The 81,597-nt window shown below is 67.4% G+C and carries 90 protein-coding genes; 40 read left to right on the top strand and 50 right to left on the bottom strand.

The annotated features are described in order from the left end of the window. Positions 1-524: 524 nt before the first annotated feature. From AC07WJ_RS34550 to AC07WJ_RS34565, 4 genes are all read right to left on the bottom strand, one after another. Positions 525-971: an RT0821/Lpp0805 family surface protein gene (locus tag AC07WJ_RS34550; protein ID WP_494939273.1), complete on the bottom strand. Its 447-nt coding sequence runs from the start codon at positions 969-971 to the stop codon at positions 525-527. 114 nt (positions 972-1,085) lie between these two features. After that, positions 1,086-2,462: an ATP-binding protein gene (locus AC07WJ_RS34555; protein WP_494939357.1), complete on the bottom strand. Its 1,377-nt coding sequence runs from the start codon at positions 2,460-2,462 to the stop codon at positions 1,086-1,088. 12 nt (positions 2,463-2,474) lie between these two features. Further along, positions 2,475-3,143: a response regulator transcription factor gene (locus tag AC07WJ_RS34560; RefSeq protein ID WP_136961989.1), complete on the bottom strand. Its 669-nt coding sequence runs from the start codon at positions 3,141-3,143 to the stop codon at positions 2,475-2,477. A gap of 59 nt (positions 3,144-3,202) precedes the next feature. Then, complete coding sequence (locus AC07WJ_RS34565; RefSeq protein ID WP_494939274.1) at positions 3,203-3,505, bottom strand: PepSY domain-containing protein; 303 nt, start codon at positions 3,503-3,505, stop codon at positions 3,203-3,205. A gap of 118 nt (positions 3,506-3,623) precedes the next feature. On the opposite strand from AC07WJ_RS34565, the gene AC07WJ_RS34570 reads away from it, so the two are divergent. After that, positions 3,624-4,064, top strand: coding sequence for an HP1242/YdcH family protein (locus AC07WJ_RS34570; RefSeq protein WP_494939275.1), 441 nt, complete (start codon positions 3,624-3,626; stop codon positions 4,062-4,064). A 34-nt stretch (positions 4,065-4,098) separates the two neighbouring features. Here the strand turns inward: AC07WJ_RS34570 and AC07WJ_RS34575 are convergent, their stop codons facing one another. After that, the gene (locus tag AC07WJ_RS34575; protein ID WP_494939276.1) at positions 4,099-4,284 is read right to left on the bottom strand and encodes a hypothetical protein; all 186 of its coding nucleotides are present in this window, start codon (positions 4,282-4,284) and stop codon (positions 4,099-4,101) included. Next, entirely contained in the window at positions 4,281-4,436 is a 156-nt protein-coding gene (locus AC07WJ_RS34580; RefSeq protein WP_494939277.1) for a hypothetical protein, read from the bottom strand. The genes AC07WJ_RS34575 and AC07WJ_RS34580 overlap by 4 nt, the downstream gene beginning before the upstream one ends. Before the next feature lie 170 nt (positions 4,437-4,606). On the opposite strand from AC07WJ_RS34580, the gene AC07WJ_RS34585 reads away from it, so the two are divergent. Continuing rightward, the gene (locus AC07WJ_RS34585) at positions 4,607-5,344 is read left to right on the top strand and encodes a S1 family peptidase (RefSeq protein WP_494939278.1); all 738 of its coding nucleotides are present in this window, start codon (positions 4,607-4,609) and stop codon (positions 5,342-5,344) included. Further along, complete coding sequence (locus tag AC07WJ_RS34590) at positions 5,341-6,189, top strand: trypsin-like serine protease (protein WP_494939279.1); 849 nt, start codon at positions 5,341-5,343, stop codon at positions 6,187-6,189. The genes AC07WJ_RS34585 and AC07WJ_RS34590 overlap by 4 nt, the downstream gene beginning before the upstream one ends. Before the next feature lie 153 nt (positions 6,190-6,342). Here the strand turns inward: AC07WJ_RS34590 and AC07WJ_RS34595 are convergent, their stop codons facing one another. Further along, the gene (locus AC07WJ_RS34595; RefSeq protein WP_494939280.1) at positions 6,343-7,068 is read right to left on the bottom strand and encodes a sulfite exporter TauE/SafE family protein; all 726 of its coding nucleotides are present in this window, start codon (positions 7,066-7,068) and stop codon (positions 6,343-6,345) included. 395 nt (positions 7,069-7,463) lie between these two features. Between AC07WJ_RS34595 and AC07WJ_RS34600 the strand changes: the two genes are divergently transcribed. From AC07WJ_RS34600 to AC07WJ_RS34635, 8 genes are all read left to right on the top strand, one after another. Further along, the gene (locus AC07WJ_RS34600; protein WP_494939281.1) at positions 7,464-7,691 is read left to right on the top strand and encodes a hypothetical protein; all 228 of its coding nucleotides are present in this window, start codon (positions 7,464-7,466) and stop codon (positions 7,689-7,691) included. Between the two features lie 56 nt (positions 7,692-7,747). Beyond that, on the top strand, positions 7,748-8,050 hold the full coding sequence (locus tag AC07WJ_RS34605; RefSeq protein WP_494939282.1) for a BrnA antitoxin family protein: 303 nt from the start codon (positions 7,748-7,750) through the stop codon (positions 8,048-8,050). 257 nt (positions 8,051-8,307) lie between these two features. Next, complete coding sequence (locus AC07WJ_RS34610; protein WP_494939283.1) at positions 8,308-8,520, top strand: cold-shock protein; 213 nt, start codon at positions 8,308-8,310, stop codon at positions 8,518-8,520. 215 nt (positions 8,521-8,735) lie between these two features. Beyond that, positions 8,736-8,966 carry a hypothetical protein gene (locus AC07WJ_RS34615; protein ID WP_494939284.1) on the top strand — a complete coding sequence of 77 codons (231 nt, stop codon included), beginning with the start codon at positions 8,736-8,738 and terminating at the stop codon, positions 8,964-8,966. A gap of 35 nt (positions 8,967-9,001) precedes the next feature. After that, positions 9,002-9,310 (top strand): 30S ribosomal protein S21, encoded by a 309-nt coding sequence (rpsU, locus tag AC07WJ_RS34620; protein WP_494939285.1) that lies wholly within the window; start codon positions 9,002-9,004, stop codon positions 9,308-9,310. 393 nt (positions 9,311-9,703) lie between these two features. Next, positions 9,704-10,669, top strand: coding sequence for an NAD(P)H-dependent flavin oxidoreductase (locus AC07WJ_RS34625; RefSeq protein WP_494939286.1), 966 nt, complete (start codon positions 9,704-9,706; stop codon positions 10,667-10,669). Positions 10,670-10,842: 173 nt separating this feature from the next. Continuing rightward, entirely contained in the window at positions 10,843-11,520 is a 678-nt protein-coding gene (locus AC07WJ_RS34630; RefSeq protein ID WP_494939287.1) for a cysteine hydrolase family protein, read from the top strand. 25 nt (positions 11,521-11,545) lie between these two features. After that, positions 11,546-13,126: a regulator gene (locus AC07WJ_RS34635; RefSeq protein WP_494939288.1), complete on the top strand. Its 1,581-nt coding sequence runs from the start codon at positions 11,546-11,548 to the stop codon at positions 13,124-13,126. Between the two features lie 51 nt (positions 13,127-13,177). Here the strand turns inward: AC07WJ_RS34635 and AC07WJ_RS34640 are convergent, their stop codons facing one another. Continuing rightward, the gene (locus AC07WJ_RS34640) at positions 13,178-14,107 is read right to left on the bottom strand and encodes an SDR family NAD(P)-dependent oxidoreductase (RefSeq protein WP_494939289.1); all 930 of its coding nucleotides are present in this window, start codon (positions 14,105-14,107) and stop codon (positions 13,178-13,180) included. Between the two features lie 112 nt (positions 14,108-14,219). Between AC07WJ_RS34640 and AC07WJ_RS34645 the strand changes: the two genes are divergently transcribed. Both AC07WJ_RS34645 and AC07WJ_RS34650 read left to right on the top strand, forming a co-directional pair. Continuing rightward, positions 14,220-14,891 carry a TetR/AcrR family transcriptional regulator gene (locus tag AC07WJ_RS34645; RefSeq protein WP_494939290.1) on the top strand — a complete coding sequence of 224 codons (672 nt, stop codon included), beginning with the start codon at positions 14,220-14,222 and terminating at the stop codon, positions 14,889-14,891. 230 nt (positions 14,892-15,121) lie between these two features. Then, positions 15,122-15,601: a DUF992 domain-containing protein gene (locus AC07WJ_RS34650; protein ID WP_494939291.1), complete on the top strand. Its 480-nt coding sequence runs from the start codon at positions 15,122-15,124 to the stop codon at positions 15,599-15,601. 85 nt (positions 15,602-15,686) lie between these two features. Here the strand turns inward: AC07WJ_RS34650 and AC07WJ_RS34655 are convergent, their stop codons facing one another. The 4 genes from AC07WJ_RS34655 to AC07WJ_RS34670 all read right to left on the bottom strand — a co-directional run bounded on the left by AC07WJ_RS34655 (position 15,687) and on the right by AC07WJ_RS34670 (position 17,291). After that, positions 15,687-16,112 carry a DUF1330 domain-containing protein gene (locus AC07WJ_RS34655; RefSeq protein ID WP_494939292.1) on the bottom strand — a complete coding sequence of 142 codons (426 nt, stop codon included), beginning with the start codon at positions 16,110-16,112 and terminating at the stop codon, positions 15,687-15,689. Positions 16,113-16,154: 42 nt separating this feature from the next. Next, positions 16,155-16,490, bottom strand: coding sequence for a type II toxin-antitoxin system PemK/MazF family toxin (locus AC07WJ_RS34660; RefSeq protein WP_494939293.1), 336 nt, complete (start codon positions 16,488-16,490; stop codon positions 16,155-16,157). Further along, the gene (locus AC07WJ_RS34665; RefSeq protein WP_494939294.1) at positions 16,478-16,726 is read right to left on the bottom strand and encodes an AbrB/MazE/SpoVT family DNA-binding domain-containing protein; all 249 of its coding nucleotides are present in this window, start codon (positions 16,724-16,726) and stop codon (positions 16,478-16,480) included. The genes AC07WJ_RS34660 and AC07WJ_RS34665 overlap by 13 nt, the downstream gene beginning before the upstream one ends. Before the next feature lie 64 nt (positions 16,727-16,790). Then, positions 16,791-17,291, bottom strand: coding sequence for a YcgN family cysteine cluster protein (locus tag AC07WJ_RS34670; protein ID WP_494939295.1), 501 nt, complete (start codon positions 17,289-17,291; stop codon positions 16,791-16,793). Positions 17,292-17,454: 163 nt separating this feature from the next. On the opposite strand from AC07WJ_RS34670, the gene AC07WJ_RS34675 reads away from it, so the two are divergent. From AC07WJ_RS34675 to AC07WJ_RS34685, 3 genes are read left to right on the top strand one after another with little or no spacing between them, the layout of a single operon-like run. After that, positions 17,455-19,641 carry a transglycosylase domain-containing protein gene (locus AC07WJ_RS34675; RefSeq protein WP_494939296.1) on the top strand — a complete coding sequence of 729 codons (2,187 nt, stop codon included), beginning with the start codon at positions 17,455-17,457 and terminating at the stop codon, positions 19,639-19,641. A gap of 13 nt (positions 19,642-19,654) precedes the next feature. Continuing rightward, the gene (locus AC07WJ_RS34680) at positions 19,655-20,227 is read left to right on the top strand and encodes a DUF1214 domain-containing protein (protein WP_494939297.1); all 573 of its coding nucleotides are present in this window, start codon (positions 19,655-19,657) and stop codon (positions 20,225-20,227) included. After that, entirely contained in the window at positions 20,224-20,796 is a 573-nt protein-coding gene (locus tag AC07WJ_RS34685; protein ID WP_494939298.1) for a DUF1254 domain-containing protein, read from the top strand. Before AC07WJ_RS34680 ends, AC07WJ_RS34685 begins: the two co-directional genes overlap by 4 nt. 31 nt (positions 20,797-20,827) lie before the next feature. Here the strand turns inward: AC07WJ_RS34685 and AC07WJ_RS34690 are convergent, their stop codons facing one another. The 3 genes from AC07WJ_RS34690 to AC07WJ_RS34700 form a co-directional block, all read right to left on the bottom strand. Further along, a complete protein-coding gene (locus AC07WJ_RS34690; RefSeq protein WP_494939299.1) occupies positions 20,828-21,652 on the bottom strand; it encodes a hypothetical protein in 825 nt (274 codons plus the stop codon). Positions 21,653-21,684: 32 nt separating this feature from the next. Beyond that, positions 21,685-21,915, bottom strand: a complete 231-nt coding sequence (locus AC07WJ_RS34695; RefSeq protein WP_494939300.1) for a hypothetical protein — start codon at positions 21,913-21,915, stop codon at positions 21,685-21,687. Positions 21,916-22,104: 189 nt separating this feature from the next. Further along, positions 22,105-22,854, bottom strand: coding sequence for a F0F1 ATP synthase subunit A (locus AC07WJ_RS34700; protein ID WP_494939301.1), 750 nt, complete (start codon positions 22,852-22,854; stop codon positions 22,105-22,107). Between the two features lie 547 nt (positions 22,855-23,401). Here AC07WJ_RS34700 and AC07WJ_RS34705 point away from each other — a divergent pair. After that, positions 23,402-24,490, top strand: coding sequence for a hypothetical protein (locus tag AC07WJ_RS34705; RefSeq protein ID WP_494939302.1), 1,089 nt, complete (start codon positions 23,402-23,404; stop codon positions 24,488-24,490). 20 nt (positions 24,491-24,510) lie between these two features. Here AC07WJ_RS34705 and AC07WJ_RS34710 read toward each other — a convergent pair whose 3' ends face one another. Genes AC07WJ_RS34710 through AC07WJ_RS34720 form a run of 3 tightly spaced genes read right to left on the bottom strand, consistent with a single transcriptional unit; the run spans position 24,511 to position 27,655 of the window. Beyond that, positions 24,511-24,861 carry a DUF1491 family protein gene (locus AC07WJ_RS34710; RefSeq protein WP_494939303.1) on the bottom strand — a complete coding sequence of 117 codons (351 nt, stop codon included), beginning with the start codon at positions 24,859-24,861 and terminating at the stop codon, positions 24,511-24,513. Positions 24,862-24,867: 6 nt separating this feature from the next. Further along, positions 24,868-25,860 carry a peptidoglycan-binding domain-containing protein gene (locus AC07WJ_RS34715; RefSeq protein ID WP_494939358.1) on the bottom strand — a complete coding sequence of 331 codons (993 nt, stop codon included), beginning with the start codon at positions 25,858-25,860 and terminating at the stop codon, positions 24,868-24,870. Between the two features lies 1 nt (position 25,861). Beyond that, on the bottom strand, positions 25,862-27,655 hold the full coding sequence (locus AC07WJ_RS34720) for a PAS domain-containing sensor histidine kinase (RefSeq protein WP_494939304.1): 1,794 nt from the start codon (positions 27,653-27,655) through the stop codon (positions 25,862-25,864). 428 nt (positions 27,656-28,083) lie between these two features. On the opposite strand from AC07WJ_RS34720, the gene AC07WJ_RS34725 reads away from it, so the two are divergent. Together AC07WJ_RS34725 and AC07WJ_RS34730 are read left to right on the top strand one after the other, a co-directional pair. Next, positions 28,084-28,455 (top strand): hypothetical protein, encoded by a 372-nt coding sequence (locus tag AC07WJ_RS34725; protein ID WP_494939305.1) that lies wholly within the window; start codon positions 28,084-28,086, stop codon positions 28,453-28,455. Positions 28,456-28,512: 57 nt separating this feature from the next. After that, entirely contained in the window at positions 28,513-28,947 is a 435-nt protein-coding gene (locus AC07WJ_RS34730; protein WP_494939306.1) for a SufE family protein, read from the top strand. A 15-nt stretch (positions 28,948-28,962) separates the two neighbouring features. Here the strand turns inward: AC07WJ_RS34730 and AC07WJ_RS34735 are convergent, their stop codons facing one another. Beyond that, a complete protein-coding gene (locus AC07WJ_RS34735; RefSeq protein ID WP_494939307.1) occupies positions 28,963-29,634 on the bottom strand; it encodes a haloacid dehalogenase type II in 672 nt (223 codons plus the stop codon). A 222-nt stretch (positions 29,635-29,856) separates the two neighbouring features. Between AC07WJ_RS34735 and AC07WJ_RS34740 the strand changes: the two genes are divergently transcribed. After that, complete coding sequence (locus AC07WJ_RS34740; protein WP_494939308.1) at positions 29,857-30,723, top strand: branched-chain amino acid aminotransferase; 867 nt, start codon at positions 29,857-29,859, stop codon at positions 30,721-30,723. 85 nt (positions 30,724-30,808) lie between these two features. Here AC07WJ_RS34740 and AC07WJ_RS34745 read toward each other — a convergent pair whose 3' ends face one another. After that, positions 30,809-32,491, bottom strand: a complete 1,683-nt coding sequence (locus AC07WJ_RS34745; protein WP_494939309.1) for a hypothetical protein — start codon at positions 32,489-32,491, stop codon at positions 30,809-30,811. 223 nt (positions 32,492-32,714) lie between these two features. On the opposite strand from AC07WJ_RS34745, the gene AC07WJ_RS34750 reads away from it, so the two are divergent. Further along, positions 32,715-33,314 carry a superoxide dismutase gene (locus tag AC07WJ_RS34750; RefSeq protein ID WP_494939310.1) on the top strand — a complete coding sequence of 200 codons (600 nt, stop codon included), beginning with the start codon at positions 32,715-32,717 and terminating at the stop codon, positions 33,312-33,314. A gap of 73 nt (positions 33,315-33,387) precedes the next feature. Here the strand turns inward: AC07WJ_RS34750 and AC07WJ_RS34755 are convergent, their stop codons facing one another. After that, positions 33,388-34,059, bottom strand: coding sequence for a DUF1194 domain-containing protein (locus AC07WJ_RS34755; RefSeq protein WP_494939311.1), 672 nt, complete (start codon positions 34,057-34,059; stop codon positions 33,388-33,390). Positions 34,060-34,321: 262 nt separating this feature from the next. Between AC07WJ_RS34755 and AC07WJ_RS34760 the strand changes: the two genes are divergently transcribed. Then, complete coding sequence (locus AC07WJ_RS34760; RefSeq protein WP_494939312.1) at positions 34,322-35,497, top strand: MFS transporter; 1,176 nt, start codon at positions 34,322-34,324, stop codon at positions 35,495-35,497. A 15-nt stretch (positions 35,498-35,512) separates the two neighbouring features. Here AC07WJ_RS34760 and AC07WJ_RS34765 read toward each other — a convergent pair whose 3' ends face one another. Then, positions 35,513-37,651, bottom strand: coding sequence for a S9 family peptidase (locus AC07WJ_RS34765; protein ID WP_494939313.1), 2,139 nt, complete (start codon positions 37,649-37,651; stop codon positions 35,513-35,515). Positions 37,652-38,179: 528 nt separating this feature from the next. Between AC07WJ_RS34765 and AC07WJ_RS34770 the strand changes: the two genes are divergently transcribed. Continuing rightward, positions 38,180-38,599, top strand: a complete 420-nt coding sequence (locus AC07WJ_RS34770; RefSeq protein WP_494939314.1) for a Ros/MucR family transcriptional regulator — start codon at positions 38,180-38,182, stop codon at positions 38,597-38,599. 81 nt (positions 38,600-38,680) lie between these two features. Here AC07WJ_RS34770 and AC07WJ_RS34775 read toward each other — a convergent pair whose 3' ends face one another. The 3 genes from AC07WJ_RS34775 to AC07WJ_RS34785 form a co-directional block, all read right to left on the bottom strand. After that, the gene (locus AC07WJ_RS34775; RefSeq protein WP_494939315.1) at positions 38,681-40,072 is read right to left on the bottom strand and encodes a M20/M25/M40 family metallo-hydrolase; all 1,392 of its coding nucleotides are present in this window, start codon (positions 40,070-40,072) and stop codon (positions 38,681-38,683) included. Between the two features lie 128 nt (positions 40,073-40,200). After that, a complete protein-coding gene (locus AC07WJ_RS34780) occupies positions 40,201-40,650 on the bottom strand; it encodes a hypothetical protein (RefSeq protein WP_494939316.1) in 450 nt (149 codons plus the stop codon). A gap of 168 nt (positions 40,651-40,818) precedes the next feature. Further along, positions 40,819-42,327, bottom strand: coding sequence for a helicase HerA-like domain-containing protein (locus AC07WJ_RS34785; protein WP_494939317.1), 1,509 nt, complete (start codon positions 42,325-42,327; stop codon positions 40,819-40,821). Positions 42,328-42,628: 301 nt separating this feature from the next. Here AC07WJ_RS34785 and AC07WJ_RS34790 point away from each other — a divergent pair, with 301 nt between their 5' ends. Further along, positions 42,629-43,096 carry a GNAT family N-acetyltransferase gene (locus AC07WJ_RS34790; RefSeq protein ID WP_494939318.1) on the top strand — a complete coding sequence of 156 codons (468 nt, stop codon included), beginning with the start codon at positions 42,629-42,631 and terminating at the stop codon, positions 43,094-43,096. Positions 43,097-43,116: 20 nt separating this feature from the next. Here the strand turns inward: AC07WJ_RS34790 and AC07WJ_RS34795 are convergent, their stop codons facing one another. The 5 genes from AC07WJ_RS34795 to AC07WJ_RS34815 form a co-directional block, all read right to left on the bottom strand. Further along, positions 43,117-44,535, bottom strand: coding sequence for an amidase family protein (locus AC07WJ_RS34795; RefSeq protein WP_494939319.1), 1,419 nt, complete (start codon positions 44,533-44,535; stop codon positions 43,117-43,119). A 164-nt stretch (positions 44,536-44,699) separates the two neighbouring features. Next, a complete protein-coding gene (locus tag AC07WJ_RS34800; RefSeq protein ID WP_494939320.1) occupies positions 44,700-45,695 on the bottom strand; it encodes a Bug family tripartite tricarboxylate transporter substrate binding protein in 996 nt (331 codons plus the stop codon). Positions 45,696-45,850: 155 nt separating this feature from the next. Next, positions 45,851-46,834, bottom strand: coding sequence for a methylmalonyl Co-A mutase-associated GTPase MeaB (gene meaB, locus AC07WJ_RS34805; protein WP_494939321.1), 984 nt, complete (start codon positions 46,832-46,834; stop codon positions 45,851-45,853). A 76-nt stretch (positions 46,835-46,910) separates the two neighbouring features. Beyond that, positions 46,911-48,368: a methyl-accepting chemotaxis protein gene (locus AC07WJ_RS34810; RefSeq protein ID WP_494939322.1), complete on the bottom strand. Its 1,458-nt coding sequence runs from the start codon at positions 48,366-48,368 to the stop codon at positions 46,911-46,913. Positions 48,369-48,373: 5 nt separating this feature from the next. Continuing rightward, positions 48,374-48,664: a hypothetical protein gene (locus tag AC07WJ_RS34815; RefSeq protein WP_494939323.1), complete on the bottom strand. Its 291-nt coding sequence runs from the start codon at positions 48,662-48,664 to the stop codon at positions 48,374-48,376. A gap of 323 nt (positions 48,665-48,987) precedes the next feature. Between AC07WJ_RS34815 and AC07WJ_RS34820 the strand changes: the two genes are divergently transcribed. Beyond that, positions 48,988-50,220 (top strand): alpha/beta hydrolase, encoded by a 1,233-nt coding sequence (locus AC07WJ_RS34820; protein ID WP_494939324.1) that lies wholly within the window; start codon positions 48,988-48,990, stop codon positions 50,218-50,220. Between the two features lie 7 nt (positions 50,221-50,227). Here AC07WJ_RS34820 and AC07WJ_RS34825 read toward each other — a convergent pair whose 3' ends face one another. The 3 genes from AC07WJ_RS34825 to AC07WJ_RS34835 all read right to left on the bottom strand — a co-directional run bounded on the left by AC07WJ_RS34825 (position 50,228) and on the right by AC07WJ_RS34835 (position 53,343). Continuing rightward, positions 50,228-51,700: a tripartite tricarboxylate transporter permease gene (locus AC07WJ_RS34825; protein ID WP_494939359.1), complete on the bottom strand. Its 1,473-nt coding sequence runs from the start codon at positions 51,698-51,700 to the stop codon at positions 50,228-50,230. Positions 51,701-51,737: 37 nt separating this feature from the next. Further along, on the bottom strand, positions 51,738-52,238 hold the full coding sequence (locus AC07WJ_RS34830; protein ID WP_494939325.1) for a tripartite tricarboxylate transporter TctB family protein: 501 nt from the start codon (positions 52,236-52,238) through the stop codon (positions 51,738-51,740). Positions 52,239-52,359: 121 nt separating this feature from the next. Then, the gene (locus AC07WJ_RS34835) at positions 52,360-53,343 is read right to left on the bottom strand and encodes a tripartite tricarboxylate transporter substrate binding protein (protein ID WP_494939326.1); all 984 of its coding nucleotides are present in this window, start codon (positions 53,341-53,343) and stop codon (positions 52,360-52,362) included. Positions 53,344-53,564: 221 nt separating this feature from the next. Here AC07WJ_RS34835 and AC07WJ_RS34840 point away from each other — a divergent pair, with 221 nt between their 5' ends. Continuing rightward, the gene (locus AC07WJ_RS34840; protein WP_494939327.1) at positions 53,565-55,007 is read left to right on the top strand and encodes a hypothetical protein; all 1,443 of its coding nucleotides are present in this window, start codon (positions 53,565-53,567) and stop codon (positions 55,005-55,007) included. Positions 55,008-55,016: 9 nt separating this feature from the next. Here AC07WJ_RS34840 and scpA read toward each other — a convergent pair whose 3' ends face one another. The 8 genes from scpA to AC07WJ_RS34880 form a co-directional block, all read right to left on the bottom strand. Then, entirely contained in the window at positions 55,017-57,167 is a 2,151-nt protein-coding gene (gene scpA, locus AC07WJ_RS34845; RefSeq protein WP_494939328.1) for a methylmalonyl-CoA mutase, read from the bottom strand. After that, positions 57,164-57,508 (bottom strand): hypothetical protein, encoded by a 345-nt coding sequence (locus AC07WJ_RS34850; protein WP_494939329.1) that lies wholly within the window; start codon positions 57,506-57,508, stop codon positions 57,164-57,166. The genes scpA and AC07WJ_RS34850 overlap by 4 nt, the downstream gene beginning before the upstream one ends. A 35-nt stretch (positions 57,509-57,543) precedes the next feature. Beyond that, the gene (locus AC07WJ_RS34855) at positions 57,544-59,502 is read right to left on the bottom strand and encodes a methylmalonyl-CoA mutase family protein (RefSeq protein WP_494939330.1); all 1,959 of its coding nucleotides are present in this window, start codon (positions 59,500-59,502) and stop codon (positions 57,544-57,546) included. Positions 59,503-59,609: 107 nt separating this feature from the next. After that, positions 59,610-60,107, bottom strand: a complete 498-nt coding sequence (gene folK / locus AC07WJ_RS34860) for a 2-amino-4-hydroxy-6-hydroxymethyldihydropteridine diphosphokinase (RefSeq protein WP_494939360.1) — start codon at positions 60,105-60,107, stop codon at positions 59,610-59,612. 52 nt (positions 60,108-60,159) lie between these two features. Continuing rightward, positions 60,160-60,528, bottom strand: a complete 369-nt coding sequence (folB, locus tag AC07WJ_RS34865; RefSeq protein ID WP_494939331.1) for a dihydroneopterin aldolase — start codon at positions 60,526-60,528, stop codon at positions 60,160-60,162. Then, the gene (gene folP, locus AC07WJ_RS34870; RefSeq protein WP_494939332.1) at positions 60,525-61,373 is read right to left on the bottom strand and encodes a dihydropteroate synthase; all 849 of its coding nucleotides are present in this window, start codon (positions 61,371-61,373) and stop codon (positions 60,525-60,527) included. Before folP ends, folB begins: the two co-directional genes overlap by 4 nt. Before the next feature lie 59 nt (positions 61,374-61,432). After that, entirely contained in the window at positions 61,433-61,978 is a 546-nt protein-coding gene (locus AC07WJ_RS34875) for a hypothetical protein (RefSeq protein WP_494939333.1), read from the bottom strand. Continuing rightward, positions 61,978-62,361 carry a DUF2267 domain-containing protein gene (locus AC07WJ_RS34880; protein ID WP_494939361.1) on the bottom strand — a complete coding sequence of 128 codons (384 nt, stop codon included), beginning with the start codon at positions 62,359-62,361 and terminating at the stop codon, positions 61,978-61,980. The genes AC07WJ_RS34875 and AC07WJ_RS34880 overlap by 1 nt, the downstream gene beginning before the upstream one ends. A gap of 278 nt (positions 62,362-62,639) precedes the next feature. Between AC07WJ_RS34880 and AC07WJ_RS34885 the strand changes: the two genes are divergently transcribed. Then, positions 62,640-63,014 carry a nuclear transport factor 2 family protein gene (locus AC07WJ_RS34885; RefSeq protein ID WP_494939334.1) on the top strand — a complete coding sequence of 125 codons (375 nt, stop codon included), beginning with the start codon at positions 62,640-62,642 and terminating at the stop codon, positions 63,012-63,014. Between the two features lie 86 nt (positions 63,015-63,100). On the opposite strand, the gene AC07WJ_RS34890 is transcribed toward AC07WJ_RS34885, so the two are convergent. Further along, positions 63,101-63,922 (bottom strand): DsbA family protein, encoded by an 822-nt coding sequence (locus AC07WJ_RS34890; RefSeq protein ID WP_494939335.1) that lies wholly within the window; start codon positions 63,920-63,922, stop codon positions 63,101-63,103. An 11-nt stretch (positions 63,923-63,933) separates the two neighbouring features. Further along, positions 63,934-65,316: a M48 family metalloprotease gene (locus tag AC07WJ_RS34895; protein ID WP_494939336.1), complete on the bottom strand. Its 1,383-nt coding sequence runs from the start codon at positions 65,314-65,316 to the stop codon at positions 63,934-63,936. Positions 65,317-65,497: 181 nt separating this feature from the next. Between AC07WJ_RS34895 and AC07WJ_RS34900 the strand changes: the two genes are divergently transcribed. Further along, a complete protein-coding gene (locus AC07WJ_RS34900) occupies positions 65,498-66,691 on the top strand; it encodes a pyridoxal phosphate-dependent aminotransferase (RefSeq protein WP_494939337.1) in 1,194 nt (397 codons plus the stop codon). 19 nt (positions 66,692-66,710) lie between these two features. Here AC07WJ_RS34900 and AC07WJ_RS34905 read toward each other — a convergent pair whose 3' ends face one another. Both AC07WJ_RS34905 and AC07WJ_RS34910 read right to left on the bottom strand, forming a co-directional pair. Continuing rightward, the gene (locus AC07WJ_RS34905) at positions 66,711-67,469 is read right to left on the bottom strand and encodes a metallophosphoesterase family protein (RefSeq protein ID WP_494939338.1); all 759 of its coding nucleotides are present in this window, start codon (positions 67,467-67,469) and stop codon (positions 66,711-66,713) included. A gap of 94 nt (positions 67,470-67,563) precedes the next feature. After that, complete coding sequence (locus AC07WJ_RS34910; protein ID WP_494939339.1) at positions 67,564-67,839, bottom strand: GNAT family N-acetyltransferase; 276 nt, start codon at positions 67,837-67,839, stop codon at positions 67,564-67,566. On the opposite strand from AC07WJ_RS34910, the gene AC07WJ_RS34915 reads away from it, so the two are divergent. From AC07WJ_RS34915 to AC07WJ_RS34925, 3 genes are all read left to right on the top strand, one after another. After that, the gene (locus AC07WJ_RS34915; RefSeq protein ID WP_494939340.1) at positions 67,820-68,431 is read left to right on the top strand and encodes an ArsR/SmtB family transcription factor; all 612 of its coding nucleotides are present in this window, start codon (positions 67,820-67,822) and stop codon (positions 68,429-68,431) included. The two genes, AC07WJ_RS34910 and AC07WJ_RS34915, sit on opposite strands and share 20 nt — an antisense overlap. After that, positions 68,421-68,891, top strand: coding sequence for an SRPBCC family protein (locus tag AC07WJ_RS34920; protein WP_494939341.1), 471 nt, complete (start codon positions 68,421-68,423; stop codon positions 68,889-68,891). The genes AC07WJ_RS34915 and AC07WJ_RS34920 overlap by 11 nt, the downstream gene beginning before the upstream one ends. Positions 68,892-69,151: 260 nt before the next feature. Then, positions 69,152-69,544, top strand: coding sequence for a GFA family protein (locus AC07WJ_RS34925; protein ID WP_494939342.1), 393 nt, complete (start codon positions 69,152-69,154; stop codon positions 69,542-69,544). Here AC07WJ_RS34925 and AC07WJ_RS34930 read toward each other — a convergent pair. Next, on the bottom strand, positions 69,502-70,029 hold the full coding sequence (locus AC07WJ_RS34930; RefSeq protein ID WP_494939343.1) for a helix-turn-helix domain-containing protein: 528 nt from the start codon (positions 70,027-70,029) through the stop codon (positions 69,502-69,504). The genes AC07WJ_RS34925 and AC07WJ_RS34930 overlap by 43 nt on opposite strands. Positions 70,030-70,104: 75 nt before the next feature. Here AC07WJ_RS34930 and AC07WJ_RS34935 point away from each other — a divergent pair, with 75 nt between their 5' ends. After that, the gene (locus AC07WJ_RS34935) at positions 70,105-70,986 is read left to right on the top strand and encodes a class I SAM-dependent methyltransferase (protein ID WP_494939344.1); all 882 of its coding nucleotides are present in this window, start codon (positions 70,105-70,107) and stop codon (positions 70,984-70,986) included. A gap of 148 nt (positions 70,987-71,134) precedes the next feature. Next, the gene (locus tag AC07WJ_RS34940; RefSeq protein ID WP_494939345.1) at positions 71,135-72,469 is read left to right on the top strand and encodes a TIGR03808 family TAT-translocated repetitive protein; all 1,335 of its coding nucleotides are present in this window, start codon (positions 71,135-71,137) and stop codon (positions 72,467-72,469) included. Between the two features lie 8 nt (positions 72,470-72,477). Here AC07WJ_RS34940 and AC07WJ_RS34945 read toward each other — a convergent pair whose 3' ends face one another. Further along, complete coding sequence (locus AC07WJ_RS34945; RefSeq protein ID WP_494939346.1) at positions 72,478-72,894, bottom strand: hypothetical protein; 417 nt, start codon at positions 72,892-72,894, stop codon at positions 72,478-72,480. Between the two features lie 173 nt (positions 72,895-73,067). Between AC07WJ_RS34945 and AC07WJ_RS34950 the strand changes: the two genes are divergently transcribed. The 3 genes from AC07WJ_RS34950 to AC07WJ_RS34960 all read left to right on the top strand — a co-directional run bounded on the left by AC07WJ_RS34950 (position 73,068) and on the right by AC07WJ_RS34960 (position 74,374). After that, positions 73,068-73,529, top strand: a complete 462-nt coding sequence (locus tag AC07WJ_RS34950; protein ID WP_494939347.1) for a hypothetical protein — start codon at positions 73,068-73,070, stop codon at positions 73,527-73,529. Then, the gene (locus AC07WJ_RS34955) at positions 73,526-73,678 is read left to right on the top strand and encodes a hypothetical protein (protein WP_494939348.1); all 153 of its coding nucleotides are present in this window, start codon (positions 73,526-73,528) and stop codon (positions 73,676-73,678) included. Before AC07WJ_RS34950 ends, AC07WJ_RS34955 begins: the two co-directional genes overlap by 4 nt. 114 nt (positions 73,679-73,792) lie before the next feature. Then, positions 73,793-74,374, top strand: coding sequence for a gamma carbonic anhydrase family protein (locus AC07WJ_RS34960; protein ID WP_494939349.1), 582 nt, complete (start codon positions 73,793-73,795; stop codon positions 74,372-74,374). Positions 74,375-74,386: 12 nt separating this feature from the next. On the opposite strand, the gene AC07WJ_RS34965 is transcribed toward AC07WJ_RS34960, so the two are convergent. Next, the gene (locus AC07WJ_RS34965) at positions 74,387-75,070 is read right to left on the bottom strand and encodes a hypothetical protein (protein ID WP_494939350.1); all 684 of its coding nucleotides are present in this window, start codon (positions 75,068-75,070) and stop codon (positions 74,387-74,389) included. Here AC07WJ_RS34965 and AC07WJ_RS34970 point away from each other — a divergent pair. Continuing rightward, positions 75,069-75,365, top strand: a complete 297-nt coding sequence (locus AC07WJ_RS34970) for a hypothetical protein (protein ID WP_494939351.1) — start codon at positions 75,069-75,071, stop codon at positions 75,363-75,365. The two genes, AC07WJ_RS34965 and AC07WJ_RS34970, sit on opposite strands and share 2 nt — an antisense overlap. A 344-nt stretch (positions 75,366-75,709) precedes the next feature. Here the strand turns inward: AC07WJ_RS34970 and AC07WJ_RS34975 are convergent, their stop codons facing one another. Then, a complete protein-coding gene (locus AC07WJ_RS34975) occupies positions 75,710-76,483 on the bottom strand; it encodes a ferredoxin--NADP reductase (RefSeq protein WP_494939352.1) in 774 nt (257 codons plus the stop codon). A 208-nt stretch (positions 76,484-76,691) separates the two neighbouring features. Between AC07WJ_RS34975 and AC07WJ_RS34980 the strand changes: the two genes are divergently transcribed. Both AC07WJ_RS34980 and AC07WJ_RS34985 read left to right on the top strand, forming a co-directional pair. After that, positions 76,692-77,618 (top strand): sugar kinase, encoded by a 927-nt coding sequence (locus tag AC07WJ_RS34980; RefSeq protein WP_494939353.1) that lies wholly within the window; start codon positions 76,692-76,694, stop codon positions 77,616-77,618. A 3-nt stretch (positions 77,619-77,621) separates the two neighbouring features. Continuing rightward, positions 77,622-79,325, top strand: coding sequence for a GMC family oxidoreductase (locus AC07WJ_RS34985; protein ID WP_494939354.1), 1,704 nt, complete (start codon positions 77,622-77,624; stop codon positions 79,323-79,325). 11 nt (positions 79,326-79,336) lie between these two features. Here the strand turns inward: AC07WJ_RS34985 and AC07WJ_RS34990 are convergent, their stop codons facing one another. Then, positions 79,337-80,320, bottom strand: coding sequence for a Bug family tripartite tricarboxylate transporter substrate binding protein (locus AC07WJ_RS34990; RefSeq protein ID WP_494939355.1), 984 nt, complete (start codon positions 80,318-80,320; stop codon positions 79,337-79,339). A 155-nt stretch (positions 80,321-80,475) separates the two neighbouring features. Here AC07WJ_RS34990 and AC07WJ_RS34995 point away from each other — a divergent pair, with 155 nt between their 5' ends. Further along, entirely contained in the window at positions 80,476-81,285 is an 810-nt protein-coding gene (locus AC07WJ_RS34995; RefSeq protein ID WP_494939356.1) for an aspartate dehydrogenase, read from the top strand. Positions 81,286-81,597: the final 312 nt, after the last annotated feature.

Below are 81,597 nucleotides of genomic sequence, written 5' to 3' on the forward strand. Positions count from 1 at the left end.
GTCGTTGGCCGCGGTCGCCGCGGCCAACGCCGCCTCGAACACCTTGGTCTCCGCCGGCTTCAGGTCGCGCTCGACCCAGACCCATATGGACGCGACCGAGGCGCGCATGATCCGCGCCCTGGTCTTGGCTTCCAGCCGGTCGTCGATGAGGAAGGGTTCGAGTGGCCTGAACAGCAGCCGCGCCGCCTGATCGGAGCGCGGGGCCGGTTCGATGCGCAGCGGCGGCTCGGTGTCCGGCACGAATTCCGGCGCGTCGCGCATGCTCGTGCGCAAGGCGGCCAGCACCATTTCGCCGCCCGGCAGATCCTCGCCGCGCAACCGTGCCCGCTCGAATTCGGTCGCCAGCAGCGCCTTGGCCGAGGCCGGCAGGCCGTTCAAATAGGCGCGCAGCCGCTCCCCGGGGGACGCCGGCACCGCATCATCATCCGCTACTGTCGCAACCTCAGCCATTCTGCGGCGACGCTACGACAGCGCGGTTAAGAATCGGTTGGCCGCGGTCGCGGCCAAGCCGAATTATATCGGTATCAGGACACCGGAGACCAGCTGCCGTCGGGATTGCGGCAGGCGGTGCCGACCGCCGTCTGGGGCGAGCCGTTGATATAGATCGTGTTGGTATATTCGCGGCAAAGCCCGCCGCCGCGGCGATAGGTCGGACCCGGCTCGACATAACCGTAGGCCTTCTCGCCGCGCCATTCCGAACGGCGGCCCTCCCAGATGGCGACACGCTCGGCCTCATAGGCGCGCTGGCGGTCCTGGGCGTCCAGATCGCGGCCGATGGCATTGCCGATCAGGCCGCCGATGGCGGCGCCGGCGAGACCGGCGCCGAGGCGTCCGGCGACACCACCGCCGAATTGCGAACCGATCAAGCCGCCGGCGAGCGCGCCAACGGCGGTGCCGGATTGTTCGCGGGTTTCACAGCCGGCGACCGCGAGACCGATCAGGGCAGTGGCGACGACGAGGCGGAAGCGCATGGACTATCCCGTTTGCTTGGAGCACGCCGGATCGATCCGGCGGATGCGTGACCGGCGCCAATGTCCAGTCCAATGAGGCGAAAAGGCGGCATCCGGCGGCCGGGACGGGCTTGTTCACACCATCGGCAGCCGCAGGATCGCACGCAGGCCTCCGAGGGGAGCGGCGTCGAGCACCAGCTTGCCGCCGTAGAGGCCGGCCAGTTCAGCGACGATCGACAGGCCGAGACCGCTGCCCGGCTTGGTCTCGTCGAGCCGTCGGCCGCGGCGGCCGACAGCCTCGCGCTCGTCGGCCGACAGCCCGGGGCCGTCGTCGTCGATGGCAATGGTGAAGAAGGCCCGGTCGGCCGAAGTCTCGGCCGATTCCGGCCTGACCGTCACCAGGACGCGCCGGTCGGCCCATTTGCAGGCATTGTCGACGAGGTTGCCGACCATCTCCTCGAGGTCATGGCGCTCGCCGCGGAAGGTCACACCGGCAGGCACGTCGGCGGCGACGCCGAGCCCGCGGTCGCGGTGGATCTTCTCCATGGTCCGGGCGAGCCCGCCGACCACCTCGGCAACCGGCACCACCGTGGTGGCGACCTGGACGCGCGCCGCGACACGGGCCCGCTCGAGATGATGGCTGACCTGGTCGCGCATGATGCCGACCTGTTCGGCCACCTTGACGGCGAGTGCGTCGCGGCGGCCGGCGGCCTCGTTCTGCATCACCGAGATCGGCGTCTTCAGGGCATGGGCGAGATTGCCGACATGGGTGCGCGAGCGCTCGACGATCTCCCTGTTGGTGTCGATCAGGGCATTGACCTCGCGCGCCAGCGGCGCGATCTCGACCGGAAACGTGCCTTCGAGATGATCCTTCTCGCCGGCGCGGATGGCCGTCAGGCCGCCGACCAGCCGGTTCAGCGGCGTCAGGCCGACCCGGACCTGCAGCAAGGCGGCCACCACCATGCCGATCGCCAGGAGCACCAGGGTCGCGATCAGCGTCAGGTTGAACTGGCTGACCGCACCGCTGATCTCGTCGGCATCGCCGGCCACCATGACGACGAATTCGCCGTCCTCGCCGAGCTCGATGGTGCGCTCCACCGCGCGCAGGCGCTGATTGGCCGGTCCTTCGATATAGCCCTCGCGCGAGCGCGTCGGCCCTTCCGGCACGATGCCTGGCCCGAGGCTGGCGAGCCTGCCCTCGAACAGCGAGCGCGAGGCCCGCGTGTCGTTGCGGCCGCCGTCGACGCGGATGATCTGCCAGTACCAGCCCGATTGCGGCAATTCGAACAGCGGCTCGCCGAGATTGGCGCCGACCTGGATCTGCGGATCGTCGACGGCGCCGGCGATATCGGCGATGAGCAGCTTGACGTAGACGCCGAGACGCCGGTCGAAACCACGCTCGACCGCATCCCGATTGACCGCCGCGAGCACGATGCCGGTGATGGTGAGCAGCACCACCGCGAAGGTCAGGGCCAGGATGAACAGGCGCCGCGCGAGCGACGGGGCGCGAATCGCAGGCACGGCTTATGCCGCCTGAGGCGGCTGCAGGATATAGCCCAGGCCACGCACCGTCTGAATCACATCGACGCCGAGCTTCTTGCGCAGACGGCCGATGAACACCTCGATCGTATTGGAATCACGGTCGAAATCCTGGTCGTAGATATGTTCGACCAGTTCGGTGCGCGACACCACCTTGCCCTGCTGGTGCATGAGATAGGCGAGCAGGCGATATTCATGCGAGGTGAGCTTCACCGGGTTGCCGTCGACGGTGACGCGGCCGGCGCGGGCGTCGAGCCGGACCGGACCGCAATTGAACTCGTTGGTCGCCTGGCCGGCGACGCGCCTGAGCAGCGCCCGGAGCCGCGCCAGCACCTCCTCCATGTGAAAGGGCTTGGCGACATAGTCGTCGGCGCCGGCATCGAAACCCTGGACCTTGTCGGACCAGCGGTCGCGCGCGGTGAGAATCAGCACCGGCATGGTGCGGCCCGAGCGCCGCCATTGCTCCAGCACCGAAATGCCGTCCATCTTGGGCAGGCCGATATCGAGCACCACCGCGTCATAGGGCTCGGAATCGCCGAGGTAATAGCCCTCCTCGCCGTCGAAGGCGCGGTCGACGACGTAACCGGCATCGGTCAGCGCTGTGAAAATCTGCCGGTTGAGATCCGGATCGTCCTCGACGACGAGCAGCCGCACGCTTTGATTCCTTACCTTGCCTCGCGCGCTTTCGAAGGGCGCCGCGTCTCATGCGCCCGTCAGCGGACCTGGACGAGCTGCCCGGTCGCCGCGTCGAAGCGCGCACGCATGACCTTGCCATGCCGGTTGACGACTGTCAGCAGGTAGACGAGCTGGCCCGTCGAAACCCGGCAGAGCCGGGCATTGACCACCTCGCCGCGATGCTCGGGGCGCAGGTTGCGGGTTGCCTGGTCGAGCGGCACGGCCTGGTTGCCGGCAATGGCGGCACGCTGTTCCGCGGGTGTCAGGCAGCCTTGAGCCATGGCGGAGGCCGGTGCCAGCGCGAGCACGAACATGACGGCACAGGTCTTGAGCAGGGTCATGTCTGGACGGACCATGGCGAGGAAGGCGGCACGGTAGCCGCGCGGCCTGAACGGCCGATGAATAATATGCGGGGAAAGTCGGCGGCAGCGCCCACGCGTCATCGTCAGGACATCACGCTTGCGGCATTGCGTCTCCGGCATGGCGTTGTTTGCCGGCCGGCCCGCGTGTAGCCTGATCGGCACGTCACGCCGGCCGGTGGCCGACGACATGTCGAAGCGCCCGTGCCGCCGGATAGCCGTCATCGAAAGGCCGGGCGGTTCGCGCGCGAACGGCGCAACGTCCGCGGCACCCGATCGCATCAGGAGCGAAACCATGAGCCATGTACCCGCCGACCTCGCCGGGGAGTTCCCGGAAGCCGGTGAGGCCATCGCCAGGCTGAAGGCCTCGAACCCGCATTTCGCCAAGGTGATCGAGAGCTATCATTCGGTGAACAAGGAAATCCACCGGATCGAGGCCGAGCTCGAGCCGACATCGGACGAGACGCTGGAAGATTTCAAGAAGCAGCGGCTGGCGTTCCTGGACGAAATCGCTGCCATGATCGCCCAGGCGGGATCCTGACCGAGGCCCCGATCGCCGCCACGCCGGCGCGCCGCTAGGCCGCCGATCCGGGCTTGGCGCGCGGCGACCAGCGGCTGCCGGAGACGACCGACAGGGCCGGCCCGCCATTGGCCGCCTCGAGCGACATCGGGCCCGCGATGCGGACCAGGAAGGGCAAGGTCCAACCGGGCGGCCTCGCCCCCAGATCTCTGCCGAAAATGATGGTCACTGTCGCGGTCACGACGCGGCCTCCTGGCAAATGCCGGGCGCGGTATCGGCGATCACATTGACGAGATCGCGGCATGCGAGCGGCACGACGGCGCTGCGGCTGCGGGCGGGCCATTCGGCCGGAGCGGCGGATCCTGCCGGTGGAAGCTTGTTTTCGACGGTCATAAAGGCCTCGCGGGTTAGCTGTGGGTCACCGCCAGGGAATGTTTGGTTCATTCCCGGCATACGACTCGATGACCGTCTTCGGATCGGGCGGTCTTCGGTTCGGGCGGCATTCGGATTGACAGGCCCGGACGGTTGCGGGCCTCATCGCTGGGTTCATTCGAGGAGACGACGTGCGGATAGTGGTTCTTGCCCTGGCATTGATGCCTGCCAGCCCGGCCCTGGCTGTGATCGGGGGCACACCTCTGCCGGCCTCGGATCCGCTCAGCAGCCAGACCGTGATGATCTCGGGCGGCCAGGGATTCTGCTCGGGCGCGGTGATCGGTGAACGGCTGGTGCTGACGGCGGCGCATTGCGTCGACGGCAGCCCGAGGCTCGCGGTGCTGGTGTTCGGTCCGAATCGCCAGCCGATTCTCAACGAGATCGTCGGACGCTCGATCCATCCCGCCTACAAGCGCCTCGACTGGCAGAACCGACGCACCGCCGTGGACCTGGCGGTGGTGCGCACCGCCCAGCCGATCGGCCAGGGCCGGCGGACCGCGAGCCTGAGCGCCGCGGCGCTACCGGCACCCGGCGCATCGATCCGCCTGGTGGGCTACGGCCCGAACGCCGAGGGGGACGGCGCCAGCGCCGGCGTCCTGCGCCAGGCCGCGCTCACCGTCACCGGCAGGCCATCGAGCTATCAGGTGCGCCTGACCGGACCGACAGGTGCGAGGCTCGGCGCCTGCACCGGCGATTCCGGCGGACCGGTCTTCTCCACCGAGGCCGGACAGCCGGTGGTCGCCGGCGTGGTCAGCTGGACGACGGGCCAGGGCACGGCCCGCTGCGGCAATCTGACGGGAACGGTTCCCGTCGCACCTCACCGCCGCTGGATCGAGGAAACGATCCAGGGCCTTGGAGCGCAACGATGAGACATGTCACGGCTTCCACGCTTTTCGCCGGCGTCCTGGCCGGCATGGCGACCCTGGTCAGCATGCCCGCACATGCCATTATCGGCGGCAGCTCGGTCGCGGCCTCCGATCCGCTCGCCCGGTCGTCGGTCCTGGTGGTGACCGGCGATGCCAATGGCTGCACCGGCACACTGATCGGCCGGCGCAGCGTCCTGACCGCCTCGCATTGCGTGCAAGGCGCGCGCATCGCGGTCGTCGCATTCATTCGCTCCGGACGGATCGTGGCGCTGACGCCGGTCCTGTCGGCGTCCGGACATCCGGGCGTGCGCGGCCCGCGCGGCAACAACGCGCCGATCGACGTCGCGGTGCTGACCATTCGCGACCTGCCGCCGGCGGGTTTCGGCCCCGCCCGCGTCGGCGGCCGCGAGCCGGCGCCGGGCTCGCGCGTCACCATCGCCGGCTTCGGCCGCCAACGGCTCGAAAGCATGCGCAGCGCCGGCGAATTGCGCCGCGTCGACCTGCCGGTGATCCAGCGTTCGCCCTCGGGCTATACCGCGCTCGGCGTACCGGGCCTGTTCGAGACCGGCCGCGCGCCATCGGCCTGCCAGGGCGATTCGGGCGGCCCGGCGCTCGCCGGAGGCAGCGTCGTCGGCGTCGTCAGCCTGGTCTCGGGCCCGACCGAAACACGCGGCTGCGGCTTCCTGACCATCGCCATGCCGGTGGTTTCGATCGCGCCCTGGATTCGCGGCGCCATCGCCAATGGTGAGAGCCGGGCCCCCGCCAATCCGCGTGTCGCGACCTTGCCGCCGCCGCGCGCGCCGGAGCGCGAAGGGCTTCCGCCTTGGGCCCGCATCGACCGGCAGTGACGCTCGATTTCGTGCCGACAAGATCGGCACGAAAAAACAAGAGCGCCCGGCCGGTACCGCACGCCGGGCGCAGATCTCGAATCTGCATAAGACGTATCGCAGGGTCGCTGCCCGCGCAAGGATTATATTCCTCGCAACAAGAATATGAGACCGTCAATGCGAGAGCGCGGTCCACAGCATGGCAAGACCGGATGCCAGCATCAGCCCGTCCAGCATGGCGCGAAAGCGCTCGGCGTTCATGCTGAGGACGAAGCGCTTGGCGACAAACGAGCCGGCCATGAGCGACGAGCCGGTGATCAGTCCCTTCAGGATGATCTCGACGGGCAGCGCGCCAAACTGGCGGAACGACAGCGCCTTGGCGAGGTAGATGGCGAGCGAGCCGGCTGATTCGGTGCCGAGGAACGCGCCGCCGGCAAGCCCGTAGGCGACAAAGACCGGCACGGAAATCGGGCCGGTCGCGACCACGACGCCGGTGAGATAACCGATCAAGGCACCGGCAATGGCGAGATGCCAGAGCTTGAAGCGGAACTGACGCGTGGCAAACCAGCGGCGCACCGGGATCATCGCGATCAGGAACAGCCCGATGGCGATATCGGCGGCTCGCGGCGGTATCGCCACCAGCGTGCGCGCGCCGAGCGCCGCGGCCGGGGCGCCGGTGGCGGCATAGGCCGCGAATGCGCGCCAGTCGACCTCGCGCCACCAGGCCAGAATGCGCGAGACATTGGCGAGAATGGCGGCCACCGCCATGATCGGCACCGCCTCCTGCGGGCCGAAACAATAAGCCAGCACCGGTGCCAGCATGATGGTGGAACCGGTCCCGATCACGCCGCTGATGGTTCCGGCGACGAGACCAACGGCGAGAACGATCATGAATTCCATCGGCCGCCCCCCGCGAAGGCCATGGTTGTGCGAGCGCGCGGCAGAGTCGGTCAAGCGGCGGCGGCGACGGCACGCCGTTCCGGCGTCGCATGGCTGCAACGGCGATTCGCGCGCCTCCCCCATCGCCGTGCCGCGCATCGCCGCCCCGATCCCGGCCGCGGGGTGGCCCTTCCGCGCCAAAACGGGCTCCCCCTGGAAATATTCCCCAACGACACCATATTGATACTCGATCGGTCCGCTCGTGATTCGCAGGCGGCTGGCGATCCAGGCGCTCCTGAAGATGGGCGGAAGCCCCACCCAGCATGATCGGTGACCAATCCGCCCGGCATTGCGTCGCCGGCGTGGGCTTGTCGACACCGGCAGTCCGGCTGACACGGTGAGTTGAGGAAAACGCGGTGACAGAAGAACAGATCAAGAGCTTGGCCGCCGCGCAAACGCGCAAGGAACGGGCCGAGAAACAGGCCGAGGACGCCATGAAGGCGCGGACCGAGGCGGCAAACCAGGCCCGGCATGTCCAGGACCGGACGATCAAGCTCAGGGCGCTGCGGCTGGCGAAAGAACAGGCCGATGCCGTGGCCGCGTCCAAGGCCGCCAAGACGGCCAAGGCCAAAGCCAAGGCTTGAGGCCGCCGCTGGCCGCTGCCATCCTGGTCCGGCGCCGCGATCGAAGGAGATAGATGATGGCCAACCCTCCGTTCAGGACACGGGGTCCGAGCAGCACGCGGGATGCTGCCGAGGCGGCGTTCAAGTCGGCGACGACCAAGCCCGTTACGCCCGCGCCGGCGCCGAGGCCCGTCGCGCCGGTCATCCCCAACGCCAAGGAACTCGTGACCTTGCGCATCGATCGCGATATCCTTGAGCGGTTCCAGGCCGATGGGCCGGGCTGGCAGGACAGGATCAACGCAGCGCTCAGGACGACGCTGTCGCAGACCGGCGGCGCGGCGCTGGAGACGGATCAGCTGAGCGCCGAGAACGACGGCTGAACCGCCTGCCCGATCCGGCGCGACGCCGAAAAAACCAGCGGTATCAGGATCTGGCGAGGGCCGGCGCCGGCCGCCCAAAAAGATTGGGCTTGAATTTCGGGCCCGTAGCCCTTACATAGGGTCATCGAGTTTCGGTTGAACGACTTCGCGCCGCGCTGCCATTTCGGCGTTTTGCTAACGATATCTCCCTCCAAAACATCGACAAAATCGCGCAGGACTATCTGCGCTCGCTAAAGCCTTTGCTATGGAGACTATCGATGGCTACCGGAACGGTTAAGTGGTTCAACTCGCAGAAGGGCTTCGGCTTCATTCAGCCCGACGCTGGCGGCCCGGATGTGTTCGTTCACATCAGCGCAGTCGAGCGCGCCGGCCTCTACGGCCTCAATGAAGGCCAGAAGATCAGCTACGAAGTTGTGGCCGACCGCCGCAGCGGCAAGTCCTCGGCCGACAATCTGAAGGCCGAAGGCTGATCATAGAATGCCTCGCTTGAGCCGACCGACCATGTATGTACCGGCGGTCGGCACTTGCAAGATCATGGCCTGGGTTCCTGGTCACTTCACGACCGGTTAGGACGCTCGGGCCGCAGCAGCGGGGTCGCGCCCTCAGATTGAGGGCTGTGGCTCCGCTGTTTCGCATTCGTCGAGGCCCTTGAGCCCACCGCATGCAACCAATGTGAGGTGCGCCGATGGCACTCAAGCCTAGTCTTTTCATTTTCCAATCCGGCACGTCGGAGGCGCTCGGCGCCTTCACGCTCGACAAGACCGGCAGCCAGCTGCCGGAGAAGTTCGCGCCCTGGACGCGGACGGGTGTCGTCCTGCCGGATCGAAGCCCTCCTCATGGGCTGAAGCGCGCGGCGATCGAAGCCGGTGTCGCGGAATTTGGTTTTCAGCTTTGGCGCCGCAAGGCGACGACCTGATCGGTTGATCGGGGTCACAACAGGAGGAGATTTCATTGCAGGTTTTGGTCCGCGACAACAATGTCGACCAGGCTCTCAAGGTCCTCAAGAAGAAGATGCAGCGCGAAGGCATCTTCCGCGAAATGAAGCAGCGCTCGGCTTATGAAAAGCCGTCGGAGCGCAAGACGCGCGAGAAGGCCGAGGCTGTGCGCCGGGCCCGCAAGCTTGCCCGCAAGCAGGCGATCCGCGAAGGTTTGATCGCAGCCCCGAAGCCGAAGCCGCGCCCGACCGGCCGGCCGCGCCCGGGCCAGCTTGCCAGCCCCTCGGCCCCTGTGGCCGCCGGCGGCGAGCCGAACAAGGCCTGAGCGCCGACGCGCCAGCCCTATCGACCATGACGGCCAGCCAGGGTTCGGATCGAACCCTGGTTTTTTATTGCGCCGAAATGGGCGATCCGGCACCGGCGCCGGGGAGATCCGAGCGTCCGCCATTCAGTTTCCAGCCAATCGCGACAATGGCTGGGATCGCCGCCATCGGTTCCCGGTCCGGACCGGCCGGCGCATATTCCGCCGAAGGCGGCGAACTTGCCGCCAGCCGTCGCCGCACCTCCTCGTTCGCTTGCGGGTAAGAGCCCTGCCATGACCTTCGTGGTCATCGGCGAGATTCCGATGGAGGATTGACGTGTCGGCGGCCCGGCGGTGGGCGAAGCGCGGCGCCCCAACCCAATTGCCGCACCGCCGACGCAACGATAGGAGCCGCCCATGGCGATCATCACGCGGCTGACGGAAAAGCTCGGCCTCGACGTGCCGGTCCTGCTGGCGCCGATGGCAGGCGTGAGCGGCGGCGCGCTCGCCGCCGCGGTGACCAATGCCGGCGGCCTCGGCTTCATCGGCGGCGGCTATTGCGATCGCAAGTGGCTTCGGCGCGAGATGGAGGCGGCCGGCAACACGCCTGCCGGGGTCGGCTTCATCACCTGGGCGCTGCGGAAGGACCCGGTATTGATCGATCTGGTTCTGGCGCGCCGGCCACCGGCGATCTTCCTGTCCTTCGGGGACATCGGCGGCTTCGCCGGCAAGGTCAAGGCCGCCGGCACCTTGCTTGTCGTCCAGGTCCAGAGCGTCGGCGAGGCACGGAGCGCGGTGGCGGAGGGCGCCGACATCATCGTCGCCCAGGGCACCGAAGCCGGCGGTCATGGCGCGAGCCGGGCGACCTTGCCACTGGTGCCGGCGGTGGTCGATGCGGTCGGCCCCATTCCCGTGGTCGCGGCCGGAGGCATAGCCGACGGACGCGGCCTCGCGGCGGCGCTGATGCTGGGGGCGAGCGGCGCGCTCTGCGGCACCGCCTTCTTCGCCAGCCGCGAGTCGCTCGCCCATCCCAACGCCAAGCAGGCTGCCGTCGTGGGTTCCGGCGATGCGACGATCCGCGATTCGCTGTTCGATCTGGCGCGCGGCATCGACTGGCCCGCGCCGTGGACGATAAGAACGCTGGCCAATGACTTCAGCCGCCAATGGCACGCCGATCCCGCCGGCCTTCGCGACAATCTCGGATCGGAGCAAGTGCGCTACGCCGAAGCGCGCGAGCACGGCAATATCGACGTGGCCGCCGTGATCGTCGGCGAGGGCGTCGACATGGTGCGCGCGATCGAGCCGGCAGAATCGATCGTCCGGCGCATCGGCACCGAAGCGGAGCTTCTGCTGGATCGCGCGGCCGGCTTCCTGCACCGCTAGCCGGGCGCGCCGCCGACCGATCGGATGCATACAATGCCCTGGCGCTGCTCAATACGTAGTCAGGCGGCCATGGCCATGCCCAAGGACGCGGCGCCGCCCGGCTACGGACTACAGGAAAATCAACGAAATCTGCTGGCCCGGTCTTTGCTGCACCGCACCCCGAGGGGGATGCCATGCGCAAGGCCGAAATCCCAGCCGACCCGAACGCGGTGACGATCGACTGGGATCGCACGGCCGTCGTCGTCATCGACATGCAGCGCGATTTCCTGGAACCCGGCGGCTTCGGCGAGGCGCTCGGCAATGACGTCTCCAAGCTCGCCCGCGCCGTCGGCCCGATCCGGCGCCTGCTGACATTCGCGCGTGCCAACGAGATCCTCGTCATCCATACCCGCGAGGGCCATCGGCCCGACCTCGCCGACGCCCCTCCCTTGAAGGTGGCGCGCGGCGAGCCGCAATTCCGCATCGGCGCGCCCGGCCCGATGGGGCGCATCCTGGTGCGCGGCGAACCCGGCCACGAGATCGTGGCGGAGCTTCGACCCGCCGAGGGCGAGCCGGTAGTCGACAAGCCCGGCAAAGGCGCCTTCTACGAAACCGATCTCGAACTGATCCTGCGCAACCGCAGGGTCGAAACCCTCGTCGTCTGTGGCGTCACCACGGAGGTCTGCGTCCACACGACCGTGCGGGAAGCCAATGACCGCGGGTTCCGCTGCCTGGTGCCGGGCGACGCCTGCGCCTCCTACTTCGACGAATTCCATGCGGTCGGCCTGAAGATGATCGCCGCCCAAGGCGGCATCTTCGGCTTCGTCACCTCCACCGCCGCGATCGCCGCGAGCCTTCCCGCCACGACCTGACCAATCCCCTCCCGACCAACAGGAGATGCGCATGGCCATGACCGATACGACCGCCAAGCCGGCCATCTGGACCCCGGGTGACTGGAACGCCTTTTTCGGCTTCGGCACCAACATCCTTGTCAACATGCTGGTGCTGACCGGCCTGCTGCGCTTCGTCCTGAAAATGCCCGACAGCCTGGTGTTCGGGCGCATCCTGCCGGCGCTTGGCCTGATGATGGCGCTGTCCACGCTCTATTACGCCTGGCTTGCCTATGAGTTCGCCCGCAAGACCGGCCGGAACGACGTTTGCGCCCTGCCCTCGGGCGTCAGCGTGCCGCACATGTTCATCGTGACCTTCGTCATCATGCTGCCGATCTCGCTGGCGACGGGCGACCCCTTGAAAGGCTGGGAAGCCGGCCTCGCCTGGGTGTTCATCCAGAGCATCATCCTGATGCTCGGCGGCTTCATCGCGCCCTATATCCGCAAGGTGACGCCGCGCGCGGCCCTGCTCGGCACACTTGCCGGCGTGTCGATCGCCTTCATCTCGATGCGGCCGGCCATGGAAATGTTCATGACGCCGGTGATCGGGCTGACCTGCTTCGCGATCATCCTGGTGTCCTGGTTCGGCGGCCTGCGCTATCCGCGCGGCATTCCCGCGGGCCTGGTGGCCATCGCCGTCGGCACCATGATCGCCTGGGGGTCGACGCTGATCGGCCTGCCGCTCGGCGGCATGGGGGTCGACAAACTCGCCCAGGCCTTTTCGAGCTTCGGCTTTTCGGTGCCGATCCCGGCGGTCGGCCACGTCTTTTCCGGCTTCCAGTTCCTCGGCATCATCCTGGTGACCGCCATTCCCTTCGGCATCTATGACCTGGTCGAGGCCATGGACAATGTCGAAAGCGCCGAGGCTGCCGGCGATCATTACCCGACGACCCGCGTGCTGAGCGCCGACGGCGTCGTCAGCATGATCGGCTGCCTGATGGGCAATCCCTTCATCAACGCGGTCTATATCGGCCATCCCGGCTGGAAGGCCATGGGCGGACGCATCGGCTATTCCGCGCTGACCGGCGTGATGGTGCTGGTGCTCGCCTGGTTCGGCGTCATAGCCCTGCTGACCGCCCTGATCCCGGTCGTCGCGATCGCCCCGATCCTGCTCTATATCGGCATGCTGATCGGGGCCCAGGCGTTCCAGACGACGCCGGCCTCGCATGCGCCGGCGGTGGTCCTGGCGTTGACGCCGCATCTCGCCGCCTGGGCCAAGACGCTGCTCGACGGCGCACTCGCCGCAGCCGGCACCAGCGCCGCCCAGGTCGGGCTCGACAAGCTCGCCCAGGTCGGCGTGCTCTATCACGGCCTCGAGGTGATGGCCGGCGGCGCCATCATCACCGGCCTGGTGCTGGGTGCCATCGGTGTGTTCATCGTCGAAAGGAAGTTCTTCAACGCCGCGGCCTTCGCTGGCGGCGGCGCCTTGCTGACCTTTTTCGGCTTCATGCATGGCGAGGCGGTGGGCCTGGCCAAATCGCCTTCGGTCGCGCTCGCCTATGCCATGGTCGCGGGCCTGCTCTATGCATGCTCGCGCATGGAGGAAGCGGTCGCCGAACCGAAGGCGATCGCGCAGCCGGCCGAATGACCGGGCGGCCTTGCGATTTGGCGGGACGCGAAACGCCCGAGACCTTTCGGCTCAGGCATGGGCGGTCTTGCCGCCGTCGATCACCAGGGCCGCGCCGGTCATGAAGGCATGGTCGTCGGAGGCCAGGACCAGGGCGAAGGCGGCGATCTCGTCGGCTGTCGCCATCCGGCCGAGCCCCGGCACATTGCTCCGGGCCCATTGCGCGGCACCGGCCCGCCAGACCGCGTCCGGCGCATTCTCCATGCCGGCGGCGCGGCGCACCAGCGCCGTGTCGGTCGTGCCCGGCACCAACGCGTTGACCCGAATGCCCTGCGGCGCATAGTCGAGCGCCGCGCTCTGGACGAGACCGATCAGCGCGCGCTTGCTGGCCGAATAGGCCGAGCGGCGTGCCTGGGTGGCGATGGCATTGGACGAGGCGGTGACCACGATGCTGCCGCCACCGCCCGCGATCATGTGCGGCACCTGATATTTGATCGACAGGAACACGCCCCTGAGATTGGTATGGGCGACGTCGTCGAACTCGTCGGCCGTCAGCTCGTGCAACGGCTTTTCGAGGGTGATGCCGGCATTGTTGAAGGCGACATCCAGGCGTCCATATTTGCCGACGGCGCCATCCACGAAAGCCTTCACATCGCTTTCGACGCGCACATCGGCGCGGATATAGGTCGCCTCGCCGCCGTTCCAGCGAATCTCGGCCTCGACGTCCCGGCCGAGCTGTTCGCGCCGGCCGCAAAAGGCGACCTTGGCGCCCTCCGCGGCAAAGGCCTTGGCCGCGGCCTGACCGATGCCCGAGGTCGCCCCGGTGACCAGCACGACCTTGTTCTCGAACCGGCGCAGGCCGCTCGGCCGCTGCTGCGCGGGCCGCGCGGCCTGGCCGAGCGACAACCCGGCGGCAAGCCCGGCGACACCCACGACCGTGCCGGCGGCGGCCGATGCCAGAACCAGGCGGCGACTGCTGCCATCACTCGCTTTTTCGGTCATATCATGCTCCGCTTCCAGCTCGGGGGAGATGCGAGGATATTTCCATCACCGATCATCTTAACGGTGTTAAGATAGCAGTAGCATTCAAACTTAACAGTGTAAAGACTACGCGATGACCGACCGCATCCCCGCCCCTCCCGACCTTCCCGAGGCGGAAAGGCGCGCGCCCTATCATCACGGTACGCTGCAGGCGGCCTTGATCGCGGCGACCGACGACATCCTCCTGGAAAGCGGCATCGAAGGCTTCACCTTGCGGGCCGCGGCACGGCGCGCCGGTGTCTCGGCGGCGGCGCCGGCGCATCACTTCGGTAGCGCCGCCGGCCTGCTGACCGAGGTGGCGATCCGTGGCTATGACGACCTGGCCGAAGCCATCAGCGCCGCGGCGAGCGCCCATGCCGATCCGGCGGCGGCCCTGCGTGCGATGGGCGTCGCCTATGTCCGCTTCGCGCTGAAATATCCCGGCCGGTTCAAGCTGATGTATCGCAAGGACCTGCTGGTCGGCGGCGAAGCCTTGCACGAGGCGGCGCAGGCGAGCCTGCGCCTCGTCAAGGAGATGGCTCAGCGCTACCTGGGCAGGCCGCCCGAAGCGCCGTTCGACCGGCCGGCCGAAGCACTGGTGCTCGGCTGCTGGTCCTCGGCGCACGGTTTTGCCCAGCTCGCCGTCGAAGGCCGGCTCGCCAGTCATGCGGGCGCCATGGACGTCGGAAGCTATATCGACACCATTCTGCCCGAGGTGATGGCCATGATGCTGCCCGGCCCGGCCCGCACCGGACCGGCGGCCTGAGATCGATCCGATACCGGGGATCTTACCGAAGCCAGCTCCAGGTTTCCCCCAAGGGCGGCCGCCCGGGCGGCAGGCTATGTTTTTCGATGCAGCGGAAGCGATGCGCGGGCACAAACCGGCAGAGCTCGACCAGCGACAATTCGCGGCCGGGCACCGGCCGGCCAATGGCCACGCAACTTATCCGCGGGTCGCGCATTGTTACTGCATTGCATGCTGTTCGGGAGATTTCCATGAAACGCCACCTCGCTAGCCTCGCCGGTGCCACCCTGCTGCTGTCCGGTCTCGCACTGCCGGCCTCGGCCCAGGAGCGTGTCCGCGTCGGTGTCCTCAGTTGCGACGTCTCGGCCGGCATCGGCCTGATCGTCACATCCCAGCGCGGCATCGCCTGCCGGTTCCGCCCGGATCGCCGCGGCCGCCAGGAAATCTATGTCGGCCGCATTTCTCACTATGGCCTGGACCTCGGGGTCACCGGCCGGGGCGTGCTGGTCTGGACCGTGCTGGCGGCGCAGCGCCGCTACACGCCGTACCAGCTCGCCGGAACCTATGCCGGCGGCCAGGCCCAGGCGACGCTCGGCGTCGGCGTCGGCGCCAACCTGCTGGTCGGCGGCAACCGCAACAGCGTCGCGCTGCAGCCGCTCTCGGTGCAGGCCCAGACCGGGCTCAATGCCGCGATCGGCGTCGCATCGCTGCAGTTGAGCCGCGCACGCTGACGCGGAACGTCGGCAGATAAGAGCCTTGGGACCATAAGAGATTTGGGCCCATAAGAGATTTGGGCGACGGCGGTCCGACCGTCGCCTATCTCGCTTCGCCGAAGGCGTCGCCGGGCTGGCCCGGATGCATCCGGATCAGCCGTGAATCGGCCACCGCGGCCTGGCGATGCAGGACGGCCTGCCGGTAGACTGGATCGCGCAGCATCTCGATGAAAGCCGCGCCGGTTGGATATTCGGCGATGAAGGCGATGTCCCAGCGCTCGTCGCCAGGCCCGATCAAGGTCAGATCCGGCCGGCCGATCCAGACCTGTCGGCCGCCGAGCCGGCGAAACACCGGCCCGCTGTCGCGACCATAGGCGCGATAGGCCTCGAGGCCGGTCGCCTCGCGGCCATCGGGATAGGCCGCCTTTGCCCGCAGCCGCACAAGGTTCAGCATATGCACCGGCTGATCGCGCGGCAGATCCTTGAACAGCTGGAAGGTCTCGCGGGTCGGATCGACAAAACTGGTCATCGGGGGCTCCCGTGGCAACGGCCTGCCTCACCGACAGGTTGCCTATTTTGCGAATATCTTGCCGAGCGTCACAAGAACGGAATCCGCAGCTTTGGCGTCAACGACGCCAAGATGCCTGACGAGCCTCGTTCGGTCGACCGCGCGGATCTCGTCAAGGGCAATTTCACCTTGCTTGCCATCGAAAGTCAGCGCCACACGCGAGGGCCAACCTTTGATCGTCGAGGTCATCGGAGCAACCAGAACGGTTGCCAGGCGGCTGTTCATGACATCGGGCGAGATGACGACACAGGGGCGCGTCTTCCGGACCTCGGAACCGCGCGCCGGATCCAGCGAAACAAGGTGAACCTGGAAGCGCCGCGGAAAACTCACCAGGTCCATTCCTGCTCATCGAAGTCGCTGGTGGACATCTCGGGCCAAATCGCGGCGTCATCCACCGCGCTTGCCTTGCCGAAGGCCTCTTCCCAACCATCTCGCGGATCCGCGAAAGGCACCATGACCAGCCGTCCGCCCTCGATCGTGACCTCGACGGCATCGGTAATGCCGCACTGGTCCAGCACCGCCTTGGGGAGCCTGATACCCCGGGAATTGCCAATAGGTACGACAGCGAGCTTCATCGTGGCCTCCGCTCCGACGAGAGGCTACAAAGTAATTACGCGCCACTGGTAATGCAAACGGCTTTCAAGGCGACGGCTCGCCCGGCCAATCGGCCAGATGGTCCTCGAGCTCCTGCAGTTCCGTCAGTTCGTGCTCCCAGGCGGTGATCCTGCCACGCACCGAAATGCCCGCCTGATGCACCGTCTCGGCATCACCCGAAACGAGCGGGTGCCACCAATAGAGGTCATGCCCCTCGGCGACCAGGCGATAGGCGCAGGTCGGCGGCAGCCAGGGCAAGGTGCGCGCCTCCTCCGGCGTCAGCCGCACGCAATCGGGCACCTTGGCCTGGCGGTTGTCGTAGTCGGTGCACCGGCAGGTCTCACCGTCGAGCAGCGTGCAGGCGACCGACGTGAAGTGGATGGCGCCGGTATCCTCGTCCTCGAGCTTGTTCAGGCAGCAGCGCGCGCAGCCGTCGCACAGGCTTTCCCATTCGGCCCCGGTCATGTCTTCCATGGCCTTGGTGCGCCAGAACGGTTCCGGCTGAGACTGGTTCGCAGCGTTCTTGCCGCTCGCGCGCCGTATCATGATCAAATCTCCGGACGCGCGGCCGTCAGGCCGCGTCCTCGCGCTGGATGGTAACCTTGTTGAAAGATGACCGCGAGCCCAGCCTGACGCTGTTGGCTCGCCTCAGCCGTTTCCGCTATGGTAAGCAGATCGTCAAGAGACCCGCGCAAAGGATGTTTCCGACGTGACCGATTTTCAGCCCGGCGGCGGTCGGGGAAGTGCTGCCAAGCGCTTCTTCCTCGATCTCGACGCGAGGTTGACCGACGGGGCCTGGCGCCTCGCCGGCCTGATCGGGCGCAGTTGGGAGAAGCTCGCCGACCTGTCCGACCGTGTTCAGGTCTATGGCTGGAAGCGGGCCGGCGCCGAACTCGGCTCCGAGGGAATGACACTGGGTGCGATCGGCATGGTGGCGATGCTGACGCTCGCCATTCCGGCGTTTCGCGAGACCAGCGACGGCGACTGGCTGAAGAAGAGCGAGCTCTCCGTGGTGTTTCAGGACCGCTACGGCAACGAGGTCGGCCGCCGCGGCATCCGGCACAATGATTCGGTGCCGCTGGACGACTTCCCCGATCACATGATCAAGGCGGTGCTGGCGACCGAGGACCGCCGCTTCTTCGACCACTACGGCATCGACCTGATCGGTACGCTCCGCGCCGTCATGACCAATGCCCGCGCCGGCGGCGTCGTGCAGGGCGGCTCGACCATCACGCAGCAGCTCGCCAAGAACCTGTTCCTGACCAATGAACGGTCGATCGAACGCAAGATCAAGGAAGCCTATCTGGCGCTCTGGCTCGAAGCCCGCGCCTCCAAGGCCGAAATCCTGAAGACCTATCTCGACCGCGCTTATATGGGCGGCGGCGCCTTCGGCGCCGAGGCCGCGGCCGAATATTACTTCGGCAAGTCGGTGCGCGACGTGACGCTGGCCGAGGCCGCCATGCTCGCCGGCCTGTTCAAGGCGCCGACGCGTTTTGCCCCGCACGCCAACCTGCCCGCGGCACGTGCCCGCGCCAATACGGTCCTGGACAACCTGGTCGAGGCCGGTTTCATGACCGAAGGCCAGGTGTTCGGCGCAAGGCGCAATCCGGCGACCCCGATCGACCGCAAGGACGAGGTGGTGCCGAACTACTATCTCGACTACGCCTTCGAGGACGTGAAGCGGCTGGTGGCCCTGACCCCCGGCCTGACCGACCGGGTGCTGACGGTACGCACCGGCCTCGACCTGACGGTGCAGCGCCAGACCGAGCTCGCCGTCGAGGCCATCCTGCGCCAGTACGGCAATGAATATGGCGCGTCGCAGGCGGCCGTCGTGCTGATGGACGTCGACGGCACGATGCGCGCCATCGTCGGCGGCCGCGACTATGGCGCAAGCCAGTTCAACCGGGCGACCGAGGCCATGCGCCAGCCCGGCTCGTCGTTCAAGCCGATCGTCTACGGCACGGCGCTGCGCGAGGGGCTGATCACCTCGCGCTCGATCGTGGTCGACCGCCAGATCTGCCTCGGCAACTGGTGTCCGCAGAATTACGGCCGGAGCTTTTCCGGCCAGACCACCGTGATGTCGGCGCTGGTCCGGTCGATCAACTCGATCCCGGTCATCCTGACCCAGCAGATGGGCCGGGGCGATTCCCGGATCGGCCGGCAGAAGATCATCGCGACCGCGCGCGAGATGGGCATCACCCGGCCGCTGACCGATTCGGCGCCGCTGCCGATCGGGGCCGCCGAGGTCACCTTGCTCGAGCTGACGACGGCCTATGCGACCTTCGCGTCCGGCGGCCGGAGCGTGACGCCGCATGCTTCGGTGGAGATCAAGAATTCACATGGCGAGGTGATCTGGCGCGCCGACCGCGACATGGCGCCGGCGCGGCAGGTCTTCACGCCGGCGGTCGCGACCGACATGAACGCCATGCTGGTCGGCGTGGTCGAATCGGGCACCGGCCGGCGCGCGCAGGTCGAAGGCGTGCAGGTCGCCGGCAAGACCGGCACGACCAATTCCTACCGCGACGCGCTGTTCATCGGCTTTTCCGGGCAATATGCGGCGGGCGTCTGGTTCGGCAATGACGACTATTCCGAGACCAACCGGATGACCGGCGGATCGCTACCGGCGATGACCTTCAGCCGGGTGTTGACCGCGGCCCACCAGGGCCTGGAGCGCAGGCCGGTGTTCGGCCAGCCGGATACGGCCCGTCCGCCGTCGGGCGCGCCGGCCACGGCACCGGTGCCGGTCGCCGGCATTCCCGAGCGGCCGCAGGTTCTGTCGCGACGCTCGCTGACGGTGCTCGGCCGGATCGAAAAGCTGATGCGTGACGCATGGGATGGGCCGATGCGGCCCGGCACCGTATCCTCCGCCGAACCGCAGGTGCGCGTCCTGCGCTGACGGAGACCAATCATTGCGCACCGTCACCGGCATCTTTCTCGCCCTCGGCATCGGGGCCGCGACCGGCCTGGGCCTGACGGCGGCCTCCGTCGGCCGCAGCACCGGGGCGGGCGTGCTGCATATCGGCCCATGGCTGGCGACGCCCAAGGCCGGCACGACCGAGGCCGATCCCTATGCGAGAGCCGTGGCCGCGCGGCTCGGAACCTTGCCGCTGGCGCTGGCCGACGGCCTGGCGCTGACCGCGGAAGCCGACGAGGAAGGCCGGGCGCTCGACGGGCGTTGCACCTACCGCGTCGCCGGGGCCATGCCGCCGGCCCGGTTCTGGACGCTCGGCGTCGTCGGCCGGGACTATCAGCCGGTCGTGCCGGCTGGCACACGCCAGGCCTTCACCAGCTACGAGGTGCTGCGCCAGGGCGACCTGCCGATCGACATCCTGGTCGCCGGCACCGCGCGCCCGGGCAATTGGTTGCCGACCGGCGGCACCGAGCAGATCCGGCTGATCCTCAGGCTCTATGACACGCCGATCGCCACCACCATTTCCACCAGCACCGGGCTTCCCGCGGTGACCCGGGTGCGATGCCCATGAAACGTTTCCTGTTCGGCCCCGCCTTGTGGATCCTCGCGGGCCTCATTCTCGGCCTCGCCGTGCATATCCTGTCGGTCTTCGCCCTGCCGCGCCTGGCGCCGGACGACGCCCGTGCCAGGCTGGAAGGCGCCGCGGTGAACCAGGTGACCATGCTCGGCGCCGGCTCGACGACCAACCTGCCCCTGGTCGATCCGGCTTTCGAGACGGCGATCTGCCGCTTCGACCTCGCCGCTGGCATCCTGCATGTCCGGGCGCCGGTCACGTCGCACTACACGGCCATCGCGCTCTATACGGCGACCGGGATCGCCTTCGGCGCCATCAACGACAAGGCCGCGACGCGGCGGACCATGGACCTGTTCGTCGTCACCAGCGCGCAGCGGCGCGAACTGGCCACCGGCGAGGACGAGACCCAGGCCGACAATCTGATCATGGTGTCGCCGACATCGGAGGGCTTCGTGCTGATCCGCGCGCTGGCCGTCCAGCCGGGCAACGCGGCCCTGGTGCGCGACCAGCTGGCCCAGCAGTCGCGCTGCGAAATTCTCACCGCCGAGCAGGTGCCGAGCGGATGATCCGCCACGCCACGGCCATGGGCGGCCCACGTCACTTGACGACGAGCGGCGCCGGCGTGGTCGGATAATAGCGCGGGGCTGCCTGTTCGACATCGATCCTGCCACGCCCGACCGCGCCGACGCAGATCACGTCCATGCGGGCGATGTCGGCCTCGAGCGCCGCCAGTTCGCGCTCCGCCAGGACAGCCTCCTGCTCGGGCGTGGCGACGAGCTGGGTGTTCAGACTGATCCGATAGGCCTGGACGTGCTGGGCCAGTCCATGGCGTACCCAATGGACGACCATGCGGTTCTCGGCGATCCGGTCGCGGCCGCTGCGGATCTCGACCGCCGAGAGATTGGCGATATAGCCGATGGCGCCCTCGCGGATCCGGTCGGCATTGGCCACCTCCACCGCCTTGGCGCAGAACGGCGCGATGCGCGACCGATCGGCCCGCATGTCATCGACCATCCGGATGAAGCGCGACTTGGAGGAACGATAGTCTTCACGCGCCAGGGTGTGCCCATAACCGCGTGGATCGGGGTCGAAGCGCACGGGATCGCCGATCCGGGTGCGGCGAAGCTCGGCCCAGAACTGGTTCCAGCGGTCGAGCGGATGGGTCGGCATGATCAGGGCGTAGCCGAGCTGGCGCATTTCGCGCTCGGCGTCGGTGAAGGAATAGCCGGACACCGGCTCGCCGCGCTCACGCGCGGCGACATTGCCGATAGCGGGCATGATCTCGTCGTTCAGGACATTGGGCTGTGGCCGCCCCAGATCGCCGGGCTGCGGACCGCAGCCGGCGAGGCCGCCGAGCACGGCCAGGACGGTTCCCCAACGAGCCGGGCGATGCGCCGATCGCGGCGGTCGATGGCCAGGCATGATGGCGAACCTTTCAAGGCACTCGGTAGCGATCAGGCGCTCTTGCGGCCGCGGCGTGGTTTGTCGCCGCCACGCCGGGGCGTGTCGGTGGCTAGCGCTGCGGGCTCCGGCGCATTCAGACCTGGGACTTGCGGATCAGGTTCGTCATGCCGTTCGACCTGAACGACCGGCAGGACCAGCACTTGGACATCATCGGCAGAGAGATCGGCATTCGGACGTTGCGCCTTGCGGCGCTCAAGAGGGAATCGAAGCACTAAACCCATCTGTCTCTCCTCTGTGCCGGCCCTCCATGGCGACGATGTCCGACGGATGGATTTGCGTCGGGCGAATTCATTAAGACTTCAGTTTGGTTAACGAGGCGTTAATCCCAAGCCATTGAAATATAAAGGACACGTCCCCGTGACCGAACGGGTTGACGTCAACGCGCCATCGCTCTCGCGCTGCCGTCCACCTCAGTGATGCGGATGAAGCGCGTCGTTGAGATACATGCAGGTGAGCATCGTGAAGATGTAGGCCTGGATCACCGACATGAGCAGCTCGAGCCCGGTGAGCGCGACGGTCATCGCCAGGGGCAGGAGCGCCGCGAGAACTCCGAGCGCGCCGAGCCCGCCGAGCGCCACGACGAAGCCGGCGAAGACCTTGAGGGTGATGTGACCGGCGAGCATGACCGCGAACAGGCGGACGGAGTGGCTCACCGGCCGGGAAAGGTAGGAAATCACCTCGATCGGGACGATGATCGGCGCGAGCGCAAGCGGAATGCCGGCGGGCATGAACAGCCGGAAGAAACCGAAACCGTGGCGGACGACCCCATAGATCGTCACCGTCAGGAAAACGATCATCGCCAGCGAAAAGGTGATGATCAGGTGGCTGGTCACCGTGAAGGCATAAGGGAACATGCCGATCAGGTTGGCCACCAGGACGAACATGAAAAGCGAGAAGACCAGGGGAAAGAAGCGCATTCCCTGTTCGCCCGCATTCTCGCGCAGGGTCTTGGCGACAAATTCATGGAGCATTTCCGCCGCCGCCTGCCAGCGGCCGGGAACCAGCCGGCGCCGGCCCGTCGCCAGCAGGAGGAACAGGCAGCTGACGGCGACCGCAAGAAACATGTAGGCGGCCGAATTGGTGAAGTGAATCTCCCGGCCGGCGATCTCGGCTACGCGAAAGAGCGGCTTGATTTCGAATTGTTCGACAGGACCGGCCATCACAGGCCTCGCACGGGCTGAGAGGCCAGGGCAGCGGCGGCGTGATGGCCGGCCAGACGCCGCGCACCCGGTGTGCCGCGCGTTGCCGGTGCCGGATGAGCAAGCGCGGTCCGGCGCGCGCCGCGCGAGCCTGCACGATTTGCGTTTGGTTCAAGGGTACAGGGATGCTGCGATCCGCAGCCTTCGCCGAAATGGGTCATCGGACGGCACAACTCCATCATCTCTCGAGCGTGAGATAACGGGGCCGTCCCCAATGCAGCGTCGGCGCAGGTCGTCCTGCGCTCGCGCCTTCCTATGCCAGCCGCCATGGGCGATGCAAGCGATGCCGGTGCGTCATTTGGTCCGCCGCCGTCACGTCGCGCGGCCACGGCCAAAGGGGTGAGGAAAGCCGCCGGCCCATCGGCACCCGGACCACCGCCCCGGCCCAGCCTTTCCTGTGTTTTCAATGGCTTGCCCCGGGTCTTGGTTAACGGCCCGCTAACGAAATCGCTCGTAATGTCCAGATCGTCCCGTCCGCCAAACTCCCGTCTCACGGTTCAGCATGTCCATGCCGCGTCTGCCTCACGTCCAAAGCCTGATCGGGCTTGCCCGGTCGAACGGCATCGACGTGCGCCAGACCTTGCTGCGCGTCCTGGTCGACCAGTTCGTCGCCGAACCGCATCACACGGCTGCCGAAATTACCCGGTTCGGCGAGCTCGCCCTGCACCTGATCGTCAAGGCCGACGAAGACGACCGGGCGATCATCGCGACCAAGCTCGCCGTTCACCCGCAGACGCCGACCGCGGTGGCGCGCAGGCTGGCGGCCGACACGGCGCGTGTCGCCTTTCCGATCCTGTCGCGGTCCACCGCCCTGTCCGACGACGACATGTTCCTGGCGGTCCGGTCGGGCGATGCCGAAAAGGCGCTCGCCGTCGCCTCGCGCGCCGATCTGGGCCTGGCTGCGCTGGTGGCGCTGGAGGACATGGACGATCCGCGCGTCGCGGCCGCCCTCACCGCCCGCATCGCCGACCCGGCGCCGGCGACATCAGCGCCGCCCGCTCCGCCCCGGGCCAATGACGTCGGCCGGCGCTTTCTCGACGCCTCGCCCGACATGCGGGAAACGATCATCGCCGGCCTGGCACTGGACGCGAAAGGCGGCGCGGGATTTCCCGCCATCGACGGCGACACCGGCCAATCGATCGAGCTGGCCGCGCTGTCGCGCCGCCCCGGCGCCCTGGCCGATGCCCTCGTCCAGGGGCTTGGCATCGATGCCGCCACAGCCCGGCGCATTGCCGACGACGAGGCCGGCGAGCCGCTGGTGGTCGCCGCGCGCGCGCTCGATCTCGGCCGCGAGGCGGCAACGCGCATCCTGCTGTTCGCCCATACCGCGGTCGGCACTTCGGTGGCGCGCGTCCATGGCCTGACCGCGCTCTACGACGCCATTCCGAGAACCGTCGCGCTGGTCCTGGTGCATTCCTGGCGCGACACCGCGGCGGTGCCGGCAACCGCGCAGCGGCAGGGCCGCCACGTGCCGGTTCATGCCCTGGACGGATCGGAACGGACCGGCGCTCGCCAGGCATCGACGCCCGCGGCCCGACCGGCCCAGCGTTCGGCATCGCCACTCTGGCCGGCGACCCGGCGCCTCAAGGACAGCTGAAGGCCGGTAGGAAACGGAAATCAGGGCTTGGCCAGATCGAGAAACGACCGGCCGTCGCGATCCTCGACATCGACGATCCACAGATCCGGATCGAAATCGATCTCGCGCCTGAGCTTGTCTTCCACCCGCTGCTCCTCGACGAAGACCTCGGGATAGGCCGGCACGAACAGCCGGTCGCCCGGCTTCGCCTCGTCGAACAGCGATTGCGGCGCCTGCAGGAACAGCCCGGCGAGCCGATCGGCGCGCGACACGACGATCGCAATGGCGCCGGCCTCCGGCGAGCCGCGCCGGCGCAGGACCGCGAAGGCTCCCTCGACCCGGACCCGTCTGAGATAGGCCGTGACCCAGAAGTCGGAGGTGACGCGATCCATGGGCCGCTATTGTATCCGCGTACCCGTGACACTGGCCAGTTCGCGAACGACCCGATCATTGGCCTGGCCGGTCACCGGCAGCCGGCGGTCGCGCTCGAAGCGCTGGATCGCCTCGCGCGGGTCGCCGCCGAGCGGCCCGTAGCCGGCCTGGACGAGCGCCCGCTTGACCGCCTGCATACGCCGGTCAGCCGGGGCGGCCGCCTGGGGTGCCTGCGGTCGCGGCGCCGGGGTCGCGGCATTGGCCGAGATCAACTGGCCGATCGACTGCGGCGCCTCGGACCGGGGCTGCGTCTGGGGCCGCGTCGCGGTGGCCGCCGCGGCATTGGCGTTGATCAGCTGGGCGATCGATTGCGCCGCCTCGGGCCGGGCCTGGGGCGCCGGTCGCGCCGGCTGCGGCGCGGCATCGGAGGCGAGCAGCTGATTGATCGTCTGGGCCGGCGCCGGGGCCGCGCTGCGCTGCGCCGGGCGACGCATGTGATTGAGCAATTGTTCCGTCGCCTCACCCGAGACGCGCAGGCCCGACTGCGTCTCGTAGCGCTTGATCGCGGCGTCGGTACGCGGACCGGTCCGGCCGTCGACCGGGCCGTCATAAAGCGAGCGACGGGCAAGCTCGCGCTGAATGTCGGTCACCACATCGGCCCGTGGCCGTGCCTGGCCGGCGCCGGCGGCCTGGTCGGCCGGCCGCTGCTCCGGAGCGCGGGGGGTGATCGATGCGGTCGACTGGATCTCGGCCGGCCGGCCGGCCGGCACGGGAGCCGCGGCCGGCGCTTCGACGCGAGCGGTCGCGAACAGCGGCGCGGGATGCGGGCCGCTTTGCCGGGCGAGCGCGTTGACACCAATGCCGATGGCGACGAAGGCGGCGCAACCGATGGCGAGCATGTCGCCCTTGTTGCGGCCGAGCAGCTGGCGCCAGAACGGCACACGCGGCGCGTCGTCGTCGAAATCGGTTTCGGCCACGCGCCCACGGCGGGGACGCAGATCATCCTCGTCATAGGTCACGTCACGCAATTTTCCGGCCCTCCTGTTTGACCGAGACGGGTATCGCCGGCGCCGGCTTGGCGGCGAGCGGCAACCGCTCGACGATGTTGCGCGCGGCGGCTTCGCAATCCATGGGCATGCGCAGCGTCACCCGGGTGCCCTGGCCGACGACGGAAGCGACTTCGAGCGAGCCGCCATGCAGTTCGGCGAGCCCCTTGACCACCGACAGGCCGAGGCCCGTGCCCTCGTATTGGCGATCATAGGTCGAGCGCGCCTGAAAGAACGGGCTGCCCAGCCGCGGCAGATCGGCGGCGGCAATGCCGATGCCGGTGTCGGCGACCGACAGCGAGAGCCACGAACCGTCGCGCCGCAGGCTCGCCTGCACGCGGCCGCCGCTCTTGGTGAACTTGATGGCGTTGGACAGAAGATTCAAGACGATCTGGCGATAGGAGCGCTTGTCGCCGATCACTTCCGGCAGGTTGTCGACCAGATCGGCGACCAGCCGGATGCCACCCTCGTCAGCCTTCAGCTGCATCATCTGGATGCATTGCGACATCAGTTGGGGGAGATCGAACGGTTCGGCGGTGATCTCGAAATTGCCGCTCTCGATCTTCGACATGTCGAGGATCGAATTGACCAGATTGAGCAGGTGCTCGCCGGAGTCGCGGATCAGCGTCGCATATTCCTTGCGGCGCGCCTGGTCGAGCCGCATGGCCTCCTCATGCATCAGCATTTCGGAGAAACCGTTGATGGCGTTGAGCGGTGTGCGCAGCTCATGGCTGACATTGGCCAGGAAGCGGCCGCGGGCCTCGTTGGCACGATCGGCCTCGGTCCGGGCGCTGTCGACGGCGGCCTCATGCGACTTGCGCTCGGAGACGTCGCGCAGCACCGAGACCACCTGGTGATCCTCGGTCGAAGCTCCCCCCAGGGGATGGCAGCGCATTTCGACCCAGACGAATGTCGGCTCGTTGGTTTCGGCGCGCACGCGACGCAGGCGGAACTCGGCGGAGGTCGCCGTGCCGCGGGCGGAGGCCAGCGACAGCGCATTCAGATAGGCCGGCCGATCGGCGATATGGACACGCTCGAACAGGCCCTGGCCGTGCAGGGCAAACGGCGGCACGCCGGCGACGCGTTCGGAAGCGGGCGAGGCAAAGGTCACTGCGCCGGAGCGGCCGTGGCGCGTGATCAGGTCGCTCATATGTTCGGCCAGCAGCCGGTAGCGGCGCTCGCTGACCGACTGGACCTCTTCGCCGGTGCGGCTGACGATCGCCGCGGACAGCGCCAGGCCCAGCCCGTAAATGACAGCGGAGGTGACCGAAACGAAGGCTGCGAGCTCGGCGCCCAGCGGGCTGATACGCGGGTCCGGCAGCAGGTTCCACGTGCCGGCAAGCCCAATGACCGTGACCGCGCCGACGACCATGGCGCCGGCGGCCGCCACCACCCGGCGCGAGCCCGACAAGACGGCCTCCGCCGGCACCAGGGCAAACCAGATCACCACGAAGGAGCTGGTGCCACCGCTCAAGGCGGCAACCAGCGCGACGATGCCGGTCAGCGCCGCCGCCGAGAACAGGTGGGCGGTCTCGTAGCGGCCGGTGCGCGACAGATAGAAGGCGATGGCGATCGGCAGCAGCAGCCAGCCGAAGGTGATCGCCTCGAGCGTGCCCGGCACGCCTTGCAGGGCGAGATAGAGCGGCAGCGCGGAGAACGCCAACAGGCCCGGCATCAGGCGCGTGGCGATGAAGGCACGGTGACGGACGAACACGATAGGATCGACCGTCGCGGCCGGATGCACCAGGCCATCGAGGTAGGATCTCACCGAACCGATCAACGCGCTTTGACGCAACGCACTCACCTCGACACGCGGCTCGCGCCGCCGTTTTCAAGGTGAGGAGCATCGCATCGCGGCGTGAAGGAAACCCTAAGTCAACGGCGGAAGCAGCGGGCCAGCGACCCCGCCCGGGGCTTTCCAGGCGGATGGTGAAGGAACCCTTGTGGCCGGCCCGAGGCGCCCGCGCGCGTCCCGCGATCAGCAACCTGGACCAGCGGATGACCGATGCCACGCCGCCCGCCGCGGCCGCGCAGGCTGTCAACCTTAATGGAAGTTAGTCGGAATTGCCCAGGGATTCACCTTATCTGCCAACGGCATGTTCACTGAACCGGGCCACCATCCGGCCCTTCAGAGCGGGGCCTCGTCGCCGAAGAGCCGCCTGAACTCTCGGGGGTCAAAGGACCGGAAACGGCGTCATGTTCTTCCTCATCAAGGCGGTCTTCTGGCTCGGACTGGTCTTCCTGCTCATGCCGGACCGGGGCCTGTTCTCGTCCACGGCCAAGGAAGCGGAAACGGCGATCACCTCGGCGACCACCGAAGCCGTGGCGCGCGGGATCGCCACCCGGGCCCTCGAACTGTGCCGCGACAATGCCGAGACCTGCGCGCAAGGCGCGGCCCTCGTCGGCCAGGCCGCGATGGCCGGCCGGCGCGAGCCGGTTCCGACATCGCCGGCGCGGACGCAGGACACGCTCACGCCCGCCGACCTGCACGTGCCGTTCGGCGGCGTCGTCCTGCCCGCAGGTTCGGCGCCGCGCACGGCGCCGCTGCCGCCGCGCCGACCGGTGTAACCGGCCGGCCGCCAGCCGGCCCTTTGTTTCGGCGTTTTTGGCCGCTATATCAGGCCGATGAGCGAAGCCACCAGCATCAGCATCGACGAGATCACGGAAGCCTTCACCTTTCTGGACGATTGGGAAGAGCGCTACCGCTATGTGATCGAGCTCGGCAAGTCGCTGCCCGGACTGCAGCCGAGCGAGCGCAATGAAACCAATCGGGTCAAGGGCTGCGCCAGCAATGTCTGGCTGGTCACCCATACGAAGGGCACCGGTCCGGACGCGATATTGAGCTTCGAAGGCGAAAGCGACGCCCATATCGTCAAGGGCCTGGTGGCGGTGACGCTCGCCTTCTATTCCGGCAAACGGGCTGGCGACATCGTCGAGCAGGATGCCTTCGAACTGTTCCGCCAGCTCGGCTTCGAACAGCACCTGACCCCGCAGCGCTCGAACGGGGTGCGCTCGATGGTCGAGCGGATCCGCCGCGATGCGCGGCTGGCCATGGCGTGATCGAAACCGGCCTGATCAGGCGATGATGAAGGTTTCGAGGCCGGCGAGACCGGCCAGGACCGCGACCGGGTCAAGACCTGGATATTCGTCCGGCTGGCCGGTCCGGTTGATCCAGACGGCCGTGAAACCGACAGAAGCCGCGCCCGCGACGTCCCAGCGGTTCGACGAGACGAAAACGACATCGCCCGGCCGCGCCGCGCCCACCGCGGCTTGGGCCGCGGCATAGACGCCCGGGGCCGGCTTGTAGGCCCGCTCCGGCTCCACGGTCACGACGTGATCGATGAGGTCGGCAAGGCCGGCCGCGGCGATCGCCGCATCGACCATCTTGCGGGTGCCATTGGTGAAAATGGCCGTGGCCTTGCCCGCGGCCCTGAGGCGCGTGAGCAGCGGCGCGACGTCGGAATAGGCGTCGAGGCTCAGATAGGCATCGAGCAGCGCGCGCCGCAGGCCGGCATCGGCGACGCCGTAACGCGCCAGAGCGAAATCGAGGCCCCGTTCCGTCAATGTCCAGAAATCGTCGAAGCCGCCGATCAGCGTCGTGGTCCAGGAATATTCCAGCTGCTTGACGCGCCAGAGCTGGGAGATCGGGCCGGCGCTTTCGCCGAGCGATGCCCCCGCGCGCGCCACCGCCGCGTGAACGTCGAACAGCGTGCCATAAGCGTCGAACATGAAGGTTCCGGCAGGCATGGGTGCTTCTCCCCGAGATCGGTGAGGATGGTGCCCCGCGCGCGCAAAAGCACAATGGCAAAACAGTCCGTCAGCGGCGGAACAGCTCGCTCCGGCGACGCGCGGCCCGATGCCCTCACCCTTGGAAACCATCGCGGCGCGCAGATCACCAATCACCACATTTCATGATGTCAGCCGCGCGTGGCAGGATAAGTTCGCCTGGGAAACGTTCTGGAGAACCCCATGCCCAATTGGTCAAAGACCTGGACCTATCTCGACGGCGACTGGCTGGAAGGCAACCCGCCGCTCACCGGTCCGCGCAGCCACGCCTTCTGGCAGGCCTCGTCGGTGTTCGACGGCGCGCGGGTGTTCGACGGCATGATGCCGGACATGGACCAGCATGCCGCCAGGCTCAATCGCTCAGCCGGCGCGTTGGGCCTGAAGGCGACGATGGCGGTCGACACCATTGTCGGCCTTGCCCGCGACGGCGCCAGGAAATTCGACGGCAAGACCGCCCTCTACGTCCGACCGATGTACTGGGCCGAGGGCGACGGGCCGAGCGCCATTCTGACCGACCCCGAGACCACCCGCTTCTGCCTGTGCCTCTACGAGGCGCCGATGGGCGAGCCGGGCGGCATGTCGATCACGCTGTCGCCGTTTCGACGCCCGACCATCGAGAACGCCCCGACCGACTCCAAGGCCGGCTGTCTCTATCCGAACAATGCCCGCGCATTGCGCGAAGCGCGCGCCCGCGGCTTCGACAATTGTCTGGTGCGCGACATGCTCGGCAATGTCGCGGAGACCGCGTCATCCAATATCTTCATGGCCAAGGGTGGCATCGTCTACACGCCGATCACCAATGGCACGTTCCTCAACGGCATCACCCGCCAGCGGAGCATTGCCCTGTTGCGCCAGGCCGGCGTCACCGTGGTCGAGAAGAGCCTGACCTATGGCGAGTTCGCCGAGGCCGACGAGATATTCTCGTCCGGCAATTACTCCAAGGTCGTGCCGATCACCAAGATCGACGAGCGCGCATTGCAGCCGGGCCCAATGGCCCGCAAGGCACGCGAGCTCTATTTCGATTACGCCGCGAGCAGCGCGCGCATCTGAACGGGGAACGCCAAGCGATGGTGTCCGGGGGCGAACCTCCGGACACCCGATGGGCCGGCGTCATCCACCCTATCGGCCTTGCGGGTCAGCCGCCGACATGGGCGCGAAAATCCTTCAGCGATGCGAAGCGGGCCGTTCCGGTCGCCAGGTCGGCCTCGATCGATCCATCGCCGAACAGGCGGAACGGAATGCCGGCGATGACACCTTCGCGCAACAGCGGCGCGGTCGTGGCCGGTGCCGCGGCAGGCTCAGCCTGAACGACCGGGGCAAGCTCGACGGCGGCGGCGGGTTCGGGGCGCGGAACAACCACCGGCGGCGTCTCGGACGCCGGTGCCGGGGCTTCCGCCGGCTGGCTTTCCTCACCTCGGCGGCCTGCATCCGCGCCCGCGGCGAGCGCATGGCTGTCATGGACGTCGTCGGCGTCCCGGCCGGTCACCACCTGGTCCCCGCGCTCCTGGTCCTGGTGGCCGGAATTTTCCGAAGGCGCCAGAATGTCGCCGAGTTCGGGGAAATCGCGGGCCAGCGCCGCCATGGCATGGTCGCCGGACGGCGGCGCGACGCGTTCGGCCGGCGGTTCGGGCGGCGACACGGCCGGCGGCGGCACGAAGCGATCACGACGATCGGCCGCGGGCGGCGCCACATCGCGCCCGAGCGCCGCCTTCAAGGCCATCTCGAGCTCTTCCTCGATGGAGAATTTCGCCGCCTTTGCCGGCTCGGCCTCAGGTGCCGCGGAGGACTCGGCTGCTCGCTCGCCGAGCGCCGGCGCGGCTGGCCCGGCATCCCTGACGGCCTCAGGCTCGCGGCTGGCCGGTTCCGGCTCTGGCTCCGGGCCGAGAATGGAAGCCCTGAGGCGGGCCATCAGGTCGTCGTCCTCGACATGTCTGGGCGGCGCCGGAGGCGCGACCACCACCGGGGCCACGACCGGCGGCGTGGCGACTGTCGCCTGCAAATCCGCGACCACCCCGCCGATCGCCGCCTCCAGCGCATCGCCTGATGTGGTCACCGGATCCTTTGCGGACACCTCCTTGGTGCCGAGCTCTTCCGCGGCCTCGGTGGGCTCACGCGCCTGCCCGGCCGGGGGCTCCGACGGCAACGGCGACGGATCGCTGCCTGCCTGTTCGGGCTTCGCGGCGATCACGGCCGCGCCAGCCGCAACCCCGACCGCCGCGGCCGCCGGCTTCCAGCCGAAGCGGTCACGGAACGAGGCCGGACGTTTTGGGAACTCGACGGCCGGCGTGGCCGGTGCGGTCACCGGCGGGGCCGCCGGGCTCGTCACGACCGGCATAACCGGCGCGGGCTCGGCACGGACCGGTTCGGCCGCGCTCGGTCCCCCTGAAACCGACTCGGCCCGCGGCGGCTCTGGCTGGACCGGCTCGCCTGGTCCATCGGCCGCCGGCATGGGCTCGGCCCGATAGGGCTCGACCGAGGCGGTGAGCGGCACCGCGGTGTCGGCCGCGGCCTCGACCGCCGGCGCGATGCCGAGATCGGCGTGGCGCGTGGCCGGCTCCAGGGCCGGCGCTACCGAAGGCGTGAAGGCCGGCGGTGGCGCCAGGCCGAATTTCAGCCCATCGATGCCACGGGCCAGCCTGTCCAGCCGGGCCGCGATCACCGCAAGGCCGAACAGCAAGAGGCCGCCGACGGCGCTGATCGCGCCGACGATCATCAGCGTGTTGCCCAGGCTCAGCATGCTCGGGTCATTGCCGAGGTAAAGCGTGACGATGCCCAGGACCGTCAGAACAACGGCAAACACCTGGAGGACAAGGATCATAGGGTCTTCCTTTTCAACCCGCGCGGCCCGGGCCGCATCCGGCTTCTTCAGAGCCGTTTATTACAGCCAATCAAAGGCCTGTCATAAGATTCTCGCAACTTTGCCGTTCGTCGCGGGTTCTCCAATTGCCCCGATGAGAGGTCGGGCCTATCTAGGCGGGGTTGCTTCACATCGCCGCCATCGTGGGCCCATCGCCTTCAATGGACTTTCCAGGAGACAGCTCATGTCCTTCACGCTCGACGACCTGCCCTACGCTCACGACGCGCTCCAGCCCTATATGTCGAAGGAAACGCTTGAGTACCATCACGACAAGCATCACCTCGCCTATGTGAACAACGGCAACAACCTGATCAAAGGCACCGAGTTCGAAGGCAAGAGCCTGGAAGACGTCGTCAAAGGTTCCTTCGGCAAGAATGCCGGCCTGTTCAACAATGCCGGCCAGCACTACAACCACATCCACTTCTGGAAGTGGATGAAGCCCAATGGCGGCGGCAAGATTCCCGGCGGGCTGGAAAAGGCGATCGTCGACGGTTTCGGTTCGGTCGACGAGATGAAGGCCAAGTTCATCGAAGCCTGCGTCACCCAGTTCGGCTCCGGCTGGGGCTGGCTCGCCGTGCAGAACGGCAAGGTCGTCACCATGAAGACCCCGAACGGCGAGAGCCCGCTGGTCCATGGCGCCAAGCCGATCCTCGGCTGCGACGTCTGGGAGCATTCCTACTATATCGACTATCGCAACCGTCGCCCCGACTATGCCAAGGCGTTCATCGAGCACCTGGTCAACTGGGATCATGTCGACGAGATGTTCCAGGCCGCGACCAAGTGATCGCCGCGCCGGCCATCCGGCGCATCTGAGCTTCGAGCCCCGGCGGGACACCGTCGGGGCTTTTTTTATTCGGTCAGGCGATCTCGCTGACGATCTTGCGGCGAACGGCTTCGCGGAAGCTGCGGTTTTCATCGGCGATCTCGACGAAGGCCCCCGGACCGCCGATCACCGCCTCGCGATAGTGATCGGCGAGCGGCTGGCCGCCCCGGGCCGCGATGCCGCCGCCCGGCCGGAGGATTGCCAGCGCATTGATGACGATACCCTTGGCCACCGCCTCGTCACGTGCCGCCTCGACCGGCCGGCCGCCAATATGAGGACCGTCGCCCGAGACATCGATGACCCTCCGGAGGCTGCGATAGCTGCTGGTCTCGATCAGGCCGACCGAGAAGTCGATCGCCGCCGAGATGGAGTTGTAGCCCCTGGCGGCGCGTGGGCTGGCGATGAGCCGCTCGCCGAAGGACCGCGCGCTCGCCGCGTCGTGGATCAGCTGCCAGTTGGCAATGACGTGCTGGGACTGCGGGCCGCCCCATTCGACATAGACGACGGCAATCGCGCCGATCGTGCCCGAACGGATGGCGGCCAGAACCTCGGCCGACGCCAGCGCCTCGGCATAGCCTTGCCGCTGCAGGCGCAATTCATCATTGTCGATTGACCCGGATCCGTCGGCCGCCAGGGCCAACGCGACATCGACCGGCTCCGGTTGCTGGCCCCGAGCGCCCGGCGGCGCGACTGCGAGCGCTGCCATGCCGAGAGCCAGACGGCGCGAAACGAAATGCCTTGGATCCACGGATCGGTTCCCCCCGAAGCCACTATCGGACGATGCCGGAACCGCCATCGTCAAGGGCTGCGCCATCGGGCGGACCGCAGCGCTCCACCGGCGCCGCCGCCATGTCCGCGGCTCACGGCGGCCATGATCGCAAGCCGCATCGTCGCCGCGCGATGCTCGTATAAGATGGTCGCCACATCCTCCCAGCGCCCCTGCCGTTGCGCCGCCCTCCCGAGGCCTCATGCCCCTTCTGTTCCTGCTGTCGGCCGCGACTTTCGTCGTCGGCATCGGCGCCTTTGCCGTCATCGGCGTCATCAGTCCGCTGTCGCGCGACCTCGGCCTGACGCCAGTCGGCGCCAGCTGGATCATGAGTTCCTATGCTCTCGCCTACGCCGTCGGTTCGCCGCTCCTCACCTCGGCGACCGGACGGTTCGACCGGCGCAGCGTGCTGGTCATCGGCATGGCGCTGTTCGGCCTCGGCATCCTTGCGACCGCGCTCGCCACCGACTCGACCCTGCTCTATGCCGGGCGGGTGGTCACGGCCTTGGGCGCCGGTCTCTATTCTCCGACGGCCGCGGGCGTGGCGATCGCCGCGGTTCCGGTCGAACGGCGTGGCCAAGCCCTGTCGATCGTCTATGGCGGATTGACTCTGGCGCAGGTCGCCGGCGTGCCGGCCGGCGGCTATCTCGGCTACATGCTCGGCTGGTCGCAGGTCTTCTGGATCGTCGCGATCCTCGCCGCGGCCATGACCCTGGCCCTGGCGCTGAAGGTTCCCCGCGCCATCGACGTGGCGCCGGCACGGCTGGGCGATCTCGTGACCACACTGACCGATCCGCGGCTCGCCGGCGCGGTCCTGCTGACCGCCTCGGTCATGTGCGCCGGCTGGATCCCCTATACTTTCCTCGCCCCGATCGTCGAGGAGAAGACCGCCGGCGGGCCGGAACTCGTCGCCCTGCTGCTTGTCGTCTACGGCGTCGGCTCGGTCGCCGGCAATGCGCTCGGCGGCTTCCTGACCGATCGTATCGGGCCGAACCGGGCGCTGTTCGTGGCAACCGTCCTGCCCGTGCCGATCATGGCGGCCGTCACCCTCATTCCCTGGCAGCAGGCCTGGATCGGCGGCCTGCTGCTGTTCGGCTGGGCCTGCGTCGGCTGGGCAATTTCGGTGCCGCAGCAGGCCCGCCTCGTGGCGCTCGATCCGACACGGACCCAGGTGCTGCTGTCGCTGAACGCAGCCTGCATCTATATCGGCGCCTCCGTCGGCGCGCTCGTCGCCGGTTACGCCAAGAGTCTCGGCGGTATCCCCGCTGTCGGGATCGCCGCCGTCATCGCCGGCGTGATCGGCATCGCCCATCTGACGCTGACCGTCGGCCGCGCCCGGCAAGCGACCCCGGACGCCTGTCCCGAGGCCGGCCGATGACCACCGCGCCCTGGTTTACAAGGGCCGTTCGGCCGCTCCCACGACCTTGATCGCGAAGGCATAGGCCTTGGCGACCTCCTTCAGCCGGTCGAAACGCCCGGCAGCGCCACCATGGCCCGACTCCATATTGGTCACCAGCAGGACCGGATTGCCGTCGGTCTTGGCGGCACGCAGCCGGGCCACCCATTTCGCCGGCTCCCAATAGGTCACCCGCGGATCCGATACGCCGGCCAGCGCCAGGATCGGCGGATAGGCCTGGATCGTGACGTTGTCATAAGGCGAATAGCCGAGCATGCGGCGGAACGCCTCCGGATCGTGGATCGGGTCGCCCCATTCGCGCCATTCCGGTGGGGTCAACGGCAAGCTGTCGTCGAGCATAGTGTTGACCACGTCGACAAAGGGCACTTCCGCCACCACCCCGCCCCAGAGATCCGGCCGCATATTGGCAATGGCGCCCATCAGCATGCCGCCCGCCGAGCCGCCATGGGCGACGATCGCGCCCTTGGCGGTGAAGCGCTCGGCGGCGAGATGCTCGGCGACGGCAATGAAGTCGGTGAAGGTGTTGCGCTTGTGCTCACGTTTGCCGTTGCGATACCAGCGATAGCCCTTCTCCATGCCGCCCCTGACATGGGCGATGGCATAGACGAAACCGCGATCGACCAGCGACAGCCGCGTGGTCGAGAACGACGCCGGCATGGACGAGCCATAAGAGCCGTAGCCGTAAAGCAGCAGCGGCGCCGAACCGTCGAGCGCCAGGCCCTTGCGATAGACCAGCGAGACCGGCACCAACTCGCCATCGGCGGCCGGCGCCAGCAGGCGGCGCGTGACGTAACCCGCGGGATCATGGCCCGACGGCACCTCCTGGCGCTTGCGCAGCACGCGGGTGCGGGCCCGCATGTCGTAATCCCAGGTCTCGGCCGGCGTCGTCATCGACGAATAGACGAAGCGCAGCGTATCGGTTTCGAACTCGTAGCCATGGACGACGCCGAGGGCATAGGCCTCCTCGTCGAAGGCAATGGCATATTCGGCGTCAGTCGCCAGGTCGCGAACGACGATGCGCGGCAGCGCGTTCTCGCGCTCGAGCCGGACCAGCCAATGGGCGAGAACCGAGATCGACAGCACCAGGACGCCGGGACGGTGCGGGACCAGCTCCTGCCAGGCCTCGCGCGCCGGATTGCCGGCGGGCGCGACCACCACCTTGTAGTCCTCCGCGCCATCGGCATTGGTCAGGATGAACAGCGAAGGCTCGCCCCGATAGCTCGGATGGTAGTCCGGATAGGACTTGACCTCGTCTTCGCGCGCCAGGACGAGCCGCGGCTCGGCGGCCGGGTCCGTCAGGTCGAGGGTGCGCACCTCGGTCGAATCGCTCTGCGCCCCGGTAATGAAGGCAAGCCCCCCGGCGGTCGCCTGATCGAGCCCGACGAAAACGGTGGTGTCGGCTTCCTCATAGACCAGGAGGTCGTCGGAAGCCTTGGTGCCGACGACATGGCGAAACACCCTCAGCGGACGATGGTTGTCGTCGAGCCTGACGTAATAGAGCGCCGAGCCGTCGGCGGCCCAGACCGCATCGCCGCCGGTCTCGGGGACGATATCGGCGAGATCCGTGCCGCTCGCCAGGTCGCGAATCTTCAAGGTGAAGAATTCCGAGCCTTTGTCATCATGGCTCCAGGCGAGCCTGGCATGGTCGGGACTGTGTACGGCACCACCAAAATCGAAGAAGGCCTTGCCGTCGGCAAGCGCATCACCGTCGAGCATGACGTGTTCGGGTCCGTCGGTCCCGCGTGGACGGCGGCAGACGATCGGGTGCTGGCCGCCGCTGCGATAGCTCTCGTAATATTCCCAGGGACCATCGGGCGCCGGTACCGAGGAATCGTCCTGCTTGATACGTCCCTTCATTTCCTCGAACAGCGCGGCGATCAAATCCTCGGCCGGCGCGAGCACGGTCTCCGCATAGGCGTTCTCGGCTTCGAGATGGGCGCGGATCGGCGCCGGCAGCAGGCTCGGATCACGGAGCGCGGCCTGCCAGTTCTCGGCCCGCAGCCAGTCGTAATCGTCGCGCAGGACAGTGCCGTGAACGGTCTTTTCGACCTGATGGCGCGCGGCCACCGGTGCGATGGCGACCGTGCCGTCGAGCTGCGCAGGTTTGCTAGTCATATGTCGGTCCTTGGCGGCTGGATATTCAGGTCGATGGGCGAGAACCGGACCACCGTGCGGCACTCGAGAGTAAGCGAGAGGTATCGTGCTGGCGATGACGTGGTCATGGACATGGACTGCTGTCGTTGCCGAAGCCTTGCATTGCGGCTGCGTCGCGCCGATGACCTGCCTCAGGTAAGTCGCGACGGCGCCTGACGCAATGTACGGCTCCGTTGCGTTAGATGGCCGCAGCTTGTCAAAATTTTGGTTGTAAAATGACTCCCGTCGCCCGCATTCATTGAGCCGAGCTGACACCAAGATTACCAATTGTGACTGCGACGGTTAATCGCAATTCGATTTTACTTGAATTCTTTCATATTGGCCTTGAAACCTCATTTGAACAGCAGTATCTGCCTGCCAGTGACGATTTTCCGAATCGGCCTATCGCTAGGTGATGCGCCTCGGAACAACGACGCCACAGCAAAGCGTTTCAAGCGCTTGAATGTCACGGCGGCATTAATCGCCGCTTTTTAGAGGATTAACAAAGCCATGGCCGACTCGTTGACTACCAACAACTATATCGAGCTCGCTGCCGATATCGTCTCGGCTTATGTCAGCAATAACTCCGTGTCCACCACCGACCTTCCCAGCCTGATCAACAGCGTTCACAGCGCTTTGACCAATATTTCCGCCGGCAAGATCGAAGTGCCCGCCGAGCCGCTGAAGCCGGTCGTGCCCGTCAAGAAGTCCATCACCCCGGACTACATCGTGTGCCTGGAAGACGGCAAGAAGTTCAAGTCGCTGAAGCGTCACCTGCGCACGCAGTACAATCTCTCGCCGGAAGACTATCGTGAGAAGTGGGGCCTGCCGGCCGACTATCCGATGGTCGCACCGAACTATGCCGCAGCCCGCTCGCAACTCGCCAAGCAGATGGGCCTCGGCCAGCAGCGCCGCCGCAAGGGCCGCTGAGCCCAGGCCGCCGGGACTGAATTGAACACGCCGCGCGGATCGACCGCGCGGCGTTTTTCTGTTGCCTTGCCGCCGTTACCGTCAGTCGGCCAGCGCGTCCAGGATCCGCACCCAGCTGCGGATGCCCTTGTGGAAGCTCTTGAGGTCGTATTTCTCGTTGGGCGAATGGACCCGGTCGTCGTCCAGGCCGAAACCGACCAGCAATGAATCGACACCCAGCACATTCTTGAAATCGCCGACGATCGGGATCGAGCCGCCGGAACCGATGGTCACCGCCTTCTTGCCCCATTCGGCGGTGAGCGCCGCGCGGGCGCCGACCAGCGCCGGCATGGTCCAGGGCAACTGTATAGCGGGGCTCGCCTTGTAGCTGATGAACTCGACCTTGCAGTCGGCCGGCAACTGCGCCCGCACGAAGGCATGGAAGGCATCGCGCACCTTGAGCGGATCCTGCTGGCCGACCAGGCGGAATGAGATCTTGGCCGAAGCATGCGACGGGATCACTGTCTTGGTGCCTTCTCCGGTATAGCCACCGATGATACCGTTGGCGTCGCAGGTCGGGCGCGACTGCACCATCTCGATCAGCAGCCGTCCGGCCTCGCCGATCGGCTGGCTGAGCCCGATCGGCCCGAGGAAGTCCTGGGCGTTCAGTCCGAGCCCCTCCCAATCGGCCCTGATGTCGTCAGGCAGTTCCGGCACGCCGTCATAGAAACCGGGAATGGTGATGCGCCCCTGATCGTCATGCAGCGAACCGATGATCTTCGACAGCACGTGGATCGGATTGCGCGCGGCACCGCCGAAAAGGCCCGAATGCAGGTCCCGGTCGGCGGCGATCACCTTGACTTCCTCATAGACCAGCCCGCGCAACGAGGTTGTGATGGCCGGCGTCGCCGGGTCCCACATGCCGGTGTCGCAAACCAGCGCGATATCGGCCTTCAGGTCGGCGGCATTGGCCTTGACGAAGTCGAACAGATGTTTCGAGCCGCTCTCCTCTTCGCCTTCGATCAACAGCGTCAGACCCATGGGGAGCGACCCCGTCACCTGTTTCCAGGCCCGGCACGCCTCCACGAAGGTCATCACCTGGCCCTTGTCGTCGCAGGCCCCGCGCGCGACGATCCGCTTGGCGCCGTCGGGGCCGGTCGCGATGCGCGGCTCGAAAGGCGGACTCTCCCAAAGATTGAGCGGATCGACTGGTTGCACGTCATAGTGCCCATAAAACAGTGCATGCGGGCCGGCAGCGGCCGGGCTCTTGGCGACGACCGCCGGATGCCCGCCAGTCGGGCGCACATCCGCCGCGAAGCCGATCGTCCTGAGATCGGCCGCCAACCATTCAGCCGCGGCAACGCAATCCTTGGCGTAGGCGCTGTCGGTCGAGATGGATTTGATCCGCAGCAGCGCGAAGAGCCGATCGAGGCTCTGATCAAGCGAACTGTCGACGGTCGCGAGCACCTGCTCGACGGGGCGGGATGAGGTCATGGCGGGATTCCAGCATTGGCGGAGATGCCGACGCTAACAAGACCCGACCGGTTTGGGAACGGCCCGGGATCAACCACCTGGAACCATCAAATGACAGGGCTGGCCACCGGATGAGGGATATGGGCCGTTCAGGCCGCTGCACGCCGGGCCGCGTCGCGTTCGCGGCCGAGCCGGCGGACCCGCTGCAGAAGGGCCCCGACCCGGCGGTAGAGCACCCGTGCGGGCACGGTATCACCGAGCACCGCCGCAAAACCCGCCGCCTGGGCCACATGGTTCGAGATGGCCGCCGGCGACGCCGTCAGCAGCAGGCAAGGTATGGATGTGCTGAGCGCATCCGTCGGCGGACGTGCCAGCCCGCGCTCGCTACGCGCGAAGTGGGCTGGAAGCTCTTCGTCGTGAACAACGATGACATCGACCTTGCCACTGGCAATGCGGGCGGCGAGGTCAAGCGCCGATGTCACCACCGCGACATGGCTCATTCCAAGGTCCCGGAGGTCCTGGACGGCTTTGTCCGCCTCCGCCCCGGCCGTGCGCAGCAAAACGACCTGCGCCGCCTGGATCTGCTTCATCCCCGCCATAGCCCCAATCCCGACATTCGCGCGGTCGCCGATGCAACTTATTGGATACAATACATGTTAATCGTCTTCCATACTAGCCTACGAGAGTCAGAAGACGGTGGATGTGTCACACCCGCGACAACCGGCCGCGACACCCGGCCGGAAACGACGGGCGGTTGACGCGCCACGTCAGCGCCGGAAGCCGCCGAGCACGCCGCGGATCAGCGCACGCCCGATCTGAGTTCCCACCGAACGCGCGATCGAGCCCGCGGCATTGCGGATGACCACCTCGCTGGTGGTCATCCGCGTGCGACCGCCCTTGCCGGCGGGTGCGGCACCGCCACCCAGGATACTGCCGAGAAGGCCGCCAAGACCGCCGGCATCGGCCTCCTGCGGCGCCGGAGCCTGTTCCTCCTGGTGACGCTTCTGCAAGACTTCGAAGGCCGATTCACGATCGACGACGTCGTCATATTTTCCCTTCATCGGGCTCTGGTTGATGATTTGCCGGCGCTCCTCCACCGTCACCGGCCCGATGCGCGCGGTCGGCGGCGCGATCAGCGTGCGCTGGACCATGGACGGTACGCCATTGCCCTCCAGCGTCGAGACCAGCGCCTCACCCTTGCCGAGTTGGGTGATGACCTCTTCGGTGTTGAGCTGGGGATTCTGCCGGAAGGTGGTCGCCGCCGCCTTGACCGCCTTCTGGTCGCGCGGCGTGAAGGCGCGCAGCGCATGCTGCACGCGATTGCCGAGCTGGGCCAGGATGGTATCGGGCACGTCGAGCGGATTCTGCGTGACGAAATAGATGCCGACGCCCTTCGACCGGATCAGGCGCACCACTTGCTCGATCTTTTCGATCAGCGCCTTGGGCGCGTCGTTGAACAGGAGATGGGCTTCGTCGAAAAAGAACACCAATTTCGGCTTGTCGACGTCGCCGACCTCCGGAAGTTCCTGGAACAGTTCCGACATCAACCAGAGCAGGAAGGTCGCGTAGAGCTGCGGACTGCCCATCAGCTTGTCGGCGGCCAGCAGGTTGATCGTGCCGCGGCCATCGCGGTCGGTCCGCATCAGGTCCTTCAGGATCAAGGCCGGCTCGCCGAAGAACTGGGCGCCGCCCTGATTTTCGAGCGTCAGCAGCTGGCGTTGAATGGCCCCGACCGACTGTGCCGAGACATTGCCATAGGCCGCGCGCAGCTCGTTCTGCAATTCCTTGTTGGAGCCAAGCTCGGCCAGCATCGCGCGCAGATCTTTCAGATCCAGCAGCAGGAGCCCCTTCTCGTCGGCATAACGGAACAGGATGTTGATCACGCCCTGCTGCGTATCGTTCAGATCCATCAGGCGCGACAGCAGCAGCGGCCCCATTTCCGAAATGGTCGCGCGGATCGGATGGCCCTGCTCGCCGAACAGGTCCCAGAATACCACCGGAAACTGTGCCGGCGCCCATGGCATGTCGACCTGCTTGGCCCGGTCGAGGATGAAGGGCTTGGCCTCGCCCATGGCGGCGACGCCGGACAGGTCGCCCTTGATGTCGGCGGCGAAAACCGGCACGCCGGCATTGGAAAAGCCTTCGGCCAGCACCTGCAGCGTGACGGTCTTGCCGGTGCCGGTGGCGCCGGTGATCAGGCCGTGGCGGTTGCCGAACTTGAGGGCAAGCACTTCGGGCTTGGTGCTCTTGCCGATGAAGAGGCTGTCGTCGGCCATGAGATTATTCCTGGGCTGTTGCGCTGCATTGCGATGGTTGTAGCAATGCCCGGCGGCTGCCGCCAAGCACGATCGCGCACGCACAAGCGCGAACGGCGCCCCGGCCGGACGCCCGCTCCGCATCTGTTGTCACCACGAGCACAAACCAAGACTGCGTCGGAAGCAGGGCGAACGGCCGGCTGCAGCGACGCTTTCCCCAACCGCCCGCGCCGGCCTAGACTTGGCGTCCGGCTTCTCGCGGCGGTCACTGGGCCGCTGGACATGGCAATGTGCGCCGGCAGGTCGATGCAGAGGGTGGACAATGGAGATTCGCCGGGCCATCGAAGCCGATGCGGGCGAGGCCGCCGAAGTGCTCCGTCGGTCGATCGCGGAACTGTGCCGCCCCGATCACCACGACGACCCGGCGATCCTCACCGGCTGGCTCGCCAACAAGACGCCCGAAACCGTCGCCGCCTGGATCGCCGATCCCGACACTTTACTGATGGTCGCGGTCGATGTGACGGGAGCCATTGCCGGCGTCGGGTCGGCGGCAGATTCGGGAGAGATCACGCTCAACTATGTCTCGCCGACGTTCCGCTTTCGCGGCGTCAGCAGGGCCATGGTGGCGCGGCTGGAACAGCACCTCGCCGGTCTCGGCCGCCGCCGCGCGGTCCTCACCAGCACGGCGACGGCGCATCGCTTCTACCTGAGCGCCGGCTATCAGGACGACGGGCCGCCGAAACCGTGGCCCGGCGGCCGCATCCATCCGATGGCCAAGGAACTGGGCTGAACCCGGCCTTCCGCCAAGCTTCAGCCGCGGTCCCACAATTGCCGGACCAGCACGCCGGCCTTCTTCTCGATCGCGGCCGCCGCATCGAGGCAAAGATCCTCGCGGTAGCGCGAACCGACGATCTGCACGCCGACCGGCACACCCGCGTTGAGGCCAACGGGGACGACGGCGGCCGGCAGCCCGAGCACGTTGATCGACGAGATGAAGCGGAGGTCGTTGTAGAATAGTTCTTTCACCCGCTTGTCACCGCCGAGATCCGCATTGGTTTCCGGTGTCCGCTTGACCGTGGTCGGGGTCAGCACCAGCGGATAGTCTTCCAGGAAGGCCATCCAGTTGCGGATATGGCGCGAGCGATCGCTGATCGCCTTCATGTAGCCGGCCTGGTCGAGCTTGGTCGCCAAAGCCAGGAAACCGTCGAGCGACTTCTGGAAGTCCGGGCCGGCGGTGGCGCGCATCTGCGTTTCCTGCAGGACCGCCAGTTCGGTCATGATCAGATTGCACCAGAGCTGCCAGACGCCGCCGAGGTCGGGCACCTCGACCTCGGTGACGTTGTAGCCGGCATCGCTCAGATGATCGGCCGCCTTGCGGACCAGCGAAATCACCCCGCGATCCGTGTCCATGTCGCCGGGGATCTTGGCCAGCGCCACCTTGATCGGCCCCTTGAGCTTCGGCCCCTTCAAGGGCGCCGGCACCCACCAGGGGTCGCGCGGATCGCGCTGGGCCATGACTTCGAGGCCGAGGCGGACATCGCGGATCTCGCGGGCCATCGGCCCCTGCGACGACATGAACTGCGCCATCAGCGGCCGCTCGGCCGTGGCGCTCGGATTGAAGGCCGGGATGCGGCCCTGGGTCGGCTTGATCGTCGCGATGCCATTGCACTGCGCCGGCCAGCGCAACGAACCGCCGATATCATTGCCGTGGGCGATGGTGCCGATGCCCATGGCGACGGAGGCGCCGGCGCCGCCCGAGGAGCCGCCGCAGGTGACGGCCGGGTCCCAGGGATTGAGCGTCAGCCCGTGCAGCGGATTGTCGGTAAAGCCGCGCATCGAGAATTCGGGCGTATTGGTCAGCCCGAGAATGATCGCCCCGGCCTTCTTCAGATTGCTGGTGACCGGCGAATCGCCCGGCGCGATATTGTCCTTGAACGCCACCACGCCGTTGGAATTGGCCTGGCCCTCGACATCGATATTGATCTTGATGGTCACGGGAACGCCGTGCAGCGGGCCGACATCCTTGTTCTTGGCAAGCGCCTTGTCGGCGGCCTTGGCGGCCTTGATCGCCTCTTTGCTCAGATCGACGACGACGGCGTTGATCGCCGGATTGGCCTTGTGCAGGCGGTCGACATGGGCACGCACCACCTCTTCCGAGCTCACCTTGCCCTTTTTGATCGCCGCCGCCGTTTCCACGGCGGACCATTGCCAGATCGGTGTTTTCGCCACGTTTCTTCCCCTATGCCGAATGCGGGCGAAACCGTAACGGAGGCGGATCGCGAAAGTCGAGCCGCCTTGCCGGCAGGGGTCGCCTGCACGCGGCGGCGGTCTCGCCCCGGGCCGGACCGGCAAGCCGATGCCGGCCGGCCCTTCCCTCGCCAACGCCTGAATGCTCAGTCGAGCTTGGTTCCCGAGACCCTGACCAGTTCCTCCCAAAACGGATTCTCAGCCCTGATGACCTCCTTCAGCGCGGCGGGCGAGGGATCGGTCAGCGCCATCAGGCCAGCCGGTGTCATCCGTTCGCCATAGCGCTGCGTGGCCACCGCCGCGACGATGGCCTTGTGATAGTCGGCGACAACGGCCTCCGACGTTGCCGCCGGCACGACGATGGCAAACCAGGTCTGCATGTCGATATCGGCGAGCTTCAGGTCGGCGAATTCCTTCATGGCCGGCACATCCGGCAGGAAGGCCTGCCGCTCGGCACTCGCCACCGCCAACGCCTTGAAAGTGCCGGCCGCGACATTGGGCAGCAGCGCCGCCATGGTGTCGAACATCAGGTCGATATTGCCGGACATCAGATCGGCGATCGCCGGCGCGCCGCCGCGATAGGGCACATGGACCATGGCCGTGCCACAGCGGGCGTTGAGCAGACCCAGCATCAGGTGCGAGGTCTGGCCGAGCCCGGACGAACCGAAATTGATCTTGCCGGGATTGGCCTTGCCCCAGGCGATCATGTCTCGGAACGTTTTCCAGCCGCGCTCCTCGGCCTTCCGGGCATTCACCACGCACAGGATCGTGCCGGTGGCGATGCGCGAAATCGCGGTGAGATCCTTGTCCGGATTGTAGAGCATCCGCGAGAACAGGTATTTGTTGGTGATCAGCGTCGAGGCGGTGGCCACGCCGGCCGTCGTGCCGTCGGCCGGCGAATTGGCGACATTGGCGATCCCGAGCATGGCGCCGGCGCCGCCGATATTCTCGACCACGACGCGGCCGCCGGTCGCCGGTCCGAGCGCATCGGCCAGAAGCCGGCCGACGAGATCCAGCGCGCCGCCGGCGAGAAATGGCACGACCAGCCGCTTCAACGGAATGGTCTGCGCCTGGGCGCCTCGGGTGAAAAGGAACGGCGCGCCGAGCGCGGCCAGCCCGATGGTGCGGCGCGTGATTGCCATCATATGCCCTTGTGGTTTCCTGGGTACGCACCGGCTTGTTGGCCGCCGGGCGCGAGACCCTATCGTGGTGTCGCCGCGATCAACAAGGTTGCCGCCGGGATGGCTGGCCATCGCGGCGCGCGGGCCGCGATGGCGCCGGCGCTTCACGCAAAATCCTAGAGCCCGAGCACCTTGGCGATCTCCTCGACCGCCACCATCGGCGCGACCCGCCCGCTGGCCACATCCGCCTCGAGCGCCGGGAGGCGGGCCTTCAGCACAGGATCGCGCTTCAGCCGGTCGGTGACCCGCTCCTGCAGCATGGTCCACATCCATTTGACGCCCTGGGCGCGCCGCTTGGCGGCGAAATCGCCCGAGGCCTCGGTCTTGCCGCGGAAAGAGCCGATCTGCTCCCACAGCGTGTCGAGCCCCTGATTGGCAAGGCCCGATATCATCAGCACCGGCGGCGACCAGACGCGCGATTTCGGCGCCATGATATGCAGGGCCGCGCGGTATTCGGCCGCGGCGGCCTTGGCGCGCTGCGCGCCGTCGCCATCGGCCTTGTTGACCGCGATGATGTCGGCGAGTTCGAGAATACCCTTCTTGATGCCCTGCAGCTCGTCACCGGCGCCCGGCAGCATGAGCACCAGGAAGAGATCGGTCATCTCGGCGACCGCGGTCTCCGACTGGCCGACGCCGACCGTCTCGACCAGGATGACGTCGAAGCCGGCCGCCTCGCACAGCAGCATGGTCTCGCGCGTCTTGGCGGCGACGCCGCCAAGGGTTCCGGACGACGGCGAAGGCCTGACATAGGCGGCGGGATCGATGGCAAGCCGGGCCATGCGCGTCTTGTCGCCGAGGATCGATCCGCCGGTGCGCGACGACGACGGATCCACCGCCAGCACGGCGACCCGATGGCCGGCCGCCGTCAGGTTGGAGCCGAACGTATCGATCGTCGTCGACTTACCCGCCCCGGGCACGCCGGTAATGCCGATGCGGATGGCACGGCCGGTCTCCGGCAGCAGGCGCTGAACGAGTTCGCGCGCGAGCGCCTGGTGCTCTGGCCTCGTCGATTCGACCAGCGTGATGGCGCGGGCGAGCACCGCGCGGTCGCCGGCGCGAATGGCTTGGCTCAGCTTTTCGATGTCGAGAGGCGGACGCATGGATGGGTGGTAACAAAGCGGCAGATTCGATGCGAGCGGAATAGCCGCCACAAAGGGGCTTACGGCCGGCCGCGCGTCAGGCCGCCTTGAGATCCGCCATGAAACCCGCCACCTCACGTTGGAGGTCGGCCGACTGCTCGGCCAGCGATCGCGACAGCCCCATGAGCTGCGCCGAGGCCGAACCGGCGACTTCGGTGGCCCTGCCGACACTGACGATATTGTCGGTCACCTCGGCGGTGCCGCTTGCGGCGCGTTGCGTATTGGCCGCGATCTCGGCGGTCGCCGCGCCTTGCTGCCCGACGGCGGCGGCGATCGAGGATGTGACCTCGCGAATGGTGCCGATGGTCGCGACGATGCGGGAGATCGCGTTGACGGTGACCGTGGTCGCCGACTGAATCTCGGCGATCTTGCCGCCGATATCATTGGTGGCCTTGGCGGTCTGGGCCGCGAGCTGTTTCACCTCGGAGGCAACCACCGCAAAGCCCCTGCCCGCCTCGCCGGCGCGCGCCGCTTCGATGGTCGCGTTGAGCGCCAGGAGATTGGTTTGTTCGGCAATCGCCCGGATCAAGGCGACGACGTCACCGATCTGCCCGGCCGCCGCGGTCAGCGCCAGGATATTGTCGTTGGTCCTGGCCGCTTCCTCGGCCGCCGTTTCGGCGACACCGGCGGAACGGGCGACCTGGCTGTTGATCGCGCCGATCGAGGCCGACAGCTCCTCGGCGCCGACCGCCACGGTCCGCACATTGGTCGACGCATTCTCGGCGGCAAAGGCCACGGCCTGCACCCGTTCGGCCGTCTCCTTGGTGGTGCCGGACAGGTTGCGGGCGGCGTCGGCCACGTCGGTCGACGATCCGATCAGCGTGCCGGCGAGCGCCTGCAGCCGCAAAGTGAACTGCTCGGCCGATGCGGCGCGTTGAGCCAAGCGCTCGCCCTGGGCCGCCAGTTCGGCCGAGATCTGCTTGGTATGGGCGGAATCGCTCTGGGCCGCCACCGCCTCGGCGATGGCATGGTCGGATTCGGCGAACAGGGCCTGCAGCCGATAGGTCAGCCAGCTCAGCACGGCCGTTTCGACGATCACGATGACCGCGTGGACGACGACCCGCAGAAGGTCCGGATTGCTGGCCGGGAAGACCGCCATCGGCAGCGCGAAATTCAGCACCAGATGATGAACCGCCGTGACCGCCGCATTGGCCACGATGGCGCGCCAGTCGCACCAGCCGGCGACCACCGCCAGCATGGCGAAGAAATACATGTGCATGTCGATCTGGTAGCCATGGCCGGCAAAGACATAGACCAGCATCGCGACCAGGCCCGATGCCGCCATGGCGGTGACCATGCGGGTCGCCGGTCCGGTCCGGTCGCGCCACCAGACGAAAGTCGCCCCGCCCGCGAGCATCAGGCAGCCGGCCGTGGCGACCGGCGCCGAGACCGCACCGAGCGCCAGGGCCAGGACAGAGATCAGCGCCGCGTTGGCCCAGAGAAACAGCACCAGGACGAGGCCGAATTTCTGGCGGAGATGTTCCAACCCCTGCATTGACCTCAGCTCCCCGAGAGACAGCCACCCGCGATCCGCGGGTCGAAGACGACGAGCGCACCGGCGCCATAAAGTGCCGCGACGAAGTCACTCCTGTTGCCGTGGGCAAGGATCACCCAGGCCAGCCTGGACGGCCTGACGATCGATCCCTCGGCTGCCGCGACGATCTCGGCCGCCCGGCTGGCCGTCGCGAAGGGCCACACCACCACCGCCACGTCACCGTCCGGCCGCGGACTGGCGAAGGCCGCAGCGAATACTGCCGACATCATGATCGCAAAGAGGACGACCGTTCGCATCCGGCACTTCTCAGGTTCGATCGACCACCAACGGCGCAGACGCAACGATCAGTAATGGTACGAATGCATTGTTTATTTGGTGTTAATTGCATTGAATGCGAGACACAACCGACAAGCTCTTTTCCTCATGACGCCCCGGCAAGGCCTTGCGTCATAACCCGCCGGGGCGGAGCAAGGCAGCCAGCCGCCATTCAGCCCCATTCCCGCCACGGCCGGTCTTTAACCGCTCGTTGACGACGTCGGGCGCCTTGACCGTGTGTGATTAACCTTTCGGTAAGGCCTCGCGTCGTTTGTCGACCACGAACAAACCGAAGCCCGAGCCAATGCCCAAGCCGTCGACCCGCACCGTCGCCGTCGCCACCACCGCCATTCGCCTGGCTCTGGTGGCCGCGGCCGCCTGCGCGCTGGCCGGCTGCTTCGGCACCGACATGTCGGGCATATCAGGCTCGCTCGGCGCGCTCACCGCCCCCGCCAGCCAGCCGCGCGCCGTACCGGTGTTCGTCGCCTCGACACGGCCGGCCTTCCGCGGCGACGCGCTCGGCGCGCCGACCCGCGAGCGTGCCCGATTCTATCGCCAGATCGTGACGGTGCCGCCGGGCCACCAGGTCGGCACGATTCCGCGGCCGTCGCTGACACCGGAAAGCCCGTCACGTCATTTCACGCTGGCCGACCGCACGGCGCTGACGCCGGACGATTTCCGCGGCGAACTGGCCCGTGCCGTCGCGGCGAAACCCGCCGATCAGCGCGACGTGCTGGTCTATGTCCACGGCTTCAATACCGACTACGACGAGGCCGCCTTCCGCCTGGTGCAGGTCGCCACCGATGCCGGTTTCCGCGGCACCCATGTGCTGTTCACCTGGCCGAGCTATCGGCGCATGCTCGCCTATGGCGGCGATCGCGAAGTGGCCACCGCCTCGCGCGACGCCTTCGAGAAGCTGCTCGCCGATCTCGGTGAGGTGCCGGGCATCGGCCGGGTCAATCTGATCGCCCATTCGATGGGCGCGTTCCTGACCATGGAGGGGCTGCGTCAGGCCTCCATCGCCGGGCGTGGCGAGGTCAATGGCCATCTGGGCGAAGTGATCCTGGCCGCGCCGGATCTCGACGTCGAGGTGTTCAGGGGCCAGATGGCGCGCATCTCGCGGCCAAGCCGTATCTCGCTGTTCGTCCAGGCCGACGACCGGGCGCTGGCCGCCTCCATGACGGTGGCCTGGGACCGGCAACGCCTGGGCGCGCTCGATGTCCGCGATCCGCGTCATCGCGAGATCATTTCGTCGCTCGGCGTGCGCGTCTTCACCATGACATCGCAAGGCTGGACCGACCTGCTTCGCCACGGCACCTTCGCCGAGGCGCCCGAAATCGTCCGGCTGATCGGCGGCAAGATCGCCTCGCCGCCGGTGATCGAGGATTCCCTGCCGCCGCCGCCGACCGAGGCCCCGCCATTGCCGGCCGAGCTGCAGCCGCCCCAGGCCCAGACACCCATGGCCGACCAGCCGGAAAGCGCCCGGCAGGTGACGTCCGAGCCGCTGCCGCAGATCCGCGCCGACGGCACGCGCTGAGAACCCCTCAGGCCGCAGCCACCGCCCGGCCCGGCCGCCTGCGCCACAACCACACCGCCAGCGGCCAGACGAACAGGCCAATGGTGATGGCGGCGAGGATCGCCGAGACCGGCCGCTCGAAGAACGGCAGGACCGAGCCGTCCGATTTGATCAGCGAGGTGACGAAATGCTGCTCGACCATCGAGCCCATGACGACGCCGAGCACCAGCGCCGCGACCGGATAGCCGTTCTTCTCCATCATGTAACCGACACAGCCGAAGGCGGCGACCGTGATGACCAGGAACAGGTTGTTGCCGGTGGCGAATGAGCCAACGGCGCAGAGCAGCACGATCACCGGCATGATGGCGTAGCGCTTCAGCCGCAGCACATAACTCGCCAGCCGGATCATGATGATGCCGAGCGGGATCATGATGATATTGCCCAGCATGAAGATGATGTAGAGCGCATACATGCTCGACGCCTTCTCGGTGAACAGCGTCGGTCCGGGATTGAGCCCTTTCATGTAGAGCACGCCAATGGCGATCGCCGTGATGGTGTCGCCGGGGATGCCGAACAGCAATGACGGCACCCAGCCCGAGGCCAGCGAGGCATTGTTGGAGGCCCCCGCCTCGATCAGCCCTTCGGGATGGCCGGTGCCGAACTTCTCCGGCGTCTTGGAGAAGCGCTTGGCCATGGCATAGGACACCCAGGCGGCCATGTCGGCGCCGGCGCCCGGCAGCACGCCGATGATGATGCCGATAATATTGCCGCGGGTCTGCTGGACCGGATATTCCTTGGTCAGCTTCCATTGGCCGGCGAGGATCGAGCCGAATTTCCGGCGCGGCAGGGGTGGCGGTTCGGGCACCGACATGGCGCGCATGACCTCGGCCACCGCGAAGCAGCCGACCAGCGCCGGCACGACCTCGATGCCGCCGAGCAGGTCGGTGAGGCCGAAGGTGAAGCGTGGCGTGCCGGCCGGGTTCTCGATGCCGACACAGGCGATCAAGAGACCGAGCAACATGGCGGCGATCGCCTTGATCGGTGAGGAGCGCGCCACCAGCGTCGCGCACATCAGCCCGAGAAAGGCCAGCCAGAAATATTCGTAGGTCGAGAAGGACAGGGCGAATTCGGCGAGCAGCGGCGCCATCAGGATCAGCGACAGCGTGCCGAACACGCCACCGAGCGCCGAGAACCATAGGCAGATGCCGAGCGCCATTTCAGCCTGTCCCTTGCGGGTCATGGCATAGGCCTCGTCGGTATAGGCGGCGGAGGCCGGCGTGCCGGGAATGCGCAAAAGGCAGCCGGGAATATCGCCGGAGAAGATCGCCATGGCCGAGGCGGTGATAATGGTGGCGACCGCCGCGATCGGCGACAGGTAGAAGGTGACGGGCACCAGCAGCGCGGTGGCCATGGTGGCCGAGAGCCCCGGCAGCGAACCGACCACCAGGCCGTAGATCGCCGACAGCAGGATGGCGATCATCACGTCGGGTGCCAGCACCATCCAGATCGCTTCGATGAAGGTGTTCATCGTGTCACCCTCACCACGGCATCGGCAGGAGGCCGGCGGGCAAGGGCACCCGCAGCAGCTTGGCGAAAATCAGATGCACGGCCGGCGGCGCCACCAGCGCCAGCGGAATAGCGGTGCGCCAGTTGCCGCCGAGCGCAAAACAGGTGGCCACCACCATGGCGGCGGCGGTCGGGACGAAGCCGAGCGTGTCGACCGTGAAGGCGTAGAACAGCAAAAGCAGCGGCGGCACCATGGTCTTGAACGCCCCGTGGCGGATCGGCGGCGGCGCCTCGGCGGCCGGCGCGTGGCTGCCGTCTTCGGCGGTGACGATCTCCTCGGCCTCCTCGAAGGATCGGCCGATGCCGAGCGCGATCGCGACACCGCAACCGACCAGGCCCAGGCCGATCACCAGCGGGAACACATTCGGCCCGACCTGCTGGCCAGGAACCGGCGGCAGGAGCGAGCCGCCATAGGCGGCAGCGGCTCCGAGAACGGCCAGAAAGCCGCCCGTGACACGATCGGAAAGATGCATGGTTCCCCGCGGGCAGAGGCGCTTCAGCCCTTGCGGGCCGATTGGATCGATCCAGGACCGGGATCCCGGAACCCGCGGCGACAAGCCGCCACGGGGCCGTTTGATCGGGAAAGCCCGAAGCTCAGGCCTGCTTGGCGAGGCCGGCGGCTTTCATCGCCACCCCCATGGCGGCATCGCCCTCGGCCATGAACTTGCCGAAGCCGGCGCCATCCGCCCAGCGCACGCCGAAACCGCGATTGCTCATGAAGTCCTGGAATTCCTTGGACTCATTGACCTTCTTCAGCGCCGCGGTAAGCCGCTCGGCGATCGGTGCGGGCAGGTTCTTCGGCGCACCGATGCCGCGCCAGGCCCCAACCGAATAGTTGATGCCGAGGCTCTCGTTGAGCGTCGGCACATTGGGGAATTGCGGATTGCGCGCCGGCGCCATGATGGCGAGCGAACGGGCCCGGCCGGCATCCAGCATGGCCTTGGCCTCGGGCACCGAGCAGGTGACGATGTCGAGGCCGGAGGCCGCGAGGTCCTGCATGGCGGGAGCCGCCCCGTTCGACGGCACCCACGGCACCGCATTGGCGGGCAAACCCATGGCGCCGAGCCAGCCGACCAGTGCCAGGTGCCAGATACCGCCCTGGCCGGTGCCCGAGGCCTTCAGCTTGCCGGGATTGGCCTTGATGGCGTCGGCGAGGTCCTTGATCGTACGGTAGGGCGAGCTCGCCGAAACCTGCACGCCCGGCGGATCCTCGTTCATCAGCCCGAGCGGCGTGTAGCTCGACGGCGTCAGCTCGGTCAGGCCCTGCCAGTGCATCATCGAGATTTCGACGGTGAGCATGCCGATGGTGTAGCCGTCGGCCGGCGCACTCGCGATGCCGGCATGGCCGACGACGCCCGAGCCGCCGGTACGGTTGACGACATTGACCGGCTGGCCGAACTCCCGCTCCAGCAGCGAGCCGACGATGCGCGCCGTGGCATCGGTGCCGCCGCCGGCGCCCCATGGCACGATCAGCGTGATCGGGCGCGACGGATAGGCCTGCGCCATGGCAGGCGCCGACAGCGCCGTCGCGGCACCGGCCGCGGAAACGAGCAGAGTTCTACGGGTCAGATCCGTCATCGATTGCCTCCCTGATCGACCAGCCGGTTTCTCCGGCATCTCTTCTGTGATCACAGAAAGCTGCACCGGAATGCCGGGCTTGGCAATCTGGTGATCGCGACGACCTGCCGCATGGCACGTCCCCATCCGCGCGGACGGTCCCGCGTCACGATCGGCGATCGACCGGCTCCCACGGCCGTTTCGCGGGTGCGAATCTGGTTCGCTCCTGGCATCACTGACACATGCGAACCGACAGCCTCATCGGCCCCGAGACCTTGCCCCCGCCACGGCCCGTCGACATGCGGCTGGTTCTTGCCGTCGGCGCCGGCATCTATGCCCTGTTCGTGCTGCTCGGCGACCGCCTTCTCAACGATCCCGACACCCACTGGCATGTCCTGATCGGCGAGAAGATCCTGAGCGGCGACGGCTTTCCCTGGGTCGACAGCTATTCCCACACCATGCGCGGCGCCTTCTGGATCGCCAAGGAATGGCTCGCGCAGGTGTCGATGGCCTTCGCCTTCCGCCTCGCCGGCTGGACCGGCGTGACGGCGCTGGCGGCGGCGACAGGCGCGCTCGCCTTCATGATTCTGCTGCATGAGCTTTTACGCCGGCTGGACTGGCGGCCGACCCTCATTCTCTTCGCGGCGGTGCTGCTGCTGAGCGTGCCGCATGTGCTGGCCCGGCCGCATGTGCTGGCACTGCCGGTGCTGTTCCTGTGGTCGGCCGGCCTGCTGCGCGCGGCCGAGACCGGCCGCGCGCCGTGTTTCTGGCTGCTGCCGGCCATGACGCTCTGGGCCAATCTGCACGGCAGCTTCATGTTCGGCTTGGCGCTCGGCGCGCCTTTCGCCCTGGAAGCCGTGCTGCGCGCGCCGCCTGCCGCGCGGCTTCGGGTCGCCGCACTCTGGGCGCTGTTCGGCGTCCTGGCGGCCGCTGCCGCCTGCATCCATCCCTATGGCGTCGAATCGATCCTCGCGGCCTTTCGCGTGCTCGGCCTGGACGAGGCCAAGGCGATCATCATCGAATGGCGCGCCCATGATTTCAGCCGCTTCGAGCCCTTCGAGGCGGCGTTGCTGGCTGGGCTGGCGCTTGCCCTCGTCACCGGCACCCGTGTGCCGGCGCTCCGCGTCCTGCTGCTCGTCGGGCTGCTGCACATGGCGCTGGCCAATGTCCGCCATCAGACCTTGTTCGCGGTCATCGGCGTGCTCCTGCTTCTGCCCTCCATCGCCGTCCGGCTCACCCCTCGTCCGCCGCCGGCCGCGAACCTCTGGCCGACCGCCGCGGCGGCCTTGTCGCTTGCCGTCGCGGCGACATTCGTCAGCGGCTTCCTGGGGCTTGCCCGTCCCGTGGAGGTCTATGTTCCCCGTTCGGCCCTGGCCGCCGCCCGCGCGGCCGCCCTCACCGGGCCGGTGCTCAACTCCTATGGTTTTGGCGGCTGGCTGATGACCCAGGGGGTACCGACCTTCATCGACGGCCGGGCGGAACTCTATGGCGGCGCTTTCGTGGCGAACACCGTCCATGCATTGGAGCTCAAGAACGTCGACACCTTCATCGATCTGCTCGACCGCTACCGTATCGGCTGGACCCTGTTGACGCCGGGCACGCCCGCCATCGGCCTGCTCGACCGGCTGCCGGGTTGGAGGCGGGTCCATGCCGACGGCATCGCCGTCGTTCACGCGCGGCAATGATGCGCCGGCTTACTCCGCGGCGGCCTGCGAATAGCCGAGCTTGGCGTTGAGCTTGTCCATCAGGTCGATGGCGGCATCCGCGATCGGCGTGCCCGGCGGGAAGATCGCCGCCGCGCCGGCCTCGTAGAGTGCCGCGAAATCCTGCGGCGGAATGACGCCGCCGACGACGATCATGATGTCTTCGCGTCCCTGCGCCGCGAGTTCCGCCCTGAGCTCCGGCACCAGGGTCAGGTGGCCGGCGGCCAGCGACGACACGCCGACGCAGTGGACGTCATTTTCGATCGCCTGCTTGGCGGCTTCCGCCGGCGTCGCGAACAAGGGGCCGATATCGACGTCGAAGCCGAGATCGGCAAAGGCCGAGGCGATCACCTTCTGGCCGCGGTCATGGCCGTCCTGGCCGACCTTGGCGACCAGGATGCGCGGGCGCCGGCCCTCGTTCTCGGCAAAGGCCTCGACCATGTGCTGGACCTTCGAGACATTCTCGTTCATCGCGCCGACCTCGCGCTTGTAGACGCCGGAAATCGACTTGATCTCGGCCTTGTGGCGGCCGAACACCTTTTCCATCGCATCCGACATCTCACCGACGGTCGCCTTGGCGCGCGCCGCGTTGATCGCCAGTTCCAGGAGATTGCCGGCGCCGCCGGCCGCCGCCGTCAGGGCGTCGAGGGCCGCCTGCACCTCGGCCGGATTGCGCTCGGCGCGCAGCCGCTTCAGCTTGTCGATCTGGCTCGCGCGCACCGCCGAATTGTCGACCTTCAGCACGTCGATCGGCTTCTCGCCGTCGGGCCTGAACTTGTTGACGCCGATCACCGACTGAAGGCCGGAATCGATGCGCGCCTGGGTCTTGGCCGCGGCTTCCTCGATGCGCAGCTTGGGGATCCCCGCGTCGATCGCCTTGGCCATGCCGCCGAGCGCCTCGACCTCCTGGATATGGTCCCAGGCCTTGGCGGCGAGATCGGCGGTCAGCTTCTCGACATAAAACGAACCGCCCCAGGGATCGATGATCCGGGTGGTGCCCGATTCCTGCTGCAGGAACAGCTGGGTGTTGCGGGCGATGCGGGCGGAGAAATCTGTCGGCAGCGCCAGCGCCTCGTCCAGCGCGTTGGTGTGCAGCGACTGGGTATGGCCCTGGGTCGCCGCCATCGCCTCGATCTGCGTGCGGATGACGTTGTTGAACACGTCCTGGGCGGTCAGCGACCAGCCCGAGGTCTGGCTGTGGGTGCGCAGCGGCAGGCTCTTGTCGGTCTTCGGATCGAACTCCTTGACCAGCTTGGCCCAGAGCAGGCGCGCCGCCCGGAGCTTCGCCACCTCCATGAAGAAATTCATGCCGATGGCCCAGAAGAACGACAGGCGCGGCGCGAACTGGTCGACCGTCATGCCGGCGGCGATGCCGGCACGGATATATTCGACGCCATCGGCGAGCGTATAGGCGAGCTCGAGGTCCTGCGTCGCCCCGGCCTCCTGCATGTGGTAGCCAGAAATCGAGATCGAATTGTATTTCGGCATATGCTTCGCCGTGTGGGCGAAGATATCCGAGATGATCCGCATCGAGGGCACCGGCGGATAGATATAGGTGTTGCGGACCATGAACTCCTTGAGGATGTCGTTCTGGATGGTCCCGGAGAGCTTGGCCTGCGGCACGCCCTGTTCCTCGGCCGCCGCGATATAGAGCGCGAGCACCGGCAGCACCGCGCCGTTCATGGTCATCGACACGCTCATCTCGCCGAGCGGAATGCCCGAGAACAGCGTGCGCATGTCATAGATTGAATCGATCGCCACGCCGGCCATGCCGACATCGCCGGCGACGCGCGGATGGTCTGAATCATAACCGCGATGGGTGGCGAGATCGAAGGCGACCGACAGGCCCTTCTGGCCGGCGGCGAGATTGCGCCGGTAGAAGGCGTTGCTGTCCTCGGCCGTGGAGAAGCCGGCATATTGCCGGATCGTCCAGGGCTGGTTGACATACATGGTCGGATAGGGGCCGCGCAGGAACGGCTTGATACCCGGATAGGTGTCCAGGAAATCGATGCCGGCGAGGTCGGCCTCGCCATGGACCGGCTTGACCAGGATGTCCTCGGGCGTCAGCCAGGCCTCGCCGCCTGTGGCGGCCGAAGCGGCTTTGGAAAAGGGCAAAGTGGAAAAGTCGGGAATAGAGGTCATTGGCCTCTCCTCAAGCGCTCACCGTCGCGGCGGCGCATTTCGTCGGTGATGAGGCGGATCTGCTCGAGCGAGCGCAGCCTGTCGATATCCGGATCGGCACGACGGGCATCCTTGATCAGGCTGCCACGCAACAGCCAGAACATCGGCATGAGTGCAAGCCCGAAGACCGGATTGCTCCAGGCGGCGCCAGCCATGTCGCCGACGCGCCGATTGATCCCCTGCACCTTGTCGTGGCTCGCCCGCGCCCTATCCAGCAGAGTGACGAGCTCACGATTGCCGAACGCGCCGAGATCCAGCCATCCGTCGTCCCTTTCCGGCCCAGCCGGGGGTTGCAATGGCACAGGCGGTATTCGCGGGACCCTGGTCAAGGCCGGCCTCACTCACCCAGCGCCGCCTTCGCGGCGTCGAGACAGTCTAGCACGTCGCAGCCCGCGAAGATGAAACCACCGATACCGGCGGATTTCAGTGCCGCTTCCTGCTCGCCGGGACGGCCGGCGAGCCAGATCCGGGTGGCGCCGGCGGCCTTCAGCGCCGCCGCCGTCGCAACCGCATCGGTCGCATAGATGTCGTCGGACGAGCACAGGCAGGCGATCCGCGCGCCCGATGCCTTGAACGCCGCCAGCAGATCCGCCCCATCGGCGAAGGCCTCGGGGACCGGGGCCTCGAAACCGCCTGCCTCGAACAGGTTCTTGGCAAAACTGGCACGCGGCGTGAAGGCGGCGACCGGGCCGAGCACGGCAAGAAAGACCAGCGGCCGCCTGCCGGTATTGGCGGTGACGGCATCGAGCGCGGCGCGCAGGGCTTCAAAGGGTTCGGCGAGACGGATCGGCTCGAGCGGGTCGACGAAGATCGTGTCGGTCTTCGGCCGCGACAGTGCGGCACGCACCGCGCCGGCCCCGAAAGCCACAGCCGTCGCCTCGAACCGCGCGCCCTTGGCCGCTTCTGGCAGGTCGATCGCCGCCGCGGCCTTGTTGGAAACGCGGGGCGCGGAATGCAGCACCTCCGGCACGGCTTCGTGGATATTGGGGAATTCGGAGGTGCCGGTGAGCGGCTCACGCCGCTTGGCGATGGCGGCCTGATGAGCTTGGCGCGCCTTGGCGACCGCCGCCTGAATGGTGCCGCTGGACAGCGCCGCGACCACCCCGCCGACGCGCTCGCTGTCCTGGAACAGCGCCCACGCGGTTTCGCAAAGCTCCGATGTCAGCGCCTCGACGCCTCCTGAACCGGCGGTCGGATCGGCAACCCGATGCAGGTTCGATTCCTCGATCAGAATCAGCTGGGTGTTGCGGGCAATGCGGCGGGCGAACGCATCGGGCAGTCCGATCGCGGCGGTCCAGGGCTGCACGGTGACATGATCGGCGCCGCCGATGCCGGCGCCGAAACAGGCCATGGTGGTGCGCAGCCAGTTGACTGCCGGATCGACCCTGGTGGTCATACGCCAGGCAGTTTCGGCATGGACCTCGAGGCGCGAGGGCGCGAGGCCGCAAGCGGTCTCGACCCGCGCCCAGAGCTGGCGGATGGCGCGCAGCTTGGCAGTGGTGAGAAACTGGTCGGCATCGGCCGTCAGCAGCACGGCGACCGCGCGACGCGCCTCGTCGAGCGTGAGGCCCGCCTGTTCCAGCACGCGCAGATATTGGACGGCCGCGCCCAGCACGAAGGCGAGCTCCTGCGCCTCCGAACCGCCGGCATCATGGATCACCCGGCCGTCGGCGATCACCTGGGTGCCGGCGAAACCACGTTTGCGCAGGCCGAGGACCATGTCGGCCGCCTTGGCTGCCGCGCCGTCCCAGTTCTCCAGCGTGCCGCGCCGCGCAAAGGCGCCGATCGGATCGATGCCGAAGGCGACCGACAGGCTTGCCGGGTCGAGCCCGTCGCGCGCGGCCTTGGCCGCCAGCATGGCCGCGACATGGCCGGCGGCCGTGCCGGCATCGATGCGCAACGGGATCAGGTCGAGCATGACGCCGTCGAGAACCTGGTCGAGATCGGCGAGGCCGTCGAGCACGAGACCATCGCCCCGATGGTCGCCGATGGCGCCACGGGTGACGATAGCCAAGCCCGAGGCGCCATTGGTCAGATCATCGAGCGCCTGGGCATTGGCGTCGCGCGGATCCGGCTGGTCGACGCGCTGCACCACCGTCCACGGCGCGCCGGCGGCACGGCCAGCCAGCGGCACGGCCTCCGCCACGCGCGGGTAGAGCGGCTGAATGGCTATGCCATCGGCGGTGCGGCCGACCAGGGTCTTGTCGAAGGGCTTGCCCTTCAACACGGCATCGACCGCGGCGCGCCATTGCGCTTCGGTGGCGGCAGGGAATTCGGAGGCGAGAGCAAGGGGCATGGTCGACGTCATGCAGCTTCGATGCCACGAAGACGTGACTTTCGAAAGGCGGCCTTTGGACGGATCAGGACAGACGATAGATCAATTCGCCGGTCCCGGCTGCCGGATCAGGCCTCGGCGCGCGACGGCAGGCGCTCGATGCCGCCCGTATCGATGGCATCAAGCATGGCCTTGATGCTGAGGCCGCCAATGATCCGGTCGGGCGCGATCTCGGCCAGCGGCACCAGCACGAAGGCGCGTTCCTTCAGGCGCGGATGCGGCAAATGCAGGTCCGGTTCGTCGAGACTGACATCGCCATAGGCGATCAGGTCGATGTCGACGGGCCGGGGCCCCCAGCGGAGCGCCCGGGTGCGATCGCGGCCAAGCCTCGCCTCGACCGCCAGGGCGCGCTCCAGAAGTGCGCGCGGCGCGAGCCCGGTCTCGACCACGAGGCCGAGATTGACGAAGGGCGGCTGGTCGGTGACGCCCCAGGGCGGCGTCCGATAATCGGATGACCGCGCGACGAGGCGCACCTCGGCACCGTCACAGAACAAGGCGACCGCGCGATCAAGCGTGGCTCTGATATCGCCGATATTGCCGCCGAGACTGATCAGGGCTTCGGTCATGGGCGCTTCGGTCATGGGCGCTTCGGTCATGGGCGCTTCGGCCTCGCCTCGATCAGTCGTGCCGGCCGCGGACCAGCACGACGCCGACATCGTCGAAAATGGCGGCGATCGGCGCATGCGGCTTGTGGACGGTGACGCGGACGGTGCGAATTCGGGGGAAGGCCCCCAGGACCGCGTCGGCGACCGCGCCGGCGGCGGCCTCCAGCAGCTTGAAATTGCGCGTGGTGAAGGCGCGCTCGGTCTCCTCCGCGATTGCCGCGTAGGAGACGGTATCGGCGAGATGATCGCTGCGGGCGGCTTCGCTCAGGTCGCAGGTCAGGTCGAGGTCGATGACGAAACGCTGGCCGACCTTGCCCTCGTGCTCCATCACGCCGTGATGGGCATGGATCACCAGTCCCTTGATGAAAATCTGATCGGTCATCGTGCCTCGCTGATGGCTTGAGCGACCTTCACGGCCTGGAGCGTTTCGGCCACGTCATGGGCGCGAATGATCGCAGCGCCCGCCTGCATGGCAATCAGATGGGCGGCAAGCGATCCGCCGATGCGCCGGTCGGGCGGCGCCGGCGAAACGCTGTCGATGAAGCGTTTGCGCGAGGCTCCGACCAGAACCGGCAGGCCGAAGCGCGCGAGGCGGCCGAGCTTGCCGAGCGTCTCGATGCTCTGTGCCGGCGTCTTGCCGAAGCCGATGCCGGGATCGAGCACGATCCGGTCGCGCCGGATGCCGGCCCGGTCGGCGATCGCCAGCGACCGATGAAAGAAGGCGTCGATATCGGCCATGATGTCGACCGCCGGATCCGCGTCGTCGCGATTGTGCATGACGACCACGGGCACGCCGTGATCAGCGACGACATGGGCCATGTCGGGATCGCGCTGCAGGCCCCAGACATCGTTGACGATGGCCACGCCCGCACCGAGCGCCCAGCGCGCCACGCCGGCCTTGATCGTGTCGATCGACACCGGCAGGCCGAGCCCGACCACCGCCGGCAGGACCGGCGCGAGCCGGGCGATCTCGTCTTCGAACGAGACCGGCGCCGCGCCGCCATAGGGTCTGGTCGATTCGGCGCCGATATCGAGGATGTCGGCGCCCTCCGCGACCATACGCGCGGCCTGGGCCAGCGCACGCGCAGGCGAAAAGAACTGCCCGGCATCGGAAAAGGAATCGGGCGTGACGTTCAGAATACCCATGACCGCCGGCCGCCCCAGCGCCAGGAGCACGCCAAGCAGCCCATCTGATGATACGGCGATCGAGGGCGGAGCAAGGACCATCGCGGTGCTTTGAGCGCCTGCCCACGCCCTGTCAACCCACGCAAACCGGCGGCTCGCCGCTAGCGTTTCGCCAGTGCCGTGCAGGTACCGAGATAGCGGCTGAGCGCCGCCTTGGCGCCTTCGAGACTGAGCTTGAAGGCGAGCGGTGGACTGGTGCTGCGCAGATTGAGTTCGGCACCCGTCGCGTCGCGCAGGAAGGTGGCGAAATCGCGCAACGTATCGACGTCGGCATCCTCGATCACGCCGCGTTCGGCGACCAGTTCGGCACGTTCGGGCGACGGTCCCGCGATACTCGCGTCGAGCGTCGTCACGAACAGGTCGTCACCGGCCTCGAAGGCGACCGAGATCGGCTCCGCCTTGCCGCCCGGGCGCGCGCCGGCAACCGGCCCACGCAGCCTGACCGCCGGCCGGGCGCCGCAGAAGAAACCGAGATAGACGGTACCGGCCGAGGCGCCCTCGCCGATCGTTGCGGTGACGAAAGCCTGGACCTGGCCATCGGCCTCGGTGGTGCGCCAGCCGGCAGGCTCGGTCTGCGCGGCAGCCAGGGTGGCCGTGGCGGATATCGCCACGGCGGTGAAGGCGATCGCCTTGAACAAATGTCGCATCAGACGAATTGCGACAATCCCGGCGTGCCGCCGACGATCTGACCCATGACGTCCTCGCCGGCATGCTCACGCCCGAAAGCGACCAGTTCCTTGCCGACGGTGGAGATCTGCCCCATGTCGAGACCAGCCCCCATCAGATTGGCGCCGAGGCCCATGATGCCGCCGCCCATCAGGCCGCCGACCATGCCCATGAGGCCGCCACCGCCGCCGCCCGAAGCCTGGTCGATCAGTTGGGTGGAACCCGGCAGCGCCGCCAGCATCTGCTGGACCGGCTCGGACGGGCCTTCCTTCTGCAGGAAACCCAGGATCATGCCGACCGCCTTGGAGGCAAGCCCGGCGTCGATGCCGGCCGCGGCGGCGACGCGGTTGATGAGATCTTCGATCATGTCATGTCTCCCAGATGCAAGAACGGCTCCGGGCGCGATCAGCGATCCCCCCTGAGGTTGCCGCAATATGGCTGCCAGGGCTGCGCCGGGCAAGCAGCGAACATTTACAACGCGCTGTTTCTAAGCGCCGGGCTTTGTGATCTTCTCCGCACCGGGCGGTGGTACCGGCGGTGACGGCACGATCGCTGCACATCTCGTTTCGCTTAACGCCTTCGCGCCGGGCGTCGCTTCGCCCGAGCGGCGCGAGGCGGTGGAAAACGCCTTCGGAGAATTGCATGTCCCACGATCGTTCAACCGTCGATGCCACCGTCCAGCTCTATCTCGACGGCCTCTATGAATGCGACGCCGACAAGCTCGGCCAGGCCTTCCACCCGAGCGCCGACCTGCGCTGGAACGAGGCCGGCGAACTCAAGGTGCTCGGCTATGCCGATTGGCTCGCAGCGGTGCGCAAGCGCACCTCGCCCAAATCGCAAGGGCAGCCGCGCCACGATTTCGTCGTCACGGTCGACCGTTCCGACGAGACGACCGCCTTCGTGAAGGTGAAATGCGCCCTGCCGCCGCGCTTCTTCACCGACTATCTCGTGCTGATGAAACTCACCGACGGCTGGCAGGTCGTATCGAAGTCCTATCGCTTCGAGACGCATGACTGAGGCCGCGGGCCTGGTCCAAAAACATCACGGCCGGCGCAAAGGCCGGCCGTGAACATCAAGACGTGGCGTCGAGGCGACAGCGCGCCTCAGCAGACATTGGCCTCGCGGGCGCAGCCGGCCCGGGCCCGCACCAGGTTTTCACGCAGCTTCTCGACACCGACGGCCCCCACCACCACTTCGTCGCCGATGATATAGGTCGGCGTGCCGTTGATGCGCAGCAGATCGGCGAGACGCGCCGTCTCCGCCAGCTCGGCGCGGATCTGCGGGGCGTTCATGTCGCGCTCCAGCCGCGCCATGTCGGCGCCGACCTCACGGGCGACCTCGAGCGCACGGGCACGGTTGGCCTGGCCGCGGCCGCCCAGCAGCTTGGTGTGGAATTCCTCATATTTGGCGCCCTGGATCTGCATCTTGAGGGCAAGCGCCACCTGCGACGCCTCCACCGAGCCAGGGCCGAGCACCGGGAAATCCCGCAGCACGAGACGGATGCGGCGGTCCTGGCGCACCAGATCCATGGTCTCGGCCATGGCGCGCTTGCAGAAGCCGCAGTTGTAATCGAAGAACTCGACGATGGTGACGTCGCCCTGGGGATTGCCTAGCACGACCTGGTTGGCCGAGCGGTAAAGCTGCTGGCGGTTGGCCTGGAAGGCCTCGCCGCGCGCTCGCTCCTCATTGACCGCCTGCCGGCGCTCCAGCTCGACCAGCGCCTCCTGCAGCACTTCCGGGTTCTTCAGGAGATAGTCGCGGATGATCGCCTCGATACGCGCCCGCTCCTCGGGCGTCGCCTGCACCGTCGGCGCGGTCGACATCTGCGGCGCGGCCGAGGTCTGGGCGAAGGCCGGACCGGCAAGACCCAGGGCTGCGACACCAAGGGCCGCGGCCAGGGCAAAAGCGACAGGGCGGAAATTCATGGGATAGACCCTCAATTCTGGTTGCGCCGCTGGGCGACGATATCTTCGGCGCGAAGCCAGCCGGGCGAGCCGGCGGGAAGAGATGCCTGGGCGCGACGGGCAAGCCCGCGGGCGGCGCCGAGGTCGCCCTCGTAGAGCGATGTCTGGGCGGCGGCGAGATCGGCCTGGCCGCGATCACCCTTACGGCCATAGGCTATGGCGAGCTGGCGATAGCCGTCGGCAGCCTCCGGCTCGCGCTGCAGGGCCAGGCGCAACTCACGCACCGCTTCGTCGAGCACCGCATTGTTGCCGGTGGCGACGAGCGCATGACCGAGCATGATGCGGATCAGGCCGGAATTGGGCGCCAGCGCCACGGCCCGGCGCAGCGGCGCGATGGCCTGGCCCGGCAAGCCGGTCTCCAGCAGGATCTGGCCCTTGATCTCGTGAAAGTAGGGATTGTTCGGCTGTGTCCGGATCAGGTCGTCGGCCAGCGCGGCGGCGCGATTGCGATCGCCGAACCGGAACATCTGGATGGTGCGGGCATAACGCGCCGGCAAGGAGGTATCGCTCGGCGGGAAGCGCCGGGTGATCGCGTCATTGCGCTCGACGAAGCCGGCGAGCTTGGCGCGCGCGAGATTATGACGCATCACCCGATCGGCCGGATCGGTGGCGTTGTAATGCGGGCTCGCCTTGGCCAGCGGCTCGATGCTGGCGACGCGATCCGCCGGGATCGGGTGGCTGATCATGTAGGGATCGGCCTGGCGCGCCGCGAACATGGTCTGGTCCTGCAGGCGGCGGAAGGTCTCGACCATGCCCTTGGCGGACTGGCCGGTGGCATTGAGGTAGTTGATCGCGGCGCGATCGGCGGCGGCTTCCTCGCCGCGCTGATAGGACAGGAGTGACCGCATGGCGATATGCGGGCCGCCCATGAGTACGCCGGGCGCGGCCTCGCCGATGCCGCTGCCGGCCCGCCCGCTCGCAGCCCCGGCGGCAACCGCGCCGGCACCGACCAGCATGCCGATGACGGCGACGATCTGGGCCCGCTCGACCGCCTCGCGCAGGCGCGCCAGATGGCCGCCGGCAATATGGCCGGTCTCGTGCGCCATCACGCCGATCAGCTCGTTCGGCGTCCGGGAATCCATGATGGCGCCGGCGTTGACGAAGATGCGCCGGCCATTGGCGACGAAAGCGTTGAAGCCGCGATCGTTGATGATGACCACATTGGTCTGGCTGCCGCCGACGCCTGCGGCGCGAAACAGCGGCCGCGCATAATCGCGCAGGAGGTTTTCGATCTCGGTATCACGAACGATCGGCAGGCCCTGCTGCTGGGCACGGGCCGGCGCTCCCGTCGAAATGGCGACGAGAGATGCGAGCGCCGATGCTGCAAGACGGCTGCGAAGCGGGCGAAACTTCATCGTGACGGGAACCTACGGAGTGGACACGCGAGGGTCAACGCGCAGCCGATCACGTTCGGGCGAGAACCGTGACCGCGCGATGACGGTATGTTAGAGCCCTTGCCGCTCTCAAGATCCAGTGTCGACGGTGGTCAGCCCCCACCGTCCCCCGGTGCCTATGCTGGGGTAAACGGGCAAAACCATGACGAGGTCCATCATGTCGCGCGAGGGCATAGCCCGTTCGCTGCTCACTCCCACCCGGCGCGGCTCGGTGGCGCCCTTCCTGGTCATGGATGTGATGACGGCGGCCGCCAAGGCCGAGGCGGAGGGACGCAGCGTCATTCACATGGAGGTCGGCCAGCCCGCCGCGGCGACCCCGCTCATGGTGCGCGAAGCCGCGGCGCGGGCGCTGATGGAAGGCCAGATCGGCTATACGCTGGCGCTCGGCATTCCCGAACTGCGCCAGCGGATCGCCCGCTATTATGCCGATGCCCATGGCGTCGACGTGCCGATCGAGCGCATTGCCGTGACCATGGGCTCGTCATCGGCCTTCATCCTGTCGTTCCTGGCGCTGTTCGAAGCCGGCGACCGGGTGGCGATCGCCAGCCCCGGCTATCCCGCCTACAAGAACATCCTTGAGGCGCTCGGCTGCGAGGTGGTGTTCATCGAGACCACGGTGGAGACCCGCTATGCGATCACGCCCGACATGCTGGCGGCCGAACATGCCAGGAAGCCGCTCGACGGCCTGCTGGTGGCAAGCCCGGGCAATCCGACCGGCACGATGATGACGCCGCATGCGCTCGCTGCCCTGGTCGGCGCGGCGCGCGACCTCGGCATCCGCTTCATCTCGGACGAAATCTATCACGGCCTGTCCTATGACATGCCCTGTGCCACCGCGCTGGAAACCTCCAGCGATGTGGTGGTGATCAATTCCTTCTCGAAATATTACTGCATGACCGGCTGGCGCATCGGCTGGATGGTGGTTCCGGAGACGCTGGTGCGCGCGACCGAGTGCCTGGCCCAGAACCTGTTCATCTCCGCGCCGAAGCTGAGCCAGGTCGCGGCGCTGGCCGCCTTCGAGGCGACCGATGCGCTGGAGGCGATCAAGGCGGGCTACGCGGCGAACCGCAAGGTATTGCTGGAAGGCCTGCCCAAGGCCGGGCTCGACCGCCTGCTGCCGGTCGACGGCGCGTTCTACATCTATGCGGATGTCGGCCATCTCACCAATGACAGCCTGGATTTCGCCCGCCGCATGCTGGCCGAAACCGGGGTCGCGGCAACGCCGGGGCCGGATTTCGACCCGTTCAATGGCATGCACGCGATGCGCTTCTCCTTCGCCGGCTCGACGCCCGACATGGAAGAGGCGGTGAAGCGGCTCACCAAATGGCTGGCCTGAACGGACGGCCGGCGCGGCCTCAGGGCATGCGGCCTGTGGCGAGCGCATGGGACCAATCGGCCCGTCCATTGGCCGCGGCCCGCGCGGCCGCCGCCTGCCAGTCATAGGCGACGGCGATCAGTTCGACCCCGGTGACCGCGCCGCCCTCGATGGTGACCAGCGCATAACGTGCGTGGGGCGAGCCGGCCTCGGACACATGCGGATGAGGTTCGCTCGGGTCGTCATAGGCCTGCGCGCCGACACTGCCGGGATTGATGACGACCGCGCCGCTTGCCGGTATCCGCAGCACCCGGGCGATGTGGCTGTGGCCGCAGAGCACGAGACCGGCGCCGTGGACATCGCCGAGCCGTTCGGCAATGGCTGCCGCGGATGACAGGGCCAGCCGGCCGGCCACGACGTCCTCGGTGAGATAGGCGTTGTCGTCGGCGGGCGTCGCGTGAAAGGCCCGGACCAGCACGCCGCCGACGTCGAAATCGACCATGTGCGGCAGGCCGCCGAGCCAATGAACATGGCTCTCGTCCAGCGCTTCGCGGGCAAAGCGGTCGGACGGATAGATCAGCTCCGGCTCGGCCGTTGCCACCCAGCGGTCGTGATTGCCCCTCACCGTGGTGAGCCCGAGCCCGCGCAGCCGATCGCAGGTTTCGCGCGGCCAGAGCGGTCCCGACACGCAGTCCCCGAGATCGACGATGCGCCCGACCCCGCGGCCAGCGATATCCGCGAGCACGGCGTCGAGCGCCAGGACGTTGCCGTGAATGTCGGCGATCACGGCAAAACGCATGGCGGCTCCGAAGCACTGCGGGATGAGCACGTCATCGTGGACCGGGCCGATGCCCGGATGCAAGACGCGCTGGTCGAATCAGCGGGATGATGGGTCAGAGCAGCAGGTCGCCATATTCGTCATGCTTGGCGATATAAGCCCCGATGAACGGGCATTGCGCGACCACTTTGAGGCCTTGCGCCCGCGCATCATCGAGCGCGCCACGGGCCAAGGCCGAGCCGATGCCCCGGCCCGAAAGTTCGTTCGGCACCTCGGTGTGAACGAAAGTGACGACGCCCGCCTCCCGTCGATAATAGGCGGCGGCGACATGGCCTTCGACATCGAGTTCGTAGCGGTTGAGCTCGGGATTGTTGCGCACTGCATTCGTCATCGCGGGCCTCGCTTTCGACACCGGCTCAGGTCCGGCCGATATCGACCATTCTTCTGTTCTGTCCGCGCCCCTTGCGACCGCATCGAGCGCTTCGCCCAAGAGATCAGGAAGTTGCGCCCCATGGCAACCCGTTACTGGGAAAGCGGGCGGCGTCATTGCCTTCCGCCGGCGTACAACGATCCGCGATCCGCGGCCCTGGTTTGGTTTGCCAAATGGAAAACTGTCAGCTATAGTTCTCCATATGGAAAACTATCAACCCTCGCTCGATGCGGCCTTTCACGCCCTCGCCGACCCCACCAGACGGGCCGTCGTCAGCCGTCTGACGAAGGGGCCCGCATCGGTCAAGGAACTGGCGGCGCCCTTCGAGATGGGGCTGCCGTCCTTCATGAAGCACCTCGGCATCCTCGAGAAGGACGGCCTGATCAACACCGAAAAGGTCGGCCGCATCCGCATCTGCCGGGTGAACACGGAGGGGCTGGCGGCCGCCGAGACCTGGCTCGCGGAGCAACGCAGGCTCTGGCAGGCCAGATCGGATCGGCTTGCCGACTATGTCGAAACCCAAATGGCCAGGAGTATCGAAGATGCCGGCTGACGAATCCGAACTCACCATCGCGCGCTTCATCAAGGCGCCGCCGGCCCTCGTCTGGAAAGCGTGGAGCACACCCGAGCATCTGGCGAAATGGTGGATACCGGCCCCGCTCGAATGCCAGGTGGTCAAGCTGGACCTGCGCCCGGGCGGCGGGTTCGAAACCCGCATGCGCGAAGGCGGCGGCGCATTTCAGCCCCATGTCGCCGGCTGCTTCCTGGAGATCGTTCCCGAAGCCCGCCTGGTGTTCACGACGGTCCTGACCGAGGGCTGGCGGCCGGCCGAGCCATGGCTGGCATTGACCGCGATCATGACATTCGAAGCGGAAGAGCGCGGCACCCGATACTCCGCCCGCGTACTGCACAAAAATGCAGCGGACTCGCGAAAGCACGAAGACATGGGCTTCCATGATGGCTGGGGAACCACGATCGACCAGCTCGCGGCCTTCACCGCGCGACTGGCGTAGACCGGCCACCGCATCGCACGCAGCACGCCAGGGCGCCAGGTTGCGGCGGGAGGCTCGGAGCCGTCATCCTCGCTTCATCGATCGAAGGGAGGCCGCGCCGAGGCGGTGTGGACTGCGTGCCGACGGGCGTCATTCGCCCGGAAGCGACGAGCCACCGCCCCTTGGCCAGGACGATCCGCGCTTGCCGGCGGTGGACCATTGCAATGACAATGCCCTCCGTTGCGAGCAGTCCATTCACTCGATGTCGGAGGAGGCACCGCATGGACCGATTCACGGGCGGCTGCCTGTGCGGCAAAGTCCGGATTGTGGCCTCGGGGCGGCCCTACCGGGTGGGCCTTTGTCACTGCCTCGACTGCCGCAAGCATCATGGCGCCCTTTTCCACGCTTCCGCGGTCTTTCCTCAGGATACGGTGACGATCGAGGGCGAAACGCGCGACTACGCCGGTCGGTTTTTCTGTCCCCGCTGCGGCTCGTCCATTTTCGCGCGCACGGCGGACGAAATCGAGGTGAACCTCGGGTCTCTCGACGCCCCCGGCCAATTGATGCCGACCTATGAAAGCTGGGTCATCCGTCGCGAGCCCTGGCTGCCGCCGTTTCCGCTCACGCGACGTTACGACCGCGATCGCGACGGCACGAGCCGCTTCGAGCCGTAAGTCGCGCTCAGGGCAGGCTTCGTCTCGGCCGAGTCCGGCCGCACCGCCGCGTCGAACGGCGGTCGCGCCATCCTCTTGCCCCGCGCTTCGGTCGCTCCGGACACCGCGGTCCGCAGGATGCGGCGGAAGGTGGGGCATTCCATATGGCTCGGCGCGGGACAGGCGGCAGCGTGCCTCAAGCCATCGCGCATGGTGCTCAGCCGGCGGATCATCGCGTCCAGCTCCTCGGCCTTGGCCGCCAGCACCTGACGGTCGATGCGCGGCCGACCGTCCGGCGCGAACATCAGCGCGATCTCGTCGAGCGAGAAGCCGGCGGCGCGCCCGAGCGCAATCAGCGCCAGTCGTTCCAGCACATCGGGATCGAACAGGCGCCGCAGGCCGCGGCGGCCGATAGACGCAATCAACCCCTTCTCCTCATAGAAGCGCAATGCCGAGGCCGGCATGCCGGAGCGTCGCGCCACCTCCGCAATATCAAGGTCTCTCATGCTGTTGACCTCAAGTTGACTTGAAGTGGCAGGATCCGGCCTTCGCGTCATGAAGGCAAGCAAGGGGAGATGACCATGGATATCGCACGGCCGGCCGAGACCGAGCAGGCGACGTTGTGGAACGGCCGTGCCGGGCGGGCCTGGGTCGATGCACAGGAGGTGCTCAACCAGGTGCTCAAGCCGTTTGAAGAGCTGCTCGTCGAAACACTGGTCGCCGGATCGGGAAGCCGATTGCTGGATGTCGGCTGCGGCACGGGCGGCACCACGCTCGCGGCCGCGCGCCGGCTCGGCACGAAGGCGCGGTGCGTCGGGGTCGATATTTCGGAACCGATGATCGCGGCCGCCCGCGCGCGCGCCGAACAGGCGCATGTGCCGGCCAGCTTCGTCCGCGCCGACGCGCAGGCTCATGCCTTTGCGCCGGCAAGCTTCGACATGATCATCTCGCGCTTCGGCGTCATGTTCTTCGATGACCCGGTCCAGGCCTTCGCGAACCTGCGGCGAGCCGCCGGCGACGGCGCCGGACTGCGGTTCATCGCCTGGCGAGGTGCCGTCGACAATCCGTTCATGACGACGGCCGAGCGCGCCGCCGCGCCGCTTTTGCCCGACATGCCCGCTCGCCGGCCGGACGGACCTGGGCAATTTGCCTTCGCCGACCGGAACCGGATCCAGCGCATTCTGGACGAGAGCGGCTGGGCCGCGATCGAGATCCGGCCGATCGACGTTACCTGCACTCTGCCGGAGACCGAGCTGGTCGGCTATCTGACCCGGCTCGGCCCGCTCGGCCTGATCCTCCCCGAGGTGGACGCCACGACCCGCGCTAGGGTCATCACCACGGTCCGCGCCGCCTTCGATCCCTATGTCCATGGCGCGGATGTGCGCTTCACGGCAGCCTGCTGGATGGTTTGTGCCCAGGCTCCCTCCGCGGCGGCGTCGCCAAGGGGCGGCTCGGGAGCTTGACCCAGCCAAGCCGTGACCACCGGCCGGTCAGCCGAGGGAACGGTGTTGCGGCAGGCCTGGCCGGTGACCCCGGCCTTTCCCATTCCGGCACAGATCGACGCGGCATGGTGCTTGCGACCGGCAGTTCAACTCGCCCGGAGGGCCTTCCATGCCGCTCGATCGCCGCTCGTTCTTCCTCGCTGCCGCCGCCTCGCTCGCCCTGCCGGCCGCCGCTCGCGCCGCCAATCTCGACAGCGCGTCCTTCGGCCTGAAGCCGGACAGCGCCGACGACCAGACACGCAATTTCCAGCGCGCGGTCGAGACGGCGGCGGGGTCGCGCATGCCGCTGCGCCTTGCGCCCGGCAGCTATCGCATCGGCGAGATCAGGCTGCCGGCCAACTGCCAGATCCTTGGCGTGCGCGGCCAGACGCGGCTGATGTTTCAGGGCGGCACCGCCTGCCTCGTCAGCCAGCGCGCCGACCTCGTGACGCTGTCGGGCCTGGTCATCGATGGCGGCGCCAAGCCCCTGCCGGACCGGCGCGGCCTGGTCATGCTCGCCCAGGGTCGCGGCGTCAGGGTCGAGGATTGCGAGATCCTCGGTTCGACCCATAACGGCCTGGTGCTCGAAGGCGTCGAGGGGATCGTGCGCGGCAATCTGATCACCGGCGCGGCCAAGGCCGGCATCGTCGCGCTCGACAGCCGGGGCCTGACGATCAGCCAGAACACGGTCCGTGCGGCGGCCAATAACGGCATCCTGGTCTGGCGGACGCTGGCCGGCGACGACGGCACCATGGTCGAAGGCAACCGGATCGAGGATATCGCCGCGCGGGACGGCGGCTCTGGCCAGAATGGCAATGCGATCAATGTCTACCGTGCCGGCAATGTCACGGTCAGCGGCAACAAGATCCGCGGCTGCGCCTTCTCGGCAGTGCGCGCCAACGGCGCCGCCAATGTCGCGATATCGAACAATAACTGCTCCAGCCTCGGCGAGACCGCGCTCTATATCGAGTTCGGCTTCGAGGGCGCCGTGGTCGCCAACAATATCATCGACGGCGCGGCGCTCGGCGTGGTCGCCACCAATTTCAACCATGGCGGCCGGCTCGCCACCATTCACGGCAACCTGATCCGCAACCTGGTCAACCGCCGGCCGGCCGGTACCGATCCGAACGATCCGGCCGGCGTCGGTATCGCGGTGGAGGCGGATGCCGCCATATCCGGCAATATTATCGAAGGCGCCCCGACGGCCGGCATCCAGCTCGGCTGGGGCCAATATCTGCGCGACGTCTCGGTGACCGGCAATGTCATCAAGGGCGCCCCGGTCGGCATCGCCGTATCGGTCGCGCCCGGTGCCGGCCAGGCGTTGATCACCGACAATCTGGTGCAGGGCGCGAGCCAGGGCGCCGTGGTCGGCATGGAATGGAAACGGCCGGTGACCGGCGATCTCGCCCGCGACGGTGTCGGCCGCTTCGCGCAGCTGACCGTTTCAGGCAACCGGGTTCGCTGAGGCCGGCCTCAGCGCGGCCGCCATTCGGCCGAGACCATGGTCTTGCCGTCGTCCTGCTTGGCGATCCGATAGGTCAGGTCGAAGGTCCGGCCGTCGGCGGCGGTCAGCAGCGCGGCACAGTTGATCTCGTTCGGGTCGCTCGAGACCTCGCGCGTCTCGCTATAGGTGGGGCCGAGAATGTCCTTGCCCTGCAGCATGGAACGCAAGGTGTCGCGGGTGCGCCGGCTGTCGCAGCCCGGCAAATGGGTGGCGTCGTAGATCCGGCCGATGGCGAGAAGGATACCCATGACGGCCAGCGCGCCATAGACAATCTTCAACAGCCAGGCACCCCAGGTGGACTTGGCCTTGGCCTTGGCGGCCTGCGGGCCTGCCGTCTCCGCTTGGGCCGACTGCGTGCCGGCAGGCTGTTCGATCGGGTTCGTCATGGCCGCCTCCGTGATGGCCGGACGATGACGAATGGCCACCTGACCCGCCATTGCGGAGTGTTGTGACAGGTTGGGGCCGCGGCGAAAATAAGCAGAAAGCCGACATTAACCATTCGTTAAGCGGATCAGTTCACCGTCCCCGATCAAGGTTTTCCGCCTTGACGGAGGCGCCGATGCGCGCGCTGATTTCGGCCCGTGCCGCCGGCTTTGCCCTGGCCGCCCTGCTTGTCGCCGCGACTCCGCTCGTCGCGCAGGAGGCGTGCGCGCCCGGCATCCTCGAAACCCATACCACCGAAGCGATGGTCGCCGACGCGGAGATGCGCTCCGAGGCCTATGCCGCGCTCGAGCGCTGCGCCGGCTTTGCCCGCGAGCAGATGCGCGCGACCGGCGAGATCGACGAGCGGGTGCTGGCCCAGATCGCCACCATCGCCGGACGCGGCACGCTGGCGAGCTACGCCGCCGACGAGATCCCGCAAAGCCCGGCCGTGCTGATCAGCCTGCTCGAAGGCGCTTTCGACAAGCTTTACCCGCATCTGCGTGCCCTGCCCGAGCAGGAGAACGGCGCCGTCATGCGCGCACTGTTCTTCCAGCTCGCCGACCAGGCCGCCAGCCGAACCACAGGCTCGACCCGATGACCCCGGAAACCACGCCCCTGCCCGTGATGATCGCCCCGCCGCTCGCCGGCGATGCGAGTTTCGACGCCGAGGTCGCCGCCGCCTATGACGCGGAATGGCTCACCGCGCCACGCACCGAGACGCCAGTCCACGGCGTCCGTCCGAACTGACTTCCCTGCCGCCCTTGCCGCCCGACAGGGTTTCCTTGCCGGCCACCGGTGACGCGGGCATGGTCGCCCTCATTCGCATTGGCCGCCGGAAGAGCGGCCGCACGAGGAAGCTCCATGCTCAAAGGCTCTGAAGCGGCGCTGACCAGCGCCCATGTCTCGATCGCCCCGGACGCCTTCATCCATCCGAGCGCGCAGATCTACGGCAAGGTGACCATCCATGGCGGTGCGTCGGTCTGGCCAAATGCGGTGATCCGCGCCGAATTGCATGAGGTGGTGATCGGGCCGCGCTCCAATGTGCAGGACTTCGTGATGATCCATGTCGGCAATAACGGCGGCACGATTGTCGGTGCCGATTGCTCGATCACCCATCACGTCACGCTGCATGGCTGCACGCTCGGCGACAATGTGCTGGTCGGCATCGGCGCGACCATCATGGATGGCTGCGTGATCGGCGCGAATTCGATCATTGCCGGCGGCTCCTTCCTGAAGGAGAACACCATCGTGCCGCCGAATTCGATCGTGGCGGGCGTGCCGGCCGCGGTGAAGGCCAGCCGCGACAGTGGCGCGGCCAACCGTTTCAATGCCTGGCTCTACGCGACCAATGCCGAGGCCTATGCGCGCGGCGAGCATCGGATCTGGGCGGAAGCCGACCTCGTCGCGGCGGCCAAGCAATTCGGCCTGGACCGCAAGGGCTGAGACCGCGGCAGATCAATAGAGGCCGGCCTCGTCGACCCGGTCGATACGGACGCGCAGTTCGGCGGGCCGAGGATCGGGTGATCCCGCAGGTGAATCGGCCGGCCGCCATGCCGCGAAGCCGGCCATGGCCGACGGATCCGTCGGCAAGGCGAGCGTGAAACGCAGCGCGGCCTGTTGCCGACGGGAGATCACGATGGCTTCGGCCCGCTCCCGGCGCGACAGCCAGAACCGGCCCGATATCACCGCCCTGCCGGCCGCATCGCGCGACCAGTTCGGACCGATCGAGCCCGACCGGCTGGCAAGCCCGCCCGCGACCAGGATCTCCATGGCCGCGATGCTGTTTTCGACACTGTCGATTTCACTGCCGGCGGGCAAGCGAAACTCATAGGTCAGGTAGATCGTCTGCGGCGGCGGGCTGGTGGTCTGGATATAGGCGGCGACAACCGCGGCGATGACCAGGGCACAGATGCCGGCAGCCCCCGCCATGACCCGTCCGATCGCCCGAAGATCCGGTGCCGCCGCGCGCATGACCAGCCACAGCAGGGTGAAGGAACCGGCCGGAGCGCCCCATAGCGCGGCGACCCATGCGACCCCGAGCCGATCCCTTGGCGTGCCGAGACGGAGCATGTCGGCAAGGATGCCGACGGAAACGAAGACGATTGCGCCGCCCAGGATCAGGCCGCCGAAGCCGGCCATGACGACCGCCGGCAACAAGGGGCGCCTGCCCGTCGCGATGACGCCAGCCGCGGGCCTTCGTACTTTCACCGTCATGGTGTTGAACGCGATCCGTTCGCCTTGCCAATGGATCGGCCCTGAGGCCGAGGTGACCAATCCCCAGGCGGACTTGATCGATACGATCGCGCGAGACCGGACGGGACGACTTGGCAATGGGTCGCTGGCGGAAGCGGAAAGGTTCAATGGCCGCGGACGGAAGGCGTTGACGGCGTTTTCGCGCGCAAAGCTGATCCAGACTTGGTCGGCGTTGAGCTGACGGATCCCGGCGGAAATGGCGGCGACACACCTGCTTCTCTGACCAATCCACGCCCGACTGGACCGCCCCTAATGAGCAGTCGGGCTGAAATCGTGGATGGCCGGGCTTGTCCCGGCCAAGACGAAAATTGTCCTTGGAGCAACGGCCGCTGGATCGGGCGGGGCGCAGCGCATGCCCCGTGGTGCAGCAAGTCTGAGCTCAGCACAGCGTCTTGCCCGGGCTTGTCCCGGGCATCCACGACTTGTTTGCACCGAAATCAAGCGGCGAGATCGCTACGCACCGGTACCAGCCGACTCAGAGCCGCGGCGAGGCCGAGCGGCGGTCCAGCCGGACCAATGCCGCCCTTACTTCTCGACAAAGGCCTTCTCGACCACGAAATGGCCGGGCCGGTTGTTGGCGCCTTCCTGGAAGCCCCGCTCTTCCAGCATGGTCACCATGTCCTTCAGGAAGGCCGGTGAACCGCAGATCATGACCCGGTCATTGTCCTTGTCGAGCGGCGGCAGGCCGAGATCGGCCGGCAGCTTGCCCGAGTTCAGCAATTCGGTGATCCGGCCGTTATGGATATAGGGCTCGCGGGTCACGGTCGGGTAGTATTTCAGCTTGGCCTTGACCGCTTCGCCGATGAATTCGTCTTCCGGCAGGGCATGTTCGATGAAGTCGCCATAGGCCTGCTCGTTGATGAAGCGCGTGCCATGGATGAGCACGACCGTGTCGAAGCGTTCATAGGCTTCGGGATCCTTCACCACGCTCATGAACGGCGCGAGACCGGTGCCGGTGCCGCACAAATAGAGGGTCTTGCCCGGCAAGAGGCTGTCCTGCACCAGCGTGCCGACCGGTTTGCGCCCGACCAGAACCTCGTCGCCGACCTGGATGTTCTGCAGGCGCGAGGTCAGCGGACCGTTCTGCACCTTGATCGAGAAGAATTCGAGGTTCTCCTCATAGTTCGACGAGGCCATGGAATAGGCGCGCAGCAGCGGTTTGCCCTCGACCTGCAGGCCGATCATCGTGAACTGGCCGTTGAGGAAGCGGAAGGCCGGGTCGCGCGTGGTCTTGAACGAGAACAGCCGGTCCGTATAGTGACGAACCTCGAGGACGCGCTCGGTATTCAGATTGGACATGGCGTTCCCTGGACGAAAGAATGTGCTGCGCCGGATGTCATTCGTACACGAATGATACCGCATCGCGACATTATGACAAGAGGCAACAGGCTTCGCTGTCGCGGTTCTTTTCGCAGGCTTCCCCAGAATGTCCACCGCGTTGTGCTTGCCCCGGAGCGCACGCACCCTATGCTGCGAGCCCTTGATCCCGGTTCCGTTCCGTGAAGCCATGCCCACTGACATCCTCTGCTTCGGCGAGCCGCTCGGCGAATTCAACCAGACCAAGCCCGAGGAGCCCGGCTATCTCTTCGGCTTCGGCGGCGACATTTCCAATTGCGCCATCGCGGCCGCGCGCTCGGGCGCACGGGTCGGCGTGATCGGCGCGGTCGGCGACGACAGTTTCGGCCGCGCCTTTTTCGAGCTGTGGCAAGGCGAGGGCATCGACACGAGCTATATGCGGCTGGCGGCCGGCCAGCAGACCGGGCTCTATTTCGTCACCCATGGCCCGGACGGTCATGAATTCACCTATCGGCGCGCCGGCTCGGCTTCGGCGCGCGTCACGCCCGACGACCTGCCGCTGATGGCGATCCGCACCGCCAAGGTGCTGCATGTGTCAGGCATTTCGCAGGCCATATCGGACGGCGCCTGCGATGCCGTCTTCGCCGCATTGCAAGCCGCCAAGGCGGCGGGCGTGACGATCTCCTACGATACCAATCTCCGGCTCCGCCTCTGGTCGCTCGATCGCGCCCGGGCGATCACCAATGCCGCCATGCGGCTTGCCGACATCGCCCTGCCCGGCCTGGACGATGCCCGTCAGCTGACCGGCCGGGAGACGCCCGACGATATTGCCGATTTCTACCTGCAGGGCGGTTCGAAGATCGTGGCGCTGACGCTCGGTAAGGATGGCGCGCTGATCGCGACGCCGGAGACGCGCCGGATCATCGGCTCGATCCCGGTCGCGGCCAAGGACGCGACCGGGGCCGGCGACTGTTTCGACGGCGCCTTCCTGGCCGAATGGCTGGAGACGCGCGACCCGTTCCGCGCCGGCCGCTACGCCTGCGTCGCCGCGGCCCTGTCGACCACGGGTTATGGCGCGGTGGCCCCCTTGCCGCGCCGCGCGGCAGTTCTTCAGGCTCTCGCCACTGCCGGGACATGACCCGTGGCAACCACCGTCGACGTGCTCATCATCGGCGGTGGATCAGCGGGCAGCGTACTCGCCGCCCGTTTGTCGGAACGCTCGTCGCGACAGGTTCTGCTGATCGAGGCCGGGAGCGACCTCGTCGCCGGCAAGCTTCCCAAGGCGGTCGCGAGCCCCTATCCGGGCCGCGCCTATTTCGACCCTGCCCTCATCTGGCAGGGCCTTCAGGTGACCACCGGCGGAACCGGCCGCAACGATGCCGCCACGCGCCCGACCATGCCCTATACCCAGGCCCGCGTGCTCGGCGGCGGCTCGGCGATCAACGGCATCGGTGCCAACCGGGGCTCGCCCGCCGATTATGACGAGTGGGAGGCCGCCGGGGCAGCGGGCTGGCGCTGGGACAGCGTGCTGCCGTTCTTCCGCAAGCTCGAACGCGACCTGGAGCTCACAGGCCCGCTGCATGGCGAGGCGGGTCCGATCCCGGTCCGGCGCATTCCGAAGGCGCAGCGCTCGGAATTCGCCACCGCCGTGGTCGCCGAACTGGCCCGGCGCGGCATCCCGGAACATGCCGACCAGAACGGCCCCTGGGAAGATGGCGTGTTTCCGCTCGCCGCCAATCTCGACGAGAATTTCCAACGCGTCCCGACCGCGACCGGTTATCTCACATCCGGCGTACGGGCGCGGCCCAACCTGACCATCCTGACCGAAGCCGAGGGCCTGCGCCTGACGCTCGACGGCACGCGTGTCACCGGCGCGGTCATTCGCACCGGCGCGGGCGAACGGACGATTGCCGCCGAGGAAACCATTCTCGCCTGCGGCGCGCTGCATTCGCCGGTCATGCTGATGCGCTCAGGCATCGGCCCCGGCGAGCACCTCGCCCAGCGCGGCATCAAGGTTGCTGTCGAGCGCCGCGGTGTCGGCCACAATCTGATGGAACACCCCTCGGCCGGCGTCGCCGCCTTTCTGAAACCTGGCGCACGCCAGCCCTTGCTCTCCCCACGCCATCATATCCCGGCGATCTGGCGCTATTCGTCGGGCCTCGACAGAACGCCCTCCGGCGACATGCATGTCGCCATCGTCGCGCGCGGCTCATGGCACGGCATGGGCCGGCACATGGGCCTGCTCTATTTTTGGGTCAACAAGGCCTATGGCCGCGGCGAGGTGACGCTCGGCGACGATCCCGCCGGCCGGCCGCAGGTCGATTTCCGCATGCTGTCGGACGACCGCGACCGACTCCGGCTGATGGACGCCATGCGGCAGGCCGCTTCGGTGCTGCAGGCCGTCGCGGCCAGCGGCCGGATCGCCGAGCCCCTACCCGCCCGCATGTCCGACAGGGCGAGGCGCTTCGGTCCGCCGACGCTGCAGAACGCGTTGCTGACCGGCCTCGGCGGCCTGGCGGTCGACGCATCCGGTCCCTTTGCGTCTCGGCTGTTCGAGCGGATGGTCGGCGATGGCACCAAGCTCGCCGACCTCGTCGCCGATGACAGCGCGCTTTCGGCCTATCTCGACGCGGTCGTCACCGGCGTCTGGCATGCCTCCGGCACCTGCCGCATGGGCCGGGCCGACGATACCGGGGCGGTGACCGACAATCAGGGCCGGGTGCATGGCGTCGCGGGCCTGCGCGTTTGCGATGCCTCGCTGTTCCCGACCATCCCTTCCGCCAATATCAACCTGCCGACGATCATGGTGGCCGAGCGGATCGCCAGCATGATCGACGGCGGCTGAGGCCGGCGGCCCTATTCGCTGACGCCGCTGGCGCGGATCGGGGCTGCCCATTTGTCGATCTCGCTGCGCACGAAACGGTCGAGATAGGGACCGCCGCGATGGTCGGGCGTTGTGATGATGGCACCGAGCCCGGTCAGCCGATCGCGCACCGCCGGCGTATCCATGGCCTGGATGGTGGCCGCACGCAGCCGCTCGACGATCGCCGGCGGCGTGTCCTTGTGCATGAAGAAGGCGTTCCAGGTATAGGCTTCGAAGCCGGCGAGCCCCTGCTCCTGGGCCGTCGCCAGGTCCGGCAGCACGCCTGCACGTGCCGAGGTGAGCGTCGCCAGCGCCTTCACCGTGCCACCCTGGATGTGCGGCAGCGCGGTCGACGAGATTTCGCACATGAAATCGACCCGGCCGCCAATCAGGTCCTGGATCGCCGGGGCCGAACCGCGATAGGGCACATGGGTCACGCCGGTGGTGCCGAGCGTGGCGTTCAAAAGCAGGCAGCCGAGATGCACGGCCGAACCCGCACCGGCGGAGGCGAACTGCATCTTGGCCTGGTTGGCCTTGGTATAGGCGATGAACTCCTGGAGATTGGCCGCCGGGAAATCCTTGCGGGCGATCAGGATCAGAGGCACTTCGGCGATCAGCGTCACCGGCGCGAAATCGGTCGCGGCATTGTAGAGCGGGTTCTTGTAGAGGGTCTGGTTGACCGCGTGGGTGCCGACCGTGCCGAGCACGAACTGGTAGCCGTCAGGCGCGCCTCGTGAAATGCGCGCCGTGCCGGTCATGCCGCCGGCGCCGCCGACATTCTCGACCACCACCTGCTGCCCGAGGATCTGCGACATCTGCTCGGCCATGATCCGGCCGAGCACGTCGGTCGGGCCGCCGGCCGCGAAGGGAATGACCATGGTGACGGGGCGGGTCGGCCAAGTCTGGGCGGAAAGGGCTGATGGTGCGACGAACAAGGCAAAGGCAAGGGCAACACGGCGGAACAGGCGAACGAGCATCAGGGCCTCCTTTGCGGGTCATCGAGATCATGGCGCATGACCGTCAAGCTTCAAGGCCTTGAGACCGACGGCAGGGCATGACGGCCATGAGTACGGGGGCTGGTCCCGCCGCCAGGAGTGCTTATGGTGCCTGCCCACTTCACCGGGAACCGACCATGACCACCACACGCATCGCCATCGCCGGGCTCGGCGCCATCGGCAAGACCTTGGCGAAGCGCATCGCCGGCGGCACTATTCCGGGCACCTCGCTCGCCTGCATCGCCTCGGGCGACGCGGCCAAGGCGCGCGCCTGGCTCGACGGCGAGGGCATCTCCGCCCCGGTAGTCGACCTCGAGGCCTTCCCCGATCATGCGGATCTTGCGGTCGAATGCGCGCCGTCGGCGATCATCGAGGAGATCTGCACGCCCATGCTGAAGGCCGGCAAGACGGTGATGGTGCTGTCCTGCGGCGCGCTGCTGCCGCGGCCTCACCTGATCGAGCTCGCCAAGGCCCATGGCGGCCAGATCATCGTGCCGACCGGCGCGCTGCTGGGCCTCGACGCGGTGACGGCCGCGGCCGAAGGCGCCATCCATTCAGTGAAGATGACCACGCGCAAGCCGCCCCGCGGTTTGGTCGGCGCGCCCTATCTGGTCGAGAAGGGCCTCGACATGGACAAGATCACCGAGCCGACGCTGATCTTCTCCGGCTCGGCGCGTGACGCCGCCAAGGGCTTCCCGGCCAATGTGAATGTGGCGGTGGCGCTGTCGCTTGCCGGCATCGGCCCGGACAAGACGACCATCGACATCTGGGCCGACCCGTCCGTGACCCGCAACTGCCATTCGATCGAGGTCGACGCGGATTCGGCCAAGCTGTCCCTGGCGATCGAGAACATCCCCTCGGAGAACCCGAAAACCGGCCGGATCACCGCGCTCTCGGTGATCGCCGCGCTCCGCAAGCTGCGCGCGCCGCTCAGGGTCGGGACATGATGGGGCGTTCGCGCTCCATTCTCAGCTGACCAGTAGCCAAGGCGCCAGGGCTGCAAACCAAGCACTGACGTCACCCCCGGCCGAGCGCAGCGAGGGGAAGGGGGTCCAGGGGTTGCAGAACTCCGGCCCCAACACCGCGAAACACCTGAATGCATGACCGCGAGGGCGGCCCGGCGGCCCCTGGCCCCCCTTCCCCTCGCCTCCGCAGAAGCAAGCGCTTCTGCTCCGGCTCGGCCGCTACGGCATGCACACGTCTCTAAGTGTCCAGCCCTTTGCGATGGCGCGGAAATATTCGAGGCCGTGACGCGAGGT

This window comes from Phreatobacter sp. GW821-FHT04C01 (assembly GCF_059420385.1).

Coding starts and splice junctions, on each gene's coding strand:
- AC07WJ_RS34550 (WP_494939273.1), bottom strand. CDS start 971: ATGCGCTTCCGCCTCGTCGTCGCCACTGCCCTGATCGGTCTCGCGGTC.
- AC07WJ_RS34565 (WP_494939274.1), bottom strand. CDS start 3,505: ATGACCCTGCTCAAGACCTGTGCCGTCATGTTCGTGCTCGCGCTGGCA.
- AC07WJ_RS34580 (WP_494939277.1), bottom strand. CDS start 4,436: ATGACCGTCGAAAACAAGCTTCCACCGGCAGGATCCGCCGCTCCGGCC.
- AC07WJ_RS34590 (WP_494939279.1), top strand. CDS start 5,341: ATGAGACATGTCACGGCTTCCACGCTTTTCGCCGGCGTCCTGGCCGGC.
- AC07WJ_RS34595 (WP_494939280.1), bottom strand. CDS start 7,068: ATGGAATTCATGATCGTTCTCGCCGTTGGTCTCGTCGCCGGAACCATC.
- AC07WJ_RS34605 (WP_494939282.1), top strand. CDS start 7,748: ATGGCCAACCCTCCGTTCAGGACACGGGGTCCGAGCAGCACGCGGGAT.
- AC07WJ_RS34610 (WP_494939283.1), top strand. CDS start 8,308: ATGGCTACCGGAACGGTTAAGTGGTTCAACTCGCAGAAGGGCTTCGGC.
- AC07WJ_RS34615 (WP_494939284.1), top strand. CDS start 8,736: ATGGCACTCAAGCCTAGTCTTTTCATTTTCCAATCCGGCACGTCGGAG.
- AC07WJ_RS34625 (WP_494939286.1), top strand. CDS start 9,704: ATGGCGATCATCACGCGGCTGACGGAAAAGCTCGGCCTCGACGTGCCG.
- AC07WJ_RS34630 (WP_494939287.1), top strand. CDS start 10,843: ATGCGCAAGGCCGAAATCCCAGCCGACCCGAACGCGGTGACGATCGAC.
- AC07WJ_RS34635 (WP_494939288.1), top strand. CDS start 11,546: ATGCGCATGGCCATGACCGATACGACCGCCAAGCCGGCCATCTGGACC.
- AC07WJ_RS34640 (WP_494939289.1), bottom strand. CDS start 14,107: ATGACCGAAAAAGCGAGTGATGGCAGCAGTCGCCGCCTGGTTCTGGCA.
- AC07WJ_RS34645 (WP_494939290.1), top strand. CDS start 14,220: ATGACCGACCGCATCCCCGCCCCTCCCGACCTTCCCGAGGCGGAAAGG.
- AC07WJ_RS34650 (WP_494939291.1), top strand. CDS start 15,122: ATGAAACGCCACCTCGCTAGCCTCGCCGGTGCCACCCTGCTGCTGTCC.
- AC07WJ_RS34655 (WP_494939292.1), bottom strand. CDS start 16,112: ATGACCAGTTTTGTCGATCCGACCCGCGAGACCTTCCAGCTGTTCAAG.
- AC07WJ_RS34660 (WP_494939293.1), bottom strand. CDS start 16,490: ATGGACCTGGTGAGTTTTCCGCGGCGCTTCCAGGTTCACCTTGTTTCG.
- AC07WJ_RS34665 (WP_494939294.1), bottom strand. CDS start 16,726: ATGAAGCTCGCTGTCGTACCTATTGGCAATTCCCGGGGTATCAGGCTC.
- AC07WJ_RS34670 (WP_494939295.1), bottom strand. CDS start 17,291: ATGATACGGCGCGCGAGCGGCAAGAACGCTGCGAACCAGTCTCAGCCG.
- AC07WJ_RS34685 (WP_494939298.1), top strand. CDS start 20,224: ATGAAACGTTTCCTGTTCGGCCCCGCCTTGTGGATCCTCGCGGGCCTC.
- AC07WJ_RS34690 (WP_494939299.1), bottom strand. CDS start 21,652: ATGCCTGGCCATCGACCGCCGCGATCGGCGCATCGCCCGGCTCGTTGG.
- AC07WJ_RS34695 (WP_494939300.1), bottom strand. CDS start 21,915: ATGGGTTTAGTGCTTCGATTCCCTCTTGAGCGCCGCAAGGCGCAACGT.
- AC07WJ_RS34700 (WP_494939301.1), bottom strand. CDS start 22,854: ATGGCCGGTCCTGTCGAACAATTCGAAATCAAGCCGCTCTTTCGCGTA.
- AC07WJ_RS34705 (WP_494939302.1), top strand. CDS start 23,402: ATGCCGCGTCTGCCTCACGTCCAAAGCCTGATCGGGCTTGCCCGGTCG.
- AC07WJ_RS34710 (WP_494939303.1), bottom strand. CDS start 24,861: ATGGATCGCGTCACCTCCGACTTCTGGGTCACGGCCTATCTCAGACGG.
- AC07WJ_RS34725 (WP_494939305.1), top strand. CDS start 28,084: ATGTTCTTCCTCATCAAGGCGGTCTTCTGGCTCGGACTGGTCTTCCTG.
- AC07WJ_RS34730 (WP_494939306.1), top strand. CDS start 28,513: ATGAGCGAAGCCACCAGCATCAGCATCGACGAGATCACGGAAGCCTTC.
- AC07WJ_RS34735 (WP_494939307.1), bottom strand. CDS start 29,634: ATGCCTGCCGGAACCTTCATGTTCGACGCTTATGGCACGCTGTTCGAC.
- AC07WJ_RS34740 (WP_494939308.1), top strand. CDS start 29,857: ATGCCCAATTGGTCAAAGACCTGGACCTATCTCGACGGCGACTGGCTG.
- AC07WJ_RS34745 (WP_494939309.1), bottom strand. CDS start 32,491: ATGATCCTTGTCCTCCAGGTGTTTGCCGTTGTTCTGACGGTCCTGGGC.
- AC07WJ_RS34750 (WP_494939310.1), top strand. CDS start 32,715: ATGTCCTTCACGCTCGACGACCTGCCCTACGCTCACGACGCGCTCCAG.
- AC07WJ_RS34755 (WP_494939311.1), bottom strand. CDS start 34,059: ATGGCAGCGCTCGCAGTCGCGCCGCCGGGCGCTCGGGGCCAGCAACCG.
- AC07WJ_RS34760 (WP_494939312.1), top strand. CDS start 34,322: ATGCCCCTTCTGTTCCTGCTGTCGGCCGCGACTTTCGTCGTCGGCATC.
- AC07WJ_RS34765 (WP_494939313.1), bottom strand. CDS start 37,651: ATGACTAGCAAACCTGCGCAGCTCGACGGCACGGTCGCCATCGCACCG.
- AC07WJ_RS34770 (WP_494939314.1), top strand. CDS start 38,180: ATGGCCGACTCGTTGACTACCAACAACTATATCGAGCTCGCTGCCGAT.
- AC07WJ_RS34775 (WP_494939315.1), bottom strand. CDS start 40,072: ATGACCTCATCCCGCCCCGTCGAGCAGGTGCTCGCGACCGTCGACAGT.
- AC07WJ_RS34780 (WP_494939316.1), bottom strand. CDS start 40,650: ATGGCGGGGATGAAGCAGATCCAGGCGGCGCAGGTCGTTTTGCTGCGC.
- AC07WJ_RS34785 (WP_494939317.1), bottom strand. CDS start 42,327: ATGGCCGACGACAGCCTCTTCATCGGCAAGAGCACCAAGCCCGAAGTG.
- AC07WJ_RS34790 (WP_494939318.1), top strand. CDS start 42,629: ATGGAGATTCGCCGGGCCATCGAAGCCGATGCGGGCGAGGCCGCCGAA.
- AC07WJ_RS34800 (WP_494939320.1), bottom strand. CDS start 45,695: ATGGCAATCACGCGCCGCACCATCGGGCTGGCCGCGCTCGGCGCGCCG.
- meaB (WP_494939321.1), bottom strand. CDS start 46,834: ATGCGTCCGCCTCTCGACATCGAAAAGCTGAGCCAAGCCATTCGCGCC.
- AC07WJ_RS34810 (WP_494939322.1), bottom strand. CDS start 48,368: ATGCAGGGGTTGGAACATCTCCGCCAGAAATTCGGCCTCGTCCTGGTG.
- AC07WJ_RS34815 (WP_494939323.1), bottom strand. CDS start 48,664: ATGCGAACGGTCGTCCTCTTTGCGATCATGATGTCGGCAGTATTCGCT.
- AC07WJ_RS34820 (WP_494939324.1), top strand. CDS start 48,988: ATGCCCAAGCCGTCGACCCGCACCGTCGCCGTCGCCACCACCGCCATT.
- AC07WJ_RS34825 (WP_494939359.1), bottom strand. CDS start 51,700: ATGGTGCTGGCACCCGACGTGATGATCGCCATCCTGCTGTCGGCGATC.
- AC07WJ_RS34830 (WP_494939325.1), bottom strand. CDS start 52,238: ATGCATCTTTCCGATCGTGTCACGGGCGGCTTTCTGGCCGTTCTCGGA.
- AC07WJ_RS34835 (WP_494939326.1), bottom strand. CDS start 53,343: ATGACGGATCTGACCCGTAGAACTCTGCTCGTTTCCGCGGCCGGTGCC.
- AC07WJ_RS34840 (WP_494939327.1), top strand. CDS start 53,565: ATGCGAACCGACAGCCTCATCGGCCCCGAGACCTTGCCCCCGCCACGG.
- scpA (WP_494939328.1), bottom strand. CDS start 57,167: ATGACCTCTATTCCCGACTTTTCCACTTTGCCCTTTTCCAAAGCCGCT.
- AC07WJ_RS34855 (WP_494939330.1), bottom strand. CDS start 59,502: ATGCCCCTTGCTCTCGCCTCCGAATTCCCTGCCGCCACCGAAGCGCAA.
- folK (WP_494939360.1), bottom strand. CDS start 60,107: ATGACCGAAGCCCTGATCAGTCTCGGCGGCAATATCGGCGATATCAGA.
- folB (WP_494939331.1), bottom strand. CDS start 60,528: ATGACCGATCAGATTTTCATCAAGGGACTGGTGATCCATGCCCATCAC.
- folP (WP_494939332.1), bottom strand. CDS start 61,373: ATGGTCCTTGCTCCGCCCTCGATCGCCGTATCATCAGATGGGCTGCTT.
- AC07WJ_RS34875 (WP_494939333.1), bottom strand. CDS start 61,978: ATGCGACATTTGTTCAAGGCGATCGCCTTCACCGCCGTGGCGATATCC.
- AC07WJ_RS34885 (WP_494939334.1), top strand. CDS start 62,640: ATGTCCCACGATCGTTCAACCGTCGATGCCACCGTCCAGCTCTATCTC.
- AC07WJ_RS34890 (WP_494939335.1), bottom strand. CDS start 63,922: ATGAATTTCCGCCCTGTCGCTTTTGCCCTGGCCGCGGCCCTTGGTGTC.
- AC07WJ_RS34895 (WP_494939336.1), bottom strand. CDS start 65,316: ATGAAGTTTCGCCCGCTTCGCAGCCGTCTTGCAGCATCGGCGCTCGCA.
- AC07WJ_RS34900 (WP_494939337.1), top strand. CDS start 65,498: ATGACGAGGTCCATCATGTCGCGCGAGGGCATAGCCCGTTCGCTGCTC.
- AC07WJ_RS34905 (WP_494939338.1), bottom strand. CDS start 67,469: ATGCGTTTTGCCGTGATCGCCGACATTCACGGCAACGTCCTGGCGCTC.
- AC07WJ_RS34910 (WP_494939339.1), bottom strand. CDS start 67,839: ATGACGAATGCAGTGCGCAACAATCCCGAGCTCAACCGCTACGAACTC.
- AC07WJ_RS34920 (WP_494939341.1), top strand. CDS start 68,421: ATGCCGGCTGACGAATCCGAACTCACCATCGCGCGCTTCATCAAGGCG.
- AC07WJ_RS34925 (WP_494939342.1), top strand. CDS start 69,152: ATGGACCGATTCACGGGCGGCTGCCTGTGCGGCAAAGTCCGGATTGTG.
- AC07WJ_RS34930 (WP_494939343.1), bottom strand. CDS start 70,029: ATGAGAGACCTTGATATTGCGGAGGTGGCGCGACGCTCCGGCATGCCG.
- AC07WJ_RS34935 (WP_494939344.1), top strand. CDS start 70,105: ATGGATATCGCACGGCCGGCCGAGACCGAGCAGGCGACGTTGTGGAAC.
- AC07WJ_RS34940 (WP_494939345.1), top strand. CDS start 71,135: ATGCCGCTCGATCGCCGCTCGTTCTTCCTCGCTGCCGCCGCCTCGCTC.
- AC07WJ_RS34945 (WP_494939346.1), bottom strand. CDS start 72,894: ATGACGAACCCGATCGAACAGCCTGCCGGCACGCAGTCGGCCCAAGCG.
- AC07WJ_RS34950 (WP_494939347.1), top strand. CDS start 73,068: ATGCGCGCGCTGATTTCGGCCCGTGCCGCCGGCTTTGCCCTGGCCGCC.
- AC07WJ_RS34955 (WP_494939348.1), top strand. CDS start 73,526: ATGACCCCGGAAACCACGCCCCTGCCCGTGATGATCGCCCCGCCGCTC.
- AC07WJ_RS34960 (WP_494939349.1), top strand. CDS start 73,793: ATGCTCAAAGGCTCTGAAGCGGCGCTGACCAGCGCCCATGTCTCGATC.
- AC07WJ_RS34970 (WP_494939351.1), top strand. CDS start 75,069: ATGACGACCGCCGGCAACAAGGGGCGCCTGCCCGTCGCGATGACGCCA.
- AC07WJ_RS34965 (WP_494939350.1), bottom strand. CDS start 75,070: ATGGCCGGCTTCGGCGGCCTGATCCTGGGCGGCGCAATCGTCTTCGTT.
- AC07WJ_RS34975 (WP_494939352.1), bottom strand. CDS start 76,483: ATGTCCAATCTGAATACCGAGCGCGTCCTCGAGGTTCGTCACTATACG.
- AC07WJ_RS34980 (WP_494939353.1), top strand. CDS start 76,692: ATGCCCACTGACATCCTCTGCTTCGGCGAGCCGCTCGGCGAATTCAAC.
- AC07WJ_RS34990 (WP_494939355.1), bottom strand. CDS start 80,320: ATGCTCGTTCGCCTGTTCCGCCGTGTTGCCCTTGCCTTTGCCTTGTTC.
- AC07WJ_RS34995 (WP_494939356.1), top strand. CDS start 80,476: ATGACCACCACACGCATCGCCATCGCCGGGCTCGGCGCCATCGGCAAG.